The 111,162-nt window shown below is 70.5% G+C and carries 109 protein-coding genes and 1 pseudogene (2 of these 110 running past the window's edge); 77 read left to right on the forward strand and 33 right to left on the reverse strand.

All coding sequences use genetic code 11. The annotated features are described in order from the left end of the window. Positions 1-302: the final stretch of a TetR/AcrR family transcriptional regulator gene (locus ACFVT5_RS07085; RefSeq protein WP_389882321.1), read on the forward strand. Its footprint begins 367 nt before the window's first position; only the last 302 of its 669 coding nucleotides appear in the window; its start codon lies beyond the left edge, outside the window; its stop codon occupies positions 300-302. A 45-nt stretch (positions 303-347) separates the two neighbouring features. On the opposite strand, the gene ACFVT5_RS07090 is transcribed toward ACFVT5_RS07085, so the two are convergent. Continuing rightward, on the reverse strand, positions 348-1,196 hold the full coding sequence (locus ACFVT5_RS07090; RefSeq protein WP_389882323.1) for an acyl-CoA thioesterase: 849 nt from the start codon (positions 1,194-1,196) through the stop codon (positions 348-350). A 114-nt stretch (positions 1,197-1,310) separates the two neighbouring features. Here ACFVT5_RS07090 and ACFVT5_RS07095 point away from each other — a divergent pair, with 114 nt between their 5' ends. From ACFVT5_RS07095 to ACFVT5_RS07190, 20 genes are all read left to right on the forward strand, one after another. Then, the gene (locus ACFVT5_RS07095) at positions 1,311-2,846 is read left to right on the forward strand and encodes an AMP-binding protein (RefSeq protein WP_389882325.1); all 1,536 of its coding nucleotides are present in this window, start codon (positions 1,311-1,313) and stop codon (positions 2,844-2,846) included. Next, positions 2,843-3,766 (forward strand): cyclase family protein, encoded by a 924-nt coding sequence (locus ACFVT5_RS07100; protein WP_389882327.1) that lies wholly within the window; start codon positions 2,843-2,845, stop codon positions 3,764-3,766. The genes ACFVT5_RS07095 and ACFVT5_RS07100 overlap by 4 nt, the downstream gene beginning before the upstream one ends. After that, positions 3,763-4,947 carry an acyl-CoA dehydrogenase family protein gene (locus tag ACFVT5_RS07105; RefSeq protein WP_389882329.1) on the forward strand — a complete coding sequence of 395 codons (1,185 nt, stop codon included), beginning with the start codon at positions 3,763-3,765 and terminating at the stop codon, positions 4,945-4,947. The genes ACFVT5_RS07100 and ACFVT5_RS07105 overlap by 4 nt, the downstream gene beginning before the upstream one ends. A gap of 40 nt (positions 4,948-4,987) precedes the next feature. Continuing rightward, positions 4,988-6,163: an acyl-CoA dehydrogenase family protein gene (locus tag ACFVT5_RS07110; RefSeq protein WP_389882331.1), complete on the forward strand. Its 1,176-nt coding sequence runs from the start codon at positions 4,988-4,990 to the stop codon at positions 6,161-6,163. Then, entirely contained in the window at positions 6,160-6,534 is a 375-nt protein-coding gene (locus ACFVT5_RS07115; protein WP_389882333.1) for a hypothetical protein, read from the forward strand. Before ACFVT5_RS07110 ends, ACFVT5_RS07115 begins: the two co-directional genes overlap by 4 nt. After that, a complete protein-coding gene (locus ACFVT5_RS07120) occupies positions 6,531-7,256 on the forward strand; it encodes an SDR family NAD(P)-dependent oxidoreductase (protein WP_389882335.1) in 726 nt (241 codons plus the stop codon). Before ACFVT5_RS07115 ends, ACFVT5_RS07120 begins: the two co-directional genes overlap by 4 nt. Further along, complete coding sequence (locus tag ACFVT5_RS07125) at positions 7,243-8,865, forward strand: class I adenylate-forming enzyme family protein (RefSeq protein WP_389882337.1); 1,623 nt, start codon at positions 7,243-7,245, stop codon at positions 8,863-8,865. Before ACFVT5_RS07120 ends, ACFVT5_RS07125 begins: the two co-directional genes overlap by 14 nt. A gap of 201 nt (positions 8,866-9,066) precedes the next feature. Continuing rightward, positions 9,067-10,200: a hypothetical protein gene (locus ACFVT5_RS07130; protein WP_389882338.1), complete on the forward strand. Its 1,134-nt coding sequence runs from the start codon at positions 9,067-9,069 to the stop codon at positions 10,198-10,200. Next, positions 10,197-11,351 carry a thiolase domain-containing protein gene (locus ACFVT5_RS07135; protein ID WP_389882340.1) on the forward strand — a complete coding sequence of 385 codons (1,155 nt, stop codon included), beginning with the start codon at positions 10,197-10,199 and terminating at the stop codon, positions 11,349-11,351. The genes ACFVT5_RS07130 and ACFVT5_RS07135 overlap by 4 nt, the downstream gene beginning before the upstream one ends. Positions 11,352-11,361: 10 nt before the next feature. After that, positions 11,362-12,324, forward strand: a complete 963-nt coding sequence (locus tag ACFVT5_RS07140; protein ID WP_389882342.1) for an OB-fold domain-containing protein — start codon at positions 11,362-11,364, stop codon at positions 12,322-12,324. Continuing rightward, positions 12,321-13,112: an enoyl-CoA hydratase/isomerase family protein gene (locus tag ACFVT5_RS07145; protein ID WP_389882344.1), complete on the forward strand. Its 792-nt coding sequence runs from the start codon at positions 12,321-12,323 to the stop codon at positions 13,110-13,112. The genes ACFVT5_RS07140 and ACFVT5_RS07145 overlap by 4 nt, the downstream gene beginning before the upstream one ends. Positions 13,113-13,155: 43 nt before the next feature. Then, positions 13,156-13,989, forward strand: a complete 834-nt coding sequence (locus ACFVT5_RS07150) for a cyclase family protein (protein WP_389882346.1) — start codon at positions 13,156-13,158, stop codon at positions 13,987-13,989. Beyond that, positions 13,986-14,558 carry an acetyl-CoA carboxylase biotin carboxyl carrier protein gene (locus ACFVT5_RS07155; RefSeq protein ID WP_389882348.1) on the forward strand — a complete coding sequence of 191 codons (573 nt, stop codon included), beginning with the start codon at positions 13,986-13,988 and terminating at the stop codon, positions 14,556-14,558. Before ACFVT5_RS07150 ends, ACFVT5_RS07155 begins: the two co-directional genes overlap by 4 nt. Before the next feature lie 13 nt (positions 14,559-14,571). Next, entirely contained in the window at positions 14,572-15,927 is a 1,356-nt protein-coding gene (locus ACFVT5_RS07160; protein WP_389882350.1) for an acetyl/propionyl/methylcrotonyl-CoA carboxylase subunit alpha, read from the forward strand. Next, on the forward strand, positions 15,924-17,393 hold the full coding sequence (locus ACFVT5_RS07165) for a hypothetical protein (RefSeq protein WP_389882352.1): 1,470 nt from the start codon (positions 15,924-15,926) through the stop codon (positions 17,391-17,393). The genes ACFVT5_RS07160 and ACFVT5_RS07165 overlap by 4 nt, the downstream gene beginning before the upstream one ends. Positions 17,394-17,395: 2 nt before the next feature. Further along, positions 17,396-18,037, forward strand: a complete 642-nt coding sequence (locus ACFVT5_RS07170) for a TetR/AcrR family transcriptional regulator (RefSeq protein ID WP_389882354.1) — start codon at positions 17,396-17,398, stop codon at positions 18,035-18,037. Further along, entirely contained in the window at positions 18,034-18,498 is a 465-nt protein-coding gene (locus ACFVT5_RS07175; RefSeq protein ID WP_389882356.1) for a MaoC family dehydratase, read from the forward strand. Before ACFVT5_RS07170 ends, ACFVT5_RS07175 begins: the two co-directional genes overlap by 4 nt. Positions 18,499-18,593: 95 nt before the next feature. Beyond that, on the forward strand, positions 18,594-19,658 hold the full coding sequence (locus ACFVT5_RS07180; RefSeq protein ID WP_389882358.1) for an LLM class flavin-dependent oxidoreductase: 1,065 nt from the start codon (positions 18,594-18,596) through the stop codon (positions 19,656-19,658). A 71-nt stretch (positions 19,659-19,729) separates the two neighbouring features. Continuing rightward, positions 19,730-20,569 carry a mycofactocin-coupled SDR family oxidoreductase gene (locus tag ACFVT5_RS07185; RefSeq protein WP_389882359.1) on the forward strand — a complete coding sequence of 280 codons (840 nt, stop codon included), beginning with the start codon at positions 19,730-19,732 and terminating at the stop codon, positions 20,567-20,569. Between the two features lie 39 nt (positions 20,570-20,608). Continuing rightward, positions 20,609-21,400 (forward strand): SDR family NAD(P)-dependent oxidoreductase, encoded by a 792-nt coding sequence (locus ACFVT5_RS07190; RefSeq protein ID WP_389882361.1) that lies wholly within the window; start codon positions 20,609-20,611, stop codon positions 21,398-21,400. 22 nt (positions 21,401-21,422) lie between these two features. Here the strand turns inward: ACFVT5_RS07190 and ACFVT5_RS07195 are convergent, their stop codons facing one another. Next, a complete protein-coding gene (locus tag ACFVT5_RS07195; RefSeq protein WP_389882363.1) occupies positions 21,423-22,316 on the reverse strand; it encodes a mycofactocin-coupled SDR family oxidoreductase in 894 nt (297 codons plus the stop codon). 53 nt (positions 22,317-22,369) lie between these two features. Continuing rightward, positions 22,370-23,110 carry an SDR family NAD(P)-dependent oxidoreductase gene (locus ACFVT5_RS07200; RefSeq protein WP_389882365.1) on the reverse strand — a complete coding sequence of 247 codons (741 nt, stop codon included), beginning with the start codon at positions 23,108-23,110 and terminating at the stop codon, positions 22,370-22,372. Positions 23,111-23,477: 367 nt separating this feature from the next. Here ACFVT5_RS07200 and ACFVT5_RS07205 point away from each other — a divergent pair, with 367 nt between their 5' ends. From ACFVT5_RS07205 to ACFVT5_RS07215, 3 genes are all read left to right on the forward strand, one after another. Further along, positions 23,478-25,061 (forward strand): sugar ABC transporter ATP-binding protein, encoded by a 1,584-nt coding sequence (locus ACFVT5_RS07205; protein WP_389882367.1) that lies wholly within the window; start codon positions 23,478-23,480, stop codon positions 25,059-25,061. 1 nt (position 25,062) lies between these two features. Continuing rightward, on the forward strand, positions 25,063-26,244 hold the full coding sequence (locus ACFVT5_RS07210) for an ABC transporter permease (RefSeq protein WP_389882369.1): 1,182 nt from the start codon (positions 25,063-25,065) through the stop codon (positions 26,242-26,244). A gap of 93 nt (positions 26,245-26,337) precedes the next feature. Beyond that, positions 26,338-27,516: a sugar ABC transporter substrate-binding protein gene (locus ACFVT5_RS07215; protein WP_389882371.1), complete on the forward strand. Its 1,179-nt coding sequence runs from the start codon at positions 26,338-26,340 to the stop codon at positions 27,514-27,516. A gap of 70 nt (positions 27,517-27,586) precedes the next feature. On the opposite strand, the gene ACFVT5_RS07220 is transcribed toward ACFVT5_RS07215, so the two are convergent. Next, positions 27,587-28,627 (reverse strand): NAD(P)-dependent alcohol dehydrogenase, encoded by a 1,041-nt coding sequence (locus ACFVT5_RS07220; protein ID WP_389882373.1) that lies wholly within the window; start codon positions 28,625-28,627, stop codon positions 27,587-27,589. 191 nt (positions 28,628-28,818) lie between these two features. On the opposite strand from ACFVT5_RS07220, the gene ACFVT5_RS07225 reads away from it, so the two are divergent. From ACFVT5_RS07225 to ACFVT5_RS07240, 4 genes are all read left to right on the forward strand, one after another. Next, on the forward strand, positions 28,819-29,574 hold the full coding sequence (locus tag ACFVT5_RS07225) for an SDR family NAD(P)-dependent oxidoreductase (protein ID WP_389882375.1): 756 nt from the start codon (positions 28,819-28,821) through the stop codon (positions 29,572-29,574). Between the two features lie 146 nt (positions 29,575-29,720). Beyond that, positions 29,721-30,590, forward strand: coding sequence for a branched-chain amino acid ABC transporter permease (locus ACFVT5_RS07230; protein ID WP_389882377.1), 870 nt, complete (start codon positions 29,721-29,723; stop codon positions 30,588-30,590). 10 nt (positions 30,591-30,600) lie between these two features. Next, the gene (locus tag ACFVT5_RS07235; RefSeq protein WP_389882379.1) at positions 30,601-33,102 is read left to right on the forward strand and encodes an ATP-binding cassette domain-containing protein; all 2,502 of its coding nucleotides are present in this window, start codon (positions 30,601-30,603) and stop codon (positions 33,100-33,102) included. Between the two features lie 130 nt (positions 33,103-33,232). Further along, positions 33,233-34,570, forward strand: coding sequence for an FAD-binding protein (locus ACFVT5_RS07240; protein WP_389882381.1), 1,338 nt, complete (start codon positions 33,233-33,235; stop codon positions 34,568-34,570). 73 nt (positions 34,571-34,643) lie between these two features. Here the strand turns inward: ACFVT5_RS07240 and ACFVT5_RS07245 are convergent, their stop codons facing one another. The 3 genes from ACFVT5_RS07245 to ACFVT5_RS07255 form a co-directional block, all read right to left on the reverse strand. Further along, positions 34,644-34,835: a hypothetical protein gene (locus tag ACFVT5_RS07245; protein ID WP_389882383.1), complete on the reverse strand. Its 192-nt coding sequence runs from the start codon at positions 34,833-34,835 to the stop codon at positions 34,644-34,646. 104 nt (positions 34,836-34,939) lie between these two features. Continuing rightward, positions 34,940-35,233, reverse strand: coding sequence for a hypothetical protein (locus ACFVT5_RS07250; protein ID WP_389882385.1), 294 nt, complete (start codon positions 35,231-35,233; stop codon positions 34,940-34,942). Between the two features lies 1 nt (position 35,234). Beyond that, positions 35,235-35,729 (reverse strand): flavin reductase family protein, encoded by a 495-nt coding sequence (locus tag ACFVT5_RS07255; RefSeq protein ID WP_389882387.1) that lies wholly within the window; start codon positions 35,727-35,729, stop codon positions 35,235-35,237. Positions 35,730-36,003: 274 nt separating this feature from the next. On the opposite strand from ACFVT5_RS07255, the gene ACFVT5_RS07260 reads away from it, so the two are divergent. From ACFVT5_RS07260 to ACFVT5_RS07275, 4 genes are all read left to right on the forward strand, one after another. Continuing rightward, entirely contained in the window at positions 36,004-36,441 is a 438-nt protein-coding gene (locus ACFVT5_RS07260; protein WP_389882389.1) for a nuclear transport factor 2 family protein, read from the forward strand. A gap of 79 nt (positions 36,442-36,520) precedes the next feature. Next, positions 36,521-37,684, forward strand: a complete 1,164-nt coding sequence (locus ACFVT5_RS07265) for an LLM class flavin-dependent oxidoreductase (RefSeq protein WP_389882391.1) — start codon at positions 36,521-36,523, stop codon at positions 37,682-37,684. 62 nt (positions 37,685-37,746) lie between these two features. Further along, the gene (locus tag ACFVT5_RS07270; protein ID WP_389882393.1) at positions 37,747-38,892 is read left to right on the forward strand and encodes an acyl-CoA dehydrogenase family protein; all 1,146 of its coding nucleotides are present in this window, start codon (positions 37,747-37,749) and stop codon (positions 38,890-38,892) included. A gap of 18 nt (positions 38,893-38,910) precedes the next feature. Then, positions 38,911-40,980 carry an FAD-dependent oxidoreductase gene (locus tag ACFVT5_RS07275; RefSeq protein ID WP_389882395.1) on the forward strand — a complete coding sequence of 690 codons (2,070 nt, stop codon included), beginning with the start codon at positions 38,911-38,913 and terminating at the stop codon, positions 40,978-40,980. Here ACFVT5_RS07275 and ACFVT5_RS07280 read toward each other — a convergent pair. From ACFVT5_RS07280 to ACFVT5_RS07290, 3 genes and pseudogenes are all read right to left on the reverse strand, one after another. Next, entirely contained in the window at positions 40,938-41,717 is a 780-nt protein-coding gene (locus ACFVT5_RS07280; protein WP_389882397.1) for a D-Ala-D-Ala carboxypeptidase family metallohydrolase, read from the reverse strand. The two genes, ACFVT5_RS07275 and ACFVT5_RS07280, sit on opposite strands and share 43 nt — an antisense overlap. Positions 41,718-41,789: 72 nt before the next feature. Further along, positions 41,790-42,227, reverse strand: a complete 438-nt coding sequence (locus tag ACFVT5_RS07285) for a peptidoglycan-binding protein (protein ID WP_389883584.1) — start codon at positions 42,225-42,227, stop codon at positions 41,790-41,792. After that, positions 42,210-43,118 (reverse strand): annotated as a pseudogene (locus tag ACFVT5_RS07290) (lysozyme); the annotation flags it as partial. The pseudogene ACFVT5_RS07290 and the gene ACFVT5_RS07285, both read right to left, overlap by 18 nt. Positions 43,119-43,648: 530 nt before the next feature. Between ACFVT5_RS07290 and ACFVT5_RS07295 the strand changes: the two are divergent. The 5 genes from ACFVT5_RS07295 to ACFVT5_RS07315 all read left to right on the forward strand — a co-directional run bounded on the left by ACFVT5_RS07295 (position 43,649) and on the right by ACFVT5_RS07315 (position 47,204). Then, a complete protein-coding gene (locus ACFVT5_RS07295; RefSeq protein ID WP_389882399.1) occupies positions 43,649-44,254 on the forward strand; it encodes a helix-turn-helix domain-containing protein in 606 nt (201 codons plus the stop codon). Then, positions 44,251-45,564 carry an MFS transporter gene (locus ACFVT5_RS07300; RefSeq protein ID WP_389882401.1) on the forward strand — a complete coding sequence of 438 codons (1,314 nt, stop codon included), beginning with the start codon at positions 44,251-44,253 and terminating at the stop codon, positions 45,562-45,564. Before ACFVT5_RS07295 ends, ACFVT5_RS07300 begins: the two co-directional genes overlap by 4 nt. A 120-nt stretch (positions 45,565-45,684) precedes the next feature. After that, entirely contained in the window at positions 45,685-46,026 is a 342-nt protein-coding gene (locus ACFVT5_RS07305) for a metalloregulator ArsR/SmtB family transcription factor (protein ID WP_143604777.1), read from the forward strand. 3 nt (positions 46,027-46,029) lie between these two features. Next, the gene (locus ACFVT5_RS07310) at positions 46,030-46,536 is read left to right on the forward strand and encodes an SRPBCC family protein (RefSeq protein WP_389882403.1); all 507 of its coding nucleotides are present in this window, start codon (positions 46,030-46,032) and stop codon (positions 46,534-46,536) included. Continuing rightward, complete coding sequence (locus tag ACFVT5_RS07315) at positions 46,536-47,204, forward strand: dihydrofolate reductase family protein (protein WP_389882405.1); 669 nt, start codon at positions 46,536-46,538, stop codon at positions 47,202-47,204. Before ACFVT5_RS07310 ends, ACFVT5_RS07315 begins: the two co-directional genes overlap by 1 nt. 306 nt (positions 47,205-47,510) lie before the next feature. Here the strand turns inward: ACFVT5_RS07315 and ACFVT5_RS07320 are convergent, their stop codons facing one another. Next, positions 47,511-47,606 carry a hypothetical protein gene (locus ACFVT5_RS07320; protein ID WP_389882406.1) on the reverse strand — a complete coding sequence of 32 codons (96 nt, stop codon included), beginning with the start codon at positions 47,604-47,606 and terminating at the stop codon, positions 47,511-47,513. Positions 47,607-47,765: 159 nt separating this feature from the next. Between ACFVT5_RS07320 and ACFVT5_RS07325 the strand changes: the two genes are divergently transcribed. From ACFVT5_RS07325 to ACFVT5_RS07410, 18 genes are all read left to right on the forward strand, one after another. Then, positions 47,766-48,821 carry an alcohol dehydrogenase catalytic domain-containing protein gene (locus ACFVT5_RS07325; RefSeq protein ID WP_389882408.1) on the forward strand — a complete coding sequence of 352 codons (1,056 nt, stop codon included), beginning with the start codon at positions 47,766-47,768 and terminating at the stop codon, positions 48,819-48,821. 134 nt (positions 48,822-48,955) lie between these two features. Then, positions 48,956-49,744, forward strand: a complete 789-nt coding sequence (locus tag ACFVT5_RS07330) for an enoyl-CoA hydratase/isomerase family protein (RefSeq protein ID WP_389882410.1) — start codon at positions 48,956-48,958, stop codon at positions 49,742-49,744. After that, a complete protein-coding gene (locus ACFVT5_RS07335) occupies positions 49,729-50,175 on the forward strand; it encodes a Zn-ribbon domain-containing OB-fold protein (RefSeq protein WP_389882412.1) in 447 nt (148 codons plus the stop codon). Before ACFVT5_RS07330 ends, ACFVT5_RS07335 begins: the two co-directional genes overlap by 16 nt. After that, positions 50,157-51,302: a thiolase family protein gene (locus ACFVT5_RS07340; RefSeq protein ID WP_389882414.1), complete on the forward strand. Its 1,146-nt coding sequence runs from the start codon at positions 50,157-50,159 to the stop codon at positions 51,300-51,302. The genes ACFVT5_RS07335 and ACFVT5_RS07340 overlap by 19 nt, the downstream gene beginning before the upstream one ends. 62 nt (positions 51,303-51,364) lie before the next feature. After that, positions 51,365-52,567: an acyl-CoA dehydrogenase family protein gene (locus ACFVT5_RS07345; RefSeq protein WP_389883587.1), complete on the forward strand. Its 1,203-nt coding sequence runs from the start codon at positions 51,365-51,367 to the stop codon at positions 52,565-52,567. After that, positions 52,564-53,559: a phosphotransferase family protein gene (locus ACFVT5_RS07350; RefSeq protein ID WP_389882416.1), complete on the forward strand. Its 996-nt coding sequence runs from the start codon at positions 52,564-52,566 to the stop codon at positions 53,557-53,559. Before ACFVT5_RS07345 ends, ACFVT5_RS07350 begins: the two co-directional genes overlap by 4 nt. A 125-nt stretch (positions 53,560-53,684) precedes the next feature. Next, positions 53,685-54,914 (forward strand): acyl-CoA dehydrogenase family protein, encoded by a 1,230-nt coding sequence (locus ACFVT5_RS07355; protein ID WP_389882418.1) that lies wholly within the window; start codon positions 53,685-53,687, stop codon positions 54,912-54,914. After that, the gene (locus ACFVT5_RS07360; protein ID WP_389882420.1) at positions 54,911-55,687 is read left to right on the forward strand and encodes an SDR family oxidoreductase; all 777 of its coding nucleotides are present in this window, start codon (positions 54,911-54,913) and stop codon (positions 55,685-55,687) included. The genes ACFVT5_RS07355 and ACFVT5_RS07360 overlap by 4 nt, the downstream gene beginning before the upstream one ends. Positions 55,688-55,689: 2 nt before the next feature. Continuing rightward, entirely contained in the window at positions 55,690-56,508 is an 819-nt protein-coding gene (locus ACFVT5_RS07365; RefSeq protein WP_389882422.1) for an SDR family NAD(P)-dependent oxidoreductase, read from the forward strand. Then, positions 56,505-57,299: an enoyl-CoA hydratase/isomerase family protein gene (locus ACFVT5_RS07370; RefSeq protein WP_389882424.1), complete on the forward strand. Its 795-nt coding sequence runs from the start codon at positions 56,505-56,507 to the stop codon at positions 57,297-57,299. The genes ACFVT5_RS07365 and ACFVT5_RS07370 overlap by 4 nt, the downstream gene beginning before the upstream one ends. A gap of 128 nt (positions 57,300-57,427) precedes the next feature. After that, the gene (locus ACFVT5_RS07375; RefSeq protein ID WP_389882426.1) at positions 57,428-58,576 is read left to right on the forward strand and encodes an acetyl-CoA C-acetyltransferase; all 1,149 of its coding nucleotides are present in this window, start codon (positions 57,428-57,430) and stop codon (positions 58,574-58,576) included. Positions 58,577-58,690: 114 nt separating this feature from the next. Further along, positions 58,691-59,311: a TetR/AcrR family transcriptional regulator gene (locus ACFVT5_RS07380; RefSeq protein ID WP_389882428.1), complete on the forward strand. Its 621-nt coding sequence runs from the start codon at positions 58,691-58,693 to the stop codon at positions 59,309-59,311. A 205-nt stretch (positions 59,312-59,516) separates the two neighbouring features. Beyond that, entirely contained in the window at positions 59,517-60,710 is a 1,194-nt protein-coding gene (locus ACFVT5_RS07385; protein WP_389882430.1) for an ABC transporter substrate-binding protein, read from the forward strand. A 49-nt stretch (positions 60,711-60,759) separates the two neighbouring features. Continuing rightward, positions 60,760-61,113, forward strand: a complete 354-nt coding sequence (locus ACFVT5_RS07390; protein WP_389882432.1) for a nuclear transport factor 2 family protein — start codon at positions 60,760-60,762, stop codon at positions 61,111-61,113. Continuing rightward, positions 61,106-61,489 (forward strand): hypothetical protein, encoded by a 384-nt coding sequence (locus tag ACFVT5_RS07395; protein WP_389882433.1) that lies wholly within the window; start codon positions 61,106-61,108, stop codon positions 61,487-61,489. The genes ACFVT5_RS07390 and ACFVT5_RS07395 overlap by 8 nt, the downstream gene beginning before the upstream one ends. 86 nt (positions 61,490-61,575) lie before the next feature. Beyond that, positions 61,576-61,896, forward strand: coding sequence for an EthD domain-containing protein (locus tag ACFVT5_RS07400; RefSeq protein WP_389882435.1), 321 nt, complete (start codon positions 61,576-61,578; stop codon positions 61,894-61,896). 139 nt (positions 61,897-62,035) lie between these two features. After that, entirely contained in the window at positions 62,036-63,580 is a 1,545-nt protein-coding gene (locus tag ACFVT5_RS07405) for a class I adenylate-forming enzyme family protein (RefSeq protein WP_389882437.1), read from the forward strand. Positions 63,581-63,660: 80 nt separating this feature from the next. Further along, positions 63,661-64,701: an MBL fold metallo-hydrolase gene (locus tag ACFVT5_RS07410; RefSeq protein WP_389882439.1), complete on the forward strand. Its 1,041-nt coding sequence runs from the start codon at positions 63,661-63,663 to the stop codon at positions 64,699-64,701. A 65-nt stretch (positions 64,702-64,766) separates the two neighbouring features. On the opposite strand, the gene ACFVT5_RS07415 is transcribed toward ACFVT5_RS07410, so the two are convergent. The 3 genes from ACFVT5_RS07415 to ACFVT5_RS07425 all read right to left on the reverse strand — a co-directional run bounded on the left by ACFVT5_RS07415 (position 64,767) and on the right by ACFVT5_RS07425 (position 67,832). Further along, positions 64,767-65,525 carry an SDR family NAD(P)-dependent oxidoreductase gene (locus ACFVT5_RS07415; RefSeq protein ID WP_389882441.1) on the reverse strand — a complete coding sequence of 253 codons (759 nt, stop codon included), beginning with the start codon at positions 65,523-65,525 and terminating at the stop codon, positions 64,767-64,769. A 64-nt stretch (positions 65,526-65,589) separates the two neighbouring features. Next, positions 65,590-66,633 carry a phosphotransferase family protein gene (locus tag ACFVT5_RS07420; protein WP_389882443.1) on the reverse strand — a complete coding sequence of 348 codons (1,044 nt, stop codon included), beginning with the start codon at positions 66,631-66,633 and terminating at the stop codon, positions 65,590-65,592. Continuing rightward, positions 66,630-67,832 carry an acyl-CoA dehydrogenase family protein gene (locus ACFVT5_RS07425; RefSeq protein WP_389882445.1) on the reverse strand — a complete coding sequence of 401 codons (1,203 nt, stop codon included), beginning with the start codon at positions 67,830-67,832 and terminating at the stop codon, positions 66,630-66,632. Before ACFVT5_RS07425 ends, ACFVT5_RS07420 begins: the two co-directional genes overlap by 4 nt. A gap of 143 nt (positions 67,833-67,975) precedes the next feature. Here ACFVT5_RS07425 and ACFVT5_RS07430 point away from each other — a divergent pair, with 143 nt between their 5' ends. Both ACFVT5_RS07430 and ACFVT5_RS07435 read left to right on the forward strand, forming a co-directional pair. After that, positions 67,976-68,680 carry a TetR/AcrR family transcriptional regulator gene (locus ACFVT5_RS07430; protein WP_389882447.1) on the forward strand — a complete coding sequence of 235 codons (705 nt, stop codon included), beginning with the start codon at positions 67,976-67,978 and terminating at the stop codon, positions 68,678-68,680. Positions 68,681-68,730: 50 nt separating this feature from the next. Beyond that, the gene (locus tag ACFVT5_RS07435; RefSeq protein WP_389882449.1) at positions 68,731-70,200 is read left to right on the forward strand and encodes an amidohydrolase family protein; all 1,470 of its coding nucleotides are present in this window, start codon (positions 68,731-68,733) and stop codon (positions 70,198-70,200) included. 73 nt (positions 70,201-70,273) lie between these two features. Here the strand turns inward: ACFVT5_RS07435 and ACFVT5_RS07440 are convergent, their stop codons facing one another. After that, a complete protein-coding gene (locus tag ACFVT5_RS07440) occupies positions 70,274-70,732 on the reverse strand; it encodes a VOC family protein (RefSeq protein WP_389882451.1) in 459 nt (152 codons plus the stop codon). A gap of 125 nt (positions 70,733-70,857) precedes the next feature. Between ACFVT5_RS07440 and ACFVT5_RS07445 the strand changes: the two genes are divergently transcribed. Further along, the gene (locus tag ACFVT5_RS07445) at positions 70,858-71,460 is read left to right on the forward strand and encodes a TetR/AcrR family transcriptional regulator (RefSeq protein ID WP_389882453.1); all 603 of its coding nucleotides are present in this window, start codon (positions 70,858-70,860) and stop codon (positions 71,458-71,460) included. Between the two features lie 37 nt (positions 71,461-71,497). Here the strand turns inward: ACFVT5_RS07445 and ACFVT5_RS07450 are convergent, their stop codons facing one another. The 3 genes from ACFVT5_RS07450 to ACFVT5_RS07460 form a co-directional block, all read right to left on the reverse strand. Next, a complete protein-coding gene (locus ACFVT5_RS07450) occupies positions 71,498-72,688 on the reverse strand; it encodes a serine/threonine-protein kinase (RefSeq protein WP_389882455.1) in 1,191 nt (396 codons plus the stop codon). A gap of 374 nt (positions 72,689-73,062) precedes the next feature. Beyond that, the gene (locus ACFVT5_RS07455) at positions 73,063-74,421 is read right to left on the reverse strand and encodes a CoA transferase (RefSeq protein ID WP_389882457.1); all 1,359 of its coding nucleotides are present in this window, start codon (positions 74,419-74,421) and stop codon (positions 73,063-73,065) included. A gap of 211 nt (positions 74,422-74,632) precedes the next feature. Beyond that, entirely contained in the window at positions 74,633-75,436 is an 804-nt protein-coding gene (locus ACFVT5_RS07460) for an enoyl-CoA hydratase-related protein (RefSeq protein ID WP_389882459.1), read from the reverse strand. Positions 75,437-75,574: 138 nt separating this feature from the next. Between ACFVT5_RS07460 and ACFVT5_RS07465 the strand changes: the two genes are divergently transcribed. Beyond that, positions 75,575-76,345: a tyrosine-protein phosphatase gene (locus ACFVT5_RS07465; RefSeq protein ID WP_389882461.1), complete on the forward strand. Its 771-nt coding sequence runs from the start codon at positions 75,575-75,577 to the stop codon at positions 76,343-76,345. A 33-nt stretch (positions 76,346-76,378) separates the two neighbouring features. Here the strand turns inward: ACFVT5_RS07465 and ACFVT5_RS07470 are convergent, their stop codons facing one another. The 3 genes from ACFVT5_RS07470 to ACFVT5_RS07480 all read right to left on the reverse strand — a co-directional run bounded on the left by ACFVT5_RS07470 (position 76,379) and on the right by ACFVT5_RS07480 (position 78,381). Beyond that, entirely contained in the window at positions 76,379-77,077 is a 699-nt protein-coding gene (locus tag ACFVT5_RS07470) for an SDR family oxidoreductase (protein ID WP_389882463.1), read from the reverse strand. 104 nt (positions 77,078-77,181) lie between these two features. Continuing rightward, on the reverse strand, positions 77,182-77,751 hold the full coding sequence (locus ACFVT5_RS07475; protein ID WP_389882465.1) for a TetR/AcrR family transcriptional regulator: 570 nt from the start codon (positions 77,749-77,751) through the stop codon (positions 77,182-77,184). 117 nt (positions 77,752-77,868) lie between these two features. After that, on the reverse strand, positions 77,869-78,381 hold the full coding sequence (locus tag ACFVT5_RS07480) for a protein phosphatase (RefSeq protein WP_389882467.1): 513 nt from the start codon (positions 78,379-78,381) through the stop codon (positions 77,869-77,871). 241 nt (positions 78,382-78,622) lie between these two features. Between ACFVT5_RS07480 and ACFVT5_RS07485 the strand changes: the two genes are divergently transcribed. The 4 genes from ACFVT5_RS07485 (at position 78,623) to ACFVT5_RS07500 (ending at position 83,844) form a co-directional block, all read left to right on the forward strand. Further along, positions 78,623-80,191 (forward strand): cellulose binding domain-containing protein, encoded by a 1,569-nt coding sequence (locus ACFVT5_RS07485; protein WP_389882469.1) that lies wholly within the window; start codon positions 78,623-78,625, stop codon positions 80,189-80,191. A 264-nt stretch (positions 80,192-80,455) separates the two neighbouring features. Beyond that, the gene (locus tag ACFVT5_RS07490) at positions 80,456-82,858 is read left to right on the forward strand and encodes an RICIN domain-containing protein (RefSeq protein WP_389882471.1); all 2,403 of its coding nucleotides are present in this window, start codon (positions 80,456-80,458) and stop codon (positions 82,856-82,858) included. Between the two features lie 133 nt (positions 82,859-82,991). Further along, positions 82,992-83,447: a cyclic nucleotide-binding domain-containing protein gene (locus ACFVT5_RS07495; protein ID WP_389882473.1), complete on the forward strand. Its 456-nt coding sequence runs from the start codon at positions 82,992-82,994 to the stop codon at positions 83,445-83,447. A gap of 160 nt (positions 83,448-83,607) precedes the next feature. Further along, on the forward strand, positions 83,608-83,844 hold the full coding sequence (locus ACFVT5_RS07500) for a chaplin (protein ID WP_389882475.1): 237 nt from the start codon (positions 83,608-83,610) through the stop codon (positions 83,842-83,844). A 136-nt stretch (positions 83,845-83,980) separates the two neighbouring features. Here ACFVT5_RS07500 and ACFVT5_RS07505 read toward each other — a convergent pair whose 3' ends face one another. Beyond that, entirely contained in the window at positions 83,981-84,301 is a 321-nt protein-coding gene (locus ACFVT5_RS07505) for a YkvA family protein (RefSeq protein ID WP_389882477.1), read from the reverse strand. Between the two features lie 177 nt (positions 84,302-84,478). On the opposite strand from ACFVT5_RS07505, the gene ACFVT5_RS07510 reads away from it, so the two are divergent. The 4 genes from ACFVT5_RS07510 to ACFVT5_RS07525 all read left to right on the forward strand — a co-directional run bounded on the left by ACFVT5_RS07510 (position 84,479) and on the right by ACFVT5_RS07525 (position 89,325). Next, on the forward strand, positions 84,479-86,584 hold the full coding sequence (locus tag ACFVT5_RS07510) for a SpoIIE family protein phosphatase (protein WP_389882479.1): 2,106 nt from the start codon (positions 84,479-84,481) through the stop codon (positions 86,582-86,584). A 146-nt stretch (positions 86,585-86,730) separates the two neighbouring features. Beyond that, positions 86,731-87,888 (forward strand): hypothetical protein, encoded by a 1,158-nt coding sequence (locus tag ACFVT5_RS07515; protein ID WP_389882481.1) that lies wholly within the window; start codon positions 86,731-86,733, stop codon positions 87,886-87,888. A gap of 253 nt (positions 87,889-88,141) precedes the next feature. Next, a complete protein-coding gene (locus tag ACFVT5_RS07520) occupies positions 88,142-88,930 on the forward strand; it encodes an SAM-dependent methyltransferase (protein ID WP_389883590.1) in 789 nt (262 codons plus the stop codon). Positions 88,931-88,947: 17 nt separating this feature from the next. After that, complete coding sequence (locus ACFVT5_RS07525; protein ID WP_389882483.1) at positions 88,948-89,325, forward strand: VOC family protein; 378 nt, start codon at positions 88,948-88,950, stop codon at positions 89,323-89,325. A 136-nt stretch (positions 89,326-89,461) separates the two neighbouring features. Here ACFVT5_RS07525 and ACFVT5_RS07530 read toward each other — a convergent pair whose 3' ends face one another. Both ACFVT5_RS07530 and ACFVT5_RS07535 read right to left on the reverse strand, forming a co-directional pair. Next, positions 89,462-89,698 (reverse strand): hypothetical protein, encoded by a 237-nt coding sequence (locus ACFVT5_RS07530; protein ID WP_389882485.1) that lies wholly within the window; start codon positions 89,696-89,698, stop codon positions 89,462-89,464. Between the two features lie 72 nt (positions 89,699-89,770). Continuing rightward, positions 89,771-90,484 (reverse strand): TetR/AcrR family transcriptional regulator, encoded by a 714-nt coding sequence (locus ACFVT5_RS07535; protein ID WP_389882487.1) that lies wholly within the window; start codon positions 90,482-90,484, stop codon positions 89,771-89,773. A 129-nt stretch (positions 90,485-90,613) separates the two neighbouring features. Here ACFVT5_RS07535 and ACFVT5_RS07540 point away from each other — a divergent pair, with 129 nt between their 5' ends. The 4 genes from ACFVT5_RS07540 to ACFVT5_RS07555 all read left to right on the forward strand — a co-directional run bounded on the left by ACFVT5_RS07540 (position 90,614) and on the right by ACFVT5_RS07555 (position 94,953). Further along, complete coding sequence (locus ACFVT5_RS07540) at positions 90,614-91,846, forward strand: saccharopine dehydrogenase family protein (protein WP_389882489.1); 1,233 nt, start codon at positions 90,614-90,616, stop codon at positions 91,844-91,846. Positions 91,847-91,971: 125 nt separating this feature from the next. Beyond that, positions 91,972-92,613, forward strand: coding sequence for an exonuclease domain-containing protein (locus ACFVT5_RS07545; protein WP_389882491.1), 642 nt, complete (start codon positions 91,972-91,974; stop codon positions 92,611-92,613). A 134-nt stretch (positions 92,614-92,747) separates the two neighbouring features. Next, positions 92,748-94,436, forward strand: a complete 1,689-nt coding sequence (locus tag ACFVT5_RS07550) for a discoidin domain-containing protein (RefSeq protein WP_389882493.1) — start codon at positions 92,748-92,750, stop codon at positions 94,434-94,436. A gap of 148 nt (positions 94,437-94,584) precedes the next feature. Next, the gene (locus tag ACFVT5_RS07555; RefSeq protein ID WP_389882495.1) at positions 94,585-94,953 is read left to right on the forward strand and encodes a hypothetical protein; all 369 of its coding nucleotides are present in this window, start codon (positions 94,585-94,587) and stop codon (positions 94,951-94,953) included. A gap of 35 nt (positions 94,954-94,988) precedes the next feature. On the opposite strand, the gene ACFVT5_RS07560 is transcribed toward ACFVT5_RS07555, so the two are convergent. Next, a complete protein-coding gene (locus ACFVT5_RS07560) occupies positions 94,989-95,708 on the reverse strand; it encodes a TetR/AcrR family transcriptional regulator (RefSeq protein WP_389882497.1) in 720 nt (239 codons plus the stop codon). Between ACFVT5_RS07560 and ACFVT5_RS07565 the strand changes: the two genes are divergently transcribed. After that, positions 95,692-97,077, forward strand: a complete 1,386-nt coding sequence (locus tag ACFVT5_RS07565) for a hypothetical protein (RefSeq protein ID WP_389882499.1) — start codon at positions 95,692-95,694, stop codon at positions 97,075-97,077. The genes ACFVT5_RS07560 and ACFVT5_RS07565 overlap by 17 nt on opposite strands. A 13-nt stretch (positions 97,078-97,090) precedes the next feature. Continuing rightward, on the forward strand, positions 97,091-98,086 hold the full coding sequence (locus ACFVT5_RS07570; protein ID WP_389882501.1) for an aldo/keto reductase: 996 nt from the start codon (positions 97,091-97,093) through the stop codon (positions 98,084-98,086). Between the two features lie 33 nt (positions 98,087-98,119). Here ACFVT5_RS07570 and ACFVT5_RS07575 read toward each other — a convergent pair whose 3' ends face one another. Continuing rightward, positions 98,120-99,184, reverse strand: coding sequence for a homoserine O-acetyltransferase (locus ACFVT5_RS07575; RefSeq protein WP_389882503.1), 1,065 nt, complete (start codon positions 99,182-99,184; stop codon positions 98,120-98,122). A gap of 122 nt (positions 99,185-99,306) precedes the next feature. Next, complete coding sequence (locus ACFVT5_RS07580; RefSeq protein ID WP_389882505.1) at positions 99,307-100,662, reverse strand: bifunctional o-acetylhomoserine/o-acetylserine sulfhydrylase; 1,356 nt, start codon at positions 100,660-100,662, stop codon at positions 99,307-99,309. Between the two features lie 335 nt (positions 100,663-100,997). Here ACFVT5_RS07580 and ACFVT5_RS07585 point away from each other — a divergent pair, with 335 nt between their 5' ends. Further along, complete coding sequence (locus ACFVT5_RS07585; protein WP_389882506.1) at positions 100,998-101,804, forward strand: SDR family NAD(P)-dependent oxidoreductase; 807 nt, start codon at positions 100,998-101,000, stop codon at positions 101,802-101,804. A 132-nt stretch (positions 101,805-101,936) separates the two neighbouring features. Continuing rightward, positions 101,937-102,419, forward strand: a complete 483-nt coding sequence (locus ACFVT5_RS07590) for a hypothetical protein (protein WP_389882508.1) — start codon at positions 101,937-101,939, stop codon at positions 102,417-102,419. Positions 102,420-102,473: 54 nt separating this feature from the next. Here the strand turns inward: ACFVT5_RS07590 and ACFVT5_RS07595 are convergent, their stop codons facing one another. From ACFVT5_RS07595 to ACFVT5_RS07610, 4 genes are all read right to left on the reverse strand, one after another. Beyond that, positions 102,474-103,373: a hypothetical protein gene (locus ACFVT5_RS07595; RefSeq protein WP_389882509.1), complete on the reverse strand. Its 900-nt coding sequence runs from the start codon at positions 103,371-103,373 to the stop codon at positions 102,474-102,476. 177 nt (positions 103,374-103,550) lie between these two features. Beyond that, the gene (locus tag ACFVT5_RS07600; RefSeq protein WP_389882511.1) at positions 103,551-104,888 is read right to left on the reverse strand and encodes an ABC transporter substrate-binding protein; all 1,338 of its coding nucleotides are present in this window, start codon (positions 104,886-104,888) and stop codon (positions 103,551-103,553) included. 88 nt (positions 104,889-104,976) lie between these two features. Next, on the reverse strand, positions 104,977-105,936 hold the full coding sequence (locus tag ACFVT5_RS07605) for a carbohydrate ABC transporter permease (RefSeq protein ID WP_389882513.1): 960 nt from the start codon (positions 105,934-105,936) through the stop codon (positions 104,977-104,979). Next, complete coding sequence (locus ACFVT5_RS07610; RefSeq protein WP_389882515.1) at positions 105,933-106,865, reverse strand: carbohydrate ABC transporter permease; 933 nt, start codon at positions 106,863-106,865, stop codon at positions 105,933-105,935. The genes ACFVT5_RS07605 and ACFVT5_RS07610 overlap by 4 nt, the downstream gene beginning before the upstream one ends. 297 nt (positions 106,866-107,162) lie before the next feature. Here ACFVT5_RS07610 and ACFVT5_RS07615 point away from each other — a divergent pair, with 297 nt between their 5' ends. Further along, positions 107,163-108,167 carry a LacI family DNA-binding transcriptional regulator gene (locus ACFVT5_RS07615; protein ID WP_389883593.1) on the forward strand — a complete coding sequence of 335 codons (1,005 nt, stop codon included), beginning with the start codon at positions 107,163-107,165 and terminating at the stop codon, positions 108,165-108,167. A gap of 63 nt (positions 108,168-108,230) precedes the next feature. On the opposite strand, the gene ACFVT5_RS07620 is transcribed toward ACFVT5_RS07615, so the two are convergent. Together ACFVT5_RS07620 and ACFVT5_RS07625 are read right to left on the reverse strand one after the other, a co-directional pair. Then, complete coding sequence (locus ACFVT5_RS07620) at positions 108,231-109,373, reverse strand: cytochrome P450 (protein WP_389882517.1); 1,143 nt, start codon at positions 109,371-109,373, stop codon at positions 108,231-108,233. A gap of 380 nt (positions 109,374-109,753) precedes the next feature. Continuing rightward, on the reverse strand, positions 109,754-110,512 hold the full coding sequence (locus ACFVT5_RS07625; protein ID WP_389882519.1) for a TioE family transcriptional regulator: 759 nt from the start codon (positions 110,510-110,512) through the stop codon (positions 109,754-109,756). A gap of 58 nt (positions 110,513-110,570) precedes the next feature. Here ACFVT5_RS07625 and ACFVT5_RS07630 point away from each other — a divergent pair, with 58 nt between their 5' ends. After that, positions 110,571-111,162, forward strand: the 5' end (the start) of a protein-coding gene (locus tag ACFVT5_RS07630) for an erythromycin esterase family protein (protein WP_389882521.1). The gene runs 614 nt beyond the window's last position; only the first 592 of its 1,206 coding nucleotides appear in the window; the start codon lies at positions 110,571-110,573; its stop codon lies off the right edge, out of view.

Consider the following 111,162-nt stretch of genomic DNA (forward strand, 5'->3'; position numbering starts at 1 on the left):
ATCTCACGCACCTCCAGCGGGCGATTCTGTTCGCCCGGGAGTGGCGGCACGCCAGCGACGACCTCCGGGAGACGATGGCCGCCCAGCGGCGCTACTACGACGACGTGGTCGAGGAGATGATCCAGGCCATCGGCGACGCCGGGGAACTCGACCCCGAGCTGGACACCAAGCTCGCGACCTACTTCGTGATGTCCGCGGTCTCCTCGCTGCCCGACTGGTACAAGCCCAAGGGCAGGCAGAGCCCCCAGGCCGTCGCCAAGCGGTACGCCGACATGGCCATCAAGATGTTCGTGGCGGGCTGACGGCGCCTCACGCCCCGGGACGCACACCCTCCGTCGCGCCCACCCTCAACCCTCCGTAAACGCCGTTCTATCGCCCTCCGTATCGCCCTCCGTGCCGCGCAGCAGCAGGCTCTGCTGGGCGACCGACGCCACGAGCCGCCCCGTGCTGTCGTGGAAGCGTCCGGTCGACAGCGCCAAGCCGTCCCCGTAGGCCGGGCTGGTGAGTTCGTAGAGCAGCCAGCCGTCGAGGTCGACGGGCGCGTGGAACCACATCGCGTGGTCCAGCGATGCCGCCCTCCTGGTCCCCGGCGCGTGCTCGTGCTCCAGATCCGCCACGCGCGTCAGACACAGGTCCGACACCCACGCGAGTGCCGCCGCCGAACGGATCCCGGCCTCGACCGGCACCCGGGCGCGCACCCAGTACGCCACCACCGGACGGCCGTCGTCGCCGCGCCGGACCGTACCTCCCGCGCCCGCGTCGCGGAGGTCGAAGCCGGCCCGGGTCGGGGCGTCCGGCGCGGGGATCGGCCCGCCGCTTGCCGGAGGTGACGCGGCGGGTGAGCGTGGAGGGGTGACCAAGCAAGCGGCGTGCGCCCGCGAGGCCGCCGGGACATGAAACGACACCGTGGCCGTCGTGACCGCCCGGCCGCGCTGCTCCGCCACCACCCGGACCGTGGTGAAGCTGCGTGAGGCGCGCAGTGTGACGGCCCGCAGGTGGGCGGGCCCGTCGGTGCGCCCGGGACGCAGGAAGCTCGCATGCACCGAGTGCACCGAGGCGCCCGGTGCGGCAAGGCGGTCCGCCGCCGTCATCATCAGCGCCAGAGTGCCGCCGCCGAAGGCCCGCGCGCCGTTCCCGGCCGGAAGAGACACGTCCTCGGCCCACTCGTCCTCGGCCCACTCGATGGTCTCGCTCAAAGGGTCACCGTCCTTGCTCGACGTGGTGGTGCACGTGGTTGACGTGTGTCATGCAACGACCCTATCGTTCTGCCAAACGGACGGTAGAAATTCTTCGACGGGAGGGGCCAGGCGATGGGGCCGTACACCAGCTTCACCTCGGTGCCCGAACTGATCCACCACCAGGGTCAGCGGCATCCGGACCGCGTGGCCGCGCGGTTCGAGGGCGAGGCATGCACGTACGGCGAACTCGACAGCCGGGCCGCGGCCGTACAGACCTGGCTGCTGGCGAAAGGCGTGCGACCGGGCGACCGGGTCGCGCTGCTGATGCGCAACTCGCTGGATTTCCTCCACGCCTGGCTCGGCATCGCCCGCGCCGGAGCGGTGGGCGTCCCCTTGAACACCTCATCGGTCGGTGAGGCGCTGACGCATCCGCTCACCCACTCGGCGGCCGTCGGCCTCATCGCCGACGACGAACTGCTCGCCGCGGCCCGGTCCACCACGGGCATGCCGGACGGCCAGTGGCACACGACGACGAGCACATTGCCGGAGATCCTCGCCACGCACGAACCCGCCGCGGAGCCCGCGGCGCTCACCGGGCACGACCCGATGAACATCATCTACACCTCCGGAACCACGGGCCTGCCGAAGGGTGTCGTCCTCAGCCACACCAGCTACCTCAACACCGGTGGCTACTTCGCCCACCACCTGGGGCTGCGTGAGGACGACATCCTGCACACCTGCCTGCCCCTGTTCCACTGCAACGCCCAACAGACCACCGTCATGGCGGCGTTCACGCTCGGCGCCGAGGTCGCCCTGAACGGCAAGTTCTCCCTCAGCCGCTTCCCGCGCTGGCTCGCCGAGAGCGGTGCCACCGTCACCAATCTCCTCGGCTCGATGCTGGCCCTCCTCGCCAAGACCGAACCGCTGCCGTCCGACGCGGCGACACCCCTGCGCTACATCGTCGCCGCACCGGTGCCCGAGGACCTGCACGGGTCGTTGGAGGAGCGGTACGGGGTCCGTGTGGTCGAGGGGTACGGCCTCACCGAGACCGGGACGATGGCGTGCATGAACCCGCCGGACGACCGCCGTCCCGGCACCTTCGGACTCCCCCTGGAACACACCGAACTGAAGATCATGGACGCCGACGGTCAGGAACTGGGCGCCGAACAGCCCGGTGAGTTGTGGGTACGCAGCCGTGTCCCGGACGCCTTCATGACCGCGTACTTCCGTGAGCCGGAGAAGACCGCAGAGGCGCTGGCCGGCGGCTGGTTCCACACCGGCGACGTCTGCCGCCGGCGTGCCGACGGCTACTACGTCTTCATGGACCGGCTCAAGGACACCATCCGGCGCCGCGGCGAGAACATCAGCTCCTTCCTGGTCGAGAAGGCCCTCCTTGAACACCCGGACATCCTGGAGGTCGCGGCCATCGGCGTGCCCTCCGAGCTGAGCGAGGAAGACGTCCTCGTCGTGGTGGTGCCCCGGCCCGGCTCGGACCTCACCACCGACGACGTCTTCGCCTTCGGAGACAAGGCGCTCGGCGACTTCATGCGCCCCCAGTACGTCGAGCTGCGCGGCGATCTGCCCCGGACGGAGACCGGCCGGGTGTCCAAGTACGCCCTGCGCCAGGAGTCCCACACCGGGGCCCGGCGGAGCGGGGCACGCCCGTGATACCCGCCTACGACGAACTTCCCCGGCACCCCGCGCTCGGACTGCCGTACGCGTGGGACGTCCTCGACCGCGACCTCGGCAGCCTGTCCCACCTCGACGACACCACCCGGCTCGCCGCCGTGGCCGAGGCGCGCACCGGCGAGTCGATCGCCCTGAACCTCCCGCTCGACCTGCTCGACCCACCCCTGTTCGGCCGGGCCCGGATGAAGCACCGGGTGGTGGCCGAGGGCCGCAACACGTTCGAGGACGTCCTTGACGCGTTCAACCCGCAGGCCGGTTCGCAGTGGGACGGTCTACGGCACGTACGGGCCCGCGAGTACGGCTACTTCGGCGGCGTCACCGACCTCGACGCCGACCCGGACGCGCTCGGCATCCAGCACTGGGCCCGCCACGGCATCGTCGGACGGGGCGTGCTGCTGGACGTCGCCCGCTGGGCGCGGTCCGCAGGGCGTCCGCTCGACCCGTTCGCCGGCACCGAGATCACCGCGGCAGAACTGCGCGCCTGCGCCACGGCCCAGGGGGTCGCGTTCCGGACCGGCGACATCGCCTGCGTACGCACCGGATGGGTGACCGGATACCGGGCGCTCTCCCGCGAGGACCGCGCGGACGCCCGGCTGAGCGCGGTGTTCTCCGGGCTCCGGGCCGACGAGGACACCGCGCGCTTCGTCTGGGACGCCCGGCTCGCGGCCGTCTGCGCCGACAACCCGGCGCTGGAGAGCGCACCCGGCGACCCGGCCGTCGGCTCCCTGCACCGGCGGCTGCTCCCCATGCTCGGCACCGCCGTGGCCGAACTCCTCGACCTGGACCGGCTGGCCGCGCGCTGCGCGGAGCTGGGGCGCTGGACCTTCCTCTTCGCGGCCGTGCCCCTCCCGCTGACCCGTGGTGTCAGCTCCCCTTCGAACGCATTGGCGGTGCTGTGACAGTGACCCCGCTGGACCACGGCGTACTCGGCCCGGAGCTTGCCTCCACGCCGTACGACCATCCCTTCCGCGCCGAGCTGCGAGCCTGGCTGAGGGAGCACCCGCCCGCCAGTGAACCGCTCGACCAGGGCGAGAAGTTCGCGTGCCGGCGGTCGTGGCACCGGCAACTGGCCGAGGCGGGCCGAGTCGGTCTGCACTGGCCGGTCGAGTACGGCGGCCAGGGCGCCGACCCGATGACGCAGTTCATGTATTACGAGGAGCTGGCCCTCGCGCGCGCCCCCGAGCCGGTCAACACCCCCGGCCTGATCCTCCTCGGACCCACCCTGATGGCGCACGGCTCCGACGAACTCAAGAAGCGCTTCCTGCCCGGAATTCTCTCCGGTGACGAGATGTGGTGCCAGGGCTTCTCGGAGCCGAACTCCGGTTCCGACCTGGCGTCCCTGCGTACCCGCGCGGAGATGTCCGGGGACGAGTGGGTCGTCAACGGCCAGAAGACCTGGACGACCTTCGGACAGTACGCCGACTACTGCTTCGTACTGTGCCGGACCGAGGCCGGGTCCGAGCGGCACCGCGGCCTCACCCTGCTGATCTGCCCGGTGCGGCAGCCGGGTGTGACCGTGCGGCCGATCCGGCAGATCAGCGGCGACGAGGAGTTCTGCGAAGTCTTCTTCGAGGACGCCAGGGTCCCGGGCGCCTGGGTCGTCGGCGAGGTCGGCCACGGATGGGAGGCGGCGATGACCCTCTTCCAGTTCGAGCGCGGCGACCAGGGCTATACCGACCATGCCCGGCTGCTCGTACGACTCGCCGACTGCGAGCGCGCCGTGGACGATGCCGAGGCGCGCGGAGCCGTGTCACCCGAGCGCGCCGCCGACGCCCGCGCCCGGCACCTGGCGCTGTGGGTCCGCTGCCAGGGGCTGCGCCGGCTCAACCACCGCGGTGCCACGCTGGCCGCCGAGGGCAAGGAACTCGGTGCGGTCGGTTCCCTGACGAACCTGGTGTGGGGCGAGTTGGAGAAGGACCTCGGCACGGCGTGCGCCGAGGCGTCCGGGGCGGAGAGCCTGCTCGTGGGCCGCCGCGACACCCACGCCCGGCTCGCCACCCGCGCGGCGTCCATCTACTCCGGCACCAGCGAGATCCAGCGCAACATCATCGCCGAGCGTCTGCTGGGCCTTCCACGGTGAGCGCCGTGACCACACGAACCGAGCCGGAAGGGCACGCCGGATGATCACCGAACCCCTCACCTCGCCGGACCATGTCGAGATCCGGGACATCGTGCGGGACTTCGTCGACAAGAACTTCACCTCCGAACGCGTCCGGGCGGCAGCCGCCTCCGCGGACGGCTACGGCGAGGCGACCTGGAAGCTGATGGCCGACCTCGGCTGGACCGCCTTCGGCTTCGACGAGGCCGCCGGCGGACTCGGACTCGGCGCCCCCGTGCAGTGTTTGGTCCACCGCGAGCTGGGCGCACGTCTCGCGCCCTCGCCGTACCTGGCGAGCGTCGCCTTCGCCGGCACGGCCCTCAGCCTGCTCGCGGACCGGGACGCCGGCCTGCCGATCCTCACGACCATCGGCGACGGCACGACACAGGCCGCCCTCGTTCTCGGCCATGGTCGCGGCTGGCCGGGCGCGGGCCGGTCCTCGGTCACGGCGCGCCAGGAGGACGGCTGTTGGGTGCTCGACGGCGGTGCCGACCTGGTGCTCGACGCCGCGCGCGCGGATCTGCTGCTGGTCGTGGCCCCGCTCGACGCGTCGTCATGGGGCCTGTTCCGGCTGGGCACGGACGCGCCGGGCGTGATCCGCCGTCCCGTTCCCACGGTTGACGGGACGCGGTCCTTCGGTGCCGTCCGGCTCGAATCGGCGCAGGCGGTCGCCCTGCACGCGGAGCCGCTGTCCACTGAGCGCGTCGGCCACCTCGTGGACCGGATGGCCGTCTACCTCGCGGCCGAGATGACCGGTGCCGCCGTGTCGTGCATGCGCCAGACCCTGGACTACCTGCGCACACGGCAGCAGTTCGGCAGACCCATCGGCTCGTTCCAGGCGCTCAAGCACCGCTGCGCGGACCTGGCCGTATCCCTCACCATCGTCCAGGAACTGCTCTTCGCCGCCGCCGGAATGATCGAAGCGGGACACACGGGTGCCCTCCGCGTCGAGGCGCCGCTGCTCCTGGCCCAGGCCGGCGAGGTCTTCAAGCGCACCACCGAGGAGGCCATCCAGCTCCACGGCGGTGTCGGCTTCACCGACGAGCTGGACATCGGTCTCTACTACAAACGGGCCCTGGTCGACAACGAGTTGCTGGCCGCACCCGCCGATGCCTACGCCCGGCTGGACGCCATGCGAGAGCGGTCGGGTGCGACGGGAAAGCAGCGGGACGCCACGCGAGAGCGGCTGGGCGCATGAGCGGCAAGGTCATCCACGCCGCCGACGTCACCGGCGCCGAAGGCACCGAAGGCATACGGGCCGCGCTCGTCGACGCCTTCGCACAGGTGCGGGCGGCCGTCGCCGCCGAACAGCGGATCACCCTGGTGGTCCCCGCGGACGACCTCCTCGGACACCGTGGCCCCGAGCGCGGCGCCTACGTCGGCGCCCTGGTCGGCATCGCCCGCGCCGTCGCCTTCGAAGGTGCCCGCGCCGGACGCCGGATCAATGTGCTGGCCGTGCCGAGCGGCACCGAACTGTCCGACGCCGAGGTGGACGGATACATCGCGGACGGACTGTCCGGGCAGGTCGTCACCGTCGGCACCGCCCTCATCGGAAAGGTGGCGCCATGAGTGACCGAGTCGCCGTTCTCACCGGAGGGGCCCGGGGGCTGGGGCTGGCCATCGCCCGGCTGCTCGCCGCACGCGGCCACCGGCTGCTCCTCGTCGACAGGGACCCGGGCGTGACCGGGACCGCGGCCGGGCTCGCGGAATCCGGCCACGAGGTCACCGCCCTGGTCGCGGACCTCACCCGCGCCGACGACATCGCCCGGGTGCGCGACCACGCCGCCCGGTCCTTCGGCGCGGTCGATGTCCTGGTCAACAACGCCGGCATCACCCGCGACGCCCGTCTCGCGAAGATGTCCACCGACGACTTCGCGGCCGTACTCGACGTCAACCTGCTTGCCCCGATGCGACTCACCGAGGCCCTGGGACCGCTGTTCCGGGACGGCGCCGCAGTCGTGAACGTCAGCTCACGGGCGGCCCTGGGCAACTTCGGCCAGACGAACTACGTCGCCTCCAAGTCCGGTCTGATCGGCTTCACCCGTGGCCTCGCCCTGGCGTGGGCCCCGAAGGTACGGGTCAACGCGGTGGCGCCCGGACTGGTCGACTCGGCGATGAGCCGGGCCATGCCCGAGGACGTCCTGTCGGGTCTGGTCGACCGGATCCCGGCCGGCCGGATCGGCGAACCGGACGACATCGCCCGCGCCGTCGCCTTCCTGGCATCCGACGACGCCTCGTACGTCACCGGCCAGGTGCTCTTCGTCTGCGGCGGACGCAGTGTCGCGCCCTGACGGTCCGACCGCCGGGGGTTCCACCGACGCGGGCTCCACCGCCGTCGGCTCCTCCGTCGCGACGACCGTCGGGTACGTCGCCCGGCGCCACCCCGACCGCATCGCGGTCGTCGACGCCGACGGCCGCCGGACGGCCTACCGCGACCTGGTCACCCACGCGTCACGGGCGGCGCACGCCCTGACCGCGCTCGGTGTGCGGCGCGGTGACCGTGTCGCCGCCTGGATGGCCGACGGATCCGCGTATGTCGAGCTGTATCTGGCGTGCGCCACGGCCGGGTTCGTCGTCGTGCCGCTCAACACCCGCTGCACCGTGCACGAGGTGCGGGCACTGATCGCGGACGCCGAGCCGAGGGCGCTCGTATGGAGCGCGGACAAGGACGGGGCCGTCGAGGCACTGAGGGACGAGGGCGTCCTGACCGGCATGGCGTCGGTACGGCAAACGCGGCAAACGCGGCGGCCCGGGGACGGGACGAAGGCACTCGACGCGCACGACTGGTCCGCGCTCGTGGCGAGCGGGTCCTCGGTGCACCACCCCGTGACCACGCCCGACGACCTGCTGGTCATCGGCTACACCAGCGGCACGACCGGGCGCCCCAAAGGCGCGTTGCTCACCCACCGGTCCGTGTCGGCGGTCGTCCGGCAGCACGCGGCGGCCTACCGTCTGCCCCCGCACAGCACCATCGTCATGACCGGCTCCATGTCGTTCGTCTCGGTCGTACCGGCCCATGTGCTCACCCATCTCGCCCTGGCGGGGACGATCGTCTTCCCGGGGCACTGGGACGTGTCCGTTCTGCTCGACCAAGTGGAGCGCCACCGCGCGGACTTCACGTATCTGCCCAGCCCGGTGCTGACGGAGTTCGCCCGAGTGGCGGCCCGGCACCCGACCCGCTGGCGGAGCCTGGCGGCCGTACTGCACTCCGCGTCGAAGGTCCCGGCGGCGGCCCTGGCCGAGTTGGCCGACGTGGTCGGTTCCCGGCTGGTGGAGGGGTGGGGCATGACGGAGAACTCCGGCGGCCTCATGACCGCCACGTCGGCCGCCGACATCGAGGGCCGCCGCGCCCACCCCGCTGTGCTGGAGACGGTGGGCCGCCCCCTGCCCGGCTACGAAGTCCGGGTCGCCGACGGTGAGTTGCTGCTGCGTGGTCCGGCCGTCGTGACCGGCTACTGGCGACGTCCCGAGGCCACCCGTGCCGCCTTCGAAGGCGGCTGGTTCGCCACCGGCGACCTCGGCACCGTTGATGAGCGCGGCTATGTGACAGTGCTCGAACGCCGTACCGATCTGATCCTCTCCGGCGGCATGAACGTCTACCCGGCCGAGGTCGAGGCGGTGATCGCCACCGTGCCGGGAGTGGCCGCCTGCGCGGTCGTCGGCGTACCGCATCCACGCTGGGGCCAGACCGTCGTCGCGATGGTGGTGCCACGCGACGGGACCGCCCTCGATCCGGCCGACATCTCGGCGCGCTGCCGGGAGCGGCTGGCGGGCTACAAGAAGCCCACCGAGATCCTGCTGGCCGCGCACCTGCCGACCACCGTCGCGCAGAAGGTCTCGCGGGCCGCCGTGCGTGAGGTCGCCCGCGAGCGTCTCCGGGCGCGGGCACACGACACCTGATCACACCGCACCTGGCCACACCGCACCTGGCCATACCGCACCAGACCACACGGCACCAGACCACACGAAACCCGAAGACGCGGGCCCGACCACGTGAGCCCGTCACCCTGAGCCCACCTCCCAAGCCTGACCACCCCAGACCTCCCGAAAGGATCGACGCACGACCTTGCTCATCTACCAAACGTAAGGTTGAATTCACACATGGAACGAACCCCTGACCGGCGGGTCGCGGTGGTGAACAGTGCCCAGACGGTGCTCTCGCCGTCCTGGTCCGACCGCCAGCACATCGACCTGATCTCGGAGGCCGTCACACGGGCCCTCAAGGGCACCGGGCTGCGCATCGACGACGTGGACTTCGTCATCGACTCCGGCAGCGACTTCCTCGACGGCCGATCCATCTCCAACTGCGGATTCCTCGGTGCCATGGGCGCCCACCACAAGGAGGAGTCCCGCGTCGAGGAGGACGGCCTCTGGGCCCTCACCTACGCCGTGGACAAGATCGCGGGCGGCAGCGCATCGGTCGGCCTCGTGGTGGCGTACTCGAAGCCGTCGGAGAGCGATGTCCGCGCCTACTGGACCGGCCTGCTCGAACCCTTCCTCCAGCGCCCCGTCGGCCTCGACCACGAGTCCGCGGCCGGGCTGTACGCCCAGCGCTACCTCGCCGCCGCCGGCCTGAAGGCGGACCAGCTCCGCGCCGTGTCCACCCGGGCGTGGGAAGCCGCGGTGGCCAACCCGTTCGTCGCCGCGGACACCGTGCCGCAGGACGACGGTTTCTGGAACGACGACGTCGCCTCGCCCCTGCGCGCAGCGGACCTGGCCCGTCCGGTCGACGGCGCCGTGGCCGTGCTCGTCGCGAACGCCGAGGTCGCCGACCGGGTGTCCGCCCGGCCGGTATGGATCACCGGCTCGGGTTCGGCGATCGATCAGCACTTCCTCGGCGCGCGGGCCGCCGACACCCTCCCGGCGTGCGCGCACGCCGCCCGCGCCGCCCTGCGCACGGCGGGGATCGACAGTGCCCGCTCGTTCGACATCGCCGAGGTCTCCGCGACCTCCACCGTGGGCGAACTCATGGTCCTTGAGGCGCTGGGCCTCGCCGACACCTACCACGGGCTCGACGCGTACGGCGCCGACGGGCCCCGCGTCAACCCGTCGGGGGGCGCGCTGCCCGCCGACGTGATCATGGCCACCGGCCTGGTCCGCCTGCACGAGGCCGCGTCCCGGCTCGCGGGCCGGACCGGCTACGAGACGGAAGGCGCGAGAACCGCGCTGGTGCACGGCACCGGAGGCTTCGCCATGCAGAACCACTGCGTCGTGACGCTGGGGGTGCGGTCATGAGCATCGCCGTCGTCGGCACCGGACAGACCGTGCACGCCCGACGTCGTACCGACGTCAGTCAGGCGGGCCTCGCGCGCGAGGCCGTCATCGAGGCCCTCGGCGACGCCGGGCTCACCATGGACGACATCGACAGCGTCGTCGTGGCCAGCGGACCCGCGATGTTCGGCGCGGTCAATCAGCCGGAGAAGTGGCTGGTGGACGCCCTGGGCGCCCGCTTCAAGCCGCTGGTACGGGTCACCAGCGGCGGCGGCACCGGCCTGGCCGGAGCACTCGCCGCGATGAACCAGATCAAGGGCGGCTCGGCCCGCCGGGTGCTCGTCGTCGCCTACGACAAGCTCTCCGAAGGCGCCCTCCAGGCGTCCATCTCGACGCTGTACGACCCCTTCTGGGGCCGCGAGTTCGCCGTCGGGATCATGGGCTTCTCCGCCTCCTACTGGCACGCCCGCATCGCCCGCCTCGGACACACCGAGGAGGCCGCCGCACGGGTCGCCGTCAAGAACCGCAAGCACGCGATGGCCAACCCCAAGGCACATGTGAAGCGGGAGGTCACCGTGGACGAGGTCCTGGCGTCCCGGCCGCTGTGCTGGCCGATCAAGGTGCTCGACGTGCCCCCGATCTCCGACGGCGCCTGCGCGGTGATCCTCGCCGCCGACGACGACGCCCTCGCGATCACGGACCGGCCCGCCTGGATCCACGGCATGGCGTACTACTCGGAGGCCGACAACGGCGCCGACCGGTCCATGCTCCAGTCCGAACCGCTCCAGATCGCCGCCGCGAAGGTGTACCGGCAGGCCGGTATCACCAACCCGTTCCGGCAGTTCGACGTCGCCGAGTTGCAGGAGCCGTACACCTGCTTCGAACTCAGCTACTACGAGGGGCTCGGTCTCTGTCCCGAGGGCGGCGCGGCGGAGCTGGTCACCTCCGGTGAGACGGCCATGGGCGGTGCCCTGCCGGTCAACCCCTCCGGCGGCTGCATGGGCGCCAACCCGATCGGCGCCACCGCGCTGATCCGGCTCGCCGAGGCCGCGATGCAGGTCACGGGAAAGGCCGGAGACCATCAGGTCCCCGGCGCCGGCACGGCGCTCGTACAGGCGGGCGGCGGATGGGCCAACCTGCGCGGTGTCGCGGTGGTCGGCGCCGAGAAGCGATGAGGTGAGGACGATGTCAACCACGCACAAGGCCACGCGGTCCACCAACGACACGGCCGAGACGGTCGGGACGATGGACTGGATGGCGGCGCAGATCACCATGCCGTACACGCTCACGCCCGGCCGGGCCACCGGCATCTTCCTGGCGGAACTGGCAGGGCGTCGCCTGATCGGCTCCCGCCACGGCGACGAGATCATCGTGCCCGCCCAGGACTACAGCGGCAGCACCGGCGAACCGGCCTCCGACTTCGTCGAGGTCCCACCCGTCGGCACGATCCAGGCGTTCACCACCACCGCCGACGGCACCATCGCCCTGGTACTGGTGGACGGCTCCACCGTTCCCTTCACCCACCGGCTGCTGGGTTTCGAGCCGGGGGTCATGGTGGTCGGCTCCCGGGTCGAGGCGGTCTGGGCCGACGAGCCCACCGGCGGCATGCTCGACCTGGCCGGGTTCGGCCCCCTCGGCGCCGCCGAGTCCTTCGAGCCCCGCCCGGACCCCGCCGAACTGGCCGCGCCGTCCGAGCGGATCGACTACACGATGACGCTGGACTACCGGCACGCGTACGGCCCGTACTACGGCACGCTCTTCGACGGGATCAAGGACGGCCGCCGTATCCGGGGGGTCCGGTGCTCGGAGTGCCGGCGGCTGCTCCTGCCGCCCCGGGCCCACTGCGACGTCTGCTTCGCGCCGACCGCCGAATGGGTCGACGTGGAGGCGACCGGCACGGTCCAGGCCAGCTCGGTCGTGCACATCGAGTTCATCGGCCAGCGGCTGAAGCCGCCCTACGTGTACGCCGAGATCGTGCTCGACGGGACCTCCACCCGGCTGATCCACATGGTCGGCGGTGTCGACGCGGAGGAGGCCAGGACGGCGGTCGCCCCGGGAGCCCGGGTGCGCGCGGTCTGGAGCGACCGGCACACCGGGAGCCTCGCCGACATCGACCACTTCGAACTCGCCCCCGAGGAGACACCGTGACCTGGTCGACCCCGGTCCTCGGGGCCGAGGTCGTGGACGGCGTGCTCGAACTGACGCTGAACCGGCCGGACGCGCTCAACGCGCTCAACCTGGACCTCAAGGACAGCCTCGCCGCCGTACTGCGCGCCATCCGGTACGACGACTCGGTCCGGGCGGTCCTTCTGACGGGCGCCGGACGGGCGTTCTGCGCCGGCGGCGACCTGTCGGAGATGGACCCCCGCCGCACTCCCGAGCAGGCCCGTGCCCGACAGCACCAGCTGCTCCACGATGTGTTCCTGCCCCTGACCCGGACTCCCAAGCCGGTGGTCGCGGCGGTGCACGGACACGCGCACGGCGCGGGCCTGAGCCTCGCCCTCGCCTGCGATCTGGTGGTGGCCTCCGAGGCGGCGCCGATGTCGTTCGGCTATGTCCTGCGCGGGCTCACCCCGGACTGCGGCATCACCTATCTCCTGCCGCGCCTGATCGGTATGGCCCGGACCAAGCAGCTCCTCTACAGCGGCCGGCGGTTCACCGGCGCCGAGGCCGCGGCGATGGGACTGGTGGCCGAGGCCGTGGCGCCCGCAGATGTGCTGTCCCGGGCCGGCGCCCTGGCCCGGCAGCTCGCCGACGGCGCCACTGTCGCTCTGGCCCTCACCAAACGCATGCTGGAACAGTCGGGTCATCTGGGGTTCGAGGACATGATCGAGGCGGAGGCGTACTCGCAGGCGGTGACGCGGGCGACCGCCGACCACGCCGAAGGGGTCCTGGCCTTCCAGGAGAAGCGCTCCCCGGTCTTCCAGGGTGCCTGACGAGACCTCCGGCGCGACCGGAGCCGAGTACGGGAGGACGAACATGACTGGCTGGTCGGGCGAGTACGCCGACATGACCGTGCCGTGGCCGACATCGCGTGACGTGCGCGTCTTCGACCTCGCGGTGGCGCTGGAACCGGGGATGCCGAAGCACCCCTACCATCCGCCGTACAGCTTCGTGCTGGCCAAGAAGCACGGCGAAGGTGTGTATCCGGGCGGGATCTCCTCGGCGATGGAGATGATCACCATGGGTGCCCACGTCGGTACCCATGTCGACGCCCTGGGACACATCGGCGTCGACGGCATGGTGCACGGTGAGCGGCCGATCCTGGAGCACCAGTCACCGACCGGCGGCCTGGAGTACGGGTCGACCGAGGAGTGCCCGCCGCTGATCGGGCGAGGGCACCTCATCGACGCCGTGAAACTCTTCGGCGGAGATCTCACACCGGCCGACGGCATCGGCGTGGCCGAACTGGAGAAGTGGTTCGCCGACCATCCCGAGCCCACCGCCGGCTCGGTCGTCCTGGTCCGCACCGGCTGGATGCGGTACTGGGGCGACAACGACCGCTACCTCGGCCTGAAGACCGGTCTGCCCGGGATGAAGCGGGAAGGCGCCGAGTGGCTGTCGGCGCGCGGGATCATCGCCACCGGCTCGGACACCGTCAACTACGAGCACAAGCCGGATGTGAGCACCCCCGCGCTCAGTGTGCACCGGCACAATCTGGTGGAACGGGGCATCTACATCCTGGAGTGCCTCGACCTGGAGACACTGGCCGCCCATGAGGCGTACGACTTCACCTTCGTCGCCCTGCCGCTGCGGATCCGCGGCGGCACGGGCTCCCCGCTGCGCCCCATCGCGATCGTGGAGAAGCCATGACCGCGCCCACCGCTGAAAAGCCCACCGCCGAAGAGCAGGACACCATGGAGCTGACCCCGGACGAGATCCGTCAGGTCCTTGAGGCGCTGGACGCCTCGACCTGGGACGAGGCCGTGATCACGGTGGGCGACGTGCGTATCGCCGTCGCCCGCAACGGCGCCGCACTCCCGGGCACCGACACCGCGCCCCCGCCGCCCACGCGGCCGACGGATACACCGGCCCCGGCAACCACCCCGGAAACCGCGCCCGCCGTCGCCCCCACGCCCGCCCCGTCGGTGCCGGCCGACCCGGCTACCGCCGCCACACCCGGCACATCCGACAGGGCACTCCTCGTCGCCGCACCGAGCGTCGGTGTGTTCTGGCGGTCCCCCGAGCCCAGCGCGCCGCCGTTCGTGGACGTGGGCCGGCGGGTCGCCAAGGGCGACACCATGGGGATCGTGGAGGTCATGAAGCTGATGAGCCACGTCTACGCACCGGCCTCGGGAACGGTGACCGGGATCCATGTGGAGAACGCCGCTTCGGTCGAGCACGGAGCGCCGCTGTTCACGCTCCAGCTCGACGAGGGCTGACACCGTGCGCCGGGTGCTCGTCGCCAACCGCGGAGAGATCGCCGTCCGCGTCGTCCGGGCCTGCTTCGACGAGGCGCTGGAGTCCGTCGTCGCGGTGTCCGAGGCCGACCGGGGCTCCCTGGCGGCCCGCATGGCCGACGACACCGTGGTCATCGGCCCCGCCGCCGCCGCGGACAGCTATCTGCGCGTCGAGCGGATCATCGCCGCCGCCCTGCACAGCGGCTGCGACGCCGTCCACCCCGGGTACGGGTTCCTCTCCGAACGCCCCGAACTGGCCGACGCCTGCGCCGAGTACGGGCTCACCTTCGTGGGACCTCCGGGCGATGTGATGCGCCGCTCCGGCGACAAGCTCCGCGCGCGTGAGGTGGCCGCGGGGCTCGGCATCCCCACCGGGGGCGGCACCGAGGGTCTGCGCACCCTTGACGAGGCGCTGGCGGCGGCCACCGCACTCGACGCCTATCCGCTGCTGATGAAGGCGTCGGCGGGCGGCGGCGGCCGTGGCATGACGATCGTGCGGGAGCCCGAGGATCTGCGCCGCGCCTTCGACCGCTCCCGTCTTGAGGCCGAGCGCGCGTTCGGCGACGGGACGCTCTACCTGGAGCGTTTCATCGAGCGCGCCCGGCACGTCGAGGTCCAGATCCTCGCGGACACCCACGGCCAGGTACGCCACCTGGGGGAGCGTGACTGCAGTGCGCAGCGCCGCTACCAGAAGCTGGTCGAGGAAGCCCCTGCGGTCGGCCTCGCCCCCGCCACGGTCGAAGGGCTACGGTCCTCGGCGGTCCGCCTGGCCGAAGAGCTGTCGTATGTGGGAGCCGGCACGGTCGAGTTCCTGGTCGACTCCGAGCGCGGCGACTTCGTCTTCCTGGAACTCAACGCGCGGGTCCAGGTCGAGCACCCGGTCACCGAGCAGGTCACCGGAGTCGACATCGTCCGCGCACAGCTACGGATCGCCGCCGGGGAGCCGATCGGCTTCCGGCAGGAGGACGTGACCCTGACCGGTCACGCGGTGGAGTGCCGTATCAACGCCGAGGATCCCGACGCTGACTTCCTGCCCTCGCCGGGCACGATCGAGACCTGGGTGCCGCCGCTGGGCACCGGCATCCGTATCGACACCTTCGTCCAGCCGGGCGCCCGTGTGCAGCCGTACTACGACTCGATGATCGCCAAGGTCATCGCCCAGGGCGCGACCCGCGCCGAGGCACTGGAGCTGATGGGCCGCGCGCTCGCGCGGCTCAAGGTGGAGGGGGTACGGACGACGACGCCGTTGCAGCACGCGCTCGTCACCGACCCCCGTTTCCGGGCCGAACCGATCCACACCCGGTGGCTGGAGGACGTGTTCCTGCCGGGCCGGAAGGAGACCGAGGCGTGACCCACATCGACTTCGTCGACCAGACGCTCCGCGACGGGCAGCAGAGCCTGTGGGGCATGCGCATGCGTGCCTACGAGGCCGCTCGGGCGCTTCCCCATATCGACAGGACCGGCTTCAAGGTCGTCGACCTGACGGGCGCGGGCATGTTCACCGTGCTCCTGCGGTCGTTCAAGGACGATCCCTGGGCCACGACGGACTTCCTGGTCCAGCACCTTCCGCACAATGTGCGGCGCTCCGGTCTGCGCACCATCAGCGTGATCGGGTTCAAGCACACACCCGACTCGATCATGGACCTCTGGGTACGCACCCTGGTCAAGCACGGCGTCACCAGCTTCTGGATCTACGACTGCCTCTACGACATGCCCGTGATGAAACGCCTCGCCGGTGTCATCCACGACGCGGGAGGTACGGCGGCGCCCGCCGTCATGTACGGACTCACCGGCGTCCACGACGACGCCTTCTTCGCCGCCCGGGTGGCGGAGATGGCCTCCTGGGAGCACATCGAGTCGGTCTACGTCGAGGACGCGGCCGGCGTGCTGAAACCGGAACGCGCCGCGACACTGCTCCCGGCGCTGAAGGCGGCGGCGGGTGACGTACCGCTGGAGCTGCACTGCCACAACACGACGGGCCTGGCCCAGCACAACTACATCGAGGGTCTGAAGGCGGGCTTCTCGATCCTGCACACCGCGTCACGCCCGATGGCCAACGGCCCGTCCCTGCCGTCCACGGAAGGCATGCTCACCGTCATCAAGGCGCTGGGCCACACGCACGCGCTGGACGAGTCGCACCTGCCGCCGGTGGCCGAGAACTTCGCGGAGATGGCGCGCGCGGGAGGCTACGAGATCGGGCAGATGGCCGAGTACGACCCCCGGATGTACGACCACCAACTCCCGGGCGGGATGACCGGCACGCTCAAGAGTCAGCTCGCGCAGCACGGCATGTCAGAACGCTTCGACGAGGTCCTCGAAGAGATCCCCAGGGTCCGTCTGGAGCTGGGTGAGCCCATCATGGCCACACCGTTCTCGCAGTTCGTCGGCATCCAGGCACTGCTCAACGTCGTCAACGGCGACCGCTACACCATGGTCCCCGACGAGGTGCTCCACTACGCGCTGGGGCACTACGGCCCGGTGCCGGGTCCCATCGACCCAGAGGTGCTCGACCGCATCATGGCGGCCCCCAAGGCCGCCGCGTACCGGACCTGGGAGCGCCCGCAGCCGACGCTGTCCGAGATCCGGTCCCGGTTCGGCAAGGGGGTGAGCGATGAGGAGTTGCTGCTGCGCTTCATGACCTCCGACGAGGAGGTCGACGCGATGATCGCCGCCGGCCCCATCCGGACCGATCCGCGGACGGCGTCGTCGGCCATCGTGTCCCACATCAAGGACCTCGTCGCCGAGTCCCGGTCGCTCACCGGTGTGTCCGTGAGCACCCCGGAGATGTCGCTGACGCTCCGGCGGAAGAGAGCCTGACCATGGCTGAACGGCGCACACTGGACGGCGCACGCGCGCGGGACCGCGAGGTCATCGAGGTAGCCACCCGCATCTTCTGGGAGAAGGGCTACTCCGGTACCTCGGTGCGGGAGGTGGCCGACGCCCTAGGGATGTTGAAGGGCAGCCTCTACTACTACATCGACTCCAAGGAAGACCTGCTCGAACGGATCTTCCAGGACTCGCACGACGAGGTGCGGGCCATCGCCACCGAAACCCTGACGCTCCCCGGCCCCGCCACGCAGCGGCTGCGCACCTTCCTCGTCCGGCTCGCCGAGTGGTACCTGACCAACACCCGCCGGGCCAGCCTCTACGCCCGTGAATGGCGACACGCGAGTGATCGCCTCCGGGAGGTCATGCTGGAGCAGCGCAAGTACTACGACAAGGTGCTCCTCCAACTCGTCGAGGAAGCCGCCGAGGAGGGCGGCATCACTCCGGACGACGCCAAGTTCGCCGGGAACTTCGTGATGTCGGCGATCTCCTCGCTCCCCGACTGGTACCGGCCGGGCGGCACCCGCTCCCCGCAGACGGTCGCCGCCGCCTACGCGGACATGGCGATGCGCCTGCTGGGCGCGGCCGGCGACGCCGTGGACCTGGACGTCCCGGGGACGGTGGTGGCCGAATGACCTCCGCACCGACGCGGTATGCCCTGGCCGACCTCGCCGGCCTGCTCGGTACGCGACTGGGCGTGAGCGGCTGGCTGACCGTCGACCAGTCGCGTGTGGACCTCTTCGCGGACGCCACGGGCGACGACCAGTGGATCCACGTCGACCCCGAGCGGGCCGCGTCGGGGCCGTACGGCGCGACGATCGCCCATGGCTATCTCACGCTGTCACTGCTGCCCGTACTGGTCGGAGAGGCGTTCCGGCTGACCGGTGTCGGGCGGAGGGTCAACTACGGGCTCGACAAGGTCCGTTTCCCGAGCCCTGTCGTCGTCGGCGCGCGCGTGCGCGCGGTCGTGACCCTGCGGGAGGTGGAGCCGGTCCCCGCCGGCGGCATCCGGATGGGGCTGCGCTGTGTCGTGGAGATCGAGGACGGCGGCAAGCCGGCCTGTGTCGCGGACACCCTCACGCTGCTCATGGCGTGACACCGGTCACCCGACACCCTGGACAGCGGTCGGGCACACGCCTAGTCTGACGGCGAAATTCAAACGAGTGGTTGGTTTAAATGGAGGAGACGGGCATGGGACACGGAGTCACCTTCGGGCTGATCAACACCTTCGGGAACCCCGCCGAGTGGCGGCAGCCGTGGAAGCAGCGCTACGACTCGATCCTCGAACAGATCGAGTGGATCGACCGCGACCTCGCCGCCATCGACGGTGTCTATGTCACCGAGCACCACTTCTACGACGACGGATACATCCCGTCGGCCATGGTGATGTGCGGTGCCATCGCGGCGCGTACCCGTCGGGTGCGGATCGGCACCAACCTGATCCAGTTGCCGCTGCACAATCCGGTCCGGCTGGCCGAGGACGCCCTGGTCGTCGACGCCCTGTCCGGCGGCCGACTCCGGCTGGGGCTCGGCATGGGCTACTACCACCAGGAGTTCGACGGTATGGGGCAGCGGCTGGCCGAGCGGGTCAGCCGTACCGAGGAGGGGGTGGCCATCCTCCGTAAGGCATTCGCCGGCGAGCCGTTCGCCTTCCACGGCAAGCGGTACGACTTCGGGGAGATCCGGGTGACGCCGGGGCCCGTCCGCGCCGGTGGACCCGAGATCTGGATGGGCGGCTTCGCCCCTCCCGCGGTGGAGCGGGCCGCACGGCTCGCCGATGGATTCCTCGCCTTCGACCCGGGCACCCAGGCCGTGTGGCACGACGCCTGCGAACGGCTCGGGCGCGACCGGGCGGACCGGCGGATGAACGTCACCTACTGGGCGATCATCGCCGATGACCCCGAGAAAGCGTTCGCCGAGGCGGGCGACCACTGGCTCCACCTGCTCAACCAGTACATCCTGCGCGACGCGTACGCCGGGCGGACACCACCGCTCACCGCACCGTACGACGACCCGCGCCGCGCCCTGGCGGACGGACTGGTGATGCTCGCCGACGGGCCGACCGCGATCAAGACCTTCAACGCCGACGTCGACAACGGGGCCGTCGACATCAACCTCGTGACGATGATGCCCGGCGAGCCGGTCGACCAGGTCTCCGAGCGGCTGGCCTACCTCAACGACCACGTGATTCCGCACGTCAAGCAGTCGGAGCACCCCTCGGCCGCCCCGCGGCACGCGACACCCACCGGCCACTGACGCCGGACAACGGGACGCATCGGCTCAGAACCAGACCGGACCAGGCTCAGGACCAGGATCAGGAGGGGCACATGGGACGTGTCCAGGACAAGGTCGCACTCATCACCGGCGCGGCGCGCGGACAAGGGCGGAGCCACGCCGTCCGGCTGGCCGAGGAGGGCGCCGACATCATCGCGGTCGACCTCTGCGGCACACCGGAGACCACCGACTACCCCGGCACCACCAAGGAGGACCTGGCCGCCACCGCCGACCTGGTGCGCGCCATCGGACGGCGCTGCGTCACGGCCGAGGCCGACGTACGCGACCAGGGCGCCCTCGACGCCGCCGTGCGGTCCGGGCTGGCCGAGTTCGGCCGGATCGACATCGCCGTCGCCAATGCGGGGATCGTGAGCTGGGGGCGGCTCGACCAACTCACCGACACGCAGTGGCAGGAGATGCTCGACATCAACCTGACCGGTGTCTGGCGCACCATCAGGGCCGTGCTGCCGCCCATGCTCGACCAGGGCGCCGGCAGCGTCGTGATCATCAACTCGGGCGCCGGGATCTCCGGACCCGTCAACATCGGGCACTACGCGGCGGCGAAGCACGGCCTGGTCGGTCTGATGCGGACCGCGTCGAACGAGCTGAGCCCGCTGGGTATCCGCTTCAACAGCGTGCACCCCACCCAGGTCGACACCCAGATGATCATGAGTGACCGGCTGTTCGGGATCTTCCGGCCGGACCTCGAAGCACCGGGCCGCGAGGACATCGTCGAGCCGTCACGGGGTCTGCACACCATCCCGGTCCCCTGGGTCGAGCCCGTCGACATCTCCCATGCCGTGCTGTTCCTCGCCTCCGACGAGGCGCGCTACATCACCGGCGCCATGCTCACCGTCGACGCCGGCGGTTCCACGAAGGTCGCCGCCGGCTGATCGTCCGAAGGTTTCCGTACGAGAGGAGTCAGAACCGGCATGGGCGAGTTCACGGGCAGGGTGGCGATCGTCACCGGCGGCGCCAACGGCATGGGCGAGCGGGTGGCCCACACCCTGGCGGCCGGTGGAGCCACGGTGGTGGTCGCGGACAAGGACGGCGAGCGCTCGAAGCTGGTCGTCGCGGAGATCGCCGAGGCCGGCGGGGACGCCGTGGCGCTCCCTGCGGACGTCAGCGAAGAGGAACAGGTGGCCGCACTGGTCGACGACGTCGTGCGCCGCTACGGACGCGTCGACATCCTCGACAACAACGCGGCGGCGCTCGAACTCACCGCCGTGGACCCGGACCTGCTCGGCGTCACCACGGATGTGTTCCTGGGCACGCTGCGGGGCAATCTGCTCGGCCCGTTCCTCTGCACGAAGTACGTGCTGCCGGTCATGCTCCAGCAGGGCGCCGGAGCAATCGTCAACATGGCGTCGGTGTCCGGCATGGCGGGGGAGACCTCGCTCACCGCGTACGGCGTCTCCAAGGCCGCGGTCATCCAACTCACCCGCGCCACCGCCGTGCAGTACGGCAAGCGGGGCATCCGCTGCAACGCCGTCGCGCCCTCCATCGTGCTGACGCGCAACACCGACGCATGGGCGCCGCAGGCGGTGAAGGACGCCTACCTGCGGCACAACGTCACGCCGTATCTCGGCCTGCCGCAGGACATAGCCGAGGTGGTGGCCTTCCTGGTGTCCGACAAGGCGCGCTACATGACCGGGCACGTCATCCCGGTGGACGGCGGCCTCCGCGCCGCCCACCCGATCGCGGCGGACCTCCGCGACACCTGAGCAGGAGGACGAACCGGATGGGTCAGCCCTGTTCGATCCGGGCCTGAAGTTCGGCGATCCGGGTGGACGCCAGCGCGGGCACACCGGGCGGCTGGTTCGTCATGCCGGCGTCGATCGAGAACGCCGTGCCCGTGACGAACCGTCCGTCGTCCGACGCCAGATAGACGGCGGCCTCCGCCACGGCTTCCGGCCCGAACCAGGGGACCGGCAGCAGTTGCGCGGCCTGCGAGGGGAAGACGGCTTCCTCCTTCGTGCCGCCCGGGTGTCCGGCGTACATGTCGTGGATGTACGGGTTGTGGAACATCGGCGTCGACACATTGCCGGGACACAGGGCGTTCACCCGGATCCAGCGCGGGCCGAGTTCCACCGCGAGCGCCTTCGCGAGGCCGACCACGCCGTGCTTGGCCGTGACGTACGAGGGGATGCCGGAGAACGGCCGCAGACCGGCCGCCGAGGCGGTGAGCAGGAGCGAACCGCCGCCACGGGTGACGAGGTGCGGGATGATCGCGCGCGCCGAGCGCCACACCGACGACAGGTTCGTCTCGATCACCGTGTCGAACTCCTCGTCGGTGATGGTGTCCCAGGACCCCGCCATGACGACGCCGTGGTTCACCACACCGATGTCGATCCCGCCCAGCTCCGCGGCCCCCTGGTCGGCGGCGTCCCGTATCAGCCGGCTGTCGCGGCTGTCGGCCACGACGCTCACGCAGCGCCGCCCCGCCGTCTCGACGAGGTGAGCCGTCTCCTTGAGGTCGTCCTCGGTGGCGAGGTCGTACCTGACGCCGTCGATGGGTGCGCAGATGTCCGTCGCGATGATGTCGGCGCCCTCGCGGGCCATGGCGACCGCGTGGGCGCGACCCTGCCCGCGTGCGGCGCCGGTGATCATCGCGACCTTGCCAGTGAGTCGTCCGGTCATCGGGGCTCCTTGAAAGTGGGTGCGTGGTCGGACAGTTGAAAGGTGGTGGCCGGTCAGACCGAGACGTAGCCGCCGTCGACGTCGTACGCCGAGCCCGTGACGAACGACGCGGCATCCCCGGCCAGGAAGGCCACGACCTCCGCGACCTCCTCGGGGGTGCCCAGCCGGTTCATCGGGTGCAGTGCGCCGAGGGCCTGCTTCTGTGTGCCGGTCCGGGGTGAGATGGCGGTGTCGACGAACCCGGGACAGACGACGTTCACGCGGATGTTCCGTGTGGCGTACTCGGCCGCCGCGCATTTGGTCAGCCCGAGGACGGCGTGCTTGGCGGCCACATAGGCGCCGGCCCCGGCGATGCCGATGTGTGCGGCGACGGACGCCATGTTGATGACGGAGCCGCCGCCGGAGGCCAGCATCGCGGGCAACTCCGCCCGCATCGAGCGGAAGACCCCGTCGAGGTTGACGGAGGTGACCCGGGTCCAGTCCGTCCACGACATCTCGCCGATGTCCCGTTTCACGGGGACGCCGACGCCGGCGTTGTTGACGGCGATGTCGAGCCGGCCGAAGCGGCTCGTCGCCAGGTCGACCGCGGCCTGGACCGAGGCGGATTCGCGTACGTCGAGCCGGCAGGCCAGGCCGGGAGTCTCCAGGCGCCGCGCGACGCGCTCGGCCGTGGTGGGGTCGATGTCCGCGACGACGACCTGGGCCCCGCGTCGTGCGAGGGCCGTCGCGCAGGCTTCCCCGATGCCCGAGCCACCGCCGGTGACCAGGGCGACCTTGCCGCTCAACTCCGCCATGCCGGGCCATCGCTTCCGCTGGAATTAGTACCAACCGGTTGGTAGATAGCTTGAGTCGTGATCGTGGTCGAGTCAAGCGGTCGGACACCCGTCGTGAGGGACGGCCGACAGGGACGGCCGACGCGGAGACGGCGGCGCGAATTGATACCAAACGATCGGTTGACAACCGGCCGCACTCTGAGGTCGACTCAAGCGAAATCAAACGGGGGGTTGGTAGATCGCGTGTCGCCGCACCCCCTTCGGAGCGGCGCAAGAGCCTGAAGAACGAGAGGTACGCACGTGAGCGTGGCGGTCAGGAACCTGTCGTGGACGTTCTCCGGGACGACCGCGTTCGACCAGAACAACCCTCATGGAGAGGGGAGAACCGGTGCCGCATAGCAAGGTCGAACCGGCGGCCGGGACGACGTCGGGCGAACGTCCCGAAGATGCCGGTGGTGACACCGTCGACATCACCTCGCTCAGCAAGACCTTCCCCGGCACCCGCGCCCTCGACGATGTCTCCCTCACCCTCCGCAAGGGCGAGATCCACTCACTCTGCGGCGGGAACGGATCGGGCAAGTCGACGCTGATCAAGATTCTCTGCGGCGTCCACCAGGGCGACCCCGGCGGCACGATCCGCATCGGCCGGCACTCCGTCGAGGCCGACAGGATGACCTCCGCGCTGGCACACGACGCCGGCGTACGGGCGGTCCACCAGGACCTCGCGGTCTTCCCCGACCTGACCGTCGCCGAGAACCTCCTCTTCGGTATCGGCTTCGACACCGGTCCGGCGGGCAACGTCCGCTGGTCACGTGTGCGCAGCCGGGCGGCCGAACTCATCGAGCGCTTCGACATCCCGGCCCGCCCGTCCACACTGATGCGCGACCTCACCGTCGCGGCCAGGACCCAGGTGGCCATCGCGCGGGCCCTGGGCGCCGTCGCCGGGGAACACGCGTCCCTGCTGATCCTCGACGAGCCCACCGCGGCACTTCCCGTGCACGAGGTCGAGCTGCTGCTCACCGCGCTGCGGCGCTACGCCGACGCCGGGACCAGCATCCTCTACGTCAGTCACCGCCTGGACGAGGTACTGGAGTTGAGCGACCGGATCACGGTCCTGCGGGACGGACGGACCGTGGCGACCCGCGCCGCCTCCGAACTGGACGAGGCGGGCCTGATCCACCTGATGCTGGGCCGCCAGGCCGAACGCGCCCTCGACCACGGGCACACGGAGGCGACGGGGGCGCCCTTGCTGGAGGTCCGCGATCTGCACGCGGGGCCCGTACGCGGCGTGGACCTGTCGATCCGGCCGGGAGAGGTCGTCGGGATCGCCGGGCTGCTCGGATCGGGACGTACCGAACTGCTCCGCGCCCTCTTCGGTGATCTGCCGGTCACTTCGGGCGAGATGCTGCTGCGCGGAGTGCCGGTCCGCTTCCGCCGGACGGCCGACGCGATCACCGCGGGCGTCGCCCTCGTACCGGAGAACCGCGTCATGGACGCCGCGTTCCTGGACCTGCCGGTCGCCGACAACCTGGACGTCGGCGTCGTCGCCCGGTTCTGGACCATGCTCACCCTGCGGCGCCGCCGGATGCGGACCGAGGCGGCCGGCCTCATCCGTGCCTTCGGCGTCAAGGCGACCTCCTCCGCGATGTCCATGGGCGCCCTGTCCGGCGGCAATCAGCAGAAAGTCGTCATGGCGCGGTGGATGCGCCTCACCCCCGACCTGTTGCTCCTGGACGAGCCGACTCAGGGAGTGGACGTCGGCGCCCGTGCCGACATCTACGCCGCCGTCCGGGCCGCGACCGCCCGGGGCGCCGCCGCGCTCGTCGTGGCGTCCGACTTCGAGGAACTCGCGCATGTCACCGACCGCGTGATCGTGCTGCGCGAAGGCCGGGTGGCGGCCGAGGTGGCGTGGCAGGACCTCGACGCGCACCGACTCACCGAACTCAGCTACGCCGGCACTCACGGAGCATGACATGACGACGATCAACACGCCGACGCCGACCGGCCCGACGGTCACCGAACCCGTCACCTCCGCACCGCCCGAGGTGCGCCGCGGCCCCGGTCGCCTCACCGTGGATCTGCTGGAGCGCGCCGGAGTCCCGGTCTTCCTCGTGCTGCTGATCATCCTGTTCAGCCTGCTGCCCGCGATCAGCGACCTGTTCCGGTCCGAGGCGAACATCCAGAACGTCTTCGCCAACCAGTCCGTCACCGGACTCATCGCCCTGGCCATGATCGTGCCGCTGGTGTGCGGCTACTTCGATCTGTCCGTGGCGGCGGTCGCGGGCCTCGCGAATGTCACCATGGCCGCGATCTGCGGCACCTACGGACAGCCGATCTGGCTCGGCCTGCTCGCCGCCGTCGCCATCGCCGGACTCGCCGGTGTCGTCAACGGCGTACTCGTCGCGGGCCTGCGCCTCAACGGATTCATCGTCACGCTCGGCACCTACACCCTCATCGGCGGCCTGCTGACCCTCTACACCGGTGGTCAGACGATCAGCAACGGCATACCGGCGTCGCTCGGCAACTGGGGATCGCAGCAGTTCCTCGGCATAGCCCAGCCCTTCTGGCTGCTGCTCGTCGTCGCGATCGTGGTCTGGTACCTGCTGATGCAGACGCCGTTCGGGCGGCGCCTTGAGGCGATCGGGTCGAACGAGAGCGCGGCACGGCTCGTCGGCATCCGGGTCGACCGTGCGATCTTCCTCAGCTTTCTCCTCTCGGGCCTGCTCGCCGGTATCGCGGGCGTCCTGCTCACCTCACGCTCGGGCGGAGCCGACCCGACCGGTGGCTCCGCGTATCTGTTCCCGGCGCTGGCGGCGGTGTTCCTCGGCCAGACCGCCATTCGCCCCGGCCGCTACAACGTCTGGGGCACGATCTTCGGCGTCTTCCTCGTCGCCGTGGCCGTCGACGGCTTCACCCTGCTCGGCGTCCAGTCCTGGGTGCAGCCGGTGTTCAACGGTGTGGCCCTGGTCCTGAGCGTGGCGGTGTCCACCTACATGGGCAGGGTCCGCGAGCGGCGGGCCCAGAGCGCCGTGCTGCGCGCAGCCGCCACGTCGTCGCTCGCCGGCATCCACGGCGACACATCCGCGGACGTACCCGCCGACGCGTCGGAGACCCCGGCACCGGCAACCGAACCGCACGCCAGTGCCGGCCGCTGACCCGCACGCGGCACTTCTCCCTCGTACCCCTCCCTTCACCTTCATCCAGTCCTTCCCTCTGTGCTCAGCACACCTGTCACTCAGGAGACCGTCGTGAGAACCAGCCGGACAAAGATGATCGGCATCGCCATGGCGGGCGTCGCGCTCGCGGCGCTGCCGGCGTGCTCCACCAGCAAGCCGGAGGCGAACACCGTCGCGGCGGGCGACCCGTCCGCAAGCACCGCCAAGGGAGCCGACACCGCCGCACTGGACGCCCTGTACAAGGGCATGGAGAACGAGCCGCCGTCGGTGTCGGCCAAGCCGGCGAAGGGCAAGTCGGTCTGGTGGATCTCCTGCGGACTGTCCATCCCGGACTGCTCCGTGCCCGCCAACGCGGCCAAGGAAGCCGCCGGAAAGCTCGGTATCGACTTCCACATCGCCGACGGAAAGCTCAACGTCGGCGGCGGGAACGCGAGCGCCGTGCGCACCGCGCTCGCGGCCAAGCCGGACGCGATCATCATCCACGGCATCTCCTGCCCGATCGTCCAGCAGCCGCTGGAGGAGGCCAAGGCCAAGGGCGTCAAGGTGCTCGGCGTCGAGGCGCTCGACTGCGCGGACACCGGCGGCCCGCGGCTGTTCACGACCGACATGAAGTACTCGAAGGCCGCGCAGAGCGGCGAGGACTACTTCAAGGCATGGGGCAAGATCAGCGCCCAGTACATCATCGCCAAGTCGGGCGGCAAGGCGAAGATCATCAACAACGAGGGCACCGAGCCCCTTCAGGCGACCATCAACCAGGGCTTCCTCGACGAGATCAAGACCTGCGGCGGCTGCACCATCGTCGACACCATCAAGTTCAGCTCCGCCGACCTGACCCCGAACGGGCCCTGGATCCAGGGCTTCCGGTCCTCCCTGGTGCGTAACCCGACCGCCACCGCGACCTTCCTCCCCTTCGACGTCAACATCGCGACCGCGGGCGGCGCCCAAGCCGTCAAGGAGAGCGGCCACAAGCTGATCGCGGTCGGCGGCACAGGTCAGGCCCCCGCGATCAACCAGGTCAGATCCGGCGCGATCACCGCCATCACCGGGGCGCACTCCCCGGAGTGGATGGGCTACGCCGCGATCGACCAGATCAACCGTGCCCTCAACAACGAGCCCACGGTGGCCCAGGGCGTCGGCGCCCGCGTGGTCGACGCGGACCACAACATGCCGCCGAACGCGGACGACTACTACCAGAGCCCGATCGATTTCAGGGCCGCGTACGACAAGGCGTGGAAGGCGGCCACCGGCTGACGCGCCCCGGGTGCCGACGAGCGGGCCGCGCCGAGGAGTTCACCCCGGCGCGGCCTCTCGGCGTGACACGTCAGTCGGGCACCAGCACGGTCCGCCCCCGTACCTCACCGCGCCGCAGTCGACCGAACGCCTCCGGCGCCGAGGACAGGGGGAACTGTTCCGTCTCGACGTGCAGGGCCCCTGAGCGGGCCAGCGCGACGACTTCGGCGAGTTCGGGGCGGGTGCCCCAGAACGGCAGTGAGAGCCGGGAGCCCGGCGGGAGAACGCCGGGCTTGCGGACCGTCAGACGACCGCCGCCGCTGCCGACCAGCGCGAGTTCACCACCCGGCCGCAGCAGGGCGGCGGCGAGGTCCAGTGTCGTATCGCTGCCGACGAAGTCGAGTACGGCGTCCACCCCGACGCCCCCGGTCCGCGCCCTGAGCACCCGCGCGGTGTCCTCCTGGAGCAGCGTGGCGACATGGGCGCCGGACCTGCGCGCGAGATCAAGGGCCTCTTCGCGGATGTCGACCGCGAGGATGTGACTCGGGGTGGTCGCGCGCAGGATCTGGACGGCCAGGTGGCCGAGCCCACCCACGCCGATGACGGCGGCGTTGGTGCCGTCGCCGAGCGTGTGCCGCAGCCCGGCGATGGCGTGGTACGAGGTCAGGCCCGCGTCGGAGAGCGGTGCCGCCTGGTCGGCGGGCAGATCGCCGATCGGCACCAGATGACGGGCCGAGGGGACGAGTACATACTCGGCCATGCCACCGTCGCGGCCCAGCCCGACCCCGTGCCACCCCAGATCGCCGCGCCGGTCGCAGTAGTTGTCCCGGCCCGCCGCGCAGCGGGCACAGTGCCCGCAGCCCCAGGGGCCGTAGAGCACCACACGTTCACCCGGCGGCGGCCCGTCGGCGTCGGGGCCGAGTGCCGCGACGTGCCCGGCGACCTCGTGGCCGAGGGTGAACGGCAGCCGGTAGGGGAGAGCGCCCTCGGCCGCGTCGACGACATGCAGATCGGAGTGGCAGAGCCCGACGGCTTCCACCCGCACCAGCACCTCGTCCCCGCGCGGCGATGGCCGCTCGACCTCGGTGAGGGTCGGCTCCCGTCCCCAGGCCGTCAGCCGCATCGCTCGCATGGTCACCTTCCCGGGGCTTGTCAGTCTCTCCGCGACACGATACCAAAGACGAATTCAGTTCAATACCGAGTCGCGGGGACGAGTGGGGGCGAGTGGTCGAGATGAGTGACGGAGCGCAGAGTGCCGGAGCACCAAGCGGCGGAGCGCAAAGTGCCGGAGCGCAACAGGGCCGGTTCCAGGGCAAGGTGGCCATGGTGACGGGTGCCGGTTCGGGGATAGGGGCCGCTGTCGCCCGACAGTTGGCCGCCGAGAGTGCGCGGGCGGTCGTCCTGGCGGACATCGACAGTCAGGCCGCCGGAGCCGTCGCCGAGGAGTTGCCCCGCGCCCGCGCGGCGGCACTCGACGTCGCGGACGCCGCCACGGTCGACGGCGCGGTCGAGGACGTACTGCGCGAGTACGGGCGGCTCGACGTGGTGGTGCACGCGGCCGGGGTGGACGATCCCGAGGCGAAGTGGTGGATCGCGGACGCGTTGTCGGCGGGCCGCCCGCCCGAAGTGACCGGTCGGCTCGGCGACGCTGCCTGGGCGCGCGTCATGCGGGTCAACCTGGACGGGACCTTCCATGTGCTGCGGGCCGCGGTGCGGGCCATGCTGCCGCGCGGGTCGGGTGCGATCGTCGTGATCGGCTCCTCGTCCGCGTTCGACGCACCCGCCGGCTATCCCCACTACGCCGCGTCCAAGGCCGGCGTGCACGCCGTGAGTCAGGCCGTCGCCAAGGAGGTCGTCGCGTCCGGGATCCGCGTGAACGTGGTCGCGCCGGGGCCGACCGAGACCGGGATGGCGGCACGCACGCCCGAGGCGCTGCGGACCGGATTCGCCGGCCCGCGGGTGCGTCCGTACGCGACAGCCGGGGAGATCGCGGACATCGCCCTGTTCCTGGCGAGCGACGCGGCGGTGAACCTGGTCGGGGCGGTGCTCCTCGCCAACGGAGGCCGGTTCACGGCCTGACACGCATGGCCTGACAATCAACTGCCGCACGAGTCTTGCCCGCCCGGGGTCCGACGCTTACGGTTCACGAATTGAGTTCAGTTTGTAGATAGGGTGGCTCGGGTGCGCCGGGACGCGTGCGTGCTGGGCGCAAGGGAGAGGTCGACGTGGATCAGTTCCTGCTCGTCCTGGTGAGCGGACTCGCCAGTGGCGCCGTGTACGGCCTGATGGGCCTCGGGCTGGTGATCATCTACAGGGCCACGGACGTGGTCAACTTCGCGCTCGCCAGTCTGGCGACCGTCGGTCTGTACGTGGCGCTGACGCTGTACGACAGCGGCGTTCCACTTGCCCTGGTGGCGCTCGCCGCGATGGTCGTCACCGCGGTGACCGGACTGGTCGCCCGCGAGCTGGTGATCAGGCCGCTCGGACAAGGGGATCTGCTCGCCGCGCTGGTCATGACAATGGGCATCTCGCTCATCGCCGAAAGCGTCATGAGCACGATCTGGGACGACCAACCGCGGCTCTTCCCCAGCCTGGTCGAGGGCTCCGTCTCCTTCGGAGGCTCGGCGATACCGACGCAGAGCCTGGTGACCATCGCCGTGGCGGCCGTCGCGATGGCCCTGGTCGCCTACCTCTTCGGACGCACCACCATCGGTTCCGCCATGCGCGCCGTGGCCGAGTCCGCCGACACCGCGCAGATCCTCGGCCTCGGCTCCCAGCGCATCGCCCGGATCGCCTGGGCGCTCGGACTCGCCCTCGCCGCGCTCGCCGCTTTCCTGTACGCACCGCGGGCCGGACTCGTACCGACGGTCCTCGGCGCACCGCTGTTCCGCGCCTTCGCCGGGATCTTCCTCGGCGGCCTGACCAGCATGTACGGGGCCGTCATCGGCGGGGTGACGGTCGGCGTCCTGGAGAACGTGGCCGCGAGCTACGTCTCGGCGGGCTACCGCGACACCTTCGTCTTCACGTTCACCATCCTCGTGCTGCTGATCCGCCCGCAGGGGTTGTTCGGCACGCGCACGTTCCAGCGGGTCTGAGGAGCGGTACATGTCTGTCGTCAGTCGTTCCCACCTGGCCAGGGCGGCGCTCGGCCCGCTCCTCGCGGCCCTGCTCATCACCGTGCTCAGCACCGGCGCCGTCCCGCCGTACCAGGCGTACTCGGTCGGGCTCGCGGCCGTCTACACCGTCCTTGTCCTCTCGATGAACCTCCTCGCCGGATGGGCGGGCATCTGGTCCATCGCCCACCCCGCGTTCTTCGCCATGGGCGCCTACTTCGCGGCGTACGGCAGTACGCACGGCTGGTCCCTGGAACTGGTCGTGTTCGGCGCGGCCGTGTGCGCCGCGGTGTTCGGTGCATTCCTGGGAGGCATGGGCGCGCGGTTCTCGATGCTGTACGTCGCCCTGCTCACCCTCGCGTTCACCATGGTGTCGTTGGAGGTGATGGGACAGTGGACCGGCGTCACCGGCGGCGACCAGGGTGTCGCGATGGCGAAACTGGACAGCGCCCTCGGCCTCGGCACCCTCGCGAGCGCCGGCACGCAGGCCCAGTACATCGCCGTCGGTCTGGCCGGGGTGGCGCTCGCGGTGGCCGCGCTCGCCCGGCCCAGCGCCCTGCGGATGCGGCTCGTCGCCGCCAAGTCCCATCCGATGGCGGCCCGTTCGATCGGTATCGCACCCGAAGCCCAGTCGGCGCTCGCCTTCGCGGTCAGCGCGGTGTTCGCCGCACTGGCCGGTGTGCTGCTCGCCCTGGTCGTCGGGTTCGTCAGCCCGGAACCGTTCTCGCTGGCGCTGTCGATCTCCCTGATCGCGGCGTGCGTACTCGGCGGCCCCGGCACCCTCACCGGCGCACTGGTCGGCGGGGTGTACCTGACCTGGGCGCCCACGGCCGCCGAGAGTGTGGGGCTGCCGCAGCCGATCCTTCAGGGGATCGTGCTCATCGCCGCGCTGCTGTTCCTTCCGGGCGGTGTGGTGCTCGCCCTCGCACGGCTGGCCCGCAGTGTGCTGCGACGGCCCGCGACGCAACCCCCGGCCCTCGTGGACCACTCCGATGAGTCGCCGCAGGCCGTACCGCCCCCGGCCGCAACCGCCCCTGAAGTGCTGAGACTTGACGACACGACGGTCACCTTCGGCGGTCTCACGGCACTGGAAAACGCCTCGCTCTCCGTACGGGCCGGCGAGACCCTCGCGATCATCGGGCCCAACGGCGCGGGCAAGACGACCCTGTTGAACGTCCTGTCCGGACTCGCCGGCGGCGGCCGGGTGACGGGCAGCGCGGAGTACGGAGGCAAGGCCCTGCTGAAGACCCGCGCCACCGCCCGCCGCAGGCTCGGCATCGGGCGGACCTTCCAGCACGCCGAGACCTTCTCGGAGCTGACCGTCCTGGAGAACGTGCTCTGCACCCGCCGCCGCATCACCGCCCGCGACCGTGCCAGAGCCGCCGGGCTGCTGGACGAGATCGGCCTCGCGCATGTCGCGGACCGGTACCCCGACGAGCTGTCGTTCGGGCTGCACAAGCGGCTGGACCTCGCCAGGGCGCTCGCCGAGGAGCCCGAACTGCTCATCCTGGACGAGCCGTTCGGCGGACTCGACGCCGCCGAACGCACCCTGCTGGCGCGGCAGATCGTACGCCGGCAGCGACGCGGCACCACCGTCGTCATCATCGACCATGTACTCGACGACCTGTTCGCGGTCGCCCACCGGGTGGTCGCCTTCGACTTCGGACGGCCGATCGGCGAAGGCGAGCCCGGCAAGGTCCTGGACGACCCCCGGGTGCGCTCCTCCTACCTCGGCGAGGGCGGCGCGCGGGGCGAACTCCCGCTCCGGGACGGCACCGAGCAGGCCGCGGTGCGGCTCCACGGTGTGGACCATGGCTACGGCGGAGTGACCGCACTGCGCGGCGTCGACCTCACCATCGCGCGGGGCAGCGTCGTCGGGGTCGTCGGCGCCAACGGGGCCGGCAAGAGCACGCTGGGCCGGATCCTGCACGGATCGCTGGCGCCCACCGGCGGTCGGCGTGCCGTCGACGGCGGGTTGCGTACCGCGCTGGTGCCCGAGGGCCGCGCACTGTTCAAGACGCTCTCGCTGCGGGAGAACCTGGAGGTCGCCGCGTACGCCGCGGGTGTCAAGGGCGCCGGCTTGCGGGAACGGCTCGCGGAGACCGCCGAGTGGTTGCCGCCGAGGCTGCGTGAGCGGATGGGCGCACCCGTGGCCGGGCTCTCCGGAGGCGAGCAGCAGATCCTCGCGGTCGCACGGGCCCTGATGGCGCGACCGGACATCCTGATCGTCGACGAACCGGCGCTCGGCCTGTCCCCGGCGATGGTCGACGAGGTGTACGCCCGCCTCGGCAGGCTCGCCCACGACGGCATCACGGTCGTCCTGCTCGAACAGTCCCTCGGCCGCGCCGCGTCCGCCTGTCACGAGGTCGTCGTCCTGCACGAGGGCGGTATCGCCGTGCGGGGTGAGCCATCCGACCCGATCTTCCTCGCCCGCGCCGAGCAGGCGTACTTCGACGGCCAGGAGGACGCCTCCGTGGTCGCGGCACAGGGCTGAGACGTTCCTCGGTCGCGAAGGGCGCGAAGGGCGCGAAGGACGCGGAGGTCGCGTAGTGGTGAGCCGAACTTCAACGCATGCTGCCGGACGGCCGGTCCGGTCCGCTCCGGCCCGGAGGAGAGAGAGTCGTATGAGCGCGGAAGGCGTGGATCTGCTGGTCGTCGGTGCGGGCATGGCGGGGCTGACCGCCGCCGCCCGCGCCGTACGCGACGGCCTGTCCGTGGTGGTGGTCGAGATCGGCGCGGACGTCGGAGGCTCCGCGCGCTTCGCCGGGTACGCCTGGACCGCGCCGAGCCACGAGGTCATGGACCGGCACAACCCGGGAGGCGATGTCGCGCTCAAACGCGCGCTCGTGGACCGGTTCGCCGACGGCATCGCCTGGATCCGCTCCCTCGGCGTGGAGGCCAAGGACGCCCAGCGCATCCTCAGCTTCGGCCGCGGGCACCAGTTCGACACCAACCACTACGTCGACACCTGCGGACAACTCGTCCTCCACGGCGGTGGCGAGCTGCTGCTCGAAACCGAGACCGAACGGCTCCTGGTCGAGAACGGCGCCGTCGTCGGAGCGGAGGTGCGGGCGGCCGACGGCACACCCAGGCAGGTGCGGGCCCGCACCACGCTCATCGCGACCGGCGGATTCCAGGGCGACCCCGCTCTGCGCACCGCGCACGTTCACCCGCACGCCGAGGGGATGCGGCTGCGCTCCAACCCCCATAGCCGTGGTGGTGGTTACCGTCTGGCCACCCAGGTCGGTGCGGCCACCGGCGGTGACGACGCCGGCTTCTACGGCCATCTCATTCCCAGCGGCATCCCCTTCGCCGACCCGGCCGACTTCGTGGACATGTCGCTCTACTACAGCGAGCACGCCCTTCTCTTCAACCTGCGCGGCGAACGGTTCGTGGACGAGACGCTGGGCGACCACCTCACCGCCATGGCGCTGCTGGACCAGCCCGAGAGCCGCGGGCTGCTCATCGCCGACGCCCGGGTGTTCCGTGACTGGATCGTCGGGTCGTACGTCGAGGGCGCGGTCGCGGTGGACAAGTTCGCACTGGCGAGCAAGCGAGGGGGCCGCGTGGGACTCGCCGAAGACCTCGAAGAACTGGCTTTCCTGCCCGAGGAGTGGGGTTACCGGGGCGAGACGATCCGCGACGCCGTGCGGGTGTTCAACGAGCGGGCAACGGTAGGTTCGGGGCCGTCTCCCGGCCGGGAGTTGGACCGCCTCGCGCTGGACGAACCGCCGTACTACGTCATCGAGACGGTACCGGCCATCACCTTCCCGTTCCACGGCGTGCGCATCGATGACCGGGCCCGTGTCCTGCGTGCGGACGGTCAGCCGCTGGGCGGACTCCTCGCGGCCGGATCGGACACCGGCGGCCTGTGGCACCGCGCCTACGCGGGCGGCCTCGCGGCGGCCCTGGTCTTCGGCCTGACAGCAGCGGACACGGCGGGCGGGGCGACCCGCGCTTAGGGGTGCCGGCGCGCCTTCGCCTCGCGGCACCTCCAGCGGAGCGCCTTCGCGTCGCGGCACCTCCACCGAGCGCTCAGTCGTCCGAGCCGGAACTCCCGTTCGTCCGGCTCGTACGTCCCGACTTGCGCGCCAGCTCGCCCGCGGTCAGAGTCGTGGCCGACACCACGCGTACCCAGCGCGGGGCGCCTCCCCGCGCCGCCCACACGACGCAGACGCACCCTCCGACGGCGAGCACGACGACAGCGGCCAAGACGAGCACGATCATGTTCATCCCCCCTTTTTCTGTTGCGATCCGCTTTCTGTTGCGATCCGCGCCATCCTCCCAGTCGGGACGACCCGGGGGGATGGCGGGCCGCAGAGGGGAAGAGATCAGGCCGGACTCGGCTCGGGCCCGACGATGTGTGCCTGGACGTGGCCGTCGGTCAGCCACCCGGACGACTCCGCGAACGCGAACATCGCGTCCAGCGCCGCCGACCACTCCGGGGTCCCTGGCCCGGAGTCGCGGATCCAGTCGCACCGTACGAAGGCCACCCCGTCGGCGAGTCGGCCGAACTGCCCGGCTCGCTCGGTGAGGGTGCCGAGGTCGTCGGCCACCACGCTGAAACGGGTCAGGTCGTCGGTCTCGGCCAGCCGGACGTGGTCGTGGCGTGCGTCGACGTACATGTCAGCCCTTCGCCAAGGACCGGAAAGTACTGGCGTGGAAGACCACCGGGGGCACCCCGGCGTGCGGGGAGAGGCGGTCGACTTCGAGCAGTGCGATGGTGTGGTCGCCGGCCGGGATCTCCTCGACGATCCGGCACTCCAGCCAGAGCGCCGCTCCGATGACGAACACGGAACCCGGCGGCTCGGCCACCCAGTCCACGGAGGCGAACCGGTCGGGCGACCTGGCCGCGAGGGCACGCGCCACAGGGCCCTGATCCTCACCGAGCACGCTGACACCCAGACGCGGAGCCTGCCGCAGGACCGGCCAGGTGGTCGAGGTGTGGGCGACACATACCGACACCAGCGGCGGCCGGAGCGAGACCGATGTGAACGAGCTGGCCGCGATGCCGGTGGGTCGGCCGGCCACGAGACCGCAGACGGCGGTGACCCCGGACGGGAACCGCCCGTAGGCGCCCCGGAGCACATCGGTGGTCAGATCCCCGTTGTCGACGAACATGGCTACGGCGCTCCTTGTCCCGGTCACTCGGTCGGCCACGAAATCGACCCTTCTCTCGAACTCGGTTCACTTTGGTGAGCGTACCCACGGTGCGGCGGTGTGCGGAAGGGTGCTGCACGGCCTGGGCGCCACCGGTGGCTCCCCGGTCTTTCCCCAGTGCTCGCCCGAGGTTTCGCCCCAGGCTTCGCCACATTTCGCCTACACGACCATTGACCACCCGGGATCCGAGCGCCTAGCTTCTGTGAATCGAACCAAACTCAGTTAGGTGGCCGTAATGGAACATGAAGCACTGCGGCAGACCAACATGGCCATCGCCGCGAGATATCTCCAGGCGATCAACGACTGGGACTTCGACGTCAAACGCGAACTGCTCGCACCCGACGTCGTCTTCGAGATGCGGTGGGCGCCGGCCGGGTTCCCGCGCCGTATCGACGGAGTGGAGGCCGTCATGGAATTCCTCGCTCCACTGCCTGAGTCCATCGTCACCGAGGGCCTCTACGACATTCACGTCGACACCCTGCACTCCGACCCCGGCGAGGTCGTCACCTTCTACCGGAGCGACATGAGGATGGTGCGGCCCGTCGAGTACAAGAACGAGTACGTCACCCGCTTCACCATCCGGAACGGCAGGATCGTCCGCTTCGTGGAGCACTTCGATCCGATCCCGCTGATCCTCGCCTTCGGCGGCAGCGTGACACCCCCGTCGCTCTGACGCGCACACCCTCAGTCAACGAAGCTCACGAAGGCTGACGAAGGCTCACGAAGCTCACCGAGCGAGAGGTTCACCGACCATGTCCGCATCGCATCACCCGACCGACTTCGGCGTCTTCATGGCCCCTTTCCACAAGATCGGCGTCAGCCCGACCGTCCTCTTCGAACGCGACCTGGCCATCATCGAGATGGCCGACCGGCTCGGGTTCCAGGAGGCATGGCTGGGCGAGCACCACTCCGGAGGGCATGAGCCGATCGGCTCACCGGAACTGATGCTCGCCGCCGTCGCGCGCACCACACGCACCATCAAGCTGGGCACGGCGGTGAACTCGCTGCCGTACCACAACCCTTTTCTGCTCGCCGAACGACTGGTGACGCTCGACCACCTCACCCACGGACGCGCGATGATGGGCTTCGGCCCGGGGCAACTCGTCTCGGACGCCCATATGCTCGGCATCGACCCGGCCACCCAGCGGGACCGCATGCTGGAGGCGGCCGATGTCATCATGCGGCTCCTGCGCGGAGAGACCGTCACGGAGACGACCGACTGGTACGACCTGCATGACGCGAAGCTGCAACTCCGCCCGTACACCGTCCCCGAACTCGATGTGGTCGTCGCCGCGGTGACCTCGCCGTCGGGACCGGTGACCGCAGGGCGGCTCGGTATCGGCATGATCAACCTCTCCGCGAGTTCACCGGCCGCCTTCGAAGCGCTTCGTAAGCACTGGGGCATCGCGGAGAAGGAGGCGGCGGGACACGGCCGGAGTGTCGACCGCAAGAAGTGGCGGCTCTCCGCCATCACCCACATCGCCGAGACCGAGGAACAGGCCCGCCGGGACTGCACGTACGGCTTCGAGGAGATCTGGAACTACCTCGCCCATATCTCGCCGCTGCCCGCATCCGACAAGCCGGATGTCGAGGGAATGATCGATGACGCCATCGCGTCCGGGGCGATTCTGATCGGCACGCCCGACACGGCCATCGAGCTGATCCGGAAACTGGCGGACCAGACCGGCGGCTTCGGCAGCTTCGTGATGACGCTGACGGACTTCACCACCTTCGACCGGCAGAAGCGCGCGGTGGAACTCTTCGCCGAATACGTCATCCCCGAATTCCGGGGCCAGTTGCGGCCCCTCCGCGAACACAACGCCTGGGTCCGCGACAACGAATGGAAGACGCAGACCATGGCGGCGATCACCGCCGCTTCCGAGAAGTACCACCAGCGGACGGCCACGTCCCACTGACCTGGGCGCACCTTCCTCCCCCCGGCGCACCCGCTGACCCCTCGCCTAGACGATGGAGACCCATGCACCACCGACACCCCCACATCGATCCCCAGCTGCTTTCCGAGACCGACGAACAGCGGCAACTACGCACTGTCCTCAGGGACTTCTGCACCGAGTCGAGCGGTCCCGAGGACGTCCGCAAGCATCAGGCCACCCCTCGTGGATACGACGAGACGCTGTGGGCGCGGCTCGCGGGTGAGATCGGCGTTCATGGGCTGGCGATTCCCGAGGAGTACGGCGGATCGGGCTTCACCTTCGCCGAACTCGCCGTGGCCATGGGGGAATTCGGGCGCGCGTTGTACTGCGCCCCCTTGCTGCCCACGGTCGTCCTTGCCGCGCACGCCCTGCTGTACGGCGACGACCGGCAGGCGGCTGAGCGCTATCTGCCGCGGATCGCGGACGGCACCCTCACCGCGACCGTGGCCGGCTTCGACACCGGCGAACCGGGCGTCATCGCCGAGCGGACGGGCTCGGGCTGGGTGCTGCGCGGCCGGGCGGACTTCGTACTCGACGGGGCCGGAGCGGGGCTCCTCCTCGTACGGGCCCAAGTTGTCGGCGGCACGGGGCTGTTCGCCTGTGAGCCGACCTCGGACACCTGCCGGCGGACTCCGCGTCGTGTACTGGACGAGACCCGCCGGCAGGCACTGGTGGAGTTCCACGGTGCCACCGCCACCGCCATGGGCGCGCCCGAGCGGACCGAGGCCGTCGTCGCGGCGACGCTCGACGCCGGGCGGGCCGCACTCGCCGCAGAGCAGGTCGGCGGCAGCGGTCGCGTGCTGGACGACACCGTCGCGTTCGTCGCCCAGCGCCACCAGTTCGGGCGGCCCATCGGCTCCTTCCAGGCCGTCAAACACCGGCTCGCCGATGTGCTCGTCGCGCTGGAGGCGGCGCGCTCCGCGTCCGCGTACGCGAGTGCGTGTGTGGCCGTTGAGTCGCCCGAGCTGCCGGTGGCCGCGAGTGCCGCCGCCGTGGTCTGCTCCGAGACGTTCCTCCTGGCGACGGCCGAACACGTCCAACTGCACGGCGGGATCGGCTTCACATGGGAACACCCGGCACACCTGTATCTGCGCCGAGCACGTGGCAGTGAGGTGTTGTTCGGCACGGCCGACCGGCACCGGGACCGGCTCGCCGCACTCATCGGCCTCGCCCCGCACGCCGCCGCCTGATCGGGCAGGGAACTCCCCGTGACGCACAGCCCAGTGCCGCACCGCACCGACCTCGCGCTCGCCGCACCGTTCACGCTTGGCGGCCTCACCCTCCGCAACCGTCTCGTCGTCACCGCCCATGCCACCGCCGCCGTCACGGACGGTGCCCCGACCGGGACCGACGCGGCCTACTGGCGGCGGCTTGCCCAGGGCGGCGCCGGCATGGTGGTCACCGGCGGCACCGCCGTGGCACCCGAGTCGACGCTGCCGCACCGCTTTCTGACCGAGGCGTGGCGGCCCGAGATCGAGGACGCCGTACGCCGTCGCGCCGAGGCCATCACCGGCGCCGGCGCCGTGGCCATCGCCCAACTCGTCCACCTCGGGCGGGAGACCCTGGGCGCCGGTACCTACTACCCGCCGGTGTCCTCGGCGGCGGTTCGCTCACCCCGTGAGGCAACCGCGCCCCACCCACTGAGCACCGACGAAGTACGCCGCGTTGTCGACGCCTTCCGCAGATCGGCGGCGAACAGCGTGGCGGCCGGTTTCCACGGCGTGGAGTTGCACGCGGCCCATGGCTATCTGCTCGCCCAGTTCCTCTCCCGCGCCAACAACACCCGCGACGACGCCTACGGCGACCGACTCGCGCTGCTGGCCGAGGTGATCGACGCGATCAGCTCCGAGATCGGTGAACTCCCCATAGGCGTACGGGTGTCGGTCGAACCCGGCGAGGATTCCGGGCTCGGCCTGGACGGCCTGATCGAGTTGCTTCCGCGCCTGTGCGCCGCCTCGCCCATCGCCTACGTCAACATCACCACCGGCGTCCGCAACACCTACGTACCCGGGATGGCGACCACCCGCCCGCCCCTGCTGGAGTCCGTGGCCCGGCTGCGGGCGGCGGTCGCACCACCGTTGCTGGTCAGTCAGGGGTTCCGGTCGGTGGCCGACATCGAGAGCGCGCTGGGCGCCGGGGCCGATCTGGTCGGTATGGCACGGCCGTTCATCGCCGACCCGGACTTCGCCCGCAAAGTCGTCGCCGGCGACGAGCGCTCCGTACGCCCCTGTACGGGCTGCAACGAGGGCTGCCGGACCTTCGAGCCCACCGGTTCCTGCTCGGTCAACCCCGAACTCGGCCCACCAGGAGCCGAGTCGCGCCCTGCTGTTCCGCTGTACCTCACCCGGAACGCCGGCCGATCCGGCGCCCGATCCGGCACCCGATCCGACGTCCGGAAAGACATAGGGAAGGGCACGCTGACAGGCCCCGTGGCGGTCCTGGGCGCGGGGCCCGCCGGCATGGAGTGCGCGATGGCCCTGGCCCGTACCGGTGGCGAGGTCGTCGTCTTCGACAGCGCTCGGGAGGTCGGCGGTCAGGCGCGCCTCGCGGGCCGCGCCGCCCACCGCTCCGGCTGGCAGAGGTTGGTCGACTACCAGAGCGATCGGCTCGCCGACCTCGGCGTGCGCGTGTTCCTGGGTACGACTCCGACCTCGGCGGAACTGAGGGAGTACTCCCACATCGTGCTCGCCACCGGGGCCGAGGAGGCGGCCGTCCCCGTGCCGGGCGGCGCGCTACCAACCTTCACCAGCACGGACTTCCTCCACCGATACGCCGATGTCGTGCCGGGAGCGTCCAGGGTTGTCGTCCTGGACGACGGCTTCGGCTGGTGGCAGGGCATCAGCGCCGTCGAGAGCGCGCTGGGGGCCGGTGCCCGCGAGGTCACCCTCGTCACCCCCGGCACGGGCTTCGCGACAGGTCTCTCACCGGAGAACCGGACCCAGTTGACGCACCGTCTCGTCGGAGCGCCACTGCGCGTCGTCGTGCTGAGTACTGTCTTCGCCACCACGCCCGACGGAGTACGCCTGCGCAACGTCATGGACGGTCATGAGACGCACCTCGCCGCCGACTGCCTGGTCACCGTCGGCGAACGCCGGGCGCGCCGACCGGACTTCACCCCGGCCGCCCACCACACCACCCTCGCGATCGGCGACAGCGTCGTACCGCGCCGGATCGCGCACGCCGTGGCGGAGGGACGCGCGGCGGCGACCGAGGTCGCCGCCGGGGCCCGTGCGGATCAGACGGTGCCGCTCTCCCACCACCAGGAGCCGGAGCCGTAGGAGGGGTACTGGACGCGGCTGTCGCAGTGCTGCCAGGAGTGGGTGTACGCCTCAAGGCCGGAGAATCCGCAGGTCTCGGCGATCCGGTACACCTGGAGGGTGGTGTGTCCCGAGACCACGATGTCCCCGGCGACACCGTAGACATGCATGCTGTTGGACGCGCCGCCCGACGCCGCGTTGTGGGCGATGCTGCGGAAGCCGGAGTTGACGGTGATCGCGCTGTTGCCGGCCTTCTTGCGCAGGGCCTCCAGCTTGTACATCAGGCGGCGGACGTTCTCCTTGACCTCCGCCGAGCCCACCTTGCCGCCACCGAAACCGGATCCGTCCTTGGAGTGGAACTCGGTCCAGTCGAAGTGCGCCGTCGAACCGTCCGCGTTCTCCAGGCTGTTGAGCGCACTGTGGGTCTGCGGCCCCGCGACACCGTCCGCCGACAGCCCGTACGCCGCCTGGAACCGCCGGACCGCACCGTCCGTGGCCGGGCCGAACGAACCGTCCCACGCGATGAAGACGCGCTGGGCGCTCGGGGCGGCCCAGCCCCCCACGCGGATCTGCAACTCGGCCACGTCCGCGCCTGACATCCCCTGCTGAAGGGTGCGGGACCATCCGTACGCCGAGGCCGGCCCCGCGGTCGCCAGGTTGGCGGCGGTTGCCAGGCCCGCGGCTGTGGCCACCCCGGTCACACCCCGGAGCAGAGCGCGACGGTCCATGCCGCGCCCGGAGTTTCCTGCTGTGTTCATGGTTCCTCCTCGAACTTCGCTGGACGGCCGTGCCGAGGGCGACCCCGTCAGGCCGATGTGAGGCCCGATCGCTCAGGCGACAAGTGCCTGCCAGGTGTTGGAGCCGACGACGCCGTCCACCGCGAGACGGTGGGCGGACTGGAAGGAGCGGACCGCGCTGTCGCTGGCGGGTCCGAACGCGCCGTCGACCGTGAGCGCGGCGCCATGCGCGTTGAGTTGACTCTGCACCGCCTTGACCGCGGCACCACTGGAACCCTGACGCACCGTCACGATCAGTGCCTGCCAGGTCGCCGGCCCGACCACACCGTCCACGGCCAGGCCGTTGGCGGACTGGAAGGACCGCACCGCGCTGTCGCCGGCGGGTCCGAACGCGCCGTCCACGGTCAGCGCGGCGCCATGCGCGTTGAGCAGGTACTGCACGGTCTTGACGCGTTCACCCGTGGAGCCCTGCCGTACGGTGGGCCAACCGGCCGTCGGCGGCGGCGAGTAGGCGCCACGGGCGAAGGACACTAGGTCCTCATAGGTGCCGTTGAAGGTGTTCTGGTCACCGGGGAAGGTCCCGGAGTCGGCGTACTGCCAGATCGTCTGGCTGGACCAGCCCGCGGGCAGCGCCCCCGGAGCACCGGCGTACCGCGCGATCCACAGCGGGTTGGTCGCGCCGAAACCGCTGTTGTTGCCGGTGCAGGTGGTCCACCAGTCGGTGGTCGTGTAGATGGTGGGATAGCGTCCGACCTTGGCGCGGACCTGATCGCTGAAGGCCCGGATCCAGGCCACCATCGCGCTCTGGCTCAGCCCGTAACAGGCGGGCCCGTACGGGTTGTACTCGATGTCGAGAGCGGGTGGCAGGGTCTTGCCGTCGGCGGACCAGCCGCCACCGTGGCTCGTGAACCAGTCTGCCTGAGCCGTACCGCTGGAGTTGTTGGGCAGCGCGAAATGGTAGGCGCCGCGGATCAGCCCGGCGTTCACCGAGCCGTTGTACTGCTGGGAGAAGGAGGGACTGGTGTACGTGGTCCCCTCGGTGGCCTTGACGTAGGCGAACGCGGCGCCCTTGCTCTTGACGCTCGCCCAGTCCACCGTCCCCTGGTGGGAACTGACATCGAGTCCGGCGGGGCCGGTGCTGGGCGCGGCGGCCAACAGCACCTGGCGCGGGGCGTCCCCGCTTCGGCGCGCCAGCCCGGAACCGGCGTGATCGTCCTCCGGATGGGTAACTGGTGTGGGGCGAACACTCTCCCGCGCGCTCTGCTCAGCACTCTCCTGCGCGGTCTTCGCGGAGGCGGTGCCGGGCAGGGCGAACAGCAAGGACAGGACGGACAGGACGGCGGCGAAGAGCGCCGTCGTCGTGGCGAGTCGGCGGGCCGGACCCGTAGTGGGTACGGGCCGTGCGGTGGTGCCTGTGGGCATGTGCCTTCCCCGGATCGCGCGGTGGGCAGTGACCAGACCGTCAGTCATTCCGTCAATCGTTGATGCGGACATGACAGCGAGATGACAGTGAGGACTCTATGCGCATAGAGCCGTCGTGCGGAAGGGCCGAGAAGATGTCGTGCCGATGACACAACGGCCCACCGGAGATCGCGCGATTCGAGGGTGCACGATCGTCCGTACGGTGCCGTGAGTCCCCGGACCTCCGGACGCACTACGGCAGACCAAGTCGCCGTCTGCGCACTGCTGGTGGGGCGCCGTGCAGGCATGACTGGACGCGGCCGGGACGGACCACCCCGGACTCGGACCGGTCATCGAGGTGGTCGCCGAGCACCCGGGCGCCGCGCTGGCCGACAGCACCGTCGAGGGCCCTTTGCCGAGCGTGCTGATGGAGGACAAGATGTCCGGCTTCACCTCGGCGGCGAGGCCACGCTGAGCCGGGGCGGAAACTTGCAGAGTTTTCTCTGCGGAGAATCCTATGCAGAGAAGACTCTGCAACATACGCTGCTGGCATGTCCGATGAACCCGAACCCACACCACAGCCCGAAAGGTCCACCCGGCGCATCGATGCGCGCAGCCTGAGGGGGCTGGCCCATCCGCTGCGGATGAACATCTTTGAACTGCTCAGTCTGGACGGCCCCGCCACCTCCACCAGACTCGCCGAACGCCTCGGGGAGAACACCGGCACCGTCAGTTGGCACTTGCGCCACCTTGCCGAGCACGGCTTCATCGAGGAGGAAACCGGACGGGGCACGAAACGCGAGCGCTGGTGGAGAAGGGTCGGCGTCACGAACGAGCTGAAGATCGCCGATTTCCGCGACGATCCCGACACTCGGGGCGCCCTGTCGGTCTACCTGCACGAACTGGTGCAGCAGTACTTCAGCCGGGTCGTGAACTACATCAGCGAGGACTGGGACGACAGATGGCGGACCGCCGGCACCGTCTCGGACTGGCGTGACCTGCGGATGACGCCGGATCAGCTGGAGGCGCTCAACGCGGAGCTGATGGCTGTCATCGCCCGCCACACGCCTGCCCCGGATGCCGAGCCCGCCCCGGACGCGCTCCCTGTCGTCGTGCAGCTCCAGTCCTTCCCCCGTAAGCAGCGTGGCACCGCGTGAGTCAGGGCATACGCGGTGGTCTCCTGCGCCGCCACCGCGATTTCCGCCTGCTGTGGTGCGGCGAGACCGCCGGCAAGTTCGGCGCTTCGGTCACCGGGGTGGCGATGCCGCTGATCGCCGTCTCCACCTTGGACGCCAGCACGTTCGAGGTCGGCCTGCTGAGCGCCGCCACGTGGGCACCTTGGCTGATCATCGGTCTCCCGGTCGGTGTCTGGGTGGACCGGCTGCGGCGCAGACCGATCATGCTGGCCGCCGCCGCGGTTTCCCTCCTGCTCTTCGCCGGTGTCCCGGTCGCCGCATGGTTCGGCTGGTTGAGTATCGGACTGCTGCTGGTCGTCGCACTGCTGACGGGCACGGCGGCGGTGTGCTTCCAGACCGCCTACAGCGCCTATCTCCCCAGCATTCTGGAACCCGATGACCAGCCCGAGGGCAACGCCAAACTGCATGGCAGCGCGTCCGCCGCGCAGATTGCCGGGCTCGGCTCCGGTGGTCTGATCGCGCAGTTGGCAGGTGCGGTGAACGGAATGTTCGCCAACGCCGCGACCTTCCTCGTCTCCCTGCTCTGCCTGGCAGGCATCCGGCACCGCGAGCCACGTGTCACCAGAACCGAACATCGTCCCCGTTCACTGGTCAGTGAGGTCCGCGAAGGGCTGCGGCTGATCGCCGTCGACCCCTGGTTTCGTACGCTCACACTCTTCGGCGCCGCGTCCAACCTGGCTCTGATGGGATATCAGTCGATCCAGGTGGTCTTCCTGGTCCGGAGCGTCGGCCTGACCCCGGGGACGGTCGGCGCACTCATCGCGGCTTCCAGCGCCGGAGGCGTCGCTGGGGCCTTCGTCGCACGCCGGGTCGCCCACCGGATCGGCACGGCCCGCGCGACTCTGCTTTTCGAACTGGGCCTTCCCATGCTCGCTCTGCTCATCCCGCTGACCGTCGGCGGAGCCGGGATCCTGCTCTTTGTGGCGGGCGGCTTCAGCGTCTCCGCGGGGGTCGTGGCCGGCAACATCATCAAGGCGAGCTTCCAGCAACGCTACTGCCCGCCGGATCTCCTCGGTCGCCTCACCGCAAGCACAGCATTCCTCAGCTACGGAGCGATCCCCGTCGGAGCACTGCTCGGCGGCGCGCTCGGAACCGCACTCGGCCTCCGCGCCGCCATGGCCATCACGACAGCGGGGGTCCCGCTCGCCGCGCTGATCCTGCTCTTCTCCCCGATCCGGCGATCCCGAGACCTGCCGACGTCCCGGCAGCCGACGAGTAATTCCGAACTTCCGCTGGATTCTGATAGCGAGACGGCCCTACCGCGTCATTGACCACGACCGCACCTGGCTAGCGCCCCTCGGAACCGAGTGCCAGAACCTCCCGTCGGATCTCAAAGACCCGCCTGATTCCTCCGGCTTGACGCATGCCGATATCGGAATATGATGGCTGCCATGGCACGAGCAGCGACGACATCGGACGTCTTCAACGCGATCGCCGAGCCGCAGCGCCGGGAGATCCTGGTGCTGCTGAGGGCGGGTGAGCGGCCGGTGACCGAGTTGGCCCAAGAGCTGGGGATGACCCAGCCGGGGGCGTCCAAACACCTGCGAGTGCTCCGCGAGGTCGGGCTGGTGCGGGACCGTAAGGCGGGCAAGCAGCGTCTGTACGGCCTTGACGCCCGTGGGCTGCGACCGATTCACGAGTGGACCGGCGGGTTCGAGCGGTTCTGGAACGAGAGCTTCGACCGGCTGGACGCGTACGTGCAGGACCTCAAGCAGGCAAGGCAGGAGGAATAGCTGATGAGCGCGACGGGACGAGGAGCGCCGGCGCAGTCCGCGACGGCCGACCGCGAGATCGTGATCTCCCGGGTCATCGACGCCCCACGGGAGCTGGTGTTCGAGGCTTTCACCGAGGTGCGGCACCTGTCGCGGTGGTGGGGGCCGGAGGGGTTCACCACCACCACGCGGTCCTTCGAGTTCCGCGTCGGCGGGGAATGGGACTTCGTGCTGCACGGGCCGGACGGGACGGACTACCAGGAGTGGATCTCCTGGACCGAGATCGCCCCGCCGGAGCGGATCGCGCTGCTGCACGGTGAGTCCCGCGGCGACCCGAACGCCTTCGAGTCGGTCCTCACGTTCGCGCCCGACGGGGCGGCGACCCGGATCGAGATGCGCACGGTGTTCCCCACCAGGGAGCTGCGCGACGAGGCGGTCGAGAAGTACCACGCGATCGAGGGCGGGCGGCAGACCCTGAGCAACCTGGCTGCCTACGTCACCGAGACCGTTCGGAAGGGAGCTGAGGACTGATGGCCGGCAAGGTGTTCTTCAGTGTGTCGATGTCGCTGGACGGGTTCATCGCGCCCGAGTCCGTGCCCGTTGAAGACGGGCTCTTCGCGCCCGAGAGGCAGGACGACCCGCGGGTCCGGCGCTGGATGGCGCAGTGGATGGAGCTACAGCAGTGGATCTTCCCGCTGCGGTTCTTCCGGGAGAACCTGAAGCTCGGCGAGGGCGGCGAGGAAGGGCGCGACAACGACATCGCGCGGGAGATGTTCGAGCGCACCGGTGCGAGCGTGATGGGCAAGCGCATGTTCGACCTCGGCGAGCAGTCATGGCCGGAGGAGGCGCCCTTCCACACCCCGGTGTTCGTCGTGACGCACGAGAAGTGTGACCCTTGGGAGCGGCCGGGTGGAACCACCTTCCACTTCGTCAACGACGGCATCGAGCACGCCCTCGACCAGGCCCGCGAGGCCGCCGGCGACAGGGACGTCCGCATCGCGGGCGGCGGCGCGACGATCCTGGAGTACGTGAACGCCGGCCTGGTCGACGAGTTCTCGATCACGCTGTCACCCGTGCTGTTCGGCTCCGGCACCCGCCTGTTCGAGGGCGTGGACGCGGGCCGCGTAGCCCTGGAGCCGGTCCGAGCGGAGCCGACGCAGCGGGTGACCCACCTGACCTACACCGTCCGGAAGCGGTAACTGTCCCGAACTCGGCGCTCTCATGGCGAGGTCAGCGGCGATCGAGCTGGCCAACCTGGTGCGGACCGGGCTGGTGATCGACGTCACCGAGAACGACGGCTGGTCACCGGAGCGGGTCACCGCCAGGCCCTGACGGGGCCGTACGCTCCAGGCGTCCGGACGGGGAGAGTGCCGGCCGGAACTGTTTCGCGGATATCTTCCTGCGCTGTATATCGGCGCCTCCATGCGCGCATGTCAGAGGACCCCGGCCGTGGCCGGGGTCCTCTGAGGTTTGTGACGAACTGACGGTCGGCCGGCGCTCCCAGGTCATCGGTGAAGGAGAGCCGCCGGCTCGGAGGTCGACTCGGCGAAGGTGACGGCGAGGCCGCGCGGAGCCGCGATCTCGGCGATGCCGGAACCCATGAGGCCGCAGCCGACGACGAGAGCCGGGAGATGTCGGACATGAGTGCTCCAGTGGAATTGAACCGAAGTAGGTGCAGGAAACAGCAGACTAGTTGAAGTCAGTTCAGTTTGGTGGCAGGGTTGAGGTCAGCGCACCGCGAGTGAGTCCCGGGAGGGCCGATGCTGGCCGCAAGGCTGTACGGAGCGAAGGATCTACGGATCGAGGAGATGCCCGAACCCGAGCCGGGGCCGGGCGAAGTGAAGATCCGGGTGGCGTTCGCGGGGATCTGCGGCACCGATGTCCATGAGTACTTCGAGACGCCGCGTGCCACGCACACGCCCCACCCGCTGACCGGCGCCACGCTGCCCCAGACCTTGGGGCACGAGTTCGCCGGGACCGTGGTCGCCCGTGGTGAAGGGGTCGACCGGGTGGCGCCCGGTGACCGGGTCTGCGTACGGCCCATCCGTACCTGTGGGGCGTGTCCCCGCTGCACGGCCGGGCTGTCCCATCTGTGTACGGCCCTGGCGGCGATCGGGGTGACCGCCCCCGGTGGCGGACTCGCCCAGTACGTGGTCGCTCCGGCCGACTCCGCGCATCGGCTGCCGGACGGCGTCTCGCTGGAGCAGGGTGCCTTGGTCGAGCCCATGGCCGTGGGCCTCAACGCCGTGGAGCGGGCCCAAGTACCCAACGGTGGAAGCGCGTTGGTGATGGGTGCGGGAGCGGTCGGCATGGGGGTGCTGTTCGCGCTGAAGGCGCGGGGCGTCCATGACGTACTCGTCGTGGAGCCCTCGCCCGCCCGCCGCGCGGCGGCCGGACTGCACGGCGCCCACGCCCTCGATCCCGGTGCGGTCGACGTGGTCGAGAAGGTGATGGTCCACACACATGGCCGGGGCGTGGACGCGGCCGTCGAGTGTTCGGGCCGCCCGGAGGCCCTGCACGCCGCCCTTCACTCGGTGGCCGCCCGAGCGCCGGTCGTGATGGTGGCGCTGTACTCGGGCCCGGTCACCGTGGACGCCGCCGTCCTGCGTCTGGGCGAACTCGCCCTGCTCGGTTGCGAGGCGTACCCGGACGGCGTCTTCGAGCGGGTCATCGCGTCCATGGACGCCGGTCACTACCCGACCGACGGGTGGCTCGATCACATTCCGCTCGGCGACACCCTCGCGGGGCTGCGCGATGTCCGCGACGGACGGCGCGTGAAGGTCCTGGTCGACATCGCCGCGGCCGGCGCGACCTGACCCATTGCGGGATCCGTGCCGGGATCCGCGCGGGACCCGGGCGGTCCACTGAACCGATCTCGATCAGGGGGTTGACAGTGGATCACCGACTCCGCAAGCTCATAATGAATTCAGTTCAATTTGGAGGACGAGAGATGGCAGTGGAAGACGAGATCCAGTTCGAGCGGGACGGCCATGTCGCCCGTGTCTGGCTCAACCGCCCGTGGAAGAAGAACTGCGTCACGGTGCCGATCCTGGAGCGGCTGGACGAGATCATCACCGAGGTCGACGAAGACCCCGAGCTGCGGGTCCTGGTGGTCCGTGGCCGCGGCGGCACCTTCTGCTCGGGCTTCGACCTCGACAGCCTGAAGGCGGAGTATGTCGGCAAGTCGACCGCCATCGACGTCGCGGTCAAGTCCGCGAAGGTGTGCGACCGCCTCTACTCGATGAAGACCCCCTCGGTCGCGGTCCTTGAGGGCCATGTCACCGCGGGCGGCTTCGAGATCATGATCTCCTGCGACTTCGCGATCGCCGCGGACGACGCCAAGATCGGCGACTTCCACATCCGCCGCGCGCTGTTCGGCGGGGCCGGCCCGATCTACCGGGTGCCGCGCATGATCGGCATCCGCAAGACCAAGGAGCTGATGCTCACCGGCAAGCTGCTGTCCGGTGTCGAGGCCGCCGAGTTCGGCCTGATCAACAAGTCCGCCCCCGCCGATGAACTGGACGACACGGTCCAGGACTTCATCGGGGACCTCGTGGACAAGAGCCCGTTCACGATGTGGCTCACCAAGATGACCATCGACCGGAGCCTGGACGCGGACACCCAGTCGCTGATGGTGATGGAACACCTCGCCGTGGGCGTGGCGCTCAACTCCGAGGACGCCAGTGAAGGTGTCTCGGCGTTCCTGGAGAAGCGCGAGCCGAAGTGGCTGGGGCGCTGATCGGCGTGGAGACGCCGCCGCGGCATCCGGACACCGGCTCGCGGGACGCGGGGTCGCGGAGCACCGGGTTGCCGGGCTCACGCTGCTCCGGCTGCTCGGTGGCGGTCTACCCCGCGGACGACACCTGCCCGCGCTGCGGGGGGCCCGCCGACCCGGCGGCCCTGTCCGGCGCGGGCACCCTGTGGACCTGGACGGTGCAGCGGTACGCGCCCAAGTCACCGCCGTACCAGCCACCGCCCGGCGGCTTCGTGCCGTTCGCCCTCGGCTATGTCGAGCTTCCGGACGGGGTGCGCGTCGCCGCCGTACTCCAGGTCGACGACTTCGACGACCTCCGTATCGGCATGCCGCTCACGGTGACGGCCGGCCACGGTGTGCCGCGCGCGTGGCCCCTGACCGTCGGCGAGGAGGTCCGATGCGGACCGACGTCCTGATCTGCGGCGCCGGACGCACCCCGTTCGGCCGGACGGAGCTGAGCGGCCGGCGGCTGGCCGTCGACGCGGTGAACGCCGCGTTGGCGGACGCGGGGATCGTGTGGTCCCGGGTGCGGGCCGCGTTCGGCGGCAGTGACAGCGCCGGACTCGCCGACACCCTGGTGGCCCAACTCGGGCTGACCGGACTGCCGTTCGTCAACGTCAAGAACGGCTGCGCGACCGGCGGCAGCGCACTGGTCTCCGCCGTGAACGCGATCCGCTCGGGCATGGCGGACGTCGTCGTCGCCGTCGGCTTCGACAAACACCCGCGCGGAGCCTTCGACCCTCGGCCCGAGGACTGGGGCCTGGGCGAGGAGTACGGCAGCGACGGGCTGATGGTGACCACCCAGTTCTTCGGCATGAAGATCCAGCGCTATCTGTACGACCACGGCATCACCCCGCGCACCCTCGCACTGGTCGCCGAAAAGGCGTACCGCAACGGCGGCCTGACCCCCGAAGCCTGGCGGCGGGAGCCGGTGTCCGCCGCGGAGATCCTGGACTCCGGCATGGTCAGCGACCCGCTGACCCGGTACATGTTCTGCTCCCCGGGAGCGGGCGCCGCCGCACTGGTGCTCTGCTCACCCGAGGTCGCCCGCACCCTGGACGGCCCCACGGTCACCCTGTCCGCGGCGGCCGTACGCACCCGGCGCTTCGGCTCGTTCGAGGTGTTCAGCCCCTGCGTCCCCGGCGGCGAACCGAGCAGTGTCAGCCGCGACGCCTCGGCCGCCGCCTTCGAGGACGCGGGCATCGGGCCCGGTGACATCGATGTGTGCCAGCTCCAGGACACCGAGAGCGGGGCCGAGGTCATGCATCTGGCCGAGTGCGGGTTCTGCGCGGACGGGGAGCAGGAGGCACTGATCGCGGCCGGTGCCACCGAGATCGGCGGGACGCTGCCGGTCAACACCGACGGCGGCTGCATCGCCAACGGCGAACCCATCGGCGCCTCAGGACTGCGCCAGGTCTACGAGGTCGTCCAGCAGTTGCGCGGCCGGGCCGGAAAACGCCAGGTCCCCGGCGAACCACGAGTCGGCTTCACCCATGTGTACGGGGCGCCCGGGGTCAGCGCCTGCACGGTGCTGACCCGCTGAAGGAGAAGCAGAAGGAGAGGGAGAAGAAGGAGGTGGAGGAGTTGGAGGAGGTGGAGGAGAACATGAGCACCGTCCCGGAACCCGAGGAGTTCCGTGCGCGGGCCCGGCAGTGGCTGACCACGGTCGCCCGGCCGCGCCCCGCCACGGGGGAGTGGGGCAGCGGCTCCGACTCCGTGGCCGTGTTCGAGAACTGGACCGAGGAGGAGGAACGCGCGCACACGGCCCGCGCCCAGGAGTGGGAGCGCCTCCGGCACGACCAGGGGTGGGGCGCCCTCAACTGGGGTGAGGCGTACGGCGGTCGTGACCTGCCCGCGTACTACGGACAGCTCTACCGGGCCGAGGAAGCGGCCTTCGACGTGCCGCACCGCACCGAGATCTTCCCGGTGACCCAACAACTCGTCGCCCCCGCGATCGGTATCTGGGGCACCGAGGAGCAGAAGCGGCGCCTGCTGCGGCCCCTGCTGCGCACCGACGAACTGGCCTGCCAGCTCTTCTCGGAGACCGAGGCCGGATCCGACCTCGCCGCCGTACGGACCAAAGCGGTCCGCGACGGCGACGGGTGGGTGCTGAATGGACACAAGATCTGGACGTCCGGCGCCCGCGTCGCGACCTGGGGCGTCGCCGTGTGCCGCACCGACCCGGACGCACGCAAGCACGCCGGTATCACCGTCTTCCTGGTACGCATGGACGCGCCGGGTGTCTCCGTACGGCCCATCCGGCAGATGACCGGCGGCGCCAGCTTCAACGAGGTCTATCTCGACGGCGTGGTGGTGCCCGACACCGACCGGCTCGGACCGGTCGGCGAGGGCTGGCGGGTCACGCTCAGTGTGCTGGCCGCCGAACGGCTCGACTCCGGCGGACTCGGCCTCGACAACGCCGACCGGGCCCTGGAACTGGCCCGGCACCAGCCCCACCCACTCACCGGCGGCGCACAGCGGCAGGCCGCCGACCTCTACGTCCGCGCCCTCGTTCAGCGGCTCATCGGGCTACGGGTGACCGCCGCCCTCGTCGCCGGCCGGGAGCCCGGCGCCGAGGCATCCGTCGGCAAGCTGTACGCCACCGGGACCATGCGGCGCACCAGCGACCTGGTGTCGGAACTGCTCGGGCCACGCCTCGTCGCCGATACGGGGGAGTGGGGCACCTACGCCTGGACGGAACACGTGCTCGGCGCCCCCGGCTACAGCATCGCGGGCGGCACCGACGAGATCCAGCGCACCATCCTCGCCGAACGCGTCCTCGGCCTGCCCAAGGAGCCCACCCGATGAGCACGGGCCCGCAGGAGGCGGAGCCGGCACTGACCGCACGGGTCCGCGAACAACTGGCGCACCGTCATCCCAACTGTTCCATAGGGGAGTTGACGACTCTGCCGGGTGGTCACTCGGGACTGACGTACTCGGTCACCGTGGGGGACGCGCGATATGTCGTCAAGGCGGTCCCGCCGGGGCAGCGGCCCATCGGGCGCAACGATGTGCTGCGGCAGGCACGGGTACTGGGAGCGCTCGCCGGGTCCGCGGTGCCGGTGCCCGGCGTCGTCGCCGTCGAGGACGGGCAACCCGCCTGGTTCGCGATGGACTTCGCGCCCGGAGAGGCCCTGGAGCCCGTACTTGACGAGCCGGAGGTGCCCGCCGCGACGGCACGCGCCCGGATGCTGGAGATCGCCTCCGTACTGCGACGGCTGCACGAGACCGACATCCGCGCGCCCGGACTCGACGCACCCGAACCGCTCGACGCCGCCGGTGAGCTGACGCGATGGAGCCGTACCCTGCACGCCGTACCGGCCGAACTCCGCCCCGGTGGCGAGGACTTGCTGACACGCCTCGCCGACGCCGTACCCTCCGGCGCCGTGTCCTCCGATACTCAACCGGTGCTCCTGCACGGCGACTTTCGGCTCGGTAACGTGTTGTGTGTCGGCGAGCGGGCCGTGGCCGTTGTCGACTGGGAGATCTGGAGCGTCGGCGACCCGCGCATCGACCTCGGCTGGTTCCTGCTCTTCGCCGACCACCGCAACTTCCCCCACCTCGGACGCGCCGTGCCCGGCCTGCCCACGGAGGCCGAACTGCTGGACACCTACCTCGGCGGACGGCCCCCGCTGCCCGCGATGGACTGGTTCCGCGCGCTGGGCCGGATGAAGATGGCGGCGATCATGGGCCACAACCTGCGCCGGCATCGCGAGGGCAAGCACCACGACCCGGACCAGGAGCGACTGCCACCCACCATCGCCGCGATGATCCGCACGGCACGCGACATCCTCGCCTGACCCCGAACGTCGGATGCGTACGTCGGATTCGTACGTCTGATCCCGCACGTGTGATCCCGCACCGACCGCACACCACCCCGCACCGGAACGTACGCCGAGCCAGAAGCCGGCGAGGAGGAGCAATCGTGGATTTCGGGTACTCGCCACGAGCGAGTGAACTCCAGGACCGCATGCGGTCGTTCATGGACCGGCACGTGCTTCCGGCGGAAGTGGTGTACGACCGGCAGCTCGCCGAGGCCGAGGACCCGCACGCGTTGCCGCCGGTCATGGCCGAGCTGAAGCGGAAGGCACGGGCCGAGGGCCTGTGGAATCTCTTCATGGCACACGGTGACTGGGGCGCCGGACTCACCCACCTCGAATACGCGCCGCTCGCCGAGATCGCGGGCCGCTCCATCATCGGGCCCGAGGTGTTCAACTGCTCGGCACCGGACACCGGGAACATGGAACTGCTCGCCCTGTACGGCACGCCCGCGCAGCAAGAGCGCTGGCTGCGGCCCCTGCTGGACGCCGAGATCCGCTCCTGCTTCGCGATGACCGAACCGGAGGTCGCGAGTTCCGACGCCCGTAACATCCGGACCCGTATCACGCGCGACGGCGACAGCTATGTCGTCAACGGCCGCAAGTGGTACACCTCCGGGATCCTCGACCCCGACTGCCGACTGATCATCCTGATGGGCAAGACCGACCCGGACGCACCCACGTACCGCCAGCAGAGCATGGTGCTCATCCCCCGGGACACCCCCGGTATCACGGTCCTGCGCGACCTGCCCATGTTCGGCTACACCGACCGGCTCGGACACGGCGACGTGCTCTTCGAGGACGTCCGCGTACCGGTGGAGAACATCCTCGGCGGTGCGGGAGAGGGCTTCGCGCTCGCCCAAGGGCGGCTCGGACCTGGGCGCATGCACTACGCGATGCGCGCCGTCGGCTTCGCCGAGCGTGCCCTCCAGCTCATGTGCGAACGCGCCACCGAACGCGTCGCCTTCGGCGGGCCGCTCGCCGAACAGGGCGTGGTACGCGAGTGGATCGCCCGCAGCCGCATCGAGATCGAGCAACTGCGCCTCCTCGTCCTCAAGTCGGCCTGGCTGATGGACACCGTCGGCAACGCCGCCGCCCGCACGGAGGTCGCCGCGATCAAGGTGGCGGCGTTGGACGTCGCCCACAAGGTGGTCGACCGCGCGGTCCAGACACACGGCGCGGCAGGGGTGAGCGACGACACCGTACTCGCCCGGCTGTTCTCCATCACGAGGGCGCTGCGCATCGCCGACGGTCCGGACGAGGTGCATCTGCGGACGGTGGCCCGGCAGGAACTCGCCCGGTACCGGAAGCCCGACACAAAGGCAGGGGCAGCGTGAACGCCGACACTCTCCACGGCAAGGTCGCCGTCATCACCGGCGGATCCCGCGGCATCGGCCTCGGTATCGCCACCGCCTACCGGGAGGCCGGCGCCCATGTGGTGATCGCCGCCCGCAAGGCGTCCGGACTCGCCGAGGCACGCGAGGAGTTGCTGCGCAGCGCCGGCGACGGCGACATACACACCGTCGTGGCCAACGCCGGTGAACCCGAACAGGCCGAGGCATGCGTCAACGGCACCGTCGAGCGCTTCGGGCGGGTCGACATCCTGGTCAACAACGCGGCGACCAACCCGTACCACGGCGACCTCCTCGACCTGGACCTGCCGCGCGCCGAGAAGACCGTCCGCGTCAACCAGTACGGGATGATCGCCTGGACCCGTTGCGCATGGCGGGCCTGGATGGCCGAGCACGGGGGAGCGGTGATCAACATCGCCTCCGTCGGCGGACTGATCGTCGACCCGCACATCGGCTACTACAACGCCACGAAGGCCGCCATGCTGCACATGACCCGGCAACTCGCCTACGAACTCGGGCCGCGCGCCCGCGTCAACGCCATCGCACCCGGGCTGATCAAGACGGAGCTGGCCCGAGCGGTGTGGGAGGTCCGCGAGAGCGTCCTCACCGCCCAACTGCCGATGCGGCGCCTCGGCACGGTGGAGGACGTGGCGAACGCGGCGCTGTTCCTGGCCTCCGACGCCTCCTCCTGGATGACCGGCCAGACCCTGGTACTCGACGGCGGCGCGACCGCCCTGCCGATCGGCGTGGACCGGTGAACATGTCCCGACCCGCCGACGTGCCGGGCACGGTGAACGCACCACCATCGACATCCGACCTGTTCTCGCTCGACGGCAGGACGGCGATCGTCACCGGAGCCTCCGCCGGGCTCGGCGCACGCTTCGCCACCGTCCTCGCCCAGGCCGGCGCCACGGTGTTCGCCGCCGCCCGCCGCATCGACCGGCTGGCGGAACTCGCCGACTCCCACCCGCGTATCCACCCCGTCGCCTGCGACGTTTCCCGGGAAGCCGACCGTACGCGACTCACCGACACCGCGCTGACGGTCACCGGCCGCATCGACGTCCTCGTCAACAACGCGGCCGTCTCCGGCGAGACACGCGCCGCCGACGAGTCCCCGGACGCCTTCGCCGACGTACTCGGGGTCAACCTCACCGCGCCCTTCCACCTCGCGCGGCTCACCGCCGAGGCACCCCTCCCCACCGGCGCCACCCCAGGCGGCGGCCGGAGCATCATCAACGTCTCCTCCATCCTCGGCCTGGTCTCCGCCGCCCCGCTCGGCGGCGCGGCCTACGCGGCGTCCAAAGCCGGACTGATCGGTCTCACACGCGAGTTGGCCGGACAGTGGGGCCACGCCGGAACCCGCGTCAACGCACTCGCCCCGGGCTGGTTCCGCACCGAGATGACCGCCGACCTGTTCGGCGACGAGCGGTCCGCCCGGTGGGTCGAGCGCAACACCCTGCTGCGCCGCGGCGGCCACGGTCACGAACTCGACGGCGCGCTGCTGTTCCTCGCCTCGGACGCGTCCTCGTACTGCACAGGGCAGGTCCTGACCGTCGACGGCGGCTGGACCGCACGATGAGGGTCGGCGTCGACATCCGGACCGACGGCCTCGCCCGGGTCACCTTGTGCCGGGGCGACGCGGGCAACGCCATCGACCTCGACATGGCACGCGGCCTTCTCGACGCGGCACAGGTCTGCGCACACGAGTCCGTACGGGCCGTGCTGCTCACCGGTGAGGGACGGTCCTTCTGCGTCGGCGGCGATCTGAGGGAGTTCGGCGCACTCTCGGGTGAGGCACTGGAGCGGCACCTCATGGCGGTGACCGACGCGCTGCACGACGCGCTGCGGACCTTCGCCACCATCGACGCGCCGATGGTGGCAGCGGTGCAGGGAGCCGTCGCGGGCGCGGGCATCGGTCTCGCCGCGGCGGCCGATGTGACACTGGCCGCCGACGACGCCTCCTTCACCACCGCGTACACCGGCGTCGGCTACTCGCCCGACGCGGGCGTGAGTTGGTCGCTGCCCCGCCTCATCGGTCCCAAACGCGCCCTGGACCTGCTGCTGACGAATCGTCGGGTACCGGCCGTCGAAGCCGCCGCCCTCGGACTGGTGACCCGCGTGACCACCCCGGACCGACTTGCCTACGAGGCACTGCGGACGGCCGAGACCCTGCGCCGCGGACCCACCGCCGCCTTCGGCGCCACTCGCAGACTCGTCGCGGCGGGGCTGAGCGCCGACCTCGGCCCGCACCTGGACAGTGAGGCGCGCGCACTCGCCGGGACGGCCGTGTCCGGCGAAGGACGCGAGGGCGTCGCCGCCTTCCTCGGTAAGCGCGACCCCGGCTTCACGGGCGCCTCGCACCGACCCTGAACCGGCGCGGACTGCCGCGCACCGCCCCTGAACCGGCGCGGACCGCCGCGACGCTCCCCGAACCGACGCGCACCGCATCGGAACCCGAACCCGAACCCGAACCGAACCCCGAGCCCCTGGAGCACACCGTGCCGGAAGCATTCATCGTCGGAGCCGTCCGCACCCCTGTCGGCCGCCGCAAGGGCGCGCTCAGCGGCGTCCACCCCGCCGACCTGGGCGCGCACGTCCTGCGTGCCCTCCTTGAACGCACCGGTGCCGACCCGGACGCCGTCGACGACGTCTTCTTCGGATGTGTCAGCCAGATCGGCGCGCAGAGCGGCAACATCGCCCGCACCGCGTGGCTCTCCGCCGGGCTGCCCCAGCACGTACCCGGCACCACGATCGACCGGCAGTGCGGCTCGTCGCAGCAGGCCGTGCACTTCGCCGCCCAGGCCGTCGGTTCCGGCGCCGCGGACCTGGTGGTCGCGGGCGGCGTGGAGGTGATGAGCCTGGTGCCGATCGCGAGCCCGGTGTTCGCCGGTGAACAGGCGGGCCTGGGCAGTCCGTTCACCGGGGACGGCTGGCGTGAGCACTTCGGTGACCAGGAGGTGTCACAGTTCCGTGGCGCTGAACTGATCGCCGAGAAGTGGGGGATCTCCCGCGAGGACATGGAGCGGTTCGCGTTCAGCAGTCACCGCAGAGCCCTCGCGGCGCAGGCGGACGGCGCCTTCGATGAGGAGATCGTCCCGGCCTTCGGTCTCACCGCCGACGAGGGACCGCGCGCGGACACCACCCTGGAGAAGATGGCCGGCCTGAAGACCCTCACCGAGGACGGCCGGCTGACCGCGGCCGTCTCCAGCCAGATCTCCGACGGCGCCGCGGCCCTGCTCATCGCCTCCGAGGACGCGATACGCCGCCACGGCCTGACCCCTCTCGCCCGGGTGCACACCATGACGGTGGTCGGCTCCGATCCGGTCCCCATGCTGACCGGTCCGATCGCCGCCACCGAGAAGGTCCTCGACAAGGCCGGTCTGCCGATCGACCGGATCGACCTCGTGGAGATCAACGAGGCGTTCGCCTCCGTCGTCCTCGCCTGGCAGCGGGAGATCGGCGCCCCGCCGGAGCGGGTCAACGCCCATGGCGGCGCGATCGCCCTCGGGCACCCGCTCGGCGCCACGGGCGCGCGCCTGATGACCACACTCGTCCACCAGCTCCGCAGGACCGGCGGACGCTACGGCCTCCAGACCATGTGCGAGGGCGGTGGCATGGCCAACGCCACCGTGGTCGAACGTCTGTGACCTCGCCGATTGGCAACTGAGTTCAACTTGGGTTTACTCTCGGGTACGGACACGGTGGGTGACGACGTGTGACGACCCCAGATGATGACCACAGGTGACGACCAGGAGAGGGCCATGGCGAGGATCGTTGAACCGGAGGCGGGCCCGCGGTCCAAGCGCGCGGCCATCCTCACCGCCGCGGTCGACTGCTTCGGTGAAACCGGCTTCGAGGCCACCAAGTGGTCCACCGTGGCCGAGCGGGTGGGCATCGGGCAGACCGCCCTCTACCACTACTTCGAGTCCAAGACGCACTGCCTGCTCACCATCATGCGGCTCGAACTGCAACGGTCGCACGACCGGTTCACCGAGGCGACCACCGAGACCGCGGACCCGGTCGAGGCGCTGCGGGCCGCGGTCCGCGCGGCGTACGACGTGTCCGAGCACGAGGTCCTTCAGATGCGTATCCTCCAGAACCATATGGACCTGCTCGCCGGCTCCCGCAGGTCCGAGCGCGAGGAGGCCGAGCGGGTCGCGGCCCGGCAACTGGTCCAGGTCGTCGAGCGGGACTGGACGAACCTGCTGGTCCGGGGCATGTCCCAGGGCGCCTTCCCGCTGCGGGACGCGCAGTTGCTCGGCGTGAGCGTGCTCGGCCTGATCGTCAGCGTGTGGCGGTGGTACCGGCCGTACGGACCGACGCCGCTAACGGAGATCAGCGAGCTGATCGAGGGTTCCTGCGTGCGCATGGTTGCCACCTGACGCGCTCTGACGGACTGAAGCGCTGACCCGCTGACGCACTGAGCTTTTCCGTACCTCGTGACCCCCGACGGACATCCGTCGGGGGTCACGCCGTTTCCGACCATTGCCAGGGGTGTTTCTCGGGGATTAAGATCCCGGGGACGAAACTGAACTTAACTCAGTTTGATCGGATCTTCGATCCGGTCAGTTTGATCCGAGGAGGGTCATGCGACGACGCGCCCCTCGCGTTCTGCACGCCGTGCTCGCCACCGTGCTCACCCTGGTGGCCACCGCCTGCGGCGCCGGCAACCGTCCGGCGGACGCGAACGACAAGGTCATCAGGATCGGCGCGTGGTATCCGCTCACGGGTGCCCTGGCCTCCTTCGGCATCCCCGAACGGGCGGGCGCCGACGCGTACTTCAAGTCGGTCAACGCACGCGGCGGGATCAACGGCCGCAAGATCGACTGGATCGTCAAGGACAATGCCTACGATCCCCAGCAGACCGTGCAGATCGCCCGTCGCCTTGTCGACCAGGACGGGGTGGTGGCGATCGTCGCCAGCAACGGGACCGCCCAGTCCCAGGCCACCTTCCCCTTCGTCCTGGAGCAGTCGAAGGTGCCGGTCCTCAACACGCTCGGCGGGGACGCGTCCTGGTACGGGCCCGCCCGCGACGGCCTGTTCGGCCTCCAGACCCTGTACGAGGACCAGGCGGCGGCGCTCGGGGACTGGGTGGCGCGCGACGGGGCGAAGAAGGTGCTCGTCGTCCACAGTGACCCGGCCGCGTTCATCAATGTCGCCAAAGAGATCGCCCCAGCGGCCCATAAGGCGGATCCCTCGATCGAGGTGAAACAGCTGTCGGTCAAGTTCCAGACCACCGACTACAGCCCGGTGATCAGCAAGGTCAAGGCCGCCAAGGCTGATGCCGTCGTGGTGATCCTCGCGGCGGCCGAGGCCGCGACCTACCTCAAGGAGGCCAAGTTGCAGGGGCTCTCCACCCCCGTGTACGGCTACGCGCCCGTGGCCGCGCAGGCGACGCTCACGCTGGCCGGTCCGGCGGCCGAAGGGGTCAAGGCGGTCCAGCTCGTCAAGTCCCCTCATGACGCGGACCCCGCGGTCAAGGAGTTCCGGGACGCGATGGCCAAGTACGAGCCGGGGCAGCCGGCCGACTTCGTCACGCTCTGGGGCTGGGCCGCGGCGAAGGCGTTCGTGGAGATCGCCAAGACGATCGAAGGCCCCGTCACCTCCGAGGCGATCACAGCGGCGTACGAGAAGGCCGAGGCGATCGACACCGGCGTGGCGCCGGTGCTGCGGTTCTCCGCGGACAACCACCTGGGCACCCGGGATGTGCAGAAGGTGGTCGTCAAGAACGGACGCTGGGAGTCGATAGGTGACTTCTTCACACCACCCGCACGCGGCTGAGGCCCGTGCGCCACACAGGGCAGTCCGCCAGCCGAAAGGAATCGTCACCATGGCCTTGCGTACGTATCTGACCCACATGGACAGCCCTCACCCCGAGCGAGCGCTCGACGTGCTGGAACCCGACTTCCGCTTCCTCCTCGCCCTGCCGGGGCGCGAGGTCACGGGCAAGTCCAAGGAGGACTTCGCCGCCTATGTCGCCGGCCGCAACCCCGTGGACCGGGTGCACGAGATCCTGCGGTACAGCCGTGACGGCGACCTGGAGACCGTGTACGGAGTGGTGACGGAGCGCGGGCGGTACGCCGGGTCCTTCCTGTCGGCCGCGGTGGTATCGCCCGGCGGGCTGATGGCGCGGTACCAGTCCTTCTTCACGCCGTCGTTCGCGCTGGTCGACCAGCATGTCTGAGCACCCCGCCGCGACCGCGGCACCCTTCCTCACCGCATGGTTCGAGATCCTCGACAGTGACGAGCCGTCCCGGATCCTCGACCTGATCAGCGACGACTTCTCGCTCTCCATCCTGTTCTCCACGGGTGACGGCAACGCCACCGACTTCGCCGGGGACCGCACCGCACTCGTCGGCTACCTCGAACAGCGCGAGAGGGGCACACGTACGCACCACACGCTGTCCGCGACCACCCTCGGCCAGGACGAACTCTTCCTCGGCGAGGTGCGGCGGGCCGGCGTCCCCGAGGCCACCTTCGTCGCCGCCGGACGGGTGAACGACAAGGGCCGGCTGCAACGTCTGCTGATCGGCAGGTCGTCCGAGATCCGCTTCACGTGAGCATGTCTTGACCGTGCCTTTGATCACGCTTTGACCAGGTCGTGAGTACGCCGTGAGTACGTAGTGAGCACGTAGGAAGGACCGCCATGTACAACCTTGTCCTGCTGGCAGCCCGGCCCGCCGAGTGGACACACGAACAGTTCATCGACTGGTGGCGCGGCGACCACGCGGAGCTGACCTGCCGCCTGCCGGGCCTGCGCGCCTGGCGGCACACCGAGATCGACGCGGCCCTGGAACAGCGCTCCGAAGGCTGGGACGGGATCTCCGTGCTCAGCTTCGACTCCCCGGAAGACCTCAGGAAAGCCCTGGACAGCCCCGCATGGGCTCGCGCTGTCGAGCAGGTCGGGGACATGAGGGGCCGCCGCATCGCCGTGATGGGCCATGAGGCGGAGATGTTCAGCGGCTGACGTGTCCAGGACCGGCTGAGGCCGCTCGGACCGGCCGTTCAGCCAGTCCGTCCGTACGGTGATGAGAGCAGCGTTTACGGTAGTGAGAGCAGTGTTTCTGTCCTTGGTGGAGTTCGGCCCAGCGTAGCGAGGAAGCGGGATGCGACAGGTAGTACGGGAGTTCCAACAGAGGGCCGAGCAGGGTGACTTCGTCGCCGTCATCGACGACGCGGGCAGCCACACGGCGCGCCGGCTGCTCGATGAGGCGGCCACGCTCGCCGGTGCGATGTTCCCGGGTGCGGCCGAGGGGACCGGCGGCACCGCCGTCGTCCAGGCCGACAACTCATGGCGTACCGTCGCCGCGAGCCTCGCCGTCGGGATGCGCGGCGGTGTCCTCGCCGTGGTCAACCGGCACACCACGGCCGCGGAGTTCGCCGCGGCCTGCGACGACATCCGCCCGGACGCCGTCGTCGCCGAGCGCTCGGCGATGGACGAATGGGCGGTGCCCGAACTGTTCACGGGCCGGGCGACCCCGGTGCTCGACGACTGGACCTGCCTGTCCGCACCCGGACAGCCCGATGTGTCGCGGTGGGCCGGCGGCGTCCTCATCGGCCTCACCTCCGGCTCCACCGGGCGGCCCAAGGGCGTCGTTCAGAGCGAGGAGGCCCTGCGCTACGCCGGTACGAGCACCGTCCGGATCAACGGCCTCGTACCGGGCGACGCGGTGGGCGCGATCGTGCCGCTGTCGTCGACGGCGGCGTACTGCTTCGGTGTCTACCTCGCCCTGCTGCTGGGCGGCCCGCTCGTGCTGACGGCGAAGTGGGACCGTGCCCTCGCGCTGCGGCGGATGGCGGACGCCGAGGTCCGCTGGACCATGTGCGTCCCGACGATGGCGCTCCAGATGGGCGCCGAGGCAGGCGGCTCCGGGGTCCTCGGGGGAGTCCGGGCGATCACCGTGGGCGGCGGCCCGATGGACCGTGGCGCCCTCGCCCGCGCGGAACGGTCCCTGGGTACGAAGATCCTGCGCGTCTTCGGGATGTCCGAGTGCCTCGGCCACACCTCACCGAGCCCCGACGACCCCGAGGAGATTCGTCTCGGCAGGGACGGCCGCCCTTTCCCGGGCACGGACGTGCGCGCGCTCACGCCCGACGAGGCCGTGGCCGGTCCCGGTGTGTCCGGCCGGGCCCAGGTGCGCGGTCCCTCCCTCTTCCTCGGCTACGCCCGAGCCGGCAGGGTCGAGCCGCCCGCACTCACCGATGACGGCTACTTCCCGACCGGCGATCTGCTGATGACCCACGACGACGGCACCGTCAGCATCATGGGCCGCGAGAAGGACATCATCATCCGCGGCGGGCGCAACATCGACATCACCGAGATCGAGCGCGCGGTCGCCGGTTACGCGCGCGTGGCCAGGGCCTGTGTCGCGGCGGTCCCGGACGAGGTGCTGGGCGAACGGATCGCCCTGCTCGTCGTCACCGAGGACGGCGGCGGTATCGACCTGGCGGAGATCACCGAGCACCTGGACGGCGTGGGACTGGCCAAGCCGAAGTGGCCCGAATTCGTGTACGCCGTCGAGGAGTTGCCCCAGACCAAGGTCGGCAAACTCGACCGTTCCGGCGCCCGCGAACTGGCCCACCGACTGCGCGACCGTAGCGACGGCGGCAATGACCACCACACCCACGACCGCCCCCACGACCCGGCCTGATCCGTGACACACCCGAGGGCCGGGCCCCTGTCGTCGGCCCGACCCGCCGACCCACAGCAGCACACCAGCAAGGGAGAGTCATGACAGCGCGGTTCGACCAGGGTCCATGGGCAGCGGCCGGCGTCCAGACGGTACAGCCCGGGGTGCACCGCGTTCCGCTGCCGCTGCCCAACGACGGCCTGCACGCCGTCAACGTCTATCTGTTGGAGAATCAGGCAACCGACGACGGCATCGTCATGATTGACGGCGGCTGGGCGATCCCGGAGGCACGCAAGGCACTTGAGGAGGCCCTGGCCGTCATCGGCCGCGACCTCGGCGAGATCAGCCACATCCTGGTCACCCATATCCACCGGGACCACTACACCAACGCGGTGGAACTGCGCCGTTTACTGGGCTCGCGCGTGTACCTGGGTGCCGGTGAACGGCCGGGCCTGGAGATGCTCGACCGGCTGGGCAGCAACGAACCCGCGGGCTCCCTGGAGACGTTGCGCAGGGCGGGCGCGGACGAACTCGCCGACCGCATCAGGGCGATGGACCACGGTGGGTACGACCCGAGTGTGTGGGAGCCACCGGACCGCTGGCTCGGTGCGGAGACCCTGAGCTTCGGCGACCGCCGGCTGCACGTCGTACCCACACCCGGACACACCACGGGACATGTCGTCTATCTGGACGAGCAGCGCGGACTGCTGTTCTCCGGGGACCACGTGCTGCCGCACATCACCCCGTCCATCGGCTTCGAACTGGCCGAGCCCGGCGGCCGGCCGCTCGCCGACTACCTGGACTCCCTGCGGCTGATGACCCGGTACGCCGACGCACGGTTGCTGCCCGCGCACGGGCCGGTCGCCGACAGCTCCCACGCCCGCGTCGCCGAACTGCTCGCACACCACGACGACCGGTTGGCCAAGAGCCTGACGGTGCTGGGCGACGGCACGCTCGACGCCTACGCGGTGGCCCGTCGGCTGGGCTGGACGCGTCGTGAAGTGCCGTTCGGCGACCTCAGCGCCTTCAATCAGATGCTCGCGGTCAACGAGACGGCGGCACACCTGGACGTACTCGTCCTCCAGGGGCGCTCGACGGTGGCGATCGCGGACGGGGTGAACCGGTACACACGTGTGCGGTGACCCGGCAGGACGTGTGCATGGGTGTGTGAGGGGCGCGGCGGTGGCCGCGCCCCTCACCCAGCGCGTCAACGCGCGGTCCAGCCCCCGTCGACGTACAACTCGGAGCCCGTGACGAAGCTCGCGTCCGGTGAGGCGAGGAACGCCACCGCTCCCGCGACCTCCCCGGGCGTGCCGAGCCGTCCCATGGGGGTGCCTTCGACCATCGCGGTGTGCCGGGGTGTGCCCACCCACAGTTCTCGCGACAGGGGTGTCTCGATGAAACCGGGGTGGATCGAGTTGACGCGGACGCCGCGCGTGCCCCAGTGCAGCGCGGCGTTCTTCGTCATCGTCCGCACGGCGCCCTTGGCGGCGTGGTACGAGAACTGGCTGCCGAAGCCGCCGACCGTACCGAAGATCGACGCGACGTTGACGATCGAGCCACCGCCGGAGCGCTCGATGGCGGCACCACCGTGCTTCATACCGAGCCAGACGCCGGTCTGGGTGACCGCGATCACCTTGTCCCAGGATTCCTGGGTCTCCGTCTCCACGGTCCGCATCTCCGCGATGCCCGCGTTGTTGACGAGCACGGAAAGGCCGCCCAGTTCGGAGACCACGCGTGCGACGGCGGTACGCCATGCCTGCTCGTCGGTGACGTCCAGCGGGATGCCGAGGGCTTTCGCTCCGTCGACGGTCAGCTCTTTCGCCAGGTTCGCGCAGCGTTCCGCGTCCAGGTCGGTGACCACCACGGTGGCGCCCTCGGACGCCAGCCGTCGTGCCGTCGCCTCTCCTATGCCGCCGGTCGCGCCGGTGATCAGGGCGATCTGTCCGGCCAGTCGGGCTCGCATGGGTTCTCCTTCGGTCGGGGTGTCCGTGGTGCGGTCGGTGCGCGCGTGGTCAGTGGGCGCGTGGTCAGAGCGGGAGTGTTGATGGCAGCAGGTCGAGGCCGGAGCGGAGCAGCGCGGGCACCGCGGATCCCACCCGGTCGAAGCCGGCGCCGACGGTCTGTCCCGCGAGGTAGCGGGCGTGGATGCCCTCCGCGATGACGGCGAGCTTGAAGTAGCCGAGCGCCTGGTAGTAGGGCAGGGCGTCGATGTCGCGGCCGGACTTCTCGGCGTACCGCTCGGCCAGTTCGCGGCCCGAGGGGAAACCGGGGTTGGCCGTGGGGACGTGCCGTGTGCCGATGACCGGTGCGCAGACCGGGTCCCAGTACATGAGCAGCATCCCGAGGTCGGTGAGAGGGTCGCCGAGTGTGGCCATCTCCCAGTCCACGACGGCCGCGATCCGCCCGAAGTCGCCCGGTGCCAGGAGGGTGTTGTCCAGGCGGTAGTCGCCGTGCACGATCGACGGGGCGCCGCTCACGGGCAGGGCGCGGGTGAGCCTGCCGTGCAGTGCGTCGAGTTCGGGCAGCGTACGCGTGGCGACCTTGTCCCACTGTCCGCGCCATCGCCGTGTCTGGCGCGCCAGATAGCCGTCGGGGCGGCCGAAGCCGCCGAGCCCGACGCCGTCCGGGTCGACCGAGTGCAGGGTCACCAGGGTGTCCACCAGGGTCTCGGCCGCTTGGCGCGCGTCGGCCGGCGGGAGTTCGGCGGCCTGGTCGCCGTCGCGCAGGACCATGCCGTCCACGAAGTCGACCACGCAGAACGGCGCCCCGATGATCTCCGGGTCCGTGCACGACAGCACCGCCCGCGCGACCGGAACGCCGGTGCCGCCGAGCGCGGCGACGACACGGTACTCGCGGTCCATGTCGTGCGCGGTCGGTGTGAGCACCCCCAGCGGCGGTCGGCGCAGCACCCATCGGTGCGTACCGTCGGTGATGACGTACGTGAGGTTGGAGCGTCCGCCGTGCAGCGGCGTGATGCTCAACGGGCCCGCGCACTCGGGGACATGGTGCTCGAAGTACTGCCGCAGTGCCGGAGCGTCGATGCCGATCACATCGGGCTCGGGCGCCGTCACAGCGCGGCCCCCCGCTCCCTGGCAGCGCGGACCGCGCGCTTGGCGATGGCCCAGCGGTGGGTCTCGGACGGCCCGTCGTAGATACGGAACGGCCGCACCTCCCGGTACAGCCGCGACAGTGGTGCGTCCGCCGAGACACCGAGCGCGCCGCACACCTGCACGGCCCGGTCGACCACGCGGTTGACCGCTTCGGAGACATACGTCTTGGCGATCGAGGTGTGCTGAGCGGCCGGACGGCCCTGGTCCAGCTCCCAGCAGGACCGCCACAGCACCGCCCGGCTGGTCTCGATGTCGATCTCGGAGTCGGCCAACAGCTGCTGCACCATGCCGAGTTCGGCCAGTGGCCCACCGAAGGCCGAGCGGTGCGCGGCGCGGTCCAGCGCGATGTCCTGTGCGCGGCGCGCCACTCCGAGCCAGCGCATGCAGTGAGTCATACGGGCCGGGGCCAGGCGCACCTGCGCGTACGCGAAGCCCTGGTCCACCTCGCCCAGGACGGCGCTGTCGGCCACCTCGCACCCCTCGAACAGGACTTCGCTGTGCCCGCCGAACAGCCCCTGGTCCAGGGTTTCGATGTTCCGGACGATCCGCATGCCCGGATGGTCGGCGTCCACGAGGAACATCGTCGCGCCGCCCGCGTCGCCGGGGCCGCCGCTGGTGCGTGCCATGCAGATGGCGAACGTGGCACCGTCGGCGCCGCTGATGAACCACTTACGGCCGTCGATGCGCCAGCCGCCCGCGATCCGCGTCGCCGTGGTGGTGAGCGCGCGCGGGTCGGATCCGGCACCCGGCGCGGGTTCGGTCATCGCGAAGCAGGAGCGCGCCGTTCCGGCCGCCAGCGGTCGCAGGTACCGGTCCTTCTGCTGCTCGGTGGCCACCTTCTCCAGCAGGTGCATGTTGCCTTCGTCGGGCGCCGCGCAGTTGAGCGCGAGGGGTCCGAGGAGCGAGTACCCGGCCGCTTCGAACACCACCGCCTGCCCGCACAGGTCAAGGCCGAGGCCGCCCCACTCGGCGGGGACATGCGGGGCGAAAACCCCGGCGCCACGCGCCGCGTCCTGGAGCCGTCGCCGTAGCGGCTCGGGCCCGTCATGGATGTTCCCGTCGCACGCCCGCTCCTCCGCGATGACCACATCCCGTACGAAGTCCGTGGTGCGCCGTGCGATGTCGGCGACCCGCTCATCGATCTCGAACCCGATGGCCACGCTCACTCCCGACCTTGGCTACTGACTATTAGCCATCACAGAGTGAAAGGGGCGGCGTGTCAAGTGACGTGCCAAGGGTGGACGCTATAATCGCCGCTACAGCAAGCGAGAAGCGGCTACTCATTGATAGCTCGGGGGTTGGTGTGTCCGTATCTCAGGGCGGGTCGGGATCGTATGAACGTCCGCACCGGCCCGCCTGGACCGAGGGTTCGTCGCCGGTCGACCGCCGGTCGGCGATCCGCCAGGCCGCGCTCGGGCTCTTCGCCGCGCACGGCTACCGGTCCACCACCATGACCGACATCGGCGCCGCGGTCGGCATCCGTGGCCCGAGCCTCTACAAGCATGTGACCTCCAAGCACGAGCTGCTGGCCGAGATCATGATCGGCACCATGGAGCAGCTCATCGCGGACAACGCCGCGGCCGTCGCCGGCACCGGCGACGTGAGTGAGCAACTGCGCCGCTCGGTGGAGGCGCACATCCGCTACCACGCCCGCCATCGTCTGGAAGCGTTCGTCGGCAACCGCGAGATCGGCAGTCTGGAACGGCCCGAGCAGGACCGGGTGCTCGGGCTCCGCAGCGACTACGAACGCCGCTTCCGTGAACTCATCGAACGGGGCGCGTCCGAGGGCGAGTTCCAGGTCCAGTCGGCCAGAATCACGTCGTACTCGATCCTCGACATGGGCATCGGCGTGTCCAGCTGGTTCCACGAGGGCGGCGCGTTCTCCGTCGACCAACTCGCCTACCAGTACGGGGACATCGCGCTGCGGATGGTGGGCGCGCGAGCGGAGGGCTCCGGGCGCGGGGGAGTCGGGGGCGGGGGAGCCGGGGGCGACCCGACCCACACCTGAGCGCTGGCTTCCGCTTGCCCGAGCGCCTCCGCGTCCCGTCTCATGGGTCCATGGAGACGGTGCTGCGGGACGTGGAGCTGGGCGGATGCCGCCGGGCCGACGTCGTCGTGTCCGACGACGGTCTGATCGCCGCCGTCGGCAAGGCCCAGCCCCGCACCGGTGACCAGGTCATCGACGGGCGCGGCGGTGCGCTGCTGCCCGGCCTCGCCGACCGGCATCTGCATCTGATGGCCCTCGCCGCCGCACGGGACTCGGTGGACTGCGGCCCACCCCGGGTCCGTACCCGTGAGGACCTGGCGCGGGCGTTGCGGACCGGCGCCGCGACCGTACCGCCCGGGGCCTGGGTGCGGGGGATCGGCTACCACGAGTCGGTCACCGGTCCGCTCGACCGCGCGCTGCTCGACGCCCTCGTGCCGGACCGTGCCGTACGGGTGCAGCACCGGGGTGGCGCGCTGTGGACCGTGAACAGTGCGGGGGCGCGGCTGCTGGGTCTCGACCCGTACGCGACCGGCTCGTACCTGACCGGGCTGCCGTACGGGATCGGCTCCCATGGGGTACCGGACGGGGTCGAGACCGACGCCGCCGGGCGGGTCACCGGCCGGCTGTGGCGGCTCGACGGCTGGCTGCGCGCCCGCCTTGGCCCACCCACCGTCCCCGACCTGGCGACCTTGGGCCGACTGCTGGCGTCGTACGGGGTCACCGCCGTCACCGACGCGACCCCGGACCTCGGGTGGGACACGGTGGACGAACTGGCCAAAGCGGTCCGTGACGGACGGCTGCCGCAGCGACTGACGCTACTGGGTACGGGCATGCCGCCCCCCGGACCCGCGGATTCCGGCGGCGACTGGGAGGCCGGTCCCCGTAAACTCCAGCCGCCCGACCACGACCCGTGGCCCTACGACGTCCTGCTCGACCGCGTGCGCGCCGCCCGTGCGTCGGGCCCCGGCGGCCGGCGCCCGGTGGCGGTGCACTGTGTGACCCGTGAATCGCTGGTCCTCACGCTCGTCGCGCTCCAGGAGATCGGCCCCGTCCCCGGTGACCGTATCGAGCACGCGGCCGTCGTGCCGCCTGAAGTCCTGCCGCTACTGAGGGAGTTGGGCGTACGGGTCGTCACGCAGCCGGCGTTCGTCGCGGAGCGCGGTGACGCGTACCGGGCCGACGTCGACCCGGCGGACCTGCCCCACCTGTACCCGTACGCGTCACTGCTCGACGCCGGGATTCCCGTCACGGCCTCCAGCGACGCGCCCTACGGGTCGGCCGACCCCTGGGCGTGGGTACGGGCGGCACGCGACCGGTCGACCCCCGAGGGCCACGTCCTGGGCGCCGCCGAACGGGTCCCGCCCGGCACGACCCTGCCCGCCCTGTTCTCCCGCCCCACGATCCGCCCCGGTGACTGGGCCGACCTCTGTCTCCTGTCCGTGCCCTGGGCGGATGCCCTTGCCGCGCCGGACGCGGGACTCGTCCGGGGCACCTGGTGCCGGGGCCGGAGGGTTTATGAGGGGGAGGGCGTACTCGGCTGAAGGTGGCGTGCTCGGCAAGGGGCGGTGTACTCGGCTGGGGGGCGTACTCCGCCGAACCGGACCTCAGGCGACATCAGTTGACGTACTGCTCGGCGAACTCCCCCTTCGGCTCGATGGGGGTGATGACGTCGATCAGAACACCGTCGGGATCGGCGACGATGAAGTGCCGCTGTCCGAAGTCCTCGTCCCGCAGCTCCAGTTCGGGCTTGAGCCCGCCGCGCACGACCAGCCGCTCCCACTCGGCGTCCACGTCCTCCACCTCGAAGTTGAGCAACAGCCCCTGCACGGGCCTGCGATACGCCTCGGGGAGGGTCGGGTGGGTGTGGTCGAGGAGGGCCAACTCGTAGGGGCGGGGGCCCGGGTGGACCAGGCTGACGTACCAGTCGGCCTCGAAGGTGACCGTGAAGCCCAGCAAGGTCGTGTAGAAGTCCCGTGACTCCTGGACGCGTGACGTGCAGATCACCGGATACAAGCTGGTCAGGCTGATCACATTGATCGGGTCGATCGGGTTGCTTGGATTCGTCGGACTCATGGGGGCACCTTTCGCATACTTTCACGTACCGTGGGTATGTGAAATGAAGCTACTGGCATACCATCGGAACGTCAAACGTCGTCCCGGTGTCAGGGGCGGCGGGTCACCAGGAGTCGAGGCGGGCGATGGCAGGCGGAAGCGGCATCAGGGCACGGCAGCGGGAGCACACCCGACAGGTGCTGCTCCGCGAGAGCAGACGGCTGTTCGCGGCCCGTGGCTACGGAGCCGTCGGCCTGTCGGAGATCGTCGACGCGGCGGGCGTCACCAAGGGCGCGCTGTACCACCACTTCGACAGCAAGGAGGATCTGTTCCGGGCGGTCCTGGAAGAGGTCCAGCAGGAGGTGGGCACGGCGGTGGTCGAGGCCGCCGATGCGCGGACCGACCCCTGGGACGCGCTGCTCGCCGGATGCGGGGCGTTCCTGGCCGCAGGTACCGCTCCCGACCGGCAGCGGATCATGCTCGTCGACGGTCCTTCGGTCCTGGGCTGGAGCGAGTGGCGCGCCCTGGACGAGGCGGCATCGGCCTCCCACCTCGCCGACGCCCTCACCGACCTGATCGCCGACGGAACCCTGGCCCCCCAACCGGTGCGCCCCCTGACCCGACTCCTCTCCGGCGCCATGAACGAGGCCGCCCTCTGGCTGGCCACATCGAACGACCCGAACGACCTCGAAGACACCCAGAGGGCACTGACGGCGATGCTGAACGCGCTGCGGGCGCAGGGGAGTTGAGGAATCGGCGCCCGCGCGGCGTCCCGGAACTCGGCGACTACAAGAAGCACTCCAGGATCAGCGGCAGGTCCTCCAGCCACTCCTGGAAGACCGCCTGCCTGCGAGCGACGAGCAGATGTTGGAGGATGGCTCCGTTGCGCAGGCGGACGGTGACGACGAGGCGTCTGGGGCCATGGGCCGCGTACTCGACGGCGCCGATCTCGGCCCAGGCGAAGCGTAGATCCCCGGTCTCCGAGCCGAACTCGACGCCCTCGGCGTCGATCAGCAGAGATCTCTGCGGGTCCACCGCCATGAAGACGACGTCGGTGTCGGCCGACGCGTCGCCCACGGGGGTGAGCCTGGTCGGGGCCTCGTGCAGCGGGACCGCGTTGAACGGTGCGTGGGCAGGTGGCGGGGGTAGGACCACGGTGGGTGAGTAGGTCGCGGTGACCGGCACGAACAGGTCCAACAGCTCACCTGGTGTGGGCCGTTGCTCCGGGGCCTTGGCCAGACACGACGCCAGGACCGGCCGTAGGCCGTCCGGTACCGCGGCCAGATCCGGTGGCTCGTGCACCGATCGGTACATCAGGCCCATCGGTGTGCCCGCGCCGAACGCGCTGCCGCCCGTCGCCGCCACGAGCACGGCACCGAGAGCGAACACGTCCGCGGCGCCGCCGACTTCCTGTCCTTGGGCCTGCTCGGGCGCCAGGAACCCCGGTGTTCCGAAGGCCGTACCGGTGGCTGTCAGGCGGGTCGACTCCAGTGCCCGCGCGATACCGAAGTCTACGACCCGAGGGCCGTCCGCGGCCATGATGATGTTCCCGGGCTTCAGATCACGGTGCACCAGGCCGCAGCCGTGGATCGCCGCCAGCGCCTCCGCGAGTGCCGCGCCCAGCAGTCGCAGCCGCCCCTCGTCCATCGGCCCCTGAGCCTCAAGGAGCGCGGCGAGCGTGGGCCCGGGAACATACGCCGTCGCCAGCCAGGGAGTCGGCGCCGTCGGGTCCGCGTCCACCACCGGCGCCGTGTGGAAACCTCCCACGCTGCGAGCGGCCTCGACCTCGATGCGGAACCGTTCCCGGAAGTGCGGGTCGGACGCGAGTTCCGAGCGTGCCACCTTCACCGCCACCGCGCGCCCGCCGCGAGACCGCGCCAGGTAGACGGTGCCCATCCCGCCAGCGCCCAACTCCCGCTCCACGGTGTACCCGCCGATACGCTCCGGCAGGCTCACACCGTCCGCCCCGTACCCCATGTGCTGTATGCCTTCCCCGTGTTCCGCCGCCCCAGTATGACGCAGGCGCCATGCTCGTAGGCACGCACAGGTCCGAGTTCGGTGGCGCTCTCGTTCCCGTGCCAGCCTGAGGAGTCCCTGAGTGAACGTCAGTATGGTGACCAGCGCCGGTAAGGCCGGTCGGCGGAACGAGGACTTCGTCGGGGCTGTTCCCGGTGCCGTCGTTCTGTTGGACGGTGCGGGCATCCCGGGAACCGAGTCGATCTGTGCTCATGGTGTCGCCTGGTAACGGGAATGACGGCACTGACCACGGCGAAGGCGCCGCCGAGGAGATGTACACCGATGGCGTGGCGCGTCCGACGGCGGTGTTCGGGACGACAGAGGACGCGGTCCGCTCAGCCCCCGCGTGTGTCGCTGTGGCGGCGGGCGACGTGGGGCGGGGCGCACGGCACATCCCTCGGGGCGACACCCTCGGAGCCCAACGCGAGGGCCGACAGGCAGACCTCGCGCATCGCCACGTCGACCAGCAGGCCGCCTCCGCCGAGCAGTGACGCCAGCGCGGCCACCGCGGCGTGCAGACCCGTCAGTGGGTCGGCGAGCGCGTCGCCGCACGGCACCGGACCTTCCGTGTCCCGTGCGACCAATCCTGCGGCGGCGGCCACGTCGTCACCGAATCCGGGGCGGTCGGACCACGGCCCCGTACGGCCGTACGCGGTGATCGAGACCCAGGTCAACCCCGGTCGGTGCGCGGCGAGTTCGCGTGGGTCGATGCCGAGCTGGGCCATCGCCCGGGGGCGGGACGCCTCGATCACGACGTCCGCGCGCGCCAGCAGCGCCCGCAACGCGGCGCGTCCCTCGGCGCTGGTGAAGTCGTACGCCACCGATTCGTGCCCGGCGTGCAGGAGTTCGTAGAACGCGGGTGTTCCGCGGCGGGCACCGTCCGGGCGCCGGGTGCTCTCGACCTTGACGATCCGCGCGCCCGAGAGTCCCAGCAGGTGTGCGCACAACGGGCCCGCCCACAGGGACGACAGATCCGCGACGAGTGGGCGGCGGGGGAGCCCGTCCCCGGCTCCCAGGCGGGTCAGACGGAATGGTCCCGGCGCGGCCTCGGGGCCCCAGCGGGCGGTGAGTTGGGCGTCGCGCTGGGGCGGCGAGCCGGGTGGCGGGATCCAGGCGGCGGGGATGCCGAGGAGCGCCGCCCGGTCGCGTGCCGCGTCGGCGGGGGTACGGGCCGCCCATCGGGCGGCCGTCTCCCACGGGTCGGAATCCGGGCCCGGGTCCTCGGTCAGCGCGGGCAGCAGGTCGAGGTCGTCCGGGCGGGCCAGGCTCAGGCCGAGGGTGCCATCGACGGCCGGCAGCAGGCGGAACGCGCCACCGGCGGAGGCGGGACCGCGCCTCGACAGCCCGGCCAGCGCCGCCCGTTCGCCCAGGACGTCCGGTCCCGGCAGGGCGTCGGCCGCCGCGTCCCGGCCGGTGTGCCGCAGCAGCGCCTCGAAGGCGAGCAGCGCTCCACGCGCGGCCGACGCGGGGGCGCCCGGCGCGCGCAGGGGCGGGCCGTCCGCGCGTCCCGTCAGCGCCATCGCGCCGCTGGCGGCCCAGTCGTCGTCGGGGTGCCGGGGTCGTACCCGGATCGCGTCCGGTACCTGCCCGGTGGCGTCGAACACCACGTCGGCACCGGCGAGTTCGGGCGCCCGGCGCGCCCCAAGGCGGACCAGCAGGTCCACGGCGTGCGCCATCCCGGGATCACGGCCCACGGCGGCCACGGTCAGTGACCGGAGGGGTCCGTGGAGGGGGCCGTGACGAGAGGGGTAGGTGTCGGGCACGGTGGTCCTTGGCGGTGCGGTCTCGTATGTCGGTGCGGTCTTGGGAGCGTTGCGGTCGCGTGGCGTCGGCATCCATCATGCGCCGCGTGCTGCGCCGGGCACCCGCACTGGGGCCGGGTGCCCGGCGGGAGGGCCGGTCCGGTCAGTCGCCGCTCCAGCGGGGCGCCCGCTTCCCGAGGAACGCCGCGATGCCCTCCTCATGGTCACGCGACCCGAGCACCGTCGCGGTGGCCTCGTCCGTCGCCCGCCACCCGAGGTCGTCGTCGGCCGAGAGCCAGCGGTCCATGGCGCGGAGCGAGGCCCGTACCGCGAGTGGCGCGTTGCCGCAGATACGGTCGGCCAGTTCGATCGCGCCGGTCAGCGCCCCGCCCTCCTCCGTCACACGGTTGACCAGACCGGCCGCGTACGCGCGCTCGGCGCCGATCGGATCGCCGGTGAGGACCAGTTCGCGGGCCAGATTGACCGGCAGCGCGCGAGGGCCGCGGAAGAGACCAGCACAGGTGGGGACGAGACCGAGCCGCACCTCGGGCAGACCGAAACGGGCGGTCGCGGCGGCCACCACCAGATCGCAGGCGAGGACCAGTTCGAGCCCGCCGCCCAGCGCCGGGCCCTCGACGGCGGCGATCAGCGGCTTACGGCGCCTGCGGCGGATGAGCCCGTACTCGCCGCCGCGCTCGGTGACGTAGTCGCCGACGGCGTTCAGATCGCTGCCCGCGCTGAAGAGGCCACCCGAACCGGTGAGGACCCCGGCCCGCAGGGTGTCGTCGTCCTCCAGCGTGTTGAACGCCTCGTCCAGCGCGTCGGCCAGCTGCCGGTCGATCGCGTTCCGCTTGTGCTCTCGGCACATCCGGATCACCAGTACCCGACCGCGCCGCTCGGTCCGTACCGGCGGACGGTCCGGTGCGGTGGGTCCGGTCGGGTCGTCACGTCGGTGGGCCTCGGCCATGCTGTCCGCTCCTCGGGGTCGGTGAGCCGACGATATAGCCGCCCGGCCGCCGAACGGGCCCCGGCGGTTGCCCAGGAGCGCACCGGGTAACCCGACGATCGGGGGATCATGCCTCCGGCACGTATCGAGGGGGTTGGTGTGGACGCAGCGCACGACGGGTCGGCCGCGGAGGCGTCCCGCTGGGTGGAACTGGCGGGGATCGACAACGTACGGGACCTCGGCGGGCTGCCCGTCGAGGGTGGCGGGAGTACCCGGCGCGGGGTGGTGTTCCGGGGGAGCACCCTCCAGGGCGCGACCGAGGCCGACGTCGAACTCCTCATGGAAGGGCTGAGGTTGCGTACCGTCGTGGATCTGCGCAACCCCCACGAGTCCGCACGCGAAGGGCACGGGCTGCTCGCGGACACCGCCGTCCGCCGGGCCAATCTGCCCGTGTCCCGCGAGGAACCCGCGGTCACCGACGCGGTCCCTGACAGCCAGGACGTCGGCATGGCCGCGTTCTACCACGGCCTGCTCCAGGGCAGCGGCCCGTCCCTGACCGGTGCGGCCCGGATCGTCGCCGACACCGACCAGCACGCCGTGGTGTTCCACTGCGCGGTCGGCAAGGACCGTACGGGGGTCTGCGCGGCCGTCCTGCTCGACGCGGTCGGAGTGGCCGCCGAGGTCATCGCGGCGGACTACGCGCTCACCGCCCAGCGCGTGGCCCGGATCCGCGCCCGGCTGCTGAGCCTCGGCTCGTACCGGGACCTCCCGGCCGTCGACCACGGCTACATGGCGGCCGAACCGGAAGCGATGCTCACCTTCCTGACCACCCTGCACACCGACCACGGAGGCGCCGCCGAGTGGCTGCTGCGCCAGGGTCTGACGGAGGCGGAGCTGGAGAGACTGCGGGACGCGCTGGTGGAGCCCTGACCGGACGGGGCCGCCGCCGGAGGGGCGGCGCTACTACGCCAGTTGCGGATAGAGCGCCGACAGATCTCCCGCCAGGCCGGATTTGACCTGGCGGGTGAGGTCGTCGGCGAGTACCTCGTACGCTCCCGACTCGATGCCGTCGAGGGCGAGTACGGCGATGTCCCTGGCGGTGGACTTGGGCGCGTCGATGTCGGCGGTCATGTCCGTGTCCACGTAGGCCATGTGCAGCCCGGTGACGTCGATGCCGCGCGGTCGCAGTTCCAGGCGCAGGGTGTTGGTCTGCGACCAGAGGGCGGCCTTCGAGGCGCTGTACGAACCGGCGACGCCCAGCCAGGAGAGCACGGAGTGGGCGTTGAGGATGTGGCCGCCGCCGTTGCGTTCGATGACCGGCACGAAGGCGCGGGTGACGAGGAGTGGTCCGTAGAAGTTGGTCTCGAACTCCTGGCGGACGTCGTCGAGGGGGGAGTCGAGGAAGGACGCGCCCACCGATGCGCCCGCGTTGTTGATCAGGACCGTGATGTCCTGGGCCCGCGCGGCGGCGGTCGCGACGGAGTCGGGGTCGGTGACCTCCAGGGCCACCGGGACGGCGTCGGGGTGTGTCACGGTGCGCGGATCTCGGGCGGTGGCGTAGACCTTCCGGGCGCCGCGTGCGTACAGCTCTTCCACCAGCGCCTTGCCGATGCCGCGGCTGCCGCCGGTGACGAGGACGACGGCGTCCTTGAGTGTGGTCATGGCTCGCTCCTGACATGGGAAACCGATCGGTTTCCCATCACCGTAAACCGATCGGTTTCCGCATTCAAGTGCGGGCGGCCTTCGTCGTGCGCGGTCGGGGAGGCTCAGTGCACGCCGGCGGCATCGAGGAGGACGTCCACGGTGGGGCCCAGCAGTCCCGCCGGTGCGTCGGCCTGGATCCCCGCGCGGGCGCTCGCGCCGTCGAAGACGAGGCTCAGTTGCCGGGCCAGGAGGTCCGGGTCCGATGCCCCGCCCCTGGTCGCCTCCTCGCGGAAGAAGGACGTCAGGCCCTCCTTCACCCGGTGGGCGACCTTGCTCGCCGGGTGATTCGCGTCCTTGAGTTCGACCTGTACGGCCAGGTAGGGGCAGCCTCGGTACTCCGGCGCGGCTGCTTCCGCCTCCACCCGCTCGAAGACGTACCGGATCCGCTCACGCGGTGAGCGGACGTCATCTGCGGGAGGCAGGAGTCGGGCGGCGAAGCCGGGCGCGCGCTGCTCCAGGCTGGCGGCCAGCAGCTCGTCCTTGCTCGCGAAGAGCTGATACATCGAGCGCTTCGACACGCCGGCCGCTTTGCACAGCGCCTCGACGCCGATGTTGACTCCGTCGACGTAGGACCGTGTCGCCGCCGCCTCCAGCAGCCGCTCCCGGGAGCTCGCCTTCACTTCGTTGCTCATACGGCGAGGCTAACGCGTCCACCCCAGGATCGAAACCGATCGGTTTACGGTGGTGGGGGGCGGGGTGCCGGGGAGGTGCCGGGTCGTTCCCTCGGCACTCACGTCGTCAGGAGTTTCTCACCCCAGCGGTTCGAGGCCGGCCAGTAGGCATGCTGTGTCGAGGCCCGTGGCGAGGTACTGCTCGAAGGTCTCGTTGCTCAGTGCGCGTGGGGAGCGGTGCAGGCGCAGCAGGTTGATCGCGGTGCCCGTGTCCTGGCCCAGTTCGACCAGGGTCTGTGCGACGACCAGGCCGGAGCGGTTGTAGCCGTAGTGGCAGCGGACCAGCGTCGCGCGCCCGTCGCGTACGGCGTCCGCCGCTGTGCGGGCGACCTGCTGGACGGTGCGTATCTGCTGGGCCGTGAGCGGTGCGTCCGGGATCTGCGCGACCAGGTGGTCGACCCCCGGGGCCGGTCCGTGGCCCGCACGCGTGAACAGGCTGACGACCAGGTCGAACTCGCCGTCCACGACGGCCGGCCGTATCTCTCCCCCGGGATCGGTCCAGAAGTGGCCGCCCATCCACAGCCGGGGTGCGATCTCGTCCCACGGCGAGCCGGGCCAGGGGACGTCACGACTCTTCCCATGTGTCCTCACGTCGTCCCGCACGCTCCTCCCCGATGCCGTCGGTCCCTCTGGCCTCTCCGGCCCCTCCGATGACTTGAACGAAGGGGCCGCCCCGGCCGTTCCCCGGGGCCCGCTCGGTTCCCCGCGACGTCTTGACGGCCCGTTCTCCGACCGGTACGTACATCCCAGGCCCCGTTGGTATAGACCAAGTGTGCCACCGGTTCGGCCCGTTCGTCCCGCGCATGTTCGTTCCCACCCGGTGGAGGCAGCAATGCGAAGAACACTGGCGCTGGTCGTCACACTCGCCGGAGCACTCACCCTGCTCCTGGCACCGCCCGCGGTCGCCGCGGCACCCACGGCCGTCTTCGCGAAGACGTCGGCCTGGGACGCCGGCTACCAGGGCGCGTACACCGTCACCAACAGCGGTACGTCCGCGCTGAGCGGCTGGACCGTCGAGTTCGACCTGCCGTCGGGCACCACCGTCGGCACGTACTGGGACGCGCTGCTCACCCAGAGCGGCAGCCGCTACACCTTCAAGAACCGTGAGTACAACGGGTCGTTGGCGCCCGGCGCGTCGGCGACCTTCGGCTGGGTGTCGGCCGGGACCGGAACCCCGGCGAACTGCACCCTCAACGGCGCCCCCTGCGCCGGAGGTCCCGGCGGCGGCGACACCACCGCGCCGACCGTCCCGTCCGGCGTCACCGTCGGCTCGGCGACCGGCTCATCCCTGACCGTGCGCTGGACGGCGTCCACCGACGACTCGGGCTCCGTCGCGGGGTACGAGATTTCCCGCGACGGCGGCACTCCGGTCACCGTGACCGGCACCTCGTACACGGCCAACGGCCTCCAGGCATCGACGAGTTACGGCTTCCGCGTCCGCGCCAAGGACGCCGCCGGCAACACCTCCGCCTACAGCGCCGCGGTCAGCGGAACGACGACCGGCGGGGGCGGCAACCCGCCGACCGGGACCGTACGTACCGCTCCCTACGTCGACATGGGCGCCTGGCCGACGCCCAGCATGCCCGCGATGGCGTCGGCGAGCGGCCTGAAGAGTTTCACCATGGCCTTCGTCACCGCGTCGGCCTGCAAGGCCATGTGGTTCAACGCCTATGACCCGCGCGCCGGTTGGGCCAGGGACCAGGTCGACGCGATCCGCGCCGGAGGCGGTGACGTCAAGATCTCCTTCGGCGGCGCCAGTGGTATCGAACTCGCCCAGGCGTGCTCCTCGGTAGACGCGCTGTACGCCGAGTACGATGCCGTCGTCACCGCGTACGACCTCACGTACGCCGACTTCGACATCGAAGGCTCCGCCACCGCCGACCCGGTGTCCGTGAACCGCCGCTCCCAGGCGCTCGCGCGGCTCCAGCAGGCCCACCCGAACCTGCGGATCTCGCTCACACTCCCGGTCCTGCCCGAGGGACTGACCGCCGACGGCCTGTCCGTGGTCAGCTCGGCGCGCGACGCGGGCGTGAACCTTGACGTCGTCAACGTCATGGCGATGGACTACTACCGCGACGTCGACTACGGCGACGCCGCGATACAGGCGGCCCAGAGCACGTTCACCCAGCTCAAGTCCCTCTATCCGGCGAAGACCGACGCCCAGGTCTGGGCGATGGTCGGCGTCACACCGATGCTCGGCAAGAACGACGACGGACGCGTCTACGACCAGGCCGACGCCCGCCAACTGGTGACCTTCGCACAGGGCAAACACCTGGGCGAGCTGGCGTTCTGGGAGGCCACCCGCGACCGCAACGCCTGCACGGGCGCCCTGTACATGTGCACCAACATCCCCCAGACCCCCTACGAGTTCTCGAAGATCTTCGCGCCCTACACCGGCTGACCCCCGTGCGCGACTGAGTGCCCCCGACCCCGGCATGTCCTGTGGCCCTGGTGCCCGTCCCCTGTCACCCCGGCGGACACCAGGGCCACAGTCGTCCCTGCGCACCAGTTGTTGTCATGGACCTGGACACTCCCTCCGAGCCCGTGATGTCATGCGGAATCGGCAGTCCTTACAACGTTGTACAAGCGCGTCGTACCCGTCGTACCAGCGGCACGTCACCCGTCTCGTCACCGTCCTCACCGCGACAGGCAGGAGCACATCCGCATGCCCATCGATCGACGTCGTCTTCTGCGTACCGGAGCTCTGGCCGCCGGTGCCACGACCCTTGCCGGATCGTTCGCCCCGACCGTGTCGGCGGCTTCAGGTCCGGTCGGCCGCCGGGGCCTCGTTCCGGAGGCGTTCCGTAAGCTGCCGTCGGGTAGTGTCCGGCCGCGCGGGTGGCTCGCCGGGCAGCTCCGGCTTCAGCTCGACGGCCTGTGCGGGCGTTACGAAGAGCGCTCGCACTTCCTCGACTTCGCCACCACGGGCTGGGTCCATCCGGACAACCGGGGCTGGGAAGAGGTCCCGTACTGGCTGCGCGGCTATGTCCCGCTCGCCGTCGCCACCCGTGACGCCCGCGCCCTGCGCCGTGCCCGCACCTGGATCGACGCGATCCTCGCCACCCAGCAGCCGGACGGCTTCTTCGGCCCTCGCGAGTTGCGTACGTCGCTCAAGGGCGGACCCGACTTCTGGCCGTTCCTGCCCCTGCTGATGGCGCTGCGCACGCATGAGGAGTACACACGGGACGCGCGCGTGGTGCCGTTCCTCACCCGGTTCCTGCGGTTCATGAACGCACAGGGCCCCGGCGCCTTCGACAGCAGTTGGGTCTCCTACCGCTGGGGCGACGGCCTCGACATCGCCCTGTGGCTGTACGAACGCACCGGCGACACCTTCCTGCTCGACCTGGCCACGACCATGCACACCCACGGCGCCGACTGGACCGGACCGAGCCCGACGCCGCACAACGTGAACATCGCCCAGGGCTTCCGGGAACCCGCCCAGTACGCGCGCGTCACCGGCTCCGCCGACCTGACCCGCGCCACCTACCGGGGATACGCGGACATGCTCGACGCGTACGGGCAGTTCCCTGGCGGCGGCATCGCGGGTGACGAGAACTACCGTCCCGGATTCGGCGACCCCCGTCAGGGCTTCGAGACCTGCGGCATCATCGAGTTCATGGCCAGCCACGAACTCCTCACCCGGATCACCGGCGACCCGGTGTGGGCCGACCGCTGTGAGGACCTGGCCTTCAACATGCTGCCGGCGTCCCTGGACCCCGAGGGCAAGGCCGTGCACTACATCACCAGCGCCAACAGCGTCGACCTGGACAACACCCGTAAGACACAAGGGCAGTTCCAGAACGGTTTCGCCATGCAGGCGTTCCAGCCCGGTGTCGACCAGTACCGCTGTTGCCCGCACAACTACGGCATGGGCTGGCCCGGCTTCGCCGAGGAGATGTGGCTCGCCACCCCGGACGGCGGCCTTGCGGCGACCCTGTACGCCCCGAGCGAGGTCACCGCGCGGGTCGCCGGGGGCGTGGAAGTGACCGTCCGCGAGGACACCGGCTACCCGTTCACCGAGACGGTCACCCTCACCGTGTCACCGCGCCGCCGGGCGTCCTTCCCCCTGCTGCTGCGTGTCCCCGGCTGGTGCGAGGACCCCTCCGTGACCGTCAACGGCCGCCCGGTGAGCGCCCGTTCCGGCCCCGCCTTCGTCCGGGTCGAGCGCACCTGGTCGGCCGGCGACAAGGTCACCCTGCGGCTGCCCCAGCGCACCGCCCTGCGTGACTGGCCCGACCACGGCGGAGCCGTCAGCGTCCAGCACGGCCCGCTGACCTACTCGCTCAGGATCGGCGAGGAGTACGTCCGGTACGCGGGCACCGACACCTTCCCCGAGTACGAGGTGCACGCCACCACACCCTGGAACTACGGCCTCGTCCCGGACGCCCCGCTGCGCCTCACGCGCGCGAAGGGACCCGTATCGGACAACCCCTTCACCCACGACACCGTCCCCGTAAGGATCACCGCCGACGCCCGCCGTGTCGCCGAGTGGATCGCCGACGACGAGCACGTGGTCGCCCCGCTGCAACCGAGCCCCGCCCGCAGCACCGCACCCGTCGAACGAGTCACCCTCGTCCCGATGGGCGCCGCCCGGCTGCGCGTCACGGCCTTCCCCACCGCGACACCCGACGGCACACCGTGGACCGAGGAACCTGCCTTCCGGCGCGTCCAGAACCGGCACAGCGGCAAGGTCCTCGCGGTGGACGGCATGTCCACCGCCAACAGCGCCCGTGTCGTCCAGTTCGACAACACGGGCACCGGCGACCACGCCTGGCAGCTCGTCCCGCGCGGCGACGACTGGTACCTCATCCGCAACGGCCACAGCGGCAAGGTCCTCGGCGTCGACGGCATGTCCACGGCCAACAGCGCCCGTGTCGTGCAGTACGAGGACAACGGCACCGCCGACCACCTCTGGCAGCTCCTCGCCGACGGTGACGGCTGGTACCGGATCCGCAACCGGCACAGCGGCAAGGTCCTCGGCGTCGACGGGATGTCCACGGCGAACAGCGCGCAGGTCGTGCAGTTCGACGACAACGGGACCGCCGACCACCTGTGGCGCCTGCTCTGACACACCGGTCGTGGAACGGATTTCCGGTCCCGTATTGCGCGAGGGGCATCGCCCGGCGCAGGGTGGATGTGCCGGGCCGCACCCCTTTGGGGCACCTTCCGCAGGTGAGGGACCGCCGGCGAGGAGGTTCCGGATGACGCAAGCGACACGACTGCTGACGGCGCTGCCCCCCGACCACCGCCATCGCCTGATGTCCCTCGCCCAGGAGGTCTCCTTCGCGCAGGACACCCGGATCTTCGAGGAGGGCGGCCCCGCCGACCGGCTCTGGGTGATCCGCTCCGGAGCCGTCAGCCTCGATCTGAGTCTCCCGGAGCGGCGGCGCGTCGCCGTGGACATCCTGCACCCCGGCGATCTCCTCGGCTGGGCCTGGCTGTTCCCGCCGCACCGGTGGAACTTCGGCGCCGAGGCGTTCAGCCCGGTCCGCGCGTACGAGTTCGACGCACCGGCCGTGCGCCGGCTCTGCGACGACGAACCGGCCCTCGGGCTCGTGCTGCTGCGGACCATCGCGGAGATCCTCGCGCACCGTCTGGAGACGGCCCGTACGAAGACGATCGAGCACTACCGGATGCACGGCGGCGCCATGCTGTAGCGGCCGTGTGCGGTCGCGTGTGGTCGCGTGTGGGGGTCGTGTGCGGCCGTGTGCGCGGGGTCCCGGCGCGACGCGCCGTCGACCGGACGAATCGGCGGGTTGTCGGACAAACATGTCGTCGGATGGGTGGGTCACACGCCCTTCCCGATGGGAGTTAGAAATGGTTGTTCGTACTGCTGTCGTCGCGGCTTTCCTGGCCGTCGGAGCCGTCATCGGCGGCGCCGGTGCCGCAGTCGCCGACGCCGGTGCCGAAGGTGCCGCGATCGGTTCGCCGGGTTTTCTCTCCGGCAATGTCGTCCAGATCCCCGTGCACAACCAGCTCAATGTCTGCGGGAACAGCGTCTCCTTCATCGGTGCGCTGAACCACGCCGGGGGCAACTTCTGCAAGAACCACTGATCAACGCCGGAAACGGCTGACATCGGTACCCGCGGCCCGTACCGGCCGCACCCGCGTCACCGTGGTGCCGCTCCCGTCCCACCCCGGCGGGAGCGGCACCACGCGCACGATCGGAGTCACGCAGGGGGCGCGCCCTTCAGTCCCGCGCCTCCACCTCGCGCTTCAGGCCCCTCCCGCGCCCCGCACCCACCCCGCTCTTCGCCGCCGCCGAGTGCAGCGTCCGCAGGGCGAGCAGCAGGAACCCGATGTCGTCCAGGTACACCGGGTCGGGCAGCAGATCCACCGGTGACAGCGTGTAGAGCACCGCACACCAGAACAGGGCCTTGTCCCGCACCGGGACACCGGCGTCGACCAGCAGCTTTCGGGCCCGTATCACCCGGACCAGCAGAATCGCGGCGATCACCGCCATGAGCAGCGCGGCGACCGCGGCCAGCGTGAGCCATGCGGTGGCGTCCATGACTGCCGTGTACCCGTCCTCAGGGGCTCACTCCTCACGCCCGCGCCGATCGGGTGGCGGACGCCGCCCCGTACCGTCGTCGGGGGGCGCTCGCGAGAGCATGGGGGCGCCATCCGGAGCGCTCCGGGGCAGACTGGGGTGGCCCCGTGTCGAGGCGGTGGTGGAGGATCGGCGACGATGGGCGAGAGCGACGCGTACCGGAGCGGGCCCCGGACCGACACGGACGGGGAGGTCGGCGCTGTCACCACGGGCGGGCTCCTCGACATGCTGGGGGTCGCCGCCGTCGTCCTGGACGCCGAGGGCCGCATCGTCCTGTGGAGCCCCCAGGCCGAACAGCTCTTCGAGTACAGCACCGCCGAGGCCCTGGGCCAGTACGCGGCCCGCCTGTTCGTCGCCGAGGAACACCTGGCACGCGTACTGAACCTGTTCGACGAGGTCATGCGGACCGGTGAGAGCTGGTCGGGGGTCTTCCCCGTGCGGCACAAGAACGGCGAGTCCCGGCTCCTGGAGTTCCGCAACGTACGGCTCTTCGACGACCTCGGCGACGTCTACGCCCTCGGACTCGTCACCGATCAGGAGATGCTGCGGCAGGTCGAACGCGACCTGGCCCTGTCCGTGCGCCTGGTGGAACAGTCCCCGATCGGGGTCGCCGTCATGGACACCGATCTGCGATACATGGCCGTCAACCCGGGCCTGGAACGCGTCAACGGTGTCAGCGCCGATGCGTGCATCGGCCGCCGGCTCGGCGAGATCCTGCCGTCCGTGGGCGCCGAGATTCTGGAAGGGCTGATGCGGCAGGTCCTGGACACCGGCGAACCCGTCCTGGACCACGAGGTCGTCGGCCGCACCCCCGCCGACCTCACCGCCGACCACGCCTGGTCGCTGTCCCTGTACCGGCTGGAGGCGGCGGGAGGCCGGATCCTCGGCCTCGCCGTCTCGGTCATCGACATCACCGACCGGCACCGCGCCGCCCTGGAGACCGAACGCGCCCGGCACCGGCTCGCGCTCGTCGCCGACGCGTCGGTACGCATCGGCACCACCCTCGACCTGGAACAGACCGCGCGGGAACTCGCCGCCGTCGCCGTGCCCGAACTCGCCGACGTGGCCGCCGTCGACCTCCTCGAAAGCGTCCTGCGCGAGCGGCCCGGCCGTACCCTCACCGACGGCACCGCGATGTTCCGCGCGCTCGCCGTCGCCAGCGCCCATCCGACGCTCGCGCTCCATGCCGCCGACCCGCCGGGGGAACCCGCGCGGTACGGCGCCGACCGGCTCGTCACGCGCTGTGTCACGACCGGCAGACCCGTCCACCTCGCCCGGGTCGCCGCACACGATCTGCCGTACATCGCCCGCGACGCGGAGGCCGCCGCCCTCCTCGCGCGGGCCGGCGTCCACTCGTATCTGGCCGTCCCGCTGATCGCGCGCGGCGAGGTGCTCGGCGCCCTCGACCTCAAACGCGCCCACACCGCACTGCCGTTCGGCGAGGACGACATCCTCCTGGCCTGCGAACTGGCCGCCCGCGCCGCCGTCTGCATCGACAACGCCCGCTGGTACCGGCAGCAGCACGACATCGCCCTCACCCTCCAGCGCAGCATGCTCCCCGAGCCGCCGGTCAGTCGCGCCGGACTCGACATCGCCTCGCGCTACCAGCCGGCCGGCGCGGCCAGCGAGGTCGGTGGCGACTGGTTCGACGTCATCCACCTCCGCGACGGCAGGACCGCGCTCGTCGTCGGTGACGTCATGGGCAGCGGTATCAACGCGGCGGCCACCATGGGCCGGCTCCGCACGGCGACGCAGACCCTGACCCGGCTCGCCCTCGACCCGGCCGAGGTCCTGCACCACCTCGACGAGATCACCAACGACCTGGAACCCAACCTCGCCACCTGCCTCTACGCCGTGTACGACCCGGTCCGTGCGGAGTGCTGCCTCGCCAACGCCGGGCACCTGCCGCCGGTCCTCGTCCCGGACGGCGGCGCGCCCTGGCTGCTCGACCTGCCCCGGGGCGCGCCCCTGGGCGTCGGCGGAGTGCCCTTCCGCTCGGTCACCGTCAACTTGGCGCCCGGCGACCGGCTCGTCCTCTACACCGACGGGCTCGTCGAGAGCCGTCTGATCGACATCGACACCCGCCTCGACGCGCTGTTGCGGCTGCTGAGCACACCGGAGCCGTCCCTGGAGGACCTTTGCGAGCGCCTGCTGCGGGTGCTGCGCGGGGCCGACGACCATGACGACGTGGCGTTGCTGATCGCGAGCCCGAGTCCGAGCCCGAGCCGGAGCCCGAGCCGCTGACCGTGAGCCGTTTGGCGCGGGCGGGTGCGCGTCGGGCCCGGTGGCGAGGCGCGCGGGCAGCGGTTACGAATGCTCTAGGTAACGACGCATTCGCGTCGGGTGATCTGCATCCCACAGATTCATGACTCTGGAGTATGAGGCGCCGTATGCCGACAGATTCGTTTTCCGTCAACGCCGGCAACCCACCCCGCACCGAGCCCCAGGCGTCCCCCGAGGACGCCGACCGGCCCGACGAGGACATATCCGGCCCCGACCCCGGCCCCGGTCCAGACCTCGGTCCGGACGCCGGTCCAGACCCCGCGGACCGGCTGACCCGAACCGTCGTCGTCGCCAGATCGCTCGACGAGGTTCTGAGGCTCATCACCCTTCTGGAGGAGTCGCCGGAGCACGCGCGCATCGCGGCGGAGGCCGTCAGGGCCGCCGCCGTGGAACGTCCCGTGGACGACGTCACCCGGATGGTGGACTCGCTGAGCCGTCCACCGCATTCCCCCGACACCGCGGACGCGGCGATCCGCACGGCGACCGAGCAGCGGACCGTCGACGACGTCAGCCGTCTGATGACGCTGCTGCACCGGCCGCCGCACGATCCGCGCGTCGCCGACGAAGCCGTCCGCTCCGCCGCCGCCAGCCGCACCGTCGAGGAACTCGCCGAACTCATCGGCCGGTTGGGGAACGAGAAGGCGGCTTCCGCCCCACCGCCACCGGACGCCTCACTGTCACCGGACGCACCGTGGTCGGACGGGCCGTCCTCCGCAGGGGACGACGCCGAGAAGCGATCCGCGCGGCAGTCCACCGTCGCGATCGCACCCCTGGTGACATCGATCCGGCCGGTCTCCGTCCGGCGGCCGTCGGGCCGCACCGGCGGTCTCCCGCTGTGGCTGCGGTGGTTGGCGGCCGTCGCGTTCCTCGCGTGCGGCGTCGCCAACCTGCCGCTGTACGGCCATGGGGCGCCCGCGTATGTGTACGGCGCCCTGCTCGCCGCCGCCGTCCTGTGTCTCGTCGCGGCACTCGTCGTGCCGCTGTTCGGGCGCGGTACGGCGATCGCGGTGGTCGTCGCGGTCGTGGCGAGCGGCGCCCTGGCCGCCGCCCGACTGGTGCCCACCGGGGGCCGGGCGCGGGCCGTCGGGGACGCGCTGGAGTACACCCTCGCGCCGGGTGGCGTGGCGACGGGAGCGGCCCTGGCCGCGGTCGTCGCCGGGATCGCCGCCCTGCTGGCGCTGGCCGGTGTGTTCGACCGGAACAAGGACGCGGGCCGGCCCCGGTACGGCACTCCCGTCCTGATGTCGGACCGGGGCGTCGACTGACCGGGCGGACACCGCCGTCGGTGAGGCGGTGACGAAGCTGTCGGTGGGGCGGTGACGAAGCCGTCGGTGGGGCGGTGGTGGAGCGGCAGGCGGCTCTCCACCACCGCCCCGCCGACGTTCTCCGCAATCTCGGGCGCCCCGATGATGCGCCGGCACAACTCGGTTGGCTACATTGCGGGTTGACCGCAGCCCCGAGCCGAGGAGACCGACCGTGACCGACACCTCGGCAGGCGCGGACCCCCTGGCCGATCCGATGCGTGCCCGCATCAACACGACACAGCCGCACACGGCCCGTATCTGGAACTACTGGCTGGGCGGCAAGGACAACTACGACGTCGACCGCGCGGCCGGCGACCAGATCCGTCAACTGCACCCGGGCATCGGCGACTACGCGCGCGAGGACCGACTCTTCCTCGGTCGCGCCGTGCGCCACCTCGTCGCCGACGCCGGCATCCGGCAGTTCCTCGACATCGGCACCGGACTGCCGACCGCCGACAACACCCACGAGGTCGCCCAGCGCATCGCCCCCGAGTCCCGCGTCGTCTACGTCGACAACGACCCGCTGGTCCTCGCGCACGCCCGCGCCCTGCTCACCAGCAGCCCCGAAGGCCGCACCGACTACCTTGACGCCGACCTGCGCGACATCGACGCGATCCTCGAACACGCCGCCAAGACACTGGACTTGAGCGAGCCCGTCGCCCTCATGCTGCTCGGGGTCGTCATCTTCGTCGGCGACGACGACGAGGCGTACGGCATCGTGCGCGACCTCATGGAACGGCTCCCCTCCGGCAGCCACCTGGTGCTCTCGCACACCATCACCAGCCCGGCCATGCCCGACGTGGACGCGGCGGTGGCGTTCTGGAACGAGCACGGCACCCCCAAGCTGAAGCAGCGCACCCCGGAAGCCGTCGTCCGCTTCTTCGACGGACTCGATCTCCTCGACCCCGGCCTGGTCTCCTGCTCACGCTGGCGCCCGGCGGGCACCGGTGCCGACGAGCCGGCCGAAGTGGCCATGTTCGGCGGGGTGGCCCGAAAGTCGTAGCACCTTATGCTCAGCGCATGATCGCCGACTTGCAGTGTGTCGTCCTCGACTGTCCCGATCCCGGGACGCTCGCCTCGTTCTACCGGTCCCTCCTCGGCGGGTACATCGACCGTCCGGACCGTCGCTGGGCGTTGAGTGAGGGCTGGTCGACACTGCACACGTCGTCCGGGCTCGTGCTCGCGTTCCAGCGGGTGGCGGACTACCGGTCGCCGCGGTGGCCGGACCCGGAGCGCCCCCAGCAGTTCCACTTCGACTTCGCCGTCCCGGACCTGGACGTCGCGCACCGCGAGGTCCAGGAACTCGGCGCGACCGTGCTGGACGCCGGTTCGGGAGCCCGGAGTTGGCGCATCTACGCGGACCCGGCCGGTCACCCGTTCTGCCTGGTCCGGCACTGAATCAGTCGAGGATCGTCCACTCGTGGGGACGGGGCTTGCCTCACGCCAACGGACGCACGCGAACGGAAGCACGCCAAAGGACGCACGCCAAAGGGGCGCACCCTTGTGGGCGCGCCCCTTGGGCGTGACGACCTGGTCAGCGCTCCGAGCGCTCGTCCCTGTCGTCCCTGATGTCCTGACCCTGCTCCCGGGCACGCTGGGCCTGGTCACGGACCTGGTCCCGGTTCTGGTCCCGGTTCTGGTCACGGTCCTGGGGCCGGTGGCCGTGCTCTTGGGCCTCCTGCTGGCCGCGCTCCTTGGCGTCGCCCATGGCCTTCTGCGCCTTGTCCTTCATCTGCTCGGCCTTCTCGTTGAACTGGTCCTTGATACCCATGACGGGGCTCCTCGCACTGTGGGGGGTGGACGGGATCAGCCTTACACGGACTTCCTCTCCGTGCATTTTCGACTACGTAAGGTGATGCGATGTGGCCAGTCGCGCCCCCGCGCTGTCCAGCAGCATCTCCAGCGCCGTCGGATACGCGCTGTCGTTCATTCGGGCCACCAGCAGCGGCGCCGTGGCCGCGATGTGCGGATGTGTCGTGGCGGGCAACCGCGCGTAGGTCGCCTGCCACACCTCCTGGTCCGCCGTCCGTGCGGCGCCCGGCAGTGCCAGCGACGCCGCGTCCAACGCCGCGAAGGCCAGGCTCTGGTCGATGAACGCGTGATAGATCCGCACCGCCTCGGCGTCCGGGAACCCGGCCGTGCGCAGCACCCCGAGGATCGTCTCGTCGGCCGCCACCTCGTGCGCCCTGCCGCTCACCCGGCTCGCCGTGAGCACCGCCGCCTGCGGGTGCCCCAGATACGCGGCGTGGATCCGCAATCCCAGCTCCCGCAGATCGGCCCGCCAGTCACCGGTGCCCTCCCAGCCCGCCATGGCCCGCCCGACCAGGACGTCCCCGATCGCCAGCGTCAGGTCGTCGATGCCACGGAAGTACCGGTACAGCGTGCTCGGATCCGCGCCCAGGGCGGCACCGAGACGACGTACCGTCAGACCCGCTCCGCCGTGTTCCCGCAGCATCCGCAGCGCGGTGTCCACGATCAGCCGCTCCGACAGGACGGCGCCCTGCTTCGTCGGGCGCCGTCGCCGTCGCCCCTCCTCCGGCACCACCGGCTTGGCCATGACCCCACACTCCCTCCGCCCCCGCGCTTCCCGGTGAGCTTATGCCAACACCATTGACGTGAACCGCCGCGCACCCGTTGGATCGGGGGAACGGGACAACCGACAGATCCCGGAGAACGGAGTTCCGCCATGCGTGTTCTGCTCGTGGGCGCCGGCGGTGTCGGCACCGCCCTCACCCGTATCGCCGCCCGCCGCCCCTTCTTCGACCACATGGTCGTCGCCGACTACGACCTCTCCCGGGCCGAAGCGGCCGTCGCGGCCCTCACGGCGGACGGCACCGGCGCCCGTTTCCACGCCGAACGGATCGACGCGAGCGACGAGTCGGCGGTCACGGATCTGCTGCGCCGGGAGCGTTGCGATGTCCTCGTCAACGCGACCGACCCGCGCTTCGTGATGCCGCTGTTCCAGGCGGCCCTCGCCGCGGACGCGCACTACCTCGACATGGCGATGTCCCTGTCCCGCCCGCATCCGGAGCGCCCCTACGAGGAGTGCGGGGTCAAGCTCGGCGACGCCCAGTTCGAGCGCGCCGCCGACTGGGAGAAGGCCGGGAAGATCGCCCTCGTCGGCATGGGTGTGGAACCGGGCCTGTCGGATGTGTTCGCCCGGCACGCCGCCGACGAACTCTTCGACGAGATCGAGGAGATCGGCATCCGCGACGGCGCGAACCTCACGGTCGACGGCTACGACTTCGCGCCGTCGTTCAGCATCTGGACCACCATCGAGGAGTGCCTCAACCCGCCCGTCGTGTACGAGGCGGAGCGCGGCTGGTACACCACCGAACCGTTCAGCGAGCCCGAGGTCTTCGACTTCCCCGAAGGTATCGGCCCCGTCGAGTGCGTCAACGTCGAGCACGAGGAGGTGCTCCTCGTGCCCCGCTGGGTGGACGCCCGCCGGGTCACCTTCAAGTACGGCCTCGGCGAGGACTTCATCCGCACCCTGCGCACCCTGCACCTGGTGGGCCTGGACCGCACGGAGCCGGTGTCCGTCGCGGCGGCGGACGGTTCGGGCCCGGTCCGGGTCTCACCGCGTGACGTGGTCGCGGCCTGTCTGCCGGACCCGGCGACCCTCGGCGACCGTATGCACGGCAAGACCTGCGCGGGCACCTGGGTCAAGGGCACCAAGGACGGCCGCCCGCGTGAGGTGTACCTCTACCACGTGGTGGACAACCAGTGGTCCATGCGCGAGTACGGCAGCCAGGCCGTCGTCTGGCAGACCGCCGTCAACCCGGTCGTCGCCCTCGAACTGCTCGCCTCGGGCGCCTGGTCCGGCGCCGGGATCCTCGGCCCCGAGGCGTTTCCGGCCCGCCCGTTCCTGGACCTGCTGACCGAGTACGGCTCCCCGTGGGGCCTGCGCGAGCAGTGATCGCGCACGGCACAGCCGTACGCGTGAAGTCGACTCGGGCGCAGGGTAGTTGACGCTTCTGAGGTGCCGGTGGCGTGGGGAAACTCGGATGACCGGAGCGGCACCGGCTCTCTACGCTCGCCGGCATGGACAGTACGTACACCGATGGCGTCGCGAACCTGCTGAACGTCGTCGACATCGAGGCCACCTGCTGGGACCGGCAGCCGCCGCCCGGTCAGGTGAGCGAGATCATCGAGATCGGCCTGACGGTCGTGGACATCGCCGCGCGCGAACGCGTCGAACGGCACCGCATCCTGGTCCGCCCCCACCGCTCCGAGGTGAGCGCGTTCTGCACCGAACTCACCGGTCTGACACAGGCCGAGGTGGACACCGGTGTCGACTTCGCCGCCGCCTGCCGTGAGTTGGCCGTCACCCACCGGTCCGGTGCGCGCCCGTGGGCCAGTTGGGGCGACTACGACCGCAACCAGTTCACCCGTCAGTGCCGTGCCACCGGTGTGCCGTACCCCTTCGGTCACCGGCACACCAATGCCAAACGGGTCTTCACCGAGGCCCATGCGCTGACCAAACGCCCCGGGATGGCGCAGGCCCTGACGGTCGCCGGGCTGCCGCTGGAGGGACGCCACCACAGCGGCGAGGACGACGCCTGGAACATCGCGGCGCTGATCCTTGACGTGGTCGCGCGGGACGCCTGGCCGAACCCGAACCCGAACCCGAACCCGAACCCGAAGCTGGACCCGGACCGCGACCCGGGGCCCAACGGGACCTGACTGTCGCGTCTTTGTGGCTCTCTGTCGAGAATTTGCGTGCACTCATCTTGTCTGTGCACCGACATGTTCATAGGTTGGCGCTCACACGCACCGCACCTCTCCGTGCACCCCTCGACCCCCCATGCGAGGAACCCGTGAGCATCTCTCGACGGTCCGTGATCCTCTCCGCGCTCGCCGGTACGGCCACGGCGGGCCTTGCCTCCACGGCGATGGCCGCCCCCGCCCCGGCCCCCGCCGCGTCACCTCCCGGCGATGTGGTCGGCAAGATCACGGTCGGCTACCAGGGCTGGTTCGCCTGCATCGGCGACGGCGCCCCCATCAACAGCTGGTGGCACTACAGCAGCAACGCGTCGCAGCCGCCGTCCCCGTCCAACACCACCCTCGTCTCCTGGCCGGACATGGGTGACTTCACCCGCGGCTACCAGACCGCCTATCAGAATCTCGGCAACGGCGCCCCCGCCACCCTGTTCTCCTCCTGGGACCAGCAGACGGTCGACACACACTTCCGCTGGATGCGCGACAACGGCTGCGACAGCGCGGCCCTCCAGCGCTTCAACCCGTACGGCGGCGAGGGCCCGACCCGGGACGGGATGGCGCAGAAGGTGCGCCAGTCGGCCGAGGCGTACGGCCGCAAGTTCTACATCATGTACGACGTCACCAACTGGACGTCGATGCAGAGTCAGATCAAGGACGACTGGACGACGAAGATGAAGGCGCACACGGCCTCGGCCGCGTACGCCCGTCAGAACGGCAAACCTGTGGTCTGCGTCTGGGGGTTCGGCTTCAGCGACCCCGGCCGGCCCTTCGCGCCCGCGCCCTGCAAGGACGTGGTCGACTGGTTCAAGGCCCAGGGCTGTTACGTCATCGGGGGAGTGCCGACGCACTGGCGCACCGGCACCGAGGACTCGCGTCCCGGGTTCCTGGACGTGTACCACTCGTTCGACATGATCTCGCCCTGGATGGTCGGCCGGATCAGCGACGTCGCGGGCGCCGACCGGTTCCTGCGGGACCTCAACACCCCCGACCTCGCCGACTGCGCGGCCCACGGCATCGACTACCAGCCGTGTGTCATCCCCGGCGACCTCCAGTCCGGTCACCGGGCCCACGGTGATCTGATGTGGCGTCAGTTCTACAACCTCGTCGGAATCGGGGTGCAGGGCTTCTACATCTCGATGTTCGACGAGTTCAACGAGGGCAACCAGATCGCCAAGACCGCCGAGACGGCGGCGTCCGTCCCGGCGGGTTCCGGTATCCGCGCGCTCGACGAGGACGGCACGGCCTGCTCGTCCGACTACTATCTGCGCCTCACCGCGGACGGCGGCCGGATGCTCAAGGGCCAACTCGCCCTGACCGCGGTCCGCCCCACCGTCCCGTACCCCGGCGGCGGCCCGGCGCCCACCGGTGACCTGGCGCTGCGCCGCCCGGCGACGGCAAGCGGCCAGACCCAGGTGTACGGGCCGGCCAATGCCGTGGACGGTGACCCCGCCACGTACTGGGAGAGCGTCAACAACGCCTTCCCGCAGTGGATTCAGATCGATCTCGGCGCCGCGCGGTCCGTGCAGAGGGTGGTGCTCACGCTGCCGCCGAATCCGGCCTGGGCAAGGCGCGTTCAGACCCTCTCCGTCCAAGGCAGCGTCAACGGAACGGACTTCACCACCTTGGCCGGATCCGAGGGGCGCACCTTCGATCCGGCCACCGGCAACACGGCCACGGTCACCTTCCCCGCCGCGACCGCCCGCTACGTCCGCGTCCACTTCACCGCCAACACCGGCTGGCCCGCCGGGCAGCTCTCCGGCTTCAGCGTGTACGGGACGCCCGCGTAGCCCCGTTGGGCCGTTCCGGTCAGGCGGCGGAACGCTCGTCGGGCAGCCGGCGGCGCAGCGCGGCCTGCTGGACGGCGGGCGGCACGGGGCGATCAGCGCTGACGCGTGGTCCGTCACCGTCACTGGCAGCAGCGGCTGGACGCGCACTGTGCCACGGGGCACCACGCCCGGCCACCCCGTCGTCGCCCGTCTGGCGATCTGCCGCGAGGAGGTCCGCTACCGAAGCCAGTACGGCTACAGCGCGCCGCAGGTCGTCGAGTCGCTCGCGTTGCTCACCCCGGACCGGCAGCCCCGAGTACTCGGCATCACCGCCGCGATCACCGGGGCCACGGCGCTGGTCGTGGGAATGGGGCTGCTGGGCATGGCGGCGCACGTGGTTGCCGGGGACTCGGCACGGTGGGTCGGCCCCGTGGCCGGCGGCCTGGTGTTCGCGGCGGTGGTCCCGATGCTCCCCGTCCTCGCGCGGCGCATCGACGCCCGCCGACGTTGCCGCAGCGCCCATTTTGACGCGGTGTGAAGCACCTCGTCCGCCGTCGAGTCCGGTCCCGGCCTTCAGACCGTCTTCCGGGACGACGCCCGGCGCTTGGCCGCCCCCGCTGAAGTGCCGTGTGACGTGCCGTCCCGGTCCGGCAGCCGGGTCGCGATGCCGTCGATCAGGAAGGTCAGGCTCAGCGCGAACTGGTCGTCCATGTCCGGTCCCGACGGTGATGTCATCCACGCGGTCAGCACCGGATGGCGTCCGTCGGCCGCCGCCAGCTCCCGCGCCGTCGCGATCGCCGCCGCGAGCTGCCGCGGGGTGTGCAGACCGTGGCGGCGCCGCATGGCGAGTTCCTCGGCCTCCTGTTGGGCGCTGCCGAAGATGTGCCGGTCGAGTAGGGCCACGTACGTCATGGCGTCGCCGACCGTCGTCCCCTGACGGACGAGGATCTGCAACAGGAACTCGGTGCGGCGCATCATGTGCGGGCCCAACGGCGGCCGGGTCGGCACGAGTTGGGCGTACCAGAGGTGGCGCTTGACCATGGCCCAGCTGTCGATGGCGACCCGGCGGAGGTCGCCGCGCCAGTCACCGCTCGGCTCCTGAGGCAGCGGAATCTCACCCGTGACGTGATCCAGCATCAGGTCGAGGAGACCGTCCTTGCTGAGTACGTAGCGGTAGAGCGCCATCGGTGTGTACGGGCCGAGGCGCCGCGCGACCGCCGCCATGGTGAGCGCGTCCGCGCCCCCCTCGTCCGCGACCGCGACCGCGGCCCGCACGATGTCGTCCCGCTCCAAGGGGCTCTGCCGCCGCCGGGGCGGGGACTGGGTCCAGATCAGAGGCGGCGGCGCGCTCTCCTGGACGGTGGTCGACGCGATCCTCGGACAGCTCGACCCGGCCGCCGAGACCTGGGTGACCGTCTGCTCCAGCTCTCCGTGGGCCACCCGGCACCCGACGGACTTCCTCCCGTCGTCACCGGCGAAGGACACGGAGCGGTACGCCCGATTCGTAGGGGAGTTGGTGACCCGCTGCCGGGGGCGTGTGGAGTACTGGCAGTGCAACAACGAGCCCAGCAACACCGGGATGCTCTGGGCGGGCACCGCCCGCGAGTACGTCGACCAACTCACCGCCTTCGCCGCCGCAGTACGCACCGCCGACCCGGACACGGCGGTCGTGCTCGGAGGCTGCGGCTACGACGTGCTGGCGAGCCCGGACGCCGGCCTGGCCCGCCAGTTCTTCGACCAGGTCGTCGCCGAGGGACGGGACTCCTTCGACCTCTTCTCCGTCCATCTCTACGGCGATCCCCACTCCGTCCCGGATCAGGTGGAGTCCGTCCGCGCGATGATGCGCCGCCACGGGTACGAACGGCCGGTGGTGGCGGGCGAGTACAACGGCCCGACCCTCTTCGAATTCCCGGAGGCGCAGGGGGAGTTCGAGGCGACGATGACGGCCGCGTTCGGGGGCGCCCTCGCGGATGCCGGCACTGAATCGGGAGCCCCCGAGTCGCCGGACCGTCTGACGATGCGGGCACTCTATGCACGGGAGGCCCAACTCCCGCCCCAGCTCCGGATGTTCCTGGAGAACTGCCCGCCCGAGCTGGCCGCGAAGCGGGACCGCATCAACCGCCGCCAGCTCGTCACCCGCAATGTCCTCGCCCTCGCGTCAGGCGTCACCAGGACGGCCTGCTGGAACCTCGCCCCGGAGATCCCCGGCTATGGCGACCCGCTCAACCTGATGGGATTCCTGTTCGGCAAACTCGCCCTCATGGACTACGAGGGCCGGGCCCTGACCGGCCGCCGTCCGGCCGCCGAGACCTTCGCACTGCTCGCGGACCACCTGGAGGGCACCACGTCCGTACGCCGCCTCGACCACGACCACGACCGAGACCAAGACGGCGATGGCGATGGCGACGGTGAAGGGCCGGGGGTGTTCGCCTTCGAGGTGGTGCGCAACCACCGCCCCCCGCTGCACATCCTGTGGGCCGATGGCGATGTCTTCACCGGCGAGGACGCACCCCCGACCCGCGTCGACTGGCCCTGGCCCCACCCCACCGCGCAGGTCGTCGACGCCTTCGGCACCCACCTGCCGACGCACCACGACGGAGTCTCCGCGCACCTGGACCTCTCCGTCACCCCCCTGTTCCTCACCACCGTCCCGCAGAGCTGAACGGAAACCCGGTATGCACTACACCCGCCTGGGCACGTCCGGACTGACCGTCTCCCGCGTCGGCCTCGGCATGATGAGCTACGGCGACCGCTCGCGCCGCGCCTGGCACCTCACCGCCGACGAGGCCCGGCCGATCGTCCGGCACGCCGTGGACGCGGGCGTGACCCTCTTCGACACGGCCGACATGTACGACCGGGGCGCCTCCGAAGAGGTCACGGGCCGCCTGCTCGCCGAGTGCTTCGGCGACCGCGACGCGTACGTCCTCGCGACCAAGGTCTACTACCCGATGAGCGACCGGCCGGGCGACCGCGGCCTGTCCCGCAAACACATCCTCGCCTCGGTCGACGCGTCGCTGCGACGGCTCGGCACCGACCACATCGACCTGTACCAGATCCACCGCTGGGACTACGGCACACCGATCGAGGAGACGATGGCGGCGCTCGACAGCGTCGTCCTGGCCGGGAAGGTGCGCTACATCGGCGCGTCCAGCATGTACGCCTGGCAGTTCGCCAAGGCCCAGTACACCGCCGCGCTCGCCGGAAGCACCCGTTTCGTGTCGATGCAGAACCACTACAACCTCGTCTACCGCGAGGAAGAGCGCGAGATGATCCCGTTCTGCCTGGACCAGGGCGTGGGCGTCCTGCCGTACAGCCCGCTCGCCCGCGGGCTGCTCGCCGGGGGACGCGAGAGGGGCGGGGCGCGCACCACCTCGCGCGGCGGCACGGACCCGCTCGCCGACCAGCTCTACACCGACGACGACTTCGACATCGTCGACACCCTCAGGACCGTCGCCGCCGAACTCGGCCTGCCCCCGGCCCAGGTGGCGCTCGCCTGGCTCCTCGGCAAGCCGGGCGTCAGCGCGCCCATCGTCGGCGCCACGAAGCTGACGCACCTTCAGGACGCACTGGCGGCAGTCGACGTCACGCTCACGGAGGAGCAGGGAAAGCGCCTGGAGGCCGCGTACCGCCCCCACCCGGTCGCGGGCCCGGCGGAACCAAACTCGCCGTGATCGAACCCGACCCACCTGGTGCTGCCCACGTCCCTACGACGGGCCCAGCAACTCCCGTACGAGTGCGGCGACTTGGTCCGTCTCGATCAGGAAGCCGTCGTGTCCGTACGGGGATTCGATGACGCGGACCCGGTCGGCGCCGGGGATGTCGGCCGCCAGTTCCTCCTGTTGGGCCAGGGGGTAGAGCCGGTCCGAGTCCACCCCGGCGACCAAGGTGCGGGCCCGCACCCGGCGCAGGGCCGCCGCGACTCCACCCCGGTCGCGGCCGATGTCATGGCTGTTCATCGCCTCGGTCAGGACGACATAACTACCGGCGTCGAAGCGGCGCACCAGCTTCGCCGCGTGATGGTCGAGATACGACTCCACACGGTACCGGCCACCCCGCCACGGCTCCTCGGCCCCCTGCGCCAACCGGCCGAACCGCGCCCGGAGTTCGGACTCACTGCGATACGTCACATGGGCCAGCCGACGCGCCAGACCCAGACCCGCGTGCGGACCTCCGCCCGCCCCGGCACCGTGATAGTCGCCGTCGTGCCAGTGCGGATCGGTGCGGATGGCGTGTAGTTGGACGGTGGCCCAGGCGATCTGTTCCGCGCTCGCCGCCGCCGGGCACGCCAGCAGAAGCAGCGATCCGGTACGCCCCGGATAGGTCACCGCCCACTCCAGGGCCCGCATCCCGCCCATCGAGCCGCCGATCACCAGCGCCCACCGGCCGATTCCGAGAGCGTCGGCGAGCTGGGCCTCGGCGGCGACCTGGTCGCGCTGCGTGAGGAACGGGAATGCCGCGCCCCACCGGGTCCCGTCGTCCCGTACCGACGACGGACCCGTGCTGCCCTGGCAGCCACCCAGCACATTCGGGGCGACGACGAACCAGCGGTCCGTGTCGAGCGGCCGACCGGGACCGATCAGCCCGTCCCACCAGCCGGGCGTGGGATGCCCGGGACCCGACGGGCCGACGACATGGCTGTCACCGGTCAGCGCGTGCAGGACCAGGACCGCGTTCGACGCGTCGGGCGCGAGCCGCCCCCAGGTCTCGTACGCCAGCCGGACTCCCGGCAGTTCGCCGCCCGCCGCCAGGGCCAGCGGCTTCTCCAGCACCGCCCACCGGCGGTCACCCCGGGGGTCCCCCTCCTGCCACGCGCCGGTGACAGGAGGGGGGAGGGTCCCCGGAACCGGAACCGGAACGGCGTCGGGAGGGGGAGTGTCGGCCGCTCCGGCGCTCAGGAGGCTTCCTTCGCCGCGCGGAAGCCTGCCTCCAGATCCGCCTTCAGATCGGCGATGTTCTCGATGCCCACCGACAGCCGCACCAGACCCGGCGCCGTGCCCGTGGCCGCGAGTTCCTCCGGGCCGAGCTGGCTGTGCGTGGTGGACGCCGGATGGATGATCAGGCTGCGTACGTCACCGATGTTCGCGAGATGGCTGAACAGTTCGACGGCGTCCACGAACCGCTTGCCCGCCTCCACCCCGTCCCGCAGCTCGAACGCGAGCACGGCGCCCGCGCCCCGGGGCAGATACCGCTGCCCGGCCTCGTACCAGCGGTTGGACTCCAGGCCCGGATAGTGGACGGCGGCGACCTCGTCGCGCTGTTCCAGCCACTCCGCGAGTGCCTGCGCGTTGGTCGAGTGCCGCTCGATCCGCAGGCTGAGCGTCTCCACCCCCTGGAGCAGCAGGAACGCCGAGTGCGGGGAGATCGCGGGGCCGATGTCCCGGAGCAACTGGACCCGCAGTTTGATCGCGAAGGCGCTGGGGCCGAGATCCGGCCAGTACCGCAGTCCGTGATAGCTCGGGTCCGGCTCGTTGAAGTCCGGAAAGCGGTCCGCGTGCGCGCCGAAGTCGAAGGTGCCGCCGTCCACCACGACACCGGCGATGGTCGTACCGTGCCCGCCGAGGAACTTCGTCGCCGAATGCACCACGATGTCCGCGCCGTGCTCGATGGGACGCAGCAGATAGGGCGTGGGCACGGTGTTGTCGACGATCAGCGGCACCCCGGCCGCGTGCGCCGCGTCCGCGACCCCACGTACGTCGAGGACGTTGCCCCGTGGATTGCCGAGCGTCTCGGCGAACAGTGCCTTGGTGTTGGGCCGGATCGCCGCGCGCCACGCGTCCAGGTCGTCGGGGTCGTCCACGAAGGACACCTCGATGCCGAACTTGGGGAGGGTGTGCCGGAACAGGTTGTAGGTGCCGCCGTACAGCGAGGTGCTGGACACGAGGTGGTCGCCCGCGCTCGCCAGCGTCAGGATCGCCAGGGTCTCGGCGGCCTGCCCGGAGGCGAGCGCCACGGCCGCGACACCGCCCTCCAGGGCCGCGACCCGCTGTTCGAAGACGTCCTGCGTCGGGTTGTGGATCCGTGTGTAGATGTTGCCGGGCTCCGCCAGCGAGAACAGGTCGGCGGCGTGCTGGGTGTCCCGGAACACGAAGGAACTCGTCTGGTAGATCGGCACCGCGCGGGCGCCCGTTGTCGGGTCGGGTACCGCTCCCGCGTGGATCTGCTGGGTCTCGAACGACCACCCGGAGGTCGCCGGGGGCACATCGTCGGGCGTGTGACCCGCCGTCACCGAGTCGAGGGGCTGGCTCATGGGATGTCCTTTGCGGGAGGGGTGCGTCCCGGGAAACGTAACGGCGTGGATTTCGAACGTGGAAGGGCACGGCCGTTCTGTCCACGAGGCTGCAACAACCGGGCAACAAAACCGGAAAAGGCGGCGGGGGAACGTGCGGGGACGGCCCGGGGAGGGTGCGGGCAAGACGCCGGGAAGGCGTACGGCTACGCCGTCCGGGCGGCTTCGCACCTGGTGAACGTGGCCAAAGCAAGCCATCCTTGCGCGTTCCGTCGATCCCGCCGACCGTGCACCTGAAAATCAAGCAGTTGTTCTTGCTTCACCAAACGTCCACACCGCACAGGGCAGGAAGTCTCATGTCGAACCTTCGCAACAAGGTCGCCGTCGTCACCGGAGCCGGTTCGGGCATCGGCCGTGCCACCGCTCGGGTGTTGGCGGAGCGCGGCGCCGCGGTCGTGGTCGCCGACATCAACGCCGAAGCGGCCGACAAGGCCGCCGTCGAACTGAGAGGGGACGGTCTGCGGGCGGTCGCGGTGACCGCCGATGTGAGTGACGAGCAGCAGATCCGGCAGATGACCGACACCGCCGTGGACACCTTCGGCGGACTGGACATCCTGCACAACAACGCGGCCCTCCTCACCCCCGACGTCCTCGCCCGCGATCTGCGTATCACCGACATCGACGGCGACCTCTTCGCCCGGGTCCTGCGCGTCAACGTCCTCGGTTACACGCTCGCCGCGAAACACGCCATCCCGCACATGCTGGCCCGGGGCGGCGGTGTCGTCGTCAACACCAGCTCCGTCGCCGGACTCCAGGCCGAAATCGTCCGGCCCATGTACGGCACGTCCAAGGCCGCCATCCTCGGACTCACCCGCAACATCGCCACGCAGTACGGCAAGCAGGGGATCCGTGCCGTCGGTATCGCGCCCGGCACGATCCTCACCCCGGCGCTCAGTGACAACCTCACGCCCGAGCAGCAGCGGGCCATGACCCGGCACACCCTCACCCCCCGTATGGGCACCCCGGAGGACATCGCCTTCCTCGTCGCCTTCCTCGTCTCCGACGAGGCCGGGTACATCACGGGCACCACCATCACGGTGGACGGCGGATTCACCGCACACTTCCCCACGTACTCCGAAGACCTCACCGCCATCGGCGAATAGGGGCGGCCACCCGGCGCGCGACGTCACCTCGTGCGCCGATTGTGCTGAGCACCTAAGTGCGCGCGCCCGTACGTATGGACAGACATGTAGCGACAGACATTAACGGGAGACGCACGACATAAGGCGGGACGCATGACCACAGAGTCCGACGACGGTGCTTCGGCCATCCGGTCGCTGTCGCACGACCTCTTCACCCTCGGCGATGTCCGCGCCTCGGCACCCGTCGGCACCCGTGACGTCCTGGCGCGACGCCTGGCCAGCAGCGGAACGATGCGCCTGGTCGTGTTCGCACCGTCCGGTCACCCCTGCGCCCGGCTGATCGTGCCCGAGGCGGCGCGCGGCCCGGCCGGCGCCGTCCTGGACGCCGTCGCGCGCTGTTCACCGGAGTCGCCCGGCGATGAACTGCCGGACCTGGCACGGGCGTTGCGCGAGAGCGAGGCCCAACAGGCGGTCGACTCGTCGGTGATGCTCGTGATCGACGGCGCGGTGGCCGATGTGGCGGCAGGAACGGTGTGGCTGACGATCCAACTCCGCGGCGCCGCCTGGTCGGTGGACCAGGCGGCCGAGACCCTGCACACCGCCGTCTCCGCGGTGGCCGACGCCGCCACCGGCTAGGACGCCGGTGGCGGGCGTGGTGGCCGACGGCGGGTTCCTACGCCGACCGCGGGGTCAGGCTTCGCAGAGCGATACGGTCCGGACAAATCCGCCGAGATTCTCGTCGTCCGTGCCCAGGACCGCTTCGGCGGACCCGGGCAGACACTCCACGGCCTCGACCTTGTACCCCGGGAACGTCCCGAGCACGGTCGGGCTCGCCGCGAGCGTGACCCGTACCTGGCCGGCCGCCGACACGGTGACCCGACCCACGTCGCTCACCGCGGAGTCGAACGGGCCGTCGTCCCCGGCGTCCGCCGCCGAACTCACGATCATCCGGCCGGAGTCGGTCACCGAGATGTCGGAGATGTGTCGCGTACCGCCCTCGGTCGGATACGGCGCTCGGTAGGCACGGCGCGTCACGGCTCCGAACAGCGGCTGCCCCCACGAGGCGAATGTCAGCGGCGCCGCGTACAGCGTGGCGGGCCGGCCCGCGCCCGCTCCGCGGTCCGCCCACAGGGCGGCGAGCTTCCCGTTCCGGGCGACGAGCGCGAAGCTCTCGAAGTCGTCGCCCTCGCCGATCGCCGGCAGCGGCGCGTAGTCGAGAACCGTCGCCGTGGAGCCGGTGACCTTCAGGCGATAGACGATGCCGCGACTGGCGAGCGCCATGTACTCACCCGGCATCCCGGGGACGGCTTCGATGGCCTCCAGGTCGGAGGGTTCCGGCCCGTCCCAGGTGATCGGGGAGATAGCGTCGGCGCCCGCCCCGTGCGTGATCCGGGACAGCCGCTGCTGCCCCGTCCGCTTGTTGTCGTGCACGACCAGGACATCGATCCCGGATCCGGTACGGCCCTCGTACGCGAGGCCGCTGACACCGCTGCGGGCGTCACCGCCGACCTTCTGCCACGCACCGTCCGCACCGGCCGGGGTGGTGCCGAGCGCTGTGAGGAGCGCGGTCGCCGCGCCGAGCCAGGCCATACGTTGCACCATCGGGAGTTTCACCGGAGCCGCTCGCCTTCTCTGTCCGACAGACGCGAGGTCACGCGCCGCCCGTCAGGTTATTGATCATGGCGAGCGCACCGGAAGCAGCCGCGCCGATACGGAACCAGCCGCGCCGATACGCGGGAATCGGCGCGGCCACTGTCCCGGTCGCGGCTACTTGGTGACGTTGAAGCCCTGGTCCGTGCCGTACTTGGTGGTCACCCGCTGCCAGTCCTCAAGACCCTTGCTCAGCGGTGTCGAGGAGACGTACGCCTTGCCCACGGTGTCGTTGAAGACGGAGTTCGCGTACACCTGGTACGGCAGATACGACCAGCCGGTGCCGACGTTCTTCGCCGACTCCGCGAAGATCTTGTTGGCCCGCTGACCGCCGAAGTACGGGAACGCGCTGTCCAGATACGCCTTCGACTCCAGATCCGCCCTGGTCGCGGGGAAGGCACCCTCGGCGACGCGCGCCGACGCACCGGCGCCGGTCGTCACGTACTCGATGAAGGCGTAGGCCAGGTCCTTGTTCTTGGCGGCCTTCGGTACGGCCAGCGAACTGCCGCCGTTCTCCGCGGTGGCCGTGGCGCCCTTGGTCCACTGCGGCAGCGGCGCCACCCGCCAGTCACCGGACGCCGACGCGACGCCCGATGTGAAGTTGGCCGGCATCCAGGCGCCGGTGGCCAGCGTGGCGATGGTGCCGTCGGCCAGACCCTTGTACCACTCGTCGCTCCAGCCGCTGATCGGGGCGACGAGTTTCTCGTCGATCAGCTTCTGCCAGGTGTTCGTGTACGTCATGGTGCCGGCGTCCCCGAAGTCGATCGTGACGTCACTGCCCTTGGCCCGGTAAGGGCGGCCCCCCGCCTGCCAGATGAGGCTGGTCGTGGTGCCCGCGTCGCCCATGTCGCTGGTGATGTAGGTCTTGGGATCCGCCTTGTGCAGGGCGCGCGCCGCGTCGACGTACTCGTCCCAGGTGGTCGGGACCTCGATGCCGTGCTTGTCGAAGACCTTCTTGTTGTAGAACAGTGCCATGGGACCCGAGTCCATCGGCAGCGCGTACACGGCCTTGTCGTACTTCACCGCGTTCCAGGGGCCGGCGGTGAAGGTCTTGTCGTACGTGGACGCGCCGTAACCGGCGAGATCCTCCACGGACTTGGCGATGGCGAACTGGCCGAGCGCGTAGTACTCGATCTGCGCCACGTCGGGCGCGCCCGAACCGGCCGCGATGGCGTTCTGGAGCGCGGTGTACTGCTTGTCACCCGTGCCCGCGTTCACCAACTCCACGTCTACCTTGGGGTATTTCTTCTCGAAGTCGGCCGCCGCCTTCTTCAGTGTGGGCTCCCACGCCCACACGGTCACCTTGCCGCCCTTCTCCAGTGCGGCCTTGACGTCCTTCTTACCGCCGCCGCTGTCGGTGGCCGGATCCGACGAACCGCAGGCGCCGGCGCCCAGGGCCATCACACAGGCCGTGGCGACGGCACCGAGAAGCCGGCGGGTGCTCTTCGTACTCATGAGTGGTGCTCCTGGTTCGGTGTGTGCGGGCGGAAGAGGGGACGCAAGTGAGTGGGCGCAAACGAGTGGGCGGAAACGAGTGGGCGGGTCACGCTTTGACGCTGCCCGCGGCCAGGCCGGACTGCCAGTAGCGCTGGAGCAGCAGGAAGATCACCACGATCGGCACGATCGTGAGCAGCGAACCGGTGACGATGAGATCGAAGACGGCCTCACCGCCCGCCGTCTGCGCCTGGGCGTTCCAGGCATTGAGCCCGAGCGTGAGCGGGTACCAGTCCGGATCCTTGATCATGATCAGCGGCAGGAAGTAGTTGTTCCAGGTCGCGACCATGGAGAACAGCAGCACGGTCACCGTGCCCGGCATCAGCAGGGGCAGTGCGATACGGAAGAACGTACGCAACTCGCCGGATCCGTCGATGCGGGCCGCTTCGAGGAGTTCGGTGGGTACGGCATCGGCGGCGAACACCCACATCAGATAGAGCCCGAACGGGGAGATGAGTGAGGGGATGATGACGGCCCAGGGGGTGTTGGTGAGTCCCATGTTGCTGAACATCAGGAAGGTCGGCACCGCCAGTGCGGTGCCCGGCACGGCCACCGCACCGATGACGACCGCGAACACGGCCCGGCGGCCCGGGAATCGGTATGTGGCCAGCGCGTACCCACCGAGGACGGCGAGAACGGTGGCGCCGCCCGCGCCCGCGGCGACGTAGAGCAGGGTGTTCAGCAGCCAGCGGACGAAGACACCGTCGTCGTACGTCAGTGTGCGGGAGATGTTGTCCCAGAGATTGAAGTCGTCGCCGAACCACAGTCCGAAGGAGTCGAGCAGACCCTTCTGGTCCTTGGTCGCGTTGATGACCAGCCAGACCAGCGGGAGCAGGGTGTAGACGAGGACCAGACCGGTCACCAGCGTCAGCGGGACGCTGGGACGGGGATTGAGCGGGGTGTGGGGGCGTCGCCGCCGGCGGCGTCGGGCCGGGGCGGCCGGCGCGCTTGCCGTTCCGGAGGCGGCCTCGGTGGAGTGCGAGGGAACGCTCGATATGTCCGCGGTCATCGCTCAGCCTTCCGCATGCCACGCAGTTGGACGGTGTAGGCGATGATCGCGGTGACGACACCCATCACGATCGCCACGGTCGCCGCGTAGTTGTGCTGCTGGCCGGAGAAGGACAGCGAGTAGGTGTACAGGTTGGGTGTGAAGTCGCTGGTGATCGAGTTGGGCGCGAGCTTCTGGAGGATGCTCGGCTCGTTGAAGAGCTGGAAGCTGCCGATGATCGAGAAGATCGTCGCGATGACCAGGGCGCCACGGATGGCCGGTAGCTTGACCGAGGTGATGAGGCGCCACTCCCCGGCTCCGTCGATGGCGGCGGCCTCATACAGGGACCGGGGGACGACCTTGAGCGCCGAGTAGAAGATCAGCATGTTGTAGCCCACGAACTCCCAGGTCACGATGTTGCCGATGGAGGCCAGGACGAGTGAGGGGGAGAGCGGATCGGGCAGCGAGACACCGAACGCGTCGTTGATGTTGCCCACGAGGCCGAACCGGGTGCCGTAGATGAAGCCCCACATGAGGGTGGCGACCACGGCGGGGACGGCGTAGGGGAGGAAGACCGAGACCCGGAAGAACGCCTTGCCGTACAGCCGGCCGCTGTCGATCGCGAGTGCCACGAGCAGGGCGATACCGAGCATGATCGGGACCTGTACGGCCAGGAACAGTCCGACCCTGGCCAGCCCCTCCCAGAACCGCGGATCGGTCAGCGCCTCTCGGTAGTTGTCCAGGCCCACGAAGGAGTTGCCGCCGATCAGCCGGTCCCGGAATAGGCTGAGGTATACGGCGTATCCGATCGGCGCGAGGAAGACGAGGGCGAAGACGGCGACGAACGGACCCACGAATCCCCAGCCGACCACGGCCTCCTTGCGGAGCCCGAATCGTCCGGGCGTACGGGGTGGTGGCACGGCCTTCGCGGGCGTCGACAGCAGCGTCATGACGGGTTCCTTGCGTCGGTGACCGACCGGTCTGGAGAGGGAGGAGCAGGCGAGTGAGGGCAGCCCCAGGGCCCGGGACCGTCGGGTGAAGGCTGGTCCCCAGGAGTAATGTTTACGTAATCATTGGTAGCGTGATGGTGACACTCCCGCTGGGGGGCGTCAAGCATGAAGCGGTAGTGAACGGAAGGGAATTCGGTGGCGGAGAAGGACGTGGCGGAGAAGGACACGGCCGCTCTCGCGAAGACGGGCGACAGTCGGGGCCGGGGCGCCGCGAAAGGGCGGCAGCGCCGTGTCTCGATGGCGGATGTCGCACGGGTCGCCGGGGTTTCGTCGCAGACGGTCTCCCGGGTCTCCAACGGGGATTCGGCCGTCATCGAGAGCACCCGGCAGAGGGTCTTGGACGCCATGAAGGAGCTGGGCTACCGGCCCAACAGCGCCGCCCGTGCCCTCAAGAGCGGTGACTTCCGGACCATCGGCGTCATCACGATGAGCCTGTCCAGTACGGGCAATGTGCGGACCCTGGAGGCCATCGCGAACTGCGCTTCCCGCGCGGGGTACGCGGTCACCCTCATCCCGCTCGACGCCCCGACGCAGGACAATGTCCGGGGAGCCTTCACACGGCTCGACGAACTGGCCGTGGACGCGGTCGTCCTGATCATGGAGGTGCACCTGCTCGACACGACGTCGCTGACGCTGCCGCCCCATGTGAAGGTCGTCGTCGTGGACTCCGACGCGGGTGACCGCTTCCACGTCGTGGACACCGATCAGCACCAGGGCGCGCGGATGGCCGTGCGGCATCTGCTGCACCTCGGGCACCGTACGGTCCGGCACCTGGCCGGGCCCGAGGAGTCCTTCGCCGCCGGCCGCCGCCAGGCCGCGTGGGAGGCGGCGCTGCGCGAGGAGGGCCGCGAGGTGCCGCCTCTGCTACGGGGCGACTGGACCCCCGAATCCGGCTACGAGGCGGGCCTCCGGCTCGCGGCGGACCCCGACTGCACGGCGGTGTTCGTGGCCAACGACCAGATGGCCCTGGGGGTGTTGCGGGCGCTGCACGAGCACGGTAGGCGCGTGCCGGAGGACGTCAGCGTCGTCGGCTTCGACGACATCGCGGAGGCCGCGTCGTTCATCCCGCCCCTGACCACGGTCCACCAGGACTTCGCCAAGGTCGGCGAACTGTGCGTCGAGGCCATCCTGCGGGAACTCCGGGGGGAGACGGTGGAGGGGGGCAGGACGTTGGTGCCGACGCGGTTGGTGGTGCGGCGTAGTACGGCGGGGCCGGGGTCCGGGAGTGCGGGGGAGGGGTGACGGGTGCGGGGAGTGGCGACCACCGGTCACCGGTCACCGGTCGCCCTTCTTCGAGTGACCGCGTCATGTCTTGCTGAGACGGGTCCATCCCGTTGGAGGTGCGAGGAGTGTGCGGGCGTGGGGCTTCCATTTCCGGGTGTTCCGGATGTGGACGGTGCCCTGGTAGCCGTGAAGGATGAGGTGACCGAGATGCTCAAGTGCGGTGAGGGCGAAGCCGTTTGCCGGGCACATCTCCTCGCCTTTCCCGAAGGGGAGGTAGGCTCGCCGCTGTTCGTCGCCCGGTTTTACCCAGCGTGACGGACAGAAATCAAGTGGCTTGTCCCATACGGTTCCTGAGCGGTGGATCGCATGGGTGCCGATCAGAACGTGCTCGCCCTTGTCGACCGGCACGCCGCCTATCGTGTGATCAGTGGCGGCGACTCTGATCAGGCGCCACGCTGTCGGGTAGAGGCGCAATGCCTCCTTGACCAGAGCGCGAACCTGAGCCGGCTTTACCGCTGGGGTGTTGTATCCGTGCTGGATACCGAGGAGCACTACCCATTCGAGGGTGACTCCGGTGAATCCGACGGTGGAGAGTATGAGTCGCTGGAGCAACTGCGCGCGATCCGCGAGGGACGCTTCCCCCGGTATCCCCATCACAAGGTCGACCAGGTCCATTGCGTCGGCTTCGGTTGCCCGTGCCGGAAGCCGCTCCAACTGTTCGGCGAACTCGGCCCGGATGCCGCCCACCGAACGATGCGGGCGCCTCACGAGGCGACCGACGATGTCGTCGGCGATGATGCTCGACTCGGTGTACGCGTCGACCAGCGAGTCGAGTCGAGGATCGCGTTGGTGGGCGATGACGGGCGCGAAGTACCGCCGGACCAGCCCGACTCCCCACCGCTGGTGCCGCAGGCGACCGCGGCTGTCGCGCATGTGATGGAGGGCGGACTCCATGTCGAATGACGACTTCAGATCGTGGCGGGCCAGCACTCCGAGCAGTTCGCGTGACGCCGCGATCCGAAGTGCCTGAGGGAGAGGCTCTTGACCAAGGCGGAAGAATCCGGACTGCGTTACGTACTTGTCAGCCTTGTCGACCAGGATTTCCCGGGCGGCCTCCGCGTCGGCCACGAGTAACGTCCCATGGCGGAGCCTGAACGGGCCGTCGGCGTCCGCCGCCAGGTTCTCCCATTTCCGTAAGTGGGGCCAGAGGCTGAGCCTATCCATGAACACGAGTTCTTATGCCCATCGGACGGAGGGTGGGGTACGGCGATCCAACCGCGGACCCCACCCGTACGGTTGGGGAGAATCAGTCCTTCCGCCCGTACCGGTCGCCGTACTCGTTTCGACGGGTACGCATCTCACCGCTGAGTGCCCGAAGGCTTCGCTTGATCCATGACATGGCCGGTCCTCCTTGTCGAGCAGTACTCACTCACTGAAATCAGCTGACCGTCGGAACACTGCTTCGGCTACGACACTATCCACATCGCGGAACCGGGTGAACGGGCGAAACCGGCCACAGCCGGTGTCGCCACGCCGGTCCCTTTTCACCAGTCGAGCCACAGACTCCCCAAGGGCCGGCGGACCGGACCCCGTTCGAGGGACGCTCATCCGTGCTCGCGGAGGTACGCGTCCAGCTCCGCGGCCCCGGTCAGCATCGCCCGTCCACGCGCGGAGAGCCGATCGCGCCAGTCGCCCAGTGCGGCCTCCAACGGCTCAAGCCCGCCGGCCGCCCGAACCTGGGCGATCAGCGGGGCGATCCGCTCCAGCAAGTAGCCGCCCCGCCTGAGCTGGTGGGCCAGCCGGGCGTCCCGTACATCGGCCTCGTCGTAGACGCGGTATCCGGTCAGCGGGTCGCGGCGCGGGCGCACCAGCCCGGCGTGCTCCCATTTGCGCAGCGTCGCGGGCCGGATCCCCAACTCCGCCGCCAACGGCCCGATGAAGGTGTTCCCGCCCCCGCCCCCGACGCCCCCGGACACCGTCACCCCGGCCCCGGACATCTCCGCACCGCCACCGGGAGCCAGATCCCGAAGCGCGCTCTCCACCGCCTGGAGTGTCCGCCGGTCGTCGAGGAGTTGGGCGTGGCTCTCGTCGATGACGCGGAACGCCTCGTCGACCTCGCCCTGGTTCACGGCCAGCATGATCGACGTCGCCGTCCGATGGCCGTGGCCGGGCACCAGGGCGAGGAACGCGCCCAGGGCCCGCGCGTGCAGCGGGGTATAGGTGCGGTAGCCATGGGGTGTGCGGGCGGCGGCCGGAAGGATGCCGGAGTCCTCATAGTTCCTGACGGCCTGCGTGGACAGACCGTGCCGGCGCGCCAGATCGATCGGCCTGAGCTTGACGCCGTTTTGAAGGTTTTCTGGCATGGGCCCGACGATATCGCGGCCAAGTTTCAACCGCAGGTTCAACGATACCGTTGAGGGCATGGCTACTGACATCCAGCACACCGCCCATGCCGTCGAGGCCACCGCTGTCATGAAGCTTCTTCCGGTCCGGCCGCGGCTGCTCGCCCTGGGCGAGCCCACCCACGGCGAGGACACCCTGCTCGACCTCCGTAACGACCTGTTCCGGCAACTCGTGGAACAGGAGGGCTTTCGGACCATCGCGATCGAGAGCGACTGCCTGATGGGCCTGGTCGTGGACGACTACATCGCCTCGGGCACGGGCACGCTCGACGAGGTCATGGAGCGCGGAATCAGCCACGGGTGGGGCGCGTCCGCGGCCAACCGCGAACTCGTGCGCTGGATGCGGGCGTACAACGACGGCCGGCCCGCGTCCGAGCGGCTCCGCTTCGCCGGTATCGACGGCCCGCTGGAGATCACCGGCGCCGCGAGCCCCCGGCAGGCACTCCTCGCACTCCACGACTACCTCGCGGCCCGGGTGGACACCGACCTGCTCCCCTGCACCGCGGAAACACTCGACCGCCTGACCGGCCCCGACGGCAGGTGGACCAACCCCGCCGCGATGAGGGACCCGGCGCAGTCCGTGGGACAGTCGGCCGAAGCGATGCAACTGC

It is taken from the genome of Streptomyces sp. NPDC058001 (assembly GCF_042886315.1).
Lineage (GTDB): Bacteria > Actinomycetota > Actinomycetes > Streptomycetales > Streptomycetaceae > Streptomyces.

What these genes read in the sequence shown, in the direction of transcription:
- ACFVT5_RS07095 (WP_389882325.1), top strand. Translation starts at nt 1,311, where the DNA reads ATGGGGCCGTACACCAGCTTCACCTCGGTGCCCGAACTGATCCACCAC.
- ACFVT5_RS07110 (WP_389882331.1), top strand. Translation starts at nt 4,988, where the DNA reads ATGATCACCGAACCCCTCACCTCGCCGGACCATGTCGAGATCCGGGAC.
- ACFVT5_RS07115 (WP_389882333.1), top strand. Translation starts at nt 6,160, where the DNA reads ATGAGCGGCAAGGTCATCCACGCCGCCGACGTCACCGGCGCCGAAGGC.
- ACFVT5_RS07120 (WP_389882335.1), top strand. Translation starts at nt 6,531, where the DNA reads ATGAGTGACCGAGTCGCCGTTCTCACCGGAGGGGCCCGGGGGCTGGGG.
- ACFVT5_RS07130 (WP_389882338.1), top strand. Translation starts at nt 9,067, where the DNA reads ATGGAACGAACCCCTGACCGGCGGGTCGCGGTGGTGAACAGTGCCCAG.
- ACFVT5_RS07135 (WP_389882340.1), top strand. Translation starts at nt 10,197, where the DNA reads ATGAGCATCGCCGTCGTCGGCACCGGACAGACCGTGCACGCCCGACGT.
- ACFVT5_RS07140 (WP_389882342.1), top strand. Translation starts at nt 11,362, where the DNA reads ATGTCAACCACGCACAAGGCCACGCGGTCCACCAACGACACGGCCGAG.
- ACFVT5_RS07150 (WP_389882346.1), top strand. Translation starts at nt 13,156, where the DNA reads ATGACTGGCTGGTCGGGCGAGTACGCCGACATGACCGTGCCGTGGCCG.
- ACFVT5_RS07155 (WP_389882348.1), top strand. Translation starts at nt 13,986, where the DNA reads ATGACCGCGCCCACCGCTGAAAAGCCCACCGCCGAAGAGCAGGACACC.
- ACFVT5_RS07170 (WP_389882354.1), top strand. Translation starts at nt 17,396, where the DNA reads ATGGCTGAACGGCGCACACTGGACGGCGCACGCGCGCGGGACCGCGAG.
- ACFVT5_RS07175 (WP_389882356.1), top strand. Translation starts at nt 18,034, where the DNA reads ATGACCTCCGCACCGACGCGGTATGCCCTGGCCGACCTCGCCGGCCTG.
- ACFVT5_RS07180 (WP_389882358.1), top strand. Translation starts at nt 18,594, where the DNA reads ATGGGACACGGAGTCACCTTCGGGCTGATCAACACCTTCGGGAACCCC.
- ACFVT5_RS07185 (WP_389882359.1), top strand. Translation starts at nt 19,730, where the DNA reads ATGGGACGTGTCCAGGACAAGGTCGCACTCATCACCGGCGCGGCGCGC.
- ACFVT5_RS07190 (WP_389882361.1), top strand. Translation starts at nt 20,609, where the DNA reads ATGGGCGAGTTCACGGGCAGGGTGGCGATCGTCACCGGCGGCGCCAAC.
- ACFVT5_RS07195 (WP_389882363.1), bottom strand. Translation starts at nt 22,316, where the DNA reads ATGACCGGACGACTCACTGGCAAGGTCGCGATGATCACCGGCGCCGCA.
- ACFVT5_RS07200 (WP_389882365.1), bottom strand. Translation starts at nt 23,110, where the DNA reads ATGGCGGAGTTGAGCGGCAAGGTCGCCCTGGTCACCGGCGGTGGCTCG.
- ACFVT5_RS07210 (WP_389882369.1), top strand. Translation starts at nt 25,063, where the DNA reads ATGACGACGATCAACACGCCGACGCCGACCGGCCCGACGGTCACCGAA.
- ACFVT5_RS07220 (WP_389882373.1), bottom strand. Translation starts at nt 28,627, where the DNA reads ATGCGAGCGATGCGGCTGACGGCCTGGGGACGGGAGCCGACCCTCACC.
- ACFVT5_RS07225 (WP_389882375.1), top strand. Translation starts at nt 28,819, where the DNA reads ATGGTGACGGGTGCCGGTTCGGGGATAGGGGCCGCTGTCGCCCGACAG.
- ACFVT5_RS07235 (WP_389882379.1), top strand. Translation starts at nt 30,601, where the DNA reads ATGTCTGTCGTCAGTCGTTCCCACCTGGCCAGGGCGGCGCTCGGCCCG.
- ACFVT5_RS07240 (WP_389882381.1), top strand. Translation starts at nt 33,233, where the DNA reads ATGAGCGCGGAAGGCGTGGATCTGCTGGTCGTCGGTGCGGGCATGGCG.
- ACFVT5_RS07245 (WP_389882383.1), bottom strand. Translation starts at nt 34,835, where the DNA reads ATGATCGTGCTCGTCTTGGCCGCTGTCGTCGTGCTCGCCGTCGGAGGG.
- ACFVT5_RS07250 (WP_389882385.1), bottom strand. Translation starts at nt 35,233, where the DNA reads ATGTACGTCGACGCACGCCACGACCACGTCCGGCTGGCCGAGACCGAC.
- ACFVT5_RS07255 (WP_389882387.1), bottom strand. Translation starts at nt 35,729, where the DNA reads ATGTTCGTCGACAACGGGGATCTGACCACCGATGTGCTCCGGGGCGCC.
- ACFVT5_RS07260 (WP_389882389.1), top strand. Translation starts at nt 36,004, where the DNA reads ATGGAACATGAAGCACTGCGGCAGACCAACATGGCCATCGCCGCGAGA.
- ACFVT5_RS07265 (WP_389882391.1), top strand. Translation starts at nt 36,521, where the DNA reads ATGTCCGCATCGCATCACCCGACCGACTTCGGCGTCTTCATGGCCCCT.
- ACFVT5_RS07270 (WP_389882393.1), top strand. Translation starts at nt 37,747, where the DNA reads ATGCACCACCGACACCCCCACATCGATCCCCAGCTGCTTTCCGAGACC.
- ACFVT5_RS07280 (WP_389882397.1), bottom strand. Translation starts at nt 41,717, where the DNA reads ATGAACACAGCAGGAAACTCCGGGCGCGGCATGGACCGTCGCGCTCTG.
- ACFVT5_RS07295 (WP_389882399.1), top strand. Translation starts at nt 43,649, where the DNA reads ATGTCCGATGAACCCGAACCCACACCACAGCCCGAAAGGTCCACCCGG.
- ACFVT5_RS07305 (WP_143604777.1), top strand. Translation starts at nt 45,685, where the DNA reads ATGGCACGAGCAGCGACGACATCGGACGTCTTCAACGCGATCGCCGAG.
- ACFVT5_RS07310 (WP_389882403.1), top strand. Translation starts at nt 46,030, where the DNA reads ATGAGCGCGACGGGACGAGGAGCGCCGGCGCAGTCCGCGACGGCCGAC.
- ACFVT5_RS07315 (WP_389882405.1), top strand. Translation starts at nt 46,536, where the DNA reads ATGGCCGGCAAGGTGTTCTTCAGTGTGTCGATGTCGCTGGACGGGTTC.
- ACFVT5_RS07320 (WP_389882406.1), bottom strand. Translation starts at nt 47,606, where the DNA reads ATGGGTTCCGGCATCGCCGAGATCGCGGCTCCGCGCGGCCTCGCCGTC.
- ACFVT5_RS07325 (WP_389882408.1), top strand. Translation starts at nt 47,766, where the DNA reads ATGCTGGCCGCAAGGCTGTACGGAGCGAAGGATCTACGGATCGAGGAG.
- ACFVT5_RS07330 (WP_389882410.1), top strand. Translation starts at nt 48,956, where the DNA reads ATGGCAGTGGAAGACGAGATCCAGTTCGAGCGGGACGGCCATGTCGCC.
- ACFVT5_RS07340 (WP_389882414.1), top strand. Translation starts at nt 50,157, where the DNA reads ATGCGGACCGACGTCCTGATCTGCGGCGCCGGACGCACCCCGTTCGGC.
- ACFVT5_RS07345 (WP_389883587.1), top strand. Translation starts at nt 51,365, where the DNA reads ATGAGCACCGTCCCGGAACCCGAGGAGTTCCGTGCGCGGGCCCGGCAG.
- ACFVT5_RS07350 (WP_389882416.1), top strand. Translation starts at nt 52,564, where the DNA reads ATGAGCACGGGCCCGCAGGAGGCGGAGCCGGCACTGACCGCACGGGTC.
- ACFVT5_RS07365 (WP_389882422.1), top strand. Translation starts at nt 55,690, where the DNA reads ATGTCCCGACCCGCCGACGTGCCGGGCACGGTGAACGCACCACCATCG.
- ACFVT5_RS07370 (WP_389882424.1), top strand. Translation starts at nt 56,505, where the DNA reads ATGAGGGTCGGCGTCGACATCCGGACCGACGGCCTCGCCCGGGTCACC.
- ACFVT5_RS07380 (WP_389882428.1), top strand. Translation starts at nt 58,691, where the DNA reads ATGGCGAGGATCGTTGAACCGGAGGCGGGCCCGCGGTCCAAGCGCGCG.
- ACFVT5_RS07385 (WP_389882430.1), top strand. Translation starts at nt 59,517, where the DNA reads ATGCGACGACGCGCCCCTCGCGTTCTGCACGCCGTGCTCGCCACCGTG.
- ACFVT5_RS07390 (WP_389882432.1), top strand. Translation starts at nt 60,760, where the DNA reads ATGGCCTTGCGTACGTATCTGACCCACATGGACAGCCCTCACCCCGAG.
- ACFVT5_RS07395 (WP_389882433.1), top strand. Translation starts at nt 61,106, where the DNA reads ATGTCTGAGCACCCCGCCGCGACCGCGGCACCCTTCCTCACCGCATGG.
- ACFVT5_RS07400 (WP_389882435.1), top strand. Translation starts at nt 61,576, where the DNA reads ATGTACAACCTTGTCCTGCTGGCAGCCCGGCCCGCCGAGTGGACACAC.
- ACFVT5_RS07405 (WP_389882437.1), top strand. Translation starts at nt 62,036, where the DNA reads ATGCGACAGGTAGTACGGGAGTTCCAACAGAGGGCCGAGCAGGGTGAC.
- ACFVT5_RS07410 (WP_389882439.1), top strand. Translation starts at nt 63,661, where the DNA reads ATGACAGCGCGGTTCGACCAGGGTCCATGGGCAGCGGCCGGCGTCCAG.
- ACFVT5_RS07415 (WP_389882441.1), bottom strand. Translation starts at nt 65,525, where the DNA reads ATGCGAGCCCGACTGGCCGGACAGATCGCCCTGATCACCGGCGCGACC.
- ACFVT5_RS07435 (WP_389882449.1), top strand. Translation starts at nt 68,731, where the DNA reads ATGGAGACGGTGCTGCGGGACGTGGAGCTGGGCGGATGCCGCCGGGCC.
- ACFVT5_RS07440 (WP_389882451.1), bottom strand. Translation starts at nt 70,732, where the DNA reads ATGAGTCCGACGAATCCAAGCAACCCGATCGACCCGATCAATGTGATC.
- ACFVT5_RS07445 (WP_389882453.1), top strand. Translation starts at nt 70,858, where the DNA reads ATGGCAGGCGGAAGCGGCATCAGGGCACGGCAGCGGGAGCACACCCGA.
- ACFVT5_RS07450 (WP_389882455.1), bottom strand. Translation starts at nt 72,688, where the DNA reads ATGGGGTACGGGGCGGACGGTGTGAGCCTGCCGGAGCGTATCGGCGGG.
- ACFVT5_RS07460 (WP_389882459.1), bottom strand. Translation starts at nt 75,436, where the DNA reads ATGGCCGAGGCCCACCGACGTGACGACCCGACCGGACCCACCGCACCG.
- ACFVT5_RS07470 (WP_389882463.1), bottom strand. Translation starts at nt 77,077, where the DNA reads ATGACCACACTCAAGGACGCCGTCGTCCTCGTCACCGGCGGCAGCCGC.
- ACFVT5_RS07475 (WP_389882465.1), bottom strand. Translation starts at nt 77,751, where the DNA reads ATGAGCAACGAAGTGAAGGCGAGCTCCCGGGAGCGGCTGCTGGAGGCG.
- ACFVT5_RS07485 (WP_389882469.1), top strand. Translation starts at nt 78,623, where the DNA reads ATGCGAAGAACACTGGCGCTGGTCGTCACACTCGCCGGAGCACTCACC.
- ACFVT5_RS07490 (WP_389882471.1), top strand. Translation starts at nt 80,456, where the DNA reads ATGCCCATCGATCGACGTCGTCTTCTGCGTACCGGAGCTCTGGCCGCC.
- ACFVT5_RS07495 (WP_389882473.1), top strand. Translation starts at nt 82,992, where the DNA reads ATGACGCAAGCGACACGACTGCTGACGGCGCTGCCCCCCGACCACCGC.
- ACFVT5_RS07500 (WP_389882475.1), top strand. Translation starts at nt 83,608, where the DNA reads ATGGTTGTTCGTACTGCTGTCGTCGCGGCTTTCCTGGCCGTCGGAGCC.
- ACFVT5_RS07505 (WP_389882477.1), bottom strand. Translation starts at nt 84,301, where the DNA reads ATGGACGCCACCGCATGGCTCACGCTGGCCGCGGTCGCCGCGCTGCTC.
- ACFVT5_RS07510 (WP_389882479.1), top strand. Translation starts at nt 84,479, where the DNA reads ATGGGCGAGAGCGACGCGTACCGGAGCGGGCCCCGGACCGACACGGAC.
- ACFVT5_RS07515 (WP_389882481.1), top strand. Translation starts at nt 86,731, where the DNA reads ATGCCGACAGATTCGTTTTCCGTCAACGCCGGCAACCCACCCCGCACC.
- ACFVT5_RS07520 (WP_389883590.1), top strand. Translation starts at nt 88,142, where the DNA reads ATGCGTGCCCGCATCAACACGACACAGCCGCACACGGCCCGTATCTGG.
- ACFVT5_RS07525 (WP_389882483.1), top strand. Translation starts at nt 88,948, where the DNA reads ATGATCGCCGACTTGCAGTGTGTCGTCCTCGACTGTCCCGATCCCGGG.
- ACFVT5_RS07530 (WP_389882485.1), bottom strand. Translation starts at nt 89,698, where the DNA reads ATGGGTATCAAGGACCAGTTCAACGAGAAGGCCGAGCAGATGAAGGAC.
- ACFVT5_RS07535 (WP_389882487.1), bottom strand. Translation starts at nt 90,484, where the DNA reads ATGGCCAAGCCGGTGGTGCCGGAGGAGGGGCGACGGCGACGGCGCCCG.
- ACFVT5_RS07540 (WP_389882489.1), top strand. Translation starts at nt 90,614, where the DNA reads ATGCGTGTTCTGCTCGTGGGCGCCGGCGGTGTCGGCACCGCCCTCACC.
- ACFVT5_RS07545 (WP_389882491.1), top strand. Translation starts at nt 91,972, where the DNA reads ATGGACAGTACGTACACCGATGGCGTCGCGAACCTGCTGAACGTCGTC.
- ACFVT5_RS07565 (WP_389882499.1), top strand. Translation starts at nt 95,692, where the DNA reads ATGTCGTCCCGCTCCAAGGGGCTCTGCCGCCGCCGGGGCGGGGACTGG.
- ACFVT5_RS07570 (WP_389882501.1), top strand. Translation starts at nt 97,091, where the DNA reads ATGCACTACACCCGCCTGGGCACGTCCGGACTGACCGTCTCCCGCGTC.
- ACFVT5_RS07580 (WP_389882505.1), bottom strand. Translation starts at nt 100,662, where the DNA reads ATGAGCCAGCCCCTCGACTCGGTGACGGCGGGTCACACGCCCGACGAT.
- ACFVT5_RS07585 (WP_389882506.1), top strand. Translation starts at nt 100,998, where the DNA reads ATGTCGAACCTTCGCAACAAGGTCGCCGTCGTCACCGGAGCCGGTTCG.
- ACFVT5_RS07590 (WP_389882508.1), top strand. Translation starts at nt 101,937, where the DNA reads ATGACCACAGAGTCCGACGACGGTGCTTCGGCCATCCGGTCGCTGTCG.
- ACFVT5_RS07595 (WP_389882509.1), bottom strand. Translation starts at nt 103,373, where the DNA reads ATGGCCTGGCTCGGCGCGGCGACCGCGCTCCTCACAGCGCTCGGCACC.
- ACFVT5_RS07600 (WP_389882511.1), bottom strand. Translation starts at nt 104,888, where the DNA reads ATGAGTACGAAGAGCACCCGCCGGCTTCTCGGTGCCGTCGCCACGGCC.
- ACFVT5_RS07605 (WP_389882513.1), bottom strand. Translation starts at nt 105,936, where the DNA reads ATGACCGCGGACATATCGAGCGTTCCCTCGCACTCCACCGAGGCCGCC.
- ACFVT5_RS07610 (WP_389882515.1), bottom strand. Translation starts at nt 106,865, where the DNA reads ATGACGCTGCTGTCGACGCCCGCGAAGGCCGTGCCACCACCCCGTACG.
- ACFVT5_RS07615 (WP_389883593.1), top strand. Translation starts at nt 107,163, where the DNA reads ATGGCGGATGTCGCACGGGTCGCCGGGGTTTCGTCGCAGACGGTCTCC.
- ACFVT5_RS07620 (WP_389882517.1), bottom strand. Translation starts at nt 109,373, where the DNA reads ATGGATAGGCTCAGCCTCTGGCCCCACTTACGGAAATGGGAGAACCTG.
- ACFVT5_RS07625 (WP_389882519.1), bottom strand. Translation starts at nt 110,512, where the DNA reads ATGCCAGAAAACCTTCAAAACGGCGTCAAGCTCAGGCCGATCGATCTG.